The organism is Myxococcus sp. CA033, assembly GCF_013336625.1.
GTDB classification, from domain to species: Bacteria; Myxococcota; Myxococcia; order Myxococcales; family Myxococcaceae; genus Myxococcus; species Myxococcus llanfairpwllgwyngyllgogerychwyrndrobwllllantysiliogogogochensis.
In genome coordinates, this window is the sequence record NZ_JABUMU010000015.1 from 1 (window position 1) to 115,343 (window position 115,343).

62 protein-coding genes, 2 tRNA genes and 1 pseudogene (1 of these 65 running past the window's edge) are annotated in these 115,343 nt (G+C 69.5%); 40 read left to right on the forward strand and 25 right to left on the reverse strand.

The window, feature by feature from the left end:
* On the reverse strand, nt 1–3,116 hold a 3,116-nt coding region (locus HUA78_RS28765), incomplete at its 3' end, for a non-ribosomal peptide synthetase (RefSeq protein ID WP_174477605.1).
* Between the two features lie 231 nt (nt 3,117–3,347).
* Between HUA78_RS28765 and HUA78_RS28770 the strand changes: the two genes are divergently transcribed.
* The gene (locus HUA78_RS28770) at nt 3,348–4,544 is read left to right on the forward strand and encodes an OmpP1/FadL family transporter (RefSeq protein WP_174468374.1); all 1,197 of its coding nucleotides are present in this window, start codon (nt 3,348–3,350) and stop codon (nt 4,542–4,544) included.
* Here HUA78_RS28770 and HUA78_RS28775 read toward each other — a convergent pair whose 3' ends face one another.
* Together HUA78_RS28775 and HUA78_RS28780 are read right to left on the reverse strand one after the other, a co-directional pair.
* Nucleotides 4,545–5,351 carry a cyclic nucleotide-binding domain-containing protein gene (locus HUA78_RS28775; protein ID WP_371745681.1) on the reverse strand — a complete coding sequence of 269 codons (807 nt, stop codon included), beginning with the start codon at nt 5,349–5,351 and terminating at the stop codon, nt 4,545–4,547.
* A gap of 159 nt (nt 5,352–5,510) precedes the next feature.
* Nucleotides 5,511–6,191, reverse strand: coding sequence for a Crp/Fnr family transcriptional regulator (locus HUA78_RS28780; RefSeq protein WP_174477607.1), 681 nt, complete (start codon nt 6,189–6,191; stop codon nt 5,511–5,513).
* A 241-nt stretch (nt 6,192–6,432) separates the two neighbouring features.
* Between HUA78_RS28780 and HUA78_RS28785 the strand changes: the two genes are divergently transcribed.
* The 13 genes from HUA78_RS28785 to mxcL all read left to right on the forward strand — a co-directional run bounded on the left by HUA78_RS28785 (nt 6,433) and on the right by mxcL (nt 25,564).
* Nucleotides 6,433–7,206: a 2,3-dihydro-2,3-dihydroxybenzoate dehydrogenase gene (locus tag HUA78_RS28785; RefSeq protein WP_141646962.1), complete on the forward strand. Its 774-nt coding sequence runs from the start codon at nt 6,433–6,435 to the stop codon at nt 7,204–7,206.
* Nucleotides 7,207–7,341: 135 nt separating this feature from the next.
* Entirely contained in the window at nt 7,342–8,574 is a 1,233-nt protein-coding gene (gene dhbC / locus HUA78_RS28790) for an isochorismate synthase DhbC (RefSeq protein ID WP_141646963.1), read from the forward strand.
* Nucleotides 8,571–10,202, forward strand: coding sequence for a (2,3-dihydroxybenzoyl)adenylate synthase (locus HUA78_RS28795; protein WP_174477608.1), 1,632 nt, complete (start codon nt 8,571–8,573; stop codon nt 10,200–10,202). Before dhbC ends, HUA78_RS28795 begins: the two co-directional genes overlap by 4 nt.
* Before the next feature lie 40 nt (nt 10,203–10,242).
* Nucleotides 10,243–11,169 carry an isochorismatase family protein gene (locus HUA78_RS28800; protein WP_174477609.1) on the forward strand — a complete coding sequence of 309 codons (927 nt, stop codon included), beginning with the start codon at nt 10,243–10,245 and terminating at the stop codon, nt 11,167–11,169.
* A gap of 69 nt (nt 11,170–11,238) precedes the next feature.
* Nucleotides 11,239–15,606 (forward strand): myxochelin non-ribosomal peptide synthetase MxcG, encoded by a 4,368-nt coding sequence (gene mxcG, locus HUA78_RS28805; protein ID WP_174477610.1) that lies wholly within the window; start codon nt 11,239–11,241, stop codon nt 15,604–15,606.
* On the forward strand, nt 15,606–16,985 hold the full coding sequence (locus HUA78_RS28810) for a class II 3-deoxy-7-phosphoheptulonate synthase (protein ID WP_174455420.1): 1,380 nt from the start codon (nt 15,606–15,608) through the stop codon (nt 16,983–16,985). The genes mxcG and HUA78_RS28810 overlap by 1 nt, the downstream gene beginning before the upstream one ends.
* Before the next feature lie 114 nt (nt 16,986–17,099).
* Nucleotides 17,100–19,652, forward strand: coding sequence for a TonB-dependent siderophore myxochelin receptor MxcH (gene mxcH / locus HUA78_RS28815; protein WP_254623948.1), 2,553 nt, complete (start codon nt 17,100–17,102; stop codon nt 19,650–19,652).
* Nucleotides 19,653–19,695: 43 nt separating this feature from the next.
* A complete protein-coding gene (locus HUA78_RS28820; protein ID WP_174455418.1) occupies nt 19,696–20,946 on the forward strand; it encodes a hypothetical protein in 1,251 nt (416 codons plus the stop codon).
* A gap of 131 nt (nt 20,947–21,077) precedes the next feature.
* Entirely contained in the window at nt 21,078–21,767 is a 690-nt protein-coding gene (locus HUA78_RS28825; RefSeq protein WP_141646970.1) for a MotA/TolQ/ExbB proton channel family protein, read from the forward strand.
* A 2-nt stretch (nt 21,768–21,769) separates the two neighbouring features.
* Nucleotides 21,770–22,225 carry a biopolymer transporter ExbD gene (locus tag HUA78_RS28830; protein ID WP_141646971.1) on the forward strand — a complete coding sequence of 152 codons (456 nt, stop codon included), beginning with the start codon at nt 21,770–21,772 and terminating at the stop codon, nt 22,223–22,225.
* Nucleotides 22,212–23,045, forward strand: a complete 834-nt coding sequence (locus tag HUA78_RS28835) for a TonB family protein (RefSeq protein WP_174477612.1) — start codon at nt 22,212–22,214, stop codon at nt 23,043–23,045. The genes HUA78_RS28830 and HUA78_RS28835 overlap by 14 nt, the downstream gene beginning before the upstream one ends.
* Nucleotides 23,046–23,085: 40 nt before the next feature.
* Nucleotides 23,086–24,348 carry a myxochelin export MFS transporter MxcK gene (mxcK, locus tag HUA78_RS28840; RefSeq protein ID WP_174466870.1) on the forward strand — a complete coding sequence of 421 codons (1,263 nt, stop codon included), beginning with the start codon at nt 23,086–23,088 and terminating at the stop codon, nt 24,346–24,348.
* Nucleotides 24,296–25,564 carry a myxochelin B biosynthesis transaminase MxcL gene (gene mxcL / locus HUA78_RS28845; protein ID WP_141640657.1) on the forward strand — a complete coding sequence of 423 codons (1,269 nt, stop codon included), beginning with the start codon at nt 24,296–24,298 and terminating at the stop codon, nt 25,562–25,564. Before mxcK ends, mxcL begins: the two co-directional genes overlap by 53 nt.
* Nucleotides 25,565–25,620: 56 nt before the next feature.
* Here mxcL and HUA78_RS28850 read toward each other — a convergent pair whose 3' ends face one another.
* A complete protein-coding gene (locus tag HUA78_RS28850) occupies nt 25,621–26,442 on the reverse strand; it encodes a siderophore-interacting protein (protein WP_174466869.1) in 822 nt (273 codons plus the stop codon).
* A 340-nt stretch (nt 26,443–26,782) separates the two neighbouring features.
* On the opposite strand from HUA78_RS28850, the gene HUA78_RS28855 reads away from it, so the two are divergent.
* The 4 genes from HUA78_RS28855 to HUA78_RS28870 all read left to right on the forward strand — a co-directional run bounded on the left by HUA78_RS28855 (nt 26,783) and on the right by HUA78_RS28870 (nt 31,775).
* Nucleotides 26,783–28,480, forward strand: a complete 1,698-nt coding sequence (locus tag HUA78_RS28855) for an alpha/beta-hydrolase family protein (RefSeq protein ID WP_174477613.1) — start codon at nt 26,783–26,785, stop codon at nt 28,478–28,480.
* A gap of 228 nt (nt 28,481–28,708) precedes the next feature.
* Nucleotides 28,709–29,524, forward strand: a complete 816-nt coding sequence (locus HUA78_RS28860; protein ID WP_174455414.1) for a YdiY family protein — start codon at nt 28,709–28,711, stop codon at nt 29,522–29,524.
* 72 nt (nt 29,525–29,596) lie between these two features.
* Nucleotides 29,597–31,171, forward strand: a complete 1,575-nt coding sequence (locus tag HUA78_RS28865) for an AbgT family transporter (RefSeq protein ID WP_217442637.1) — start codon at nt 29,597–29,599, stop codon at nt 31,169–31,171.
* 136 nt (nt 31,172–31,307) lie between these two features.
* Nucleotides 31,308–31,775, forward strand: coding sequence for a hypothetical protein (locus HUA78_RS28870; RefSeq protein WP_174462167.1), 468 nt, complete (start codon nt 31,308–31,310; stop codon nt 31,773–31,775).
* Nucleotides 31,776–31,810: 35 nt separating this feature from the next.
* On the opposite strand, the gene HUA78_RS28875 is transcribed toward HUA78_RS28870, so the two are convergent.
* Both HUA78_RS28875 and HUA78_RS28880 read right to left on the reverse strand, forming a co-directional pair.
* Entirely contained in the window at nt 31,811–33,160 is a 1,350-nt protein-coding gene (locus HUA78_RS28875; RefSeq protein WP_174477614.1) for a DUF2254 family protein, read from the reverse strand.
* Nucleotides 33,161–33,264: 104 nt separating this feature from the next.
* Nucleotides 33,265–33,627 carry a hypothetical protein gene (locus tag HUA78_RS28880; RefSeq protein ID WP_141640651.1) on the reverse strand — a complete coding sequence of 121 codons (363 nt, stop codon included), beginning with the start codon at nt 33,625–33,627 and terminating at the stop codon, nt 33,265–33,267.
* A gap of 74 nt (nt 33,628–33,701) precedes the next feature.
* On the opposite strand from HUA78_RS28880, the gene HUA78_RS28885 reads away from it, so the two are divergent.
* A complete protein-coding gene (locus HUA78_RS28885; RefSeq protein WP_254623950.1) occupies nt 33,702–35,147 on the forward strand; it encodes a hypothetical protein in 1,446 nt (481 codons plus the stop codon).
* 21 nt (nt 35,148–35,168) lie between these two features.
* On the opposite strand, the gene HUA78_RS28890 is transcribed toward HUA78_RS28885, so the two are convergent.
* Entirely contained in the window at nt 35,169–36,539 is a 1,371-nt protein-coding gene (locus HUA78_RS28890) for an MFS transporter (protein ID WP_174455411.1), read from the reverse strand.
* A gap of 232 nt (nt 36,540–36,771) precedes the next feature.
* On the opposite strand from HUA78_RS28890, the gene HUA78_RS28895 reads away from it, so the two are divergent.
* From HUA78_RS28895 to HUA78_RS28925, 7 genes are all read left to right on the forward strand, one after another.
* Complete coding sequence (locus HUA78_RS28895; RefSeq protein WP_141640648.1) at nt 36,772–37,815, forward strand: LLM class flavin-dependent oxidoreductase; 1,044 nt, start codon at nt 36,772–36,774, stop codon at nt 37,813–37,815.
* Nucleotides 37,816–37,982: 167 nt separating this feature from the next.
* A complete protein-coding gene (locus HUA78_RS28900) occupies nt 37,983–42,590 on the forward strand; it encodes a type I polyketide synthase (RefSeq protein ID WP_174477615.1) in 4,608 nt (1,535 codons plus the stop codon).
* A gap of 15 nt (nt 42,591–42,605) precedes the next feature.
* Nucleotides 42,606–45,686 carry a type I polyketide synthase gene (locus HUA78_RS28905; RefSeq protein WP_371745682.1) on the forward strand — a complete coding sequence of 1,027 codons (3,081 nt, stop codon included), beginning with the start codon at nt 42,606–42,608 and terminating at the stop codon, nt 45,684–45,686.
* A 31-nt stretch (nt 45,687–45,717) separates the two neighbouring features.
* Entirely contained in the window at nt 45,718–47,022 is a 1,305-nt protein-coding gene (locus HUA78_RS28910) for a glycosyltransferase family 4 protein (RefSeq protein ID WP_174477616.1), read from the forward strand.
* A complete protein-coding gene (locus tag HUA78_RS28915; RefSeq protein WP_141640645.1) occupies nt 47,019–47,807 on the forward strand; it encodes a thioesterase II family protein in 789 nt (262 codons plus the stop codon). The genes HUA78_RS28910 and HUA78_RS28915 overlap by 4 nt, the downstream gene beginning before the upstream one ends.
* Before the next feature lie 23 nt (nt 47,808–47,830).
* Nucleotides 47,831–48,163, forward strand: a complete 333-nt coding sequence (locus HUA78_RS28920; protein WP_141640644.1) for a hypothetical protein — start codon at nt 47,831–47,833, stop codon at nt 48,161–48,163.
* A gap of 22 nt (nt 48,164–48,185) precedes the next feature.
* Entirely contained in the window at nt 48,186–49,055 is an 870-nt protein-coding gene (locus tag HUA78_RS28925) for a cupin-like domain-containing protein (RefSeq protein WP_141640643.1), read from the forward strand.
* Nucleotides 49,056–49,070: 15 nt separating this feature from the next.
* Here HUA78_RS28925 and HUA78_RS28930 read toward each other — a convergent pair whose 3' ends face one another.
* Together HUA78_RS28930 and HUA78_RS28935 are read right to left on the reverse strand one after the other, a co-directional pair.
* Nucleotides 49,071–50,528 (reverse strand): hypothetical protein, encoded by a 1,458-nt coding sequence (locus HUA78_RS28930; protein WP_254623952.1) that lies wholly within the window; start codon nt 50,526–50,528, stop codon nt 49,071–49,073.
* 37 nt (nt 50,529–50,565) lie between these two features.
* Nucleotides 50,566–52,869: a lantibiotic dehydratase gene (locus tag HUA78_RS28935; protein ID WP_254623953.1), complete on the reverse strand. Its 2,304-nt coding sequence runs from the start codon at nt 52,867–52,869 to the stop codon at nt 50,566–50,568.
* A 104-nt stretch (nt 52,870–52,973) separates the two neighbouring features.
* On the opposite strand from HUA78_RS28935, the gene HUA78_RS28940 reads away from it, so the two are divergent.
* Nucleotides 52,974–53,663: a glutathione S-transferase family protein gene (locus HUA78_RS28940; protein WP_174455407.1), complete on the forward strand. Its 690-nt coding sequence runs from the start codon at nt 52,974–52,976 to the stop codon at nt 53,661–53,663.
* 34 nt (nt 53,664–53,697) lie between these two features.
* A complete protein-coding gene (locus HUA78_RS28945) occupies nt 53,698–54,939 on the forward strand; it encodes a GNAT family N-acetyltransferase (protein WP_174477617.1) in 1,242 nt (413 codons plus the stop codon).
* A gap of 60 nt (nt 54,940–54,999) precedes the next feature.
* Here the strand turns inward: HUA78_RS28945 and HUA78_RS28950 are convergent, their stop codons facing one another.
* A complete protein-coding gene (locus HUA78_RS28950; RefSeq protein ID WP_254623954.1) occupies nt 55,000–56,121 on the reverse strand; it encodes a hypothetical protein in 1,122 nt (373 codons plus the stop codon).
* Nucleotides 56,122–56,278: 157 nt separating this feature from the next.
* Here HUA78_RS28950 and HUA78_RS28955 point away from each other — a divergent pair, with 157 nt between their 5' ends.
* Nucleotides 56,279–56,896, forward strand: coding sequence for a hypothetical protein (locus HUA78_RS28955; RefSeq protein WP_141640640.1), 618 nt, complete (start codon nt 56,279–56,281; stop codon nt 56,894–56,896).
* A gap of 41 nt (nt 56,897–56,937) precedes the next feature.
* On the opposite strand, the gene HUA78_RS28960 is transcribed toward HUA78_RS28955, so the two are convergent.
* On the reverse strand, nt 56,938–58,017 hold the full coding sequence (locus HUA78_RS28960) for a hybrid sensor histidine kinase/response regulator (protein ID WP_174477618.1): 1,080 nt from the start codon (nt 58,015–58,017) through the stop codon (nt 56,938–56,940).
* Nucleotides 58,014–59,477: an ATPase domain-containing protein gene (locus tag HUA78_RS28965; RefSeq protein ID WP_174477619.1), complete on the reverse strand. Its 1,464-nt coding sequence runs from the start codon at nt 59,475–59,477 to the stop codon at nt 58,014–58,016. Before HUA78_RS28965 ends, HUA78_RS28960 begins: the two co-directional genes overlap by 4 nt.
* Before the next feature lie 653 nt (nt 59,478–60,130).
* Here HUA78_RS28965 and HUA78_RS28970 point away from each other — a divergent pair.
* From HUA78_RS28970 to HUA78_RS28980, 3 genes are read left to right on the forward strand one after another with little or no spacing between them, the layout of a single operon-like run.
* Nucleotides 60,131–62,170, forward strand: a complete 2,040-nt coding sequence (locus HUA78_RS28970; protein ID WP_174477620.1) for a carbamoyltransferase C-terminal domain-containing protein — start codon at nt 60,131–60,133, stop codon at nt 62,168–62,170.
* A 26-nt stretch (nt 62,171–62,196) separates the two neighbouring features.
* A complete protein-coding gene (locus HUA78_RS28975; protein WP_174477621.1) occupies nt 62,197–63,249 on the forward strand; it encodes a hypothetical protein in 1,053 nt (350 codons plus the stop codon).
* An 8-nt stretch (nt 63,250–63,257) separates the two neighbouring features.
* Nucleotides 63,258–64,580 (forward strand): nucleotide disphospho-sugar-binding domain-containing protein, encoded by a 1,323-nt coding sequence (locus tag HUA78_RS28980; RefSeq protein ID WP_174477622.1) that lies wholly within the window; start codon nt 63,258–63,260, stop codon nt 64,578–64,580.
* Here the strand turns inward: HUA78_RS28980 and HUA78_RS28985 are convergent.
* Nucleotides 64,555–65,430, reverse strand: coding sequence for a class I SAM-dependent methyltransferase (locus HUA78_RS28985; RefSeq protein ID WP_371745683.1), 876 nt, complete (start codon nt 65,428–65,430; stop codon nt 64,555–64,557). The genes HUA78_RS28980 and HUA78_RS28985 overlap by 26 nt on opposite strands.
* Before the next feature lie 168 nt (nt 65,431–65,598).
* On the opposite strand from HUA78_RS28985, the gene HUA78_RS28990 reads away from it, so the two are divergent.
* The 4 genes from HUA78_RS28990 (at nt 65,599) to HUA78_RS29005 (ending at nt 99,875) form a co-directional block, all read left to right on the forward strand.
* Complete coding sequence (locus HUA78_RS28990) at nt 65,599–66,756, forward strand: hypothetical protein (protein WP_174462159.1); 1,158 nt, start codon at nt 65,599–65,601, stop codon at nt 66,754–66,756.
* 212 nt (nt 66,757–66,968) lie between these two features.
* Complete coding sequence (locus HUA78_RS28995; RefSeq protein ID WP_371745684.1) at nt 66,969–69,395, forward strand: acylase; 2,427 nt, start codon at nt 66,969–66,971, stop codon at nt 69,393–69,395.
* 203 nt (nt 69,396–69,598) lie between these two features.
* Nucleotides 69,599–87,604: a non-ribosomal peptide synthase/polyketide synthase gene (locus HUA78_RS29000; protein ID WP_174477624.1), complete on the forward strand. Its 18,006-nt coding sequence runs from the start codon at nt 69,599–69,601 to the stop codon at nt 87,602–87,604.
* Entirely contained in the window at nt 87,597–99,875 is a 12,279-nt protein-coding gene (locus HUA78_RS29005) for a non-ribosomal peptide synthetase/type I polyketide synthase (RefSeq protein ID WP_174477625.1), read from the forward strand. Before HUA78_RS29000 ends, HUA78_RS29005 begins: the two co-directional genes overlap by 8 nt.
* A 56-nt stretch (nt 99,876–99,931) precedes the next feature.
* Here the strand turns inward: HUA78_RS29005 and HUA78_RS29010 are convergent, their stop codons facing one another.
* On the reverse strand, nt 99,932–101,239 hold the full coding sequence (locus HUA78_RS29010; protein ID WP_174477626.1) for a nucleotide disphospho-sugar-binding domain-containing protein: 1,308 nt from the start codon (nt 101,237–101,239) through the stop codon (nt 99,932–99,934).
* Nucleotides 101,240–101,382: 143 nt separating this feature from the next.
* Here HUA78_RS29010 and HUA78_RS29015 point away from each other — a divergent pair, with 143 nt between their 5' ends.
* From HUA78_RS29015 to HUA78_RS29025, 3 genes are all read left to right on the forward strand, one after another.
* Complete coding sequence (locus HUA78_RS29015; RefSeq protein WP_174455397.1) at nt 101,383–102,126, forward strand: aspartate/glutamate racemase family protein; 744 nt, start codon at nt 101,383–101,385, stop codon at nt 102,124–102,126.
* 206 nt (nt 102,127–102,332) lie between these two features.
* A complete protein-coding gene (locus HUA78_RS29020) occupies nt 102,333–103,154 on the forward strand; it encodes a sulfotransferase domain-containing protein (RefSeq protein ID WP_174477627.1) in 822 nt (273 codons plus the stop codon).
* 32 nt (nt 103,155–103,186) lie between these two features.
* Nucleotides 103,187–104,179 (forward strand): biosynthetic peptidoglycan transglycosylase, encoded by a 993-nt coding sequence (locus tag HUA78_RS29025; RefSeq protein WP_217442639.1) that lies wholly within the window; start codon nt 103,187–103,189, stop codon nt 104,177–104,179.
* Between the two features lie 171 nt (nt 104,180–104,350).
* On the opposite strand, the gene HUA78_RS29030 is transcribed toward HUA78_RS29025, so the two are convergent.
* Nucleotides 104,351–105,178, reverse strand: a complete 828-nt coding sequence (locus HUA78_RS29030; RefSeq protein WP_174477629.1) for a glycosyltransferase family 2 protein — start codon at nt 105,176–105,178, stop codon at nt 104,351–104,353.
* 15 nt (nt 105,179–105,193) lie between these two features.
* Entirely contained in the window at nt 105,194–105,940 is a 747-nt protein-coding gene (locus tag HUA78_RS47770) for a galactosyltransferase-related protein (protein WP_174455393.1), read from the reverse strand.
* A gap of 135 nt (nt 105,941–106,075) precedes the next feature.
* Here HUA78_RS47770 and HUA78_RS29040 point away from each other — a divergent pair, with 135 nt between their 5' ends.
* Entirely contained in the window at nt 106,076–107,383 is a 1,308-nt protein-coding gene (locus HUA78_RS29040; RefSeq protein WP_174455392.1) for a polysaccharide deacetylase family protein, read from the forward strand.
* A gap of 57 nt (nt 107,384–107,440) precedes the next feature.
* Here the strand turns inward: HUA78_RS29040 and HUA78_RS29045 are convergent.
* The 9 genes and pseudogenes from HUA78_RS29045 to HUA78_RS29085 form a co-directional block, all read right to left on the reverse strand.
* Nucleotides 107,441–107,517, reverse strand: a tRNA-Pro gene (locus tag HUA78_RS29045).
* A 207-nt stretch (nt 107,518–107,724) separates the two neighbouring features.
* A pseudogene (locus HUA78_RS29050) lies at nt 107,725–108,003 on the reverse strand (integration host factor subunit alpha); the annotation flags it as partial.
* Nucleotides 108,004–108,102: 99 nt separating this feature from the next.
* Nucleotides 108,103–110,517 carry a phenylalanine--tRNA ligase subunit beta gene (gene pheT / locus HUA78_RS29055; protein ID WP_174467949.1) on the reverse strand — a complete coding sequence of 805 codons (2,415 nt, stop codon included), beginning with the start codon at nt 110,515–110,517 and terminating at the stop codon, nt 108,103–108,105.
* A gap of 90 nt (nt 110,518–110,607) precedes the next feature.
* Nucleotides 110,608–111,657 carry a phenylalanine--tRNA ligase subunit alpha gene (pheS, locus tag HUA78_RS29060; RefSeq protein WP_141640621.1) on the reverse strand — a complete coding sequence of 350 codons (1,050 nt, stop codon included), beginning with the start codon at nt 111,655–111,657 and terminating at the stop codon, nt 110,608–110,610.
* 160 nt (nt 111,658–111,817) lie between these two features.
* Entirely contained in the window at nt 111,818–112,165 is a 348-nt protein-coding gene (gene rplT, locus HUA78_RS29065; protein WP_141640620.1) for a 50S ribosomal protein L20, read from the reverse strand.
* 95 nt (nt 112,166–112,260) lie between these two features.
* Nucleotides 112,261–112,467: a 50S ribosomal protein L35 gene (gene rpmI / locus HUA78_RS29070; protein WP_141640619.1), complete on the reverse strand. Its 207-nt coding sequence runs from the start codon at nt 112,465–112,467 to the stop codon at nt 112,261–112,263.
* Nucleotides 112,468–112,739: 272 nt separating this feature from the next.
* On the reverse strand, nt 112,740–114,668 hold the full coding sequence (gene thrS / locus HUA78_RS29075) for a threonine--tRNA ligase (RefSeq protein ID WP_174477630.1): 1,929 nt from the start codon (nt 114,666–114,668) through the stop codon (nt 112,740–112,742).
* Between the two features lie 76 nt (nt 114,669–114,744).
* Nucleotides 114,745–114,816: transfer RNA gene (locus HUA78_RS29080), tRNA-Val, on the reverse strand.
* Between the two features lie 96 nt (nt 114,817–114,912).
* On the reverse strand, nt 114,913–115,343 hold the 3' portion of the coding sequence (locus HUA78_RS29085) for a uracil-DNA glycosylase (RefSeq protein ID WP_174467947.1). Its footprint extends 256 nt past the window's final position; only the last 431 of its 687 coding nucleotides appear in the window; its start codon lies off the right edge, out of view; it ends in the stop codon at nt 114,913–114,915.

Below are 115,343 nucleotides of genomic sequence, written 5' to 3' on the forward strand. Positions count from 1 at the left end.
CCCTCCCCCAGCACCACGTACCCCACCAGCCTCTTGTCCCCCGGCGCGTCCTCGTGCACCCCCGCCGCCGCGTCCCTCACTCCCGCCAATTCCCTCAGCGCCGCCTCCACCTCCCCCAACTCCACCCGGAAGCCCCTCACCTTCACCTGCTCGTCCAACCGGCCCAGGAACTCCACCACCCCATCCCCTCTCCACCTCGCCCTGTCTCCCGTCCGGTACAGCCTCGCCCCCGCCTCCCTCGCGTACCCATCCGGCACGAAGCGCTTCGCCGTCAGCTCCGCCCTCTCGTGGTACCCCTGCGCCAGCTGCGCCCCGCCGATGTACAGCTCTCCGGCCACTCCAATCGGACACAGCCTCCCCTGCCCGTCCAACACCAGCAGCTTCGTGTCCGGCAGCGGCACTCCAATCGGCGGCAGCCTCGGCCAGCTCCCCGGCGGCCCCTTCAACCGGTGCGCACTCACCACGTGCGTCTCCGACGGGCCGTACTGATTCTCCAGCACGCACCCTGGCAACTTCTCGAAGAAGGCCACCACCGCCGGCGTCACCTGCAACTGCTCTCCCGCCGTCACCACTTCCCTCAATGACGTGGGCACACTCGCCCCGTGCGCCACCGCGTCCGCCAGCGCCTGCAGCGCGACGAAGGGCAGAAACAACCGCTCCACCTGGTGACTCACCATGAAGTCCAGCAGCGCCGGCACGTCCTGCCTCAGCGCCGCCGGCGGCACCACCAGCGCTCCTCCCGCGCTCCACGTCGAGAAGATTTCCTGGAAGGACACGTCGAAGCTCAGCGACGCGAACTGCAACGTCGTCGCCTCCGCTTTCACCGATTGCGCTCGCTGCCACAGCAAGAGGTTGCACAGCGCCGCGTGCGACAGCGCCACCCCCTTCGGCTTCCCCGTGCTCCCCGACGTGTACACCACGTAGCAGGTGCCTCCAGGTGGCACCGCCCTCGGGGGCGCCATGTCCGGACGCCTCCCTATCTCCCCCGCCTCCTCGTCCACGCACAGCGCCAACTCTCGCGCCCGCTCCGGCAGCACCGCGCGCTGACTCGCCCGCGTCAGCACCCGCACCACCTTCGCATCCTCCACCATGTACCCCAGCCGCTCCGCCGGGTACTTCGTGTCCAGCGGCACGTACGCCGCCCCCGCCTTCAATATCCCCAGCACCCCCACCAACTGCTCCAGCGAGCGCTCCATGCACAGCCCCACCCTGTCCCCCGCACCCACTCCCGCACCGCCCAGGTGCCACGCCAGCTGATTCGCTCGCTTCTCCAACTGCGCGTACGTCAGCTCCTCCCCTTCGAACACCACCGCCACCGCCTCCGGCGTCCTCCCCGCCTGCGCCTCCACCAACTCGTGCGCGCAGACCTCGATGCGTGATTCGACGGTCGTCGCGTTCCACGTCTCCAGCACGAGGTGTCGGTCCAGCTCCGTCACGAGGGACAGCTCGGACAGGCGCAGGTGAGGCGCCACCACCGCTCGCTCCAGCAAGCGCTCCAGATGCGCCACCAGGCGCTCCGCGGTCGCGGGCTCGTAGAGGTCGGTGCGGTACTCCAGCATCCCCGACAGCCCCGTGGGCGACTCGCTCAGCGTCAGCGTGAAGTCGAACTTCGAGGTGCCGCTGTCCACATCCAGCGGACGAAAGCGCAGCCCCGGACTCTCCAGCGCGGCCATGGGGGTATTGACCAGGACCAGCGCCACCTCGAAGAACGGCGAGCGCTTGGGCTGGCGCTCCGGCTGGAGCGCCTCCACCAGCTTCTCGAAGGGCACGTCCTGGTGCGAGTACGCCCCCAGCGTCGTCTCACGCACGCGAGACATCAGCTCACGGAACGTCGGGTCTCCGTCCAGCTTGGTGCGCAGCACCAGCGTGTTCACGAAGAAGCCGATGAGTCCTTCCGTTTCCGGAGAGGTGCGTCCCGCGACAGGGGCCCCCACGCAGATATCGTCCTGCCCCGAGTACCGCGACAGCAGCGCCTGAAGCCCCGCGAGGAGCCCCATGAACAGCGTGGCGCCCTCCTGACGACAGAAGCCACGCAGCATGCGGACCAGCCCCACCGGCAGCTCCACCTTGAGCACCGCGCCCGGGTTGGAGGCCCCGGCGATGCGAGGGTGGTCCGCCGGAAGCTCCAGCGCGGGCGGGGCGCCCTCCAGGCGCTGCCTCCACCACGAGAGCTGTCGCTCCAGCGCCTCCCCTCGCAGCCGCTCGCGCTGCCGCACCGCATGGTCCGCGTACTGGAGGGGCAGCTCCGGCAGCGGCGAGGGCCGGCCCGCGCTGAAGGCCTCGTAGAGCGCGACCACTTCCCGGATGAGCACGGAGATGGACCACGCATCCGAGATGATGTGGTGCATCGTGACGACGACCACATGCTCGCGCTCCGTCAGTCGCAACACCCGCGCGCGCAAAAGCGGACCCCGGACCAGGTCGAACGGCCGCCGAGCTTCCTCGCGCACGGTGCGCAAGCCGATGGCTTCACGCTCCGACTCCGGCAGGTAGCGCAGGTCCTCCACTTCCAGGGCCATGGGCGCGTTGCCCGCGTGAGCCACCACCTGGAGCGGCCGCCCATCCCTCGCGGGAAACACCGTGCGCAGCGACTGATGTCGACACACCAGCTCCGTGAACGCCCGTTCCAGCGCCGCCACGTCGAGCGTCCCCTCCAGCCGCAACGCCGCTGGCAGGTTGTAGAGCGGGCTGCCCGGTGCGTACTGGTCCAGGAACCACAGCCGCTGCTGCGCGAACGACAACTCCGCCTGACGCTCGCACGGAACCAGCGATGACGGCCGCGCCTCACGCGAGGGATGCAGTGGCTCCAGCACCTCTCCGGGCTGCAACGCCACCAGCGCATCGATACGTCCCGCCAGCGCCGATACAGTCACCAGGTCGAACATCTCCTGAAGCGACAGCTCCACCCGCAACGACGTCCGGATGCGCGAGAGCACCTGTGTCGCAAGCAGGGAGTGGCCACCGAGTTCGAAGAAACTGTCGAGCGCGCCCACCTGCGGGATGTTCAACACCTCACTCCAGATATGCGCGACCGCGCGCTCCGTGTCGGTGCGGGGTTCCACCGCACGGGTGACGCTGCGCTCTACGAGGAGGTCCTGGGAGCGTGGCTGGGTCATGGCGAGGGGCCTGGGAGGGGAGTCCAGGTAAAACAAGTCTTACTGAGAAAACCTGTGCAAATGCACGCAGCCCCCTACCAAGGATGACGGGTTCACACTTGGGCGCGTGGTGTACGACTGACCCGGGGATGCATCGTTCAGGGCAGGGCATCCGTAAAATTGCTTCAAGCCTGGATGACCAGCGCACTGCGCCAAAGCAGACTGTCCTATAGTGCTCGTTTCAAACCGACCATGAAGACAACGCTCTCACTCATGACGCTCCTCGCCGCTGGTGTCAGCCACGCCGCGGGGTTTCAGATCGACACGCAGAGCGCTCGCGCCACGGGCCTGGGCAACGCGGCCACGGCGTGGCTGGAGGACTCGTCCGCGATCTATTCCAACGCGGCCAACATCCTGGGCGTGAAGACGTTGGACATCACCGTGGGCGACACCGGAATCCTCCCGAGCCTGAAGTTCACGCCGACGGGGGGCACCACACAGGGACAGAAGCTGACGCTGTCACCACCGCCGCATGTCTTCGCGGTGTTTCGGCCCTTTGAAAAGCTCGCGTTCGGCGTGGGTGCGTACACGCCCTATGGCGCGCGCAGCCACTGGGAAGAGGACTTCGTGGGGCGCTTCCGCGGGCAGGAGTCGAACCTCGCCGCGTATTACATCAACCCCACCGTCGCGTATCAGCTCCACGAGTCCGTCCGCGTGGGCGCGGGCGTGGACGTCGTGCGCTCCACGGTGGAGATCCGCCGGGCGCTGAACTTCCTGGAGAGCGAGGGCTCCATCCACCTGGGCGGCGGCGCCTGGGGCGTGGGCTTCAACGCGGGGCTCCAGGCGGAGCTGCTCCCCGGGGAGCTGACGCTGGGCGTGCACTACCGCAGCTCGGTCGCCGTCACGTTCGAGGGGAAGGCGGACTTCCAGAACATCCCCGTGGAGTTCCAGCAGCGCATGTCGGACCAGCGCGTGAGCGCGGACGTCACCTTCCCCGCCACGCTCGCCATCGGCCTGGCCTTCTATCCGATGGAGCGGCTGACCATGGCCCTGGACGCCCAGGTCACCTACTGGTCCAGCTTCGAGGAGCTGGCCATCACCTTCCCCGACACGCCGCAGCTCAACAACCCCTTGGCCAAGAGCTGGTCGACGAAAATAAAGTACCACCTGGGCGCCGAGTACGCCGTCACGCCCCAGCTCCAGGCGCGCGCGGGACTGGTCGCCGACCTGTCGCCGAGCCCCTCGGACACGCTGACGCCGGACCTTCCGGACGCGGACCGCTACAAGGTCGCCATCGGCGCGGGCTACACCACCACGGCCGGCCTGCGCGCCGACGTGGGCTACCAGTTCGTCTTCCTCGCGGACACGGAGAGCACCGCGCCGGGCATTGACGGAACCTACTCCGGCTCCGCGCACGTGCTCGGCGTGACGCTCGGCTACGCCCTGTAATCAGCCCCCGGGATTGGCGATGACATCCATCGTCCGGTGCATGCGCGCCAGTCCCAGCCGCACGAGCGCGCGTCGCATCTCCGCCTGCCCCCAGAAGTGCTTGCGGAACACATCCCGGTCCAACCGCAGCAGCGTGCAGGGCGTCAGGGCCTTCACCGTCGCCGTGGCCCGGTGCCCTCGCAGCAGGGAGACCTCGCCGAAGAGGTCTCCCTCCACCATGTCGGGATACGCCGTCGTGTGCCCATCCGCGTGCGTGTGGAAGACGCCGCAGCGGCCGCGCAGCAGGATGTAGAGCGCCTCACCTGGCTGGCCGTAGGTGAGCAGTTGCGCCCCGGCCTCCACCGCGCAGGGGACGAGCGCGCTGCCCAGCTGAGCCCACAGCTCCGGCGACAACTCGCTCAACACGGGACTGCCGCACAAGGCATCCGCGAGCAGCCTCTCGCGACACCGCATGGCGACCACCGGAGCGTCCAGTCCGTAGCGCGAGCCCGTCAGCGACAGGCCCGTGTGAGACAGCTCCCGCAGCACCGTCCGCTCCAGCGTGACGACGCTCGCGGTCCGGGGACACTTCGCCATCATCGCCAGCTCTCCGAAGAAGCCGCCGCCCGAAAGCTGCGTCACCAGGCGGGCCTCGCGCCTCCCGGCCTCCCGGTACACGCCCACCTTGCCTTCCAGGATGACGAACATCGACGAACCCGGGTCTCCCTCGCGAACCACCACGCGGCCCGCGGGGAGGAATCGCGTCCACACCGGGAGTGGAGCGGGCCCCACCGGCGACGCCTCGGGCGCGGGAATCGTGGCGCCCACGCGAGGGGACGATTCCCCAGGCTCGGGAGTCTGAGTCGAACAGGGACCTGGGGAAGCCAGACGCGCCATGCTGCCTCCACGGTGGAGCCGCATGACAAACCTAGACGCCTTTGAAATATGCCGCAGTGAACGGCTTCACATCCCGAATGCCCAGCGGTGCTAAGGGGTTTCCCTGCCCAGGCGCTCGGGATGGACCAGGGTGATGACTCCCCCCTCGTAGGACAGCAATCCCTCGCGCACATAGAAGCGCAGCCACTTGTTGGTGCTCTCCCGGGTCAACCCGCAGAGGTTCGCCAGGTCTGTCTGCGTGAGGTTGCAAGGGATGACCACACCTCCGGGCCCGTGAACACCCTGCTCCCTCCCCAGGTCCAGCAACACCCGAACCAGCCGCTCCCGCGCATCCAGGAAATGGGTGTCATGAACCAGCTGGGTGACATGCCTGACCATCTGGCTCAAGGTCGCCAGCAAGCCCAGCGAGATACCCGGACGGGTCTCCAGGAACCGGCGGAAGTCCTCCCTCTGGAGGGTCAGCAACTCCGACTCCTCGCGCGCGACGGCATCCGTGGACCGGGGCTCTCCATCCAGCAACGCCAGCTCCCCGAAGAAGTCCCCCCGCCCCAGCAACGAGAGAATGACTTCCTTGCCGTCGGGCGAGCTCAGCCGGATGTCAATCTCACCGCGCCGGATGATGAACAGCGACGTCCCCACGTCTCCCTGATGGAAGACAACCTCGCCTCGCGCGAAACGCCGTGGACGCAGCAGCGAGGAAAGACTCTCCAGGGCTTCGTCCTCCAGTCCAGCGAAGAGCGAGACTTCGGACAGCAGCGCAGCGTGTGACATGGCATCCCCCATGGCTCACCCAGACGCTCTCGCGCCCACGCGAATCAGAACCCACTCACACCCCACATTGCATCACCCCCGCCCGGGTGGAAACGCGTCAACGCATTCGCCCCGGAGTCTCAGCACTCTTGACACCGCGCGGCGCACATGGCACTTAGTCGCCCAATAACGATAATGAGAACCATTCTCATTATCCCACTTTTACCTCGGACCCCTCGGGTACCGGCAGGAGAAGGCCCCGATGGGAGACACACCGCGAGTGGCACTGGTGACGGGTGCCGCGCAAGGCATTGGCGCCGAGGTCGCGCGGGTGTTGGCCGGTGAAGCGACCATCGCCGCGCTCGACACGAACGCGGAGGGCCTGCTGTCGCTGGTGGCGGAGCTGCGCGGCAAAGGCCAGCGGGCCACGGCCTGGCCCGTGAGCGTGAGTGACGCCTCCGCGGTGGAGACCGTCGTGGAGCGCATCGAGAAGGAGCTGGGGCCCATCCACACGCTCGTCAACGTCGCGGGGGTGCTGCGGATGAATCCGGTGGTGTCGCTCAGCGACGAGGACTGGGCCACGACGTTCGGGGTGAACACGAACGGGGTGTTCCATGTCTCGCGCGCGGTGGCCCGGCGCATGGTGCCTCGCCGCGCGGGGGTCATCGTCACCGTCGGCTCCAATGCCGCGGGGACACCCCGGATGCAGATGGCCGCGTATGCCGCATCCAAGGCCGCGTCCACCATGTTCACCAAGTGCCTGGGCCTGGAGCTGGCTCAGTACGGCATCCGCTGCAACGTGGTGTCTCCGGGCTCCACCGACACGGCCATGCAGCGGGGCATGTGGAAGGACGAGCACGGCGCCGACGCCGTCATCGCCGGAGCCTCGGAGACGTTCCGCGTGGGCATTCCCCTGCGGCGCATCGCCACGCCCCGGGACATCGCGGAGGCGGTGCAGTTCCTCGCGTCGGACCGCGCGCGACACATCACCATGCACGACCTCTGTGTCGACGGCGGCGCCACGCTGGGCGTCTGATCCCGTGCCCTCCTCCACCCGGCGCCCGGGTGGCTCGAAGTTGAGATGGATTCTTTGTTTCAGGATTGAAACGACAGGTTTGCTCCAGGGCCGCGCCCGCGACGAGGGCGTGGCCTTCGGAACAGGAGGTTGGCTGTGAAGACGACCGAACGCGCAGTGGCAACCCAGAAGCTGGCCGCGCAGTTGCTCGAGAGCTACGAAGCGGGCTCCTCATTCTTCTTCGCCTCACCCCGCCGCACGTTGCTGGCGCAGGGCACCTTCGCCACGGTGCCGCACGTGGGCGGGACGAGCTCGCTCGCGCGGCTGCCCGAGCGCGTGGCGGCGGTGCTCAGCGAGGCGCGGCAGGCGGACCACGACATCCCGGTGGCGGTGGGCGCGGTGCCCTTCGACGGGCGCGTCCCGGCGCAGCTCGTGGTGCCGATGACCATCCAGCGCGCGGGGCCTCTCGTATTCGACGACGTGGCGATGCCGCACCAGGGCGTGCCCACGCGCTACACCGTGCAGCCCGTGCCGGAGCCGGCCGCCTATCTGGACGGCGTGGCGCAGGCGCTGAAGCTGATGGAGAGCGGCCCGTTGCGCAAAGTCGTGCTGTCGCGCTCGCTGCACCTGAGCTCCACGACGCCCATCGACCTGCAGCGGCTCTTGCACAACCTGGCCCGGCGCAACCCGTCCGGTTACACCTTCGCGGCGGACCTGCCCACGCGCCCGGGGCTGATGCCCGGCGAGGGCCGGCGCACGCTGATTGGCGCGAGCCCGGAGCTCTTGGTGTCCCGCTCGGGAATGCAGGTGCTGGCCAACCCGCTGGCGGGCTCGATTCCGCGCAGCCCGGACCCGGTGGAGGACCAGGCTCGCGCGGCGGCCCTGCTCCAGTCCCCCAAGGATTTGCACGAGCACGCGGTGGTCATCGACGCGGTGGCGGAGGCCATGCGGCCGTTCTGCAAGACGCTGGATGTGCCCGCGAAGCCGTCGCTCGTCAGCACCCAGACGATGTGGCACCTGTCCAGCCGCATCGTGGGAGAGCTGGCGGACCCGTCCATTACGTCGCTGACGCTCGCCGTCGCGCTCCACCCCACCCCGGCCGTCTGTGGCTACCCGACGGAGCTGGCGCACGCGACCATCGGCCACATCGAGCCATTTGACCGCGGCTACTACACGGGCACCGTGGGTTGGTGCGACGTGAATGGTGACGGCCAGTGGGCGGTGACCATCCGCTGCGCGGAGGCGGACGAGAACTCGCTGCGGCTGTTCGCGGGCGCGGGCATCGTCGCGGGCTCCAAGCCGGAGTCGGAGCTGGCGGAGACCGAGGCGAAGTTCCGGACGATGCTGGTCGCCATGGGCCTGGGTCAGGGCGTCGAGGTGAAGCCGTGAGCCAGGGCGACTCCCGGCTGCCCGGCTGCCCCACGTGGCCCCAGGATTACGCCGAGCGCTACCGCAGCGCGGGCTACTGGAAGGGTGAGACCTTCGGACGGATGCTGCGCGAGCGCGCCGAGCGTCATGGCGAGCGCACCGCGCTGGTGTCCGGCAAGGAGCGCTGGACGTACCGCGAACTGGACGCGCGCGTGGACCGGCTCGCCGCGGGCCTCAAGGGCCTGGGCATCCAGCCCCAGGACCGCGTGGTGGTGCAGTTGCCCAACATCGGCGCGTTCCACGAGGTGTGCTTCGCCCTCTTCCGACTGGGGGCCCTGCCCGTCTTCGCACTGCCCGCGCACCGCGCTTCGGAGATCGGCTACTTCTGCGAGTTCACCGAGGCGGTCGCCTACGTCATCGCCGACCGGCACGGCGGCTTCGACTACCGCAACCTCGCCACCAGCGTGCAGGCGAAGACGCCGTCGCTCCGGCACGTCATCGTCGTGGGAGACGCGGGGCCCTTCACGTCGTTGGAGAGCCTGTATGCCGACTCGCCCGTGGAGCTGACGGAGCCGCGTCCCGACGACGTCGCCTTCTTCCAGCTCTCCGGCGGCAGCACGGGCGTGCCCAAGCTGATTCCCCGCACGCACGACGACTACCTGTACAGCCTGCGGGCCAGCGCGGAGATCTGCCAGTTGGACGCGTCGAGCGTGTACCTCTGCGCGCTGCCCGCCGCGCACAACTTCCCCATGAGCTCGCCGGGCGTGTTCGGCACGTTCTACGCGGGAGGCACCTCGGTGCTGGCCCTGCACCCGAGCCCCGACGTGGCCTTCCCGCTCATCGAGAAGGAGAAGGTCACCATCACCGCGCTGGTGCCTCCGCTGGCCATGGTGTGGCTGGACGCGGCCAAGGCGCGCAGGCATGACCTGTCCAGCCTGCGCGTGCTCCAGGTAGGCGGCGCGAAGTTCAGCGCCGAGGCCGCCGCGCGCGTGAAGCCCGCGCTGGGCTGCACGGTGCAGCAGGTCTTCGGCATGGCCGAGGGACTGGTCAACTACACGCGCCTGGACGACTCCGAGGAACTCATCGTCAACACGCAGGGCCGCCCCATCAGCGTGGACGACGAGATTCGCATCGTCGACGAGGACGGCCAGGACGTGGCGACGGGTGAGACGGGCCAGTTGCTCACGCGAGGGCCGTACACCATTCGCGGCTACTACAAGGCGGAGGCGCACAACGCTCGCGCCTTCACGTCCGACGGTTTCTACTGCACCGGAGACCTGGTGCGGATGACCGCGGACGGGTACCTCGTGGTGGAGGGCCGCGCGAAGGATCAGATCAACCGGGGCGGCGACAAGGTCGCGGCGGAGGAAGTGGAGAACCACCTCCTGGCCCACCCGGAGGTTCACGACGCGGCCGTCGTCTCCATGCCGGATGCCTTCCTGGGCGAGCGCACCTGCGCGTTCGTCATCCCCCGGGGCACGCCTCCCGCCGCCACGTCGCTGACCGCGTTCCTGCGGGAGCGGGGGCTGGCGGCCTTCAAGATTCCGGACCGGGTCGAGTTCGTCGAGACGTTCCCCAAGACGGGCGTCGGCAAGGTCAGCAAGAAGGCGCTCCGCGAGACGCTGAGCCGCCCCACCGCTCCCCGCTGACACCCCCTCCCTTCTCCTTCCTTCCAGAAAAGGACCCCTCATGGCGCTCCCAGCCATCACCCCCTATCCGATGCCCGGTGCCGCCGACCTGCCGAAGAACAAGGTCGCGTGGACGCCCGACAGCAAGCGGACCGTGATGCTCATCCACGACATGCAGCGCTACTTCGTGGAGGCATTCACCCCCGGCCAGTCCCCCGTGACGGAGCTGGTGCCCAACATCCAGCGGCTTCGCGCGCACTGCCTCTCGCTGGGAATCCCCGTCGTCTACTCCGCGCAGCCGGGCGGCCAGACGCCGGAGCAGCGCGGCCTGCTGCTCGACTTCTGGGGCGGCGGCATCAATGGCGGTCCGCTCCAGAAGCAGATCATCGACGCGCTCACGCCGGGCGAAGGTGACCTCCAGCTCACCAAGTGGACCTACAGCGCGTTTCGTCGCACGGACCTGCTGGAGATGATGCGCGCGCGCGGCAAGGACCAGCTCATCATCTGCGGCATCTACGCGCACATCGGCTGCCTCCAGACGGCCAGCGATGGCTTCATGAGCAACATCCAGCCCTTCCTGGTGGCGGATGCGCTGGGCGACTTCTCCCTGGCGCACCACCAGCTCGCGCTGAGCTACGCGTCGCAGCTCTGCGCCGTCACCACCACCACGCAGCAGGTCATCGACTCGCTGGGCCTGCCCGCCGTCAAGGGCGCTCCCGGACTGAGCCAGCACCAGGTGCGCGCGGATGTCGCGGAGCTGTTGCAGCAGTCGGTGATGGAGGTGAACGAGGATGCGAACCTGCTCGAGCAGGGCCTGGACTCCATCCGGCTGATGAGCCTGGTGGAGCGGTGGCGGAGCGCGGGCGCGGAGGTCACCTTCGTGGAGCTGGCGGAGCAGCCCACGCTCACCGAGTGGTACGTGCTCCTGCGCGCCATGCCCCTTCCGCCTCCTGACGCGAGCAGCGTCCAGGTGGCCCTCCACCGTTAAGCGCCGCCCACGGAAGCGAGGCTCCCCCCACCTCGCTCCATGCCGATGCCCCCTCTCGAAGGACCTGCGATGACCGAATCACACGACGCACGCTGGCCGCTCACCGCGGCCCAGCACGGAATCTGGGTCGGTCAACAGCTCGACCTCGCGAGCCCGATCTACAACGCCGGGGAGTGCATCGAGCTTCGTGGCGCCATCGTCCCCGAGCACTTCGAGGCCGCCGTCCGTCAGACGGTCGACGAGGCGGAGGCCCTCCACGCGCGCTTCGAGTCCACCCAGGAAGGCTCCTCCCAGCTGGTCAGCCCCCGCGTGGAGTGGGCGCTCCAGCACGTGGACGTGTCCACCGAAGTGGACCCGTGGGCCGCCGCCCAGGCGTGGATGAAGGAAGACCTGACGCGCACGGTGGACCTCACCCGAGGGCCGCTCTTCGCCCAGGTGCTCTTCAAGGCGGGGCCGGAGCGGTACTTCTGGTTCCAGCGCGTGCACCACATCGCCATGGATGGGTATGGGTTCTCGCTGCTCACCCGGCGCGTGGCGGACCTCTACACGTCTCGCGTGACGGGCAAGGCCGCGCCCGCGGGCTTCGGTCCCCTGCGCCCCGTGCTGGACGAGGACGCGGCCTATCGCGCCGGTCCCCAGTTCCAGAAGGACCGTGACTTCTGGGTCGGCCGCCTCGCGGACGCTCCGCTGCCGGTGACGCTGGCGCCGCCGGCCCCCATGTCCGCGTCGTTCGTTCGCTCCACCCGGATGCTCGCGGGCACCGATGTGGAGCGGATGCAGGCCGTGGCGAAGCAGCTCGGACTGACGTGGCCGGACCTGGTGCTCGCGGCGACGGCGGCCTGGATTCACCTGCGCACCGACGCACCGGAGGTCGTGCTTGGCCTTCCGGTGATGACGCGGCTGGGCTCGGCGGCGCTGCGCGTGCCGTGCATGGCCATGAACATCGTGCCGCTGCGAGTGCCCGTCTCCCCCGGTGCCACCCTGGCCTCACTGGCCCGGCATGTCGCCGCGGAGATGCGCGCGTCCAGGCCCCATCTGCGCTACCGCTACGAGCAGCTTCGACGCGATCTGCGCCGCGTCGGTGGGCAGCGCAAGCTGTTCGGCCCCGTGGTCAACATCATGCCGTTCGACTACGGCGTGCGCTTCGCGGGCCTGCCCGGCATCGCGCACAACATCTCCGCAGGGCCCGTCGAGGACCTCTCCATCGGGATTTATGCCCGCTCGGACGGCGGTGGCCTGCGCGTCGACTTCGACGCGAACCCGGTCTGCTACGACGCGCGCGCCGTGGACTCCCATCAGCAGGAATTCCTCCGGCACCTGGACACGTGGCTCGGCGCGCCCGAGCAGGCCGTTCGCGAGCAGGTCCTGTCGACCGGTGGCGACGCGTCGGTCCTGGATGGAGGCCCGCTCCCCGCGCCCGCCCACCCGGTGCTGGAGCTCATCGAATGCCAGTCCCGTGAGCAGCCGGACGTCATCGCCGTGGAGCATGGCGAGCACCGCCTGACGTACGGCGAGCTGTGGCGGGTCGCCGGGTCGCTCGCGGAGCGCCTCGTCGCCGAAGGCGTCCAGTCCGACACGCCCGTGGCGGTGAAGGTGCCACGCGGAATCGACGCCATCGTCGCGTCGCTGGGCATCCTGCGCTCCGGCGCGGGCTACCTCCCGCTCGACCCCACCGGCCCCGCCTCCCGCTCGGCCGCCATCCTCGACGACGCCGCGCCCTCGCTGATGGTCCTCCCGTCGGAGACCGTCTCCGCCACGGACGCGAGCCCCCGCGCGGCCGGGCACCTGACCGTCCTGAAGCGCGACGTCGCCGCGCAGACGGTCACCCCTCGCGCCGAGGCTGAGCGGCTCGCGTACGTCATCTACACCTCCGGTTCGACGGGCCAGCCCAACGGCGTGCAGATTCCTCACCAGGCGCTGGCACACTTCGTCGCGGGCGCCACGCACCGCTACGCCGTCACCCGCGAGGACCGCATCCTCCAGTTCGCGCCGCTGCACTTCGACGCGAGCGTGGAGGAGGTCTTCCTGGCGCTGACCTCGGGCGCGCGGCTGGTGCTGCGCACCGACGAGATGCTCCAGTCCGTGCCCCGCCTGCTCGAGTCCTGCGCGGTCCACGGCATCACCATCCTCGACCTGCCCACCGCGTTCTGGCACGAGCTGGCCTACGCGGTGTCCACGGGCGCGGCGCGGCTGCCATCCTCCCTGCGCACCGTCATCATCGGGGGCGAGGCGGCCCTGCCAGAGCGCGTCGCCCGCTGGCGGGCCACCGTCGGTCCGAGCGTACAGCTGCTCAACACCTACGGCCCCACGGAGGCCACGGTGGTGGCGACGGTGGCGTCGCTCGCGGACGCCGGTGGTCCGGAGTCCGAGCGTGACGAGGTCCCCATCGGCCTGCCGCTTCCCGGCGTCCGCGCGGTGCTCGTGGATGCGCAAGGACGACTCGTCGCTCGGGGCTCGGAGGGCGAGCTGTGCCTCATGGGCGGCGCGCTCGCGCGGGGCTATCTCGGCCGGCCGGAGCTGGACAAGGCTCGCTTCATCTCCCTGGCCGCGCTGCCCGGCCAGCCCCGCGCCTACCGCACCGGCGACAAGGCCCGGCTGCGGGAGGACGGACAGCTCGTGTTCGTCGGTCGCGTGGACGACGAGCTGAAGATCAGCGGACACCGAATCGACCCGGCCGAGGTGGAGACGGTGCTCCTGGGCCACCCCGGCGTGCGTGAGGCCGCGGTGGTCGGACAGGTGCTCCCGGGCGGCGCCCGCCGGCTCTGCGCGCACATCGTCGCGGAGGCCCCCGTGCCTTCCGCCGCCGACCTGCGCAAGCACCTGCTCGCGAACCTGCCCGCGCCCATGGTGCCGGGCGCCATCGTGTTCGCCGAGCGCCTGCCTCGCACCAGCACGGGGAAGATCGACCGCGCCGAGCTGCGCAAGGCCACCACCACCGACGCCTCCTCCACCGTGGCGCAGGCCACCACGGAGCTGGAGCGCGTGGTGCTCGGCATCTGGGAGGAGGTCCTCGGCGCCACGGGCCTCACCGCGCAGGACGACTTCTTCGACCGAGGGGGCCAGTCCCTCCAGAGCATCCAGGTGGCCAACCGCCTGGGCATCGCCCTGGGCCGGGAGGTCCCCGTCGCCACGGTATTCCGCTACCCGACGGCCGCCGCGCTGGCCCAGGCGCTGGAGCACGGTGAGGCCACCGGCTCCGAAGCAAGCGGCCCGAGCACCACGATGCTCGCCGACTCGGAGCTGTCCGAGGACATCGTCCCCCGGCCGAACACCACCGCGTCCCAGGGCGTGGGCGGCAGCTTCGAGACGCGCTTCCCGGAACCCCGACAGGTGCTGCTCACGGGCGCCACGGGCTTCGTCGGCGCCCACCTGCTGGACCAGCTCCTGCGCCAGACGCGCGCCCGCGTGGTCTGCCTGGTCCGCGCCAGCGACGAGGCCCAGGCGATGGAGCGCATCCGCGCCGCGCTCACGTCCCAACAGCTTCCGACGTCGGGCCTCGCCGAGCGGGTGCTCGCGCTGCCGTCGGACCTCACCCAGCCGATGCTCGGACTGGACAGCGCGCGCTTCCACGGGCTGGCCGCGGAGTGTGACGTCATCCTGCACAACGCCGCCGTCGTGAGTGTCGTGCGCGAGTACGGCAGCGTCCAGGCCGTCAACGTCAAGGGCACGCGCGAGCTCTTGCGACTGGCCGCCGCCGTGCGCCTCAAGCCCTTCCACTACGTGTCCACGCTGGCCGTGGCGCCCCAGGCGAACGTGAGCCCGGAGGTGCCCGAGGACTTCGTGCAGGCCCACCCCGGACTGCGTGACGGCTATCAGCAGAGCAAGTGGGTCGCGGAGCGGCTGGTGCAGCACGCCTCCGAGCGCGGCCTGCCCGTCGCCGTCTACCGGCTGGGCCGCGTCGTCGGCGCGACGGACACCGCCATCGTCAATCCTCAAGACCTGGTCTGGCGCATCCTGCTCGCGGGCATCCCCTCCGGCTCGCTCCCGCTGCTCGACGTGGGAGAGACCTGGACCCCCGTGGACTACGTGGCGCGCGCCATCGTCAAGCTCTCCCGCGTCGCCACGCCCGGCACGGTGTTCAACGTGACGCCCGTGCCCGACGTGCGACTGCCGGACCTGTTCCGCTGGGTGGGCGAGTACGGCTACCCCGTGGACCTGCTCCCCATCCCCGCCTGGCGCGCCCGCGTCGCCGAGCGCGCCGGCACCGCGGACAACACCACCACCCTGGCCTTCTTCGACCTGCGCTCCGGTGACTCGGCGCCCGCGTTCGGCCTGGGCCCCATCCGCTGTCAGCGGTTGCATGAAGCCCTGGAGGGCACCGGCATCACCTGCCCCCAGGCGGATCGCGACCTCTTCTTCCGATACCTCGCCTGGTGCGTCACGCGCGGCCTGCTGCCCGCGACGCCTGGCTCCCCCAAGGAAACGGCCCCCTCGTGATGAACCGAACCTGGAATCCCCGCACCTGGCGGGAGAAGCCCGTGAAGTACATCCCGGATGACTATCCGGACATGCGCGCCCTCCACCGAGTGGAGGAAGAGCTGTCCCGACTCCCTCCGCTGGTCCACCCCTCGGAGACGCGGCGGCTCACCGCCTCGCTCGCGCAGGTGGCGCAGGGCAAGGCCATCCTGCTGCAAGGCGGAGACTGCGCGGAGAGCTTCAAGGAATTCACCACTGACAACATCCGCGACACCTTCCGGCTCATCCTCCAGATGGCCGTGGTGCTCACCTTCGCGGGCGGACGCCCCGTGGTGAAGGTCGGAAGAATCGCCGGCCAGTTCGCCAAGCCGCGCTCCAGCCCCGTGGAGACGCTCGACGGTGTCACCCTCCCCGCGTACCGGGGCGACATCATCAACGGCATGGACTTCGAGGCCGCCGAGCGAATCCCCGACCCCAAGCGGCTGCTCAAGGCCTACCACCAGTCCTCCGCCACGCTGAACCTGCTGCGCGCCTACTCGCAGAGCGGCTACGCGGACCTGTGCAACCTGCACCGCTGGACGCTCGACGGCGTCTCCGGCTCACCGCAGGGGGACCAGTACCGCAAGCTCGCGGACTCCATCTTCGAGTCCCTCTGCTTCATGAGCGCGCTGGCGCCGTCCCCGGAGTACACGGCCGCGCCCACGCCCACGCCCGTGGACCTCTTCACCAGCCACGAGGCCCTGCTCCTCAACTTCGAGGAGTCGATGACGCGCATGGAGCCCGGCTCCGGCCACTGGTTCGACGCCTCCGCCCACATGCTGTGGATTGGCGAGCGCACCCGCCAGCTCGACGGCGGCCACGTGGAGTTCATGCGCGGCATCCGTAACCCCATCGGCGTCAAGTGCGGGCCCACCATGGACCCCGACGACCTCCTGCGCCTGATGGACGCACTCAACCCGGAGGCCATTCCAGGACGCCTCACGCTCATCGGCCGCTTCGGCTCCGACAAGGTCGCTGACTGCCTCCCGCGCCTGATGGCCGCCACCCGCCGCGACGGCCGCCCCGTCATCTGGTCCATCGACCCGATGCACGGCAACACCCACAAGGCCAGCAACGGCTACAAGACGCGCTCCTTCGACCGCATCCTCTCCGAGGTGAAGTCCTTCCTGGAGGTCGCCTCCTCCGAGGGCGTCCACCCGGGCGGCATCCATCTGGAGATGACCGGGCAGAACGTCACCGAGTGCCTGGGAGGCCCGCTGGCCGTGACGGAGGACGACCTCCACAGCCGCTACCACACGCACTGCGACCCCCGCCTGAACGCGGACCAGGCACTCCAGCTCTCCTTCATGGTCGCGGAAAAGCTTCAGGCCCTGAAGACCCCCCACGCCAGGGCAGCCTAAGTCACCCATCAACCCTTGACAGCACTGGGTCTACAGGAATACACGGCCTTGCAAATGAAAATGAGAACCATTTTCATAATCCCCACTGGGCGCGGACGAGAGGTCGTTGGCCGGATGCGTTGGAGCGTGGCGGTGATGGTGTGGCTCGCGTTCGCCCTTCCGGCGCGAGCCCAGGTGGCCGGTGAGGCCCAGGTGCCGGCGGCGGCGCAAGCCCCGGCGCCGGTGCCGGCCGTGGTGGCGCCGAAGCTGGTGACGTTCGTGGAGGCTGCCTACCCGGCCGAGGCGGAGCAGGCCCGGCTGGAAGCCACGGTGCGGTTGAAGCTGACGCTGGATGACCAGGGCGTCGTCACGGAGGCGGAGGTCCTCGAGCCCCAGGGACACGGGTTCGACGAGGCGGCGCGACAGGCCGCGCTGAGCTTCCGCTTCGAGCCGGCCCGGCGTGAGGGCATCGCCGTCGCCTCGCGCATCGCCTACAGCTACGAGTTCCGCCTCCCCGTGGAGCCCGCCCCCGCTCCCGTGGTCGAGACGCCCGCTCCGGCTCCGACGCCCGCACCGGAGGCCGTGGCCCAGCCGCCCGCTCAGCCCGAAACGCCCGGGGTCACCGCGGCGCCGGTCGACGTGAGCCAGGAGGCCATCGACGTCACCGTCGAGGGTGAGTCCGTGGCCAACCGCCGGCGTCGCTCCGCCGAGGCGGTGAAGGTCATCGAGACGGAGAACCTCCAGCGCGAGGCCGTGGACATGGGCCAGGCGCTGGCGCGCAGCGAAGGGGTCGGCGTGCGCCGCGCGGGAGGCCTGGGCAGCCGGGCCCGCTTCTCCCTGGCGGGGCTCGCGGATGACCAGGTCCGCTTCTTCATCGACGGCGTGCCGCTGGAGCTCGCGGGCTACGGCCCGGACTTCGCGAACGTCCCCGTCAACCTGGTGCAGCGCATGGAGGTGTACCAGGGCGTGGTGCCGGTGCGCTTCGGCGCGGACGCGCTGGGGGGCGCCGTACAGATCGTCACCACCGAGAACCTCCAGGGCAGCGGTGCCTCCGCGTCCTACGAGATTGGCTCGTTCGAGACCCACCGCGTCGCCGCGAGCGCGCAGCACGTGGCCAGCGCTTCCGGCCTGTTCGTCCGAGCCAGCGGCTTCTTCGACTCCAGCCCCAATGACTACCGCGTCGACGTCCGGGTGGAGGACAGCTCGGGGAAGCTCAGCGACGCGCGGCTGCCGCGCTTCAATGATGCCTTCCGCGCGGGAGGCGGCGGCGTCGAGGTCGGCTTCCTGGACAAGCCCTGGGCGCGGCGCCTCATCCTGCGTGGCTTCGCCTCAGCGTCCACCCAGGAGATCCAGCACGACACGACGATGAAGGTGCCCTACGGCGAGGTCGACTCGGGCAACCAGTCCGGCGGCGCCACGCTCCGCTTCGAGCACACCTATGACGGCGGCCTCATCGCCGATGCCGTCGGCGGCTATGTCTTCCGACAGGCGCGGCTGAGCGATCAGGGCCGCTGCGCCTACGACTGGTTCGGCCGGTGCGTCGCCGAGCTCCCGCAGGCCGGCGAGATGGAGAGCCGCGCCGTCGACCGTCATGTGGGGCAGCACACCGGCTTCGCGCGCATCAACCTGGGCTGGAGCTTCACCCCCAACCAGATGCTGCGGCTCGCGGTGTCGCCGACCTGGGTGAAGCGGACCGGTGAGGACCGCGCCCTCCGGAACACCGGACTGGTGGACCCGCTCAGCGCTCGCCGCGGCCTCTACACCCAGGTGACCGGGCTGGAGCACGAACTGGATGCCTTCGACGAGCGGCTGGAGAACATCGCCTTCGTGAAGAGCTACGTGCAGCTGGCCCGCGCGGACCGGCTGAACCCCGACAACAGCTTCATGCCCGTGGACCGGGACACCTTCACCTTCGGCGTCGGTGACTCGCTCCGCTACCGGCTGTCGTCCCTGTTCATCGCCAAGGCTTCCTACGAGTGGGCCACGCGCCTGCCCCGGCCCGACGAGCTGTTCGGCGATGGCATCCTCATCGACGCGAACCTGGAGCTGGATCCGGAGACGAGCCACAACCTCAACCTGGAGCTGGCGCTCGACACGCGCGAGACGCGGCACGGCTCGTTCCGGGGCGGCGTGATGGGCTTCGCGCGACTGGCGGACCAGCTCATCATTCCCCAGGGGCGCGAAGGCTACTTCACGTACCAGAACGTCTTCGCGGCCCGCGCCCTGGGCGGCACCGGCGCGGCCGGGTGGACGTCTCCGGAGCAGTACTTCTCGCTGGACGGCAACGTCACCTGGCAGGACGTCCGCAATGTCTCCAGCGAGGGGGCCTTCGGCATCTTCGAGGGGCAGCGGCTGCCCAACCGTCCGCACCTGCTGGCCAACGGCAGCGCCCGCTTCCAGTTGAGCGGCCTGGCCTCGTCACGCGACGAGCTGTCGCTGACCTGGCACACCCGGTACATCCACTCGTTCTACCGGGGCTGGGAGAAGCTGGGCACCCAGGATTCGAAGCAGGACATCGACGCGCAGCTCCTGCACTCGCTGGCCCTCACCTATGTCACCCGGACCGCGCGCGCGACCTTCAGTTGGACGGTCGACGTGCAGAACCTGACCGACGCCACCGCCATGGACTTCATGGGCGTTCAGCGTCCCGGCCGCAGCGTCTCCGCCAAGGTGGTCGCGGAGCTCTGAGTCACCAACACGCAGTCATCCTCTCCGAAAGGCTTTGCCCCCCATGAAGATTCGCTCGTTCTTCCCCCTGTCACGCATCACCGCCGCGGCGCTCGCGCTGTCGCTGGTCGCGGGCTGCAATGACGACGACAAGGATCCGGAGCCGACCCCCAACACCGGTCCCGTCTATGCCGCCATCACCCAGGTGAGCGTCGACGGTGAGTCGCAGAGCTACATCGTCCTGACCGACAAGGTCGACGTCACCACGCCGCTCGCCCTGGAAAACGCCATCGAGGTTCCGGGCCGCGCCCTGGGCTCTGGCATCGCGAAGAATGGCCTGCTGTACGTGAGCAGCAGCGAGGGCGCCGTCGTCACCCGCTACAAGCTCACCGCGGAAGGCAAGCTGGAGAAGGACAAGGACGCGCAGGGCCGTGACGCGGAGGTCAGCTTCCAGGGAAGCGGCGTCAGCTCCATCGGCGAGTACCAGCACCAGTTCCAGTACGTCTCGGAGACGAAGGCGTATTACATCGACGGTCGCTCGGGGAAGGTCATCGTCTGGAACCCCACCGCGATGACGGTCACCAGCGCCATCACCCTGACCGGGCTGACCATCGAGGGCGCGCTGAGCACCTTCGCGACGATGCCGGTGCGCGTCGGCAACAAGATCATCATCCCCATCGGCTGGCGCCCGAGCGCGGGCATCGGCATCACCAAGCAGGCCGGCGTCGTCGTGGTGGACACGGTGGCCGACACGGCGACCATCGTGACGGATGACCGCTGCGGCTACGTGCGCGACGGCGTCGTCGGTCCAGACGGCCTGGTGTACCTGGCCACCGAGGCGTACGGCGCGGCCGTGTACCGCACGGCGGGCCCGGAGACCACGCCGGTGCCCTGCCTGCTGCGCTTCAACGCGACAACGCAGACCTATGACCGCGCGTTCTTCCGCAACCTGGCCGACCTGACCAACGGCAACGCCACGGGCTCCCTGCTGCGCGGCCCCAACGGCACCGCGTACCTGCGCGTCCTGGACGAGACCACCTACACCGTGGTTCCGGGCGTGCACCCCCGCCCCGTGGCCAGCGCCGTCGCCTGGAAGTTCTGGCAGCTCAACCTCAGCACCTTCACCGCGACGGAGGTCACCACCCTCCCCGTCTCCACGGGCAGCACGTTCCTGTACGACGTGACGGACAGCCGCACGCTCTTCACGGAGTTCACCAGCACCTCCACGACGAACTTCCGCGACCTGACCAGCCAGAACGGCGCGGTCGCCTTCAGCACGCAGGGCCTGGTCTTCTCCTTCCTGCAGCTGCGCTAGTCACTTTTTCATCCCATGGCGCCGGGTGCGGAGGTCGCATCCGGCGCCGTGGAGTCCTGCTTCAAGGCAACCCGTAGACAACGACGCGGCGATGACGAGCGGTCATCACGACGACGCCTGAGAGAGCGACCATGCACATCGTGGAAATCGTCAAGGATGTCTTCGTGCAGTGGGGTGCCAACTGGGTGCTCTGGCTGCTGTTCGCCCTGTCGCTGGTGAGCATTGGCATCATCATCGAGCGGTGGATTGTGTTCCGCACCAAGCAGGACCTGGTGCGCGAGCTGTCCGGCACGCTGGAGGAGACGCTGGCGAGCGGCGACTTCCCCTCGGCCATCTCCAAGCTGGAGAAGCGCACGTCCGTGGGCGCCACGGTGGCCCGCGCCGGGCTCCGGCTGGCGCCGCAGGGCATGACGGCGGCGGAGAAGGGCATGCAGAGCGCGCTCGCGATTGAGCGCTCCACGCTGGAGAACCGGCTGGCCTTCCTGGGCACGCTGGGCAACAACGCGCCCTTCATCGGGCTGTTCGGCACCGTCATCGGCGTGCTGCTCGCCTTCGAGGCGCTGAGCGAGACGACCGCGGGCGCGGTGGTGGGCAAGACGAGCCAGGTCGCCTCCAACGCGGTGATGGGCAGCATCGCCGAGGCGCTGGTCGCCACGGCCGTGGGCATCGGCGTGGCCCTGCCCGCCGTGGCCGCCTACAACTACTTCCAGCGGCGCATCGCGAGCATCCTCTCGGACGCCGAGGCCCTCACCAACCTGGTGCTGGCCTACGTCTCCGCCCGTGAGCGGGCGGCGGCGCGCTCCTCCACCGGAGGCGCCTGACCATGGCGGGCGGAACGCAGCCCCGAGGCGGCCTGATTGAGGGCATCAACGTCACGCCGCTCGTGGACATCATGCTGGTGCTGCTCATCATCTTCATGGTGACCGCCCGGCTGGTGGACAGCCCCGCCGTGCCCCTGGATCTCCCCAAGGCCTCACAGAGCGAGGACGTGCAGACGGTGTTCGCCGTCTCCATCACCGCCACGGGCCAGCTCCTGGTGAACGGCGAGGGAATCACCGAGGCCGCGCTGCGAGACAGCGCGCGGCATGCCCTGGTGAAGGACCCGGAGCTGCGCGCGGTCATCCAGGCGGATGGCGCCGTGCCGCACCGGCAGGTCATCGCGGTGTTGGATCAGCTCAAGGAAGCCGGGCTCACGAAGGTGGCCTTCGGCACCGTGCGCCCCGCCGAGCCGGCGACGCCCGAGACCCCTGCGACGGAGGACGGGCGTGTCATCCCCTGACCCCACCGCGCGCCCCGACGCGAGCATCGCGAGCATCATCCTGGGCCCGCCGCCCGCGCGGCGGCGACACGGGCTCGTCTGGGCCATGGTGGCCACCGCGTCCCTGCACGGCATCGCCGGCGTCGTCGCCTGGCAGGCCTGGCGCAAGGGTGAATCCCTGGCGCCCAGGGTCACCCAGAAGAAGCAGACGCTTCAAATCGACCACGTGGTGGACCTGAAGCCGCCCCCGCTGCCTCCCGAGCCCCCGCCGCCCGCGCCTCAGCGCGTCGCGAGGGCGGACCCGCCACCGCCGCGCGTGAAGACGCCCAGCCCCGCGCCTCGCGAGTCGTCACGTCCCACGCCCGCGGAGCCCGCGCAGGCCGGCGCCGTCATCGCCGCGAAGGAGCCGGCGGCCCCGCTCGACTTCACGGACTTCGAGATGACCAGCGGCAACGCGCCTCGCTACGCGGGAGGCGTGACGGCGTCCACGGGTCGCTCGGCGACGGCGGTCAACACCGTGCCGAGCGGAGAGACGCAGGGCCAGGGCACCGGAGGCAGCCGGGCCCGCTCCATCCAGCTCGCGGCGCGAAGCTGGAGCTGCCCCTGGCCGAAGGAAGCGGATGCGCTGCGCATCGATGACCAGCTCGTCGTGCTGCGCGTCGCCGTGGACGCCGACGGCGAGGTGACGTCGACGGAGCTGCTGTCAGACCCGGGACATGGCTTCGGCCAGGCGGCCCTGGCCTGTGCACGCAAGGCGCGCTTCGACACCGCGCTGGACCGCGAGGGCCAGCCCTACGCGGCGACCTCGCCACCGATTCGGGTGCGATTCGTCCGCCCCTAGCCTCGCGGCCCCCGCCGCGCGTGACACCTGGAGTCCCCTCGTGAACCCCGCATCTCCGCCTCGACAGGAGAGAGTGCTGACCCTGCTGCTCGCCGGGGTCCAGTTCAGCCACCTCCTGGACTTCATGATCATCATGCCGCTGGGGCCGGAGTTCATCCGGCGCTTCGGCATCACGACGGCGCAGTTCGGGGCGATGGTCTCCTCGTACACCCTGGCCTCCGCGGCCATGGGTGTGCTGGGCCTGTTCTGGTTGGATCGGTTCGACCGCAAGCGCACGCTGCTGGCCATCTTCGCGGGCTTCATCCTCTCCACGATGGCCTGCGGCGCGGCCACCGGCTACGTGTCGATGTTGGTCGCACGCTCGCTGGCGGGAGCGTGCGCGGGGCTGATGGGCGCGGTCATCATGGCCATCATCGCGGACGTCGTTCCCCCCGAGCGACGGGGTCGCGCCATCGGCACGGTGATGTCTACCATCGGCCTCTCCGCCGTCGCGGGCGTTCCGCTCGGTCTCGCCCTGGCGAACCTCTTGGGCTGGCGCGCCCCGTTCTGGGCCATCTGCGGGCTGGCGGGCGTGTTGTGGTTGGGGCTCTTGAAGGCCCTGCCCCGCCTGGACCAGCACCTGTCCCGGAGCGCCGAGGAGACCCGCCGCAATCCCCTGTCGACGCTGGCGGCGCCGGGGCTCGCGCTGGGCTGGCTTTTGACCTTCAGCGTGGCGTTCGCCAGCTTCCTGCTCATCCCCTACCTGGGCACGTACATGGTCGGAAACCTCGGCCTGTCGCAGACAGACCTGCCCTGGGTCTACCTGGGCGGCGGCGCGGGAACACTCGTGGCGGCGAAGCTGGTGGGACGCTTCACGGACCGGCTCGGACCAGGCCGCATGCTCGCCTTGCTCCTGGTGGGCACCGTGGGCCCGCACCTGCTGTTCACGCACCTGTCGCCCTCGCCGCTGCCCGTCGTCATGGGGGCCTTCGTGTTGTTCATGGCCCTCACGTCCACGCGAGCCATCCCCACCATCGCGCTGGTGACGGCGCGGGTGCCTCCGTCGCTGCGCGGGCGGTTCCTCGCGGTGAACATGGCCGCGAGCGACGGCGCCTCCGGCCTGTCCGCCTGGGTGAGCGGGATGCTCATCGCGACGTCACCAGAGGGAGCGCTCATCGGCTTCGGCCAGGTGGGGTGGATGGCCGTGGCGGTGACGGCGCTCTCGCTGTGCCTTCTCTGGACGTTACTCGAATCAAGCAAAAGGAAGCCTCATGGACATGCCCGTCAGGAAGCACCCTTCCCTCCCCCGTCCCATCCTGGGTGAGCTGAAGCTGGAGCGCTCGAACCAGCTGCTCGCCGAGGCGCGCAAGACGGTCCCCGGCGTCACCCAGTCGATGATGAAGAAGCCGGAGTTCTTCGCTCCCGGCTCCTTCCCCGTGTTCCTCTCCAAGGGCCAGGGCGCGCTGGTGGAGGACGTGGACGGCCAGGAGTACATCGACTTCATCAGCGGCCTCGGCGCCAACATGCTGGGCCACAACCACCCCGCGGTGGTGGACACCATCCGCAAGCACCTGGAGGAAGGTGTCCTCCACTCCCTGCCCACGCCCGTCGAGGTCACCTCCATCCAGGCGCTGCTGGAGCTGGTCCCCGGAGCGGAGCAGGCGCGGTTCTTCAAGACGGGCGCGGATGCGACGTCCGCGGCGGTGCGCCTGTCTCGCTACGTCACCGGCAAGGAGCGCATCATCACTGTCGGCTACAACGGGTGGCACGACCACTTCATGTTCGACACACCGGGCGTGCCGGCCGCGCACGCGGGCCTGACGACGCGCCTGCCCCTCTTCACGCCTCCGGACGAGGCGGTGCTGCTGTCCACCATCGAGAAGCAGGCCAGCCAGTTGGCGGCGGTGATTCTCTCCATCCCCTACAACCGCGTGCTCACGTCCGCGTTCATGCAGCAGGTGCGCGCGACCTGTACGGCGCACGGCGTGCTGCTGGTGATGGACGAGGTCGTCACCGGCTTCCGTCTGGCGATGGGCGGCGCACAGGAGTTCTTCGGCGTGCAGGCGGACATCGTGTGCATGTCCAAGGGCATCGCCGCGGGCATGCCGCTGTCGGCCATCTCCGGCCCGGCGAAGTACCTGAGCAAGCTGGCCGACCTCCAGGTGTCCACCACCTTCGGCGGTGAGCTGCTGACGCTGGCCGTGACGGAAGCCGTCCTGAAGTTCTACAAGAACGGCAACCACATCCAGCACGTGGCGAAGCTGGGCCGCAAGCTGCGCGAGGGCATCAACGCCCACGCGGAGGCGGTGGGCTCCCCGCTGCGCGTGCTCGGCTACGACGCGATTCCCTTCTTCCGTTACTCCACCGACATGGTCGAGCACGCGAAGTTGATGACGCCCTTCCAGGGCGGCATGGCGCGCCGGGGCATCCTGCTGCGTCGTGACGTGAACTTCCCCGGGGCCGCGCACACCGAGGAGCAGATCGACTACACGGTGGAGATGGCGGGCGAAGTGCTCCGCTCGCTCGCGAAGCCCGCGTAGCCTTCGTCGAAAGTCCCGGGGAGGTCGAGGTGTTTTCGGCCTCCCCGGGCGACGACTCAGTTCTGCGAGTCGTGGTGGTGGTCCGACAGGCCGCGCTTCCAGTAGCCGGTGACGCGCACCCAGCTCTTCTTCGTGCCCCGCTCGTTGAGCAGGTGGTCGCGGATGGGGCGCATGGAGAGCGACTCGCCCGACACCCAGGCGAAGTAGTCGCCGGGCGGGAAGTCGAGCCCGCGAATCGCCTGGTTCAAGAGGTCTGTCGTCCCGGCCTCCGCGCCATTGCGGTGAAGCCACGTCAGCGTCACGTTCGCCTTCGTGTCGAACTTCTGCTCCTCGCTGGCGTCCGACACTTCGATGAAGACGATGGCGCGAGCCCCCGCGGGCAGCTCTTCCAGCCTGCGGCCGATGGCGGGGATGGCCGTCTCGTCGCCCGCGAGCAGGTACCAGTCGAAGTCGTTGGACACGAACAGCGAGCCCTTGGGCCCGCCCACGCCGAGGAAGTCACCCGGCTTCGCCTTCGACGCCCAGGACGACGCGGGACCCGAGCCGTGGAGGACGAAGTCGATGTCCAGCTCGCCCGCCACCGCGTCATGCCGCCGGGGCGTGTAGTCGCGCGAGTCCGGCTTCTTCTCACCCGGCTGCAGCACCGGACCGTTCGGCCCCATGGTGGGGATGACCGGCTTGAGCTTCCCCTCCTCGGGGAACAGCAGCTTCACGTGGTCATCCGCACCCTCGCTGTTGAAGCCCTGGATGTCCTCGCCCCCGAAGGTGATGCGCACCACATGCGGGGTGATGGGAGTCACCCGCAGCACCTCCAGCAGTCGGAACTTCACGGGGAAGGGCCCCCGACGGAACACTTTCTCGCTCACGCTCGTCGTCACGCCGCGCTCCTCTTCTCTTCACGCTGCCTCGAGGCCCGCCCCGAAGGACGGTCCGACAGCCAGGACTACGATATTGACTCGCAATTTCGTTATCACAAGAGGCCGGGTTCGTCTCCAGTCTTGAAGGCCTGACGGGTGGGAAGTCGGAGCCCTGGCCGAGCGCCGCCTGGGCGCACGTCAGGCGAGCAGGCCTGTGCGTCTACCCCAGGACAGCTCCCGGGCCCTTTGTCCCTGGCAGGGATGACGAGCGCCCGCTGTGGGCCGCGTTCGCAGGTCCTACCCTCTGCATGGAACGAGGGATGCGGTGCCGCGCCGCGAGAACGTCTCCCCGGGGGTTCGCATGGAGCGCCTTCTTGATCGCGCCGCGCCGAAGCCACCCGCGCGCGGTGTCTGGCATGGGAGTCGAACTTCCTCCCGGTGGCTCCACTACACGCTCCCCGGCGCGTGGGTCGCGCTCGTGTTCGCGTGTCTGTCCTTCACGCCGTCGTTGCTGCCACGCAGCGGTCCCTTTCAAGGCCTGGTCAGTGGCATGAGCGCGGTCATCGGCTACGGGCTGGGCGTCCTGGGCGCCTGGCTCTGGCGCGAGTTCGCCAACCGACCTCCGAGAGCTCCGAGTCCACGCGCCTGGCTCGGCTTCTTCGTGGTGGGGGGCGTGGCCCTGGTCGCCGCGCTGGCGTTGGGCTGGCATTGGCAGGCAAGCATTCGCGAACGGATGGGCATGCCCCACCCTGGCCGCGCCGGCTACCTGTTCGCGCCCGTGGTCGCGGCGGTCATCTTCGTCCTGCTCGTCGCGGCGGGGCGCGGGCTGCGCGCGGTGTATCGCCGACTGGACTCGCGGCTCGCGCGGCACATCGGCCCGCGTGCGGCCCGGGCGACGAGCGGCGTCGTGGTGGCGGCGCTCACCTTCCTGCTCGCCAGCGGCGTGCTCTGGGACGGGCTCATCTCCCTGGCGGACCGCACCCTCGCGGTGCAGGACACGACGACCGCGGAGGGCGTGTATCCCCCGAGCAGCGCGCTGCGCTCCGGGGGCCCTGGTTCGAGAGTGGGCTGGGAGACGCTGGGCCGCGAGGGACGCAACTTCGTGGGCCGGGGTCCCTCGGTCGAGGAGCTCTCCACGTTCAACGGAGCCGCCGCGAAGGAGCCCATCCGCGTCTATGCCGGTTATGCCTCCGCGCCGGACGCGGAGGGACGCGCGAAGCTGGCCGTCCAGGACCTGGAGCGAGCCGGTGGCTTCGAGCGCGAGTACCTGCTCGTCGTCACCACCACGGGCAGCGGCTGGGTGGTGCCGGAGTCCGTGGACGCCTTCGAGTACGTGACGGGCGGCGACTCCGCGATCATCTCCATGCAGTACTCACATCTGTGGTCCTGGCTCTCCGTCCTGGTGGACCAGCAGCGCGCGCGGGAAGCGGGACGCGCCCTCTTCGATGAGGTCTACGAGCGCTGGTCGCGACTTCCCGAAGGCCGTCGTCCGAAGCTGCTCGTGTTCGGAGAGAGCCTGGGCTCCTACGGCGGAGAGACGGCGTTCAGTGGAGAGCGGGACCTGGCCAACCGCACGAGCGGCGCGCTCTTCGTCGGGCCGCCACACTTCAACACGCTGTATCGCGAGTTCACCGACCAGCGCGATGCTGGCAGCCCCGAGGTGGAGCCCACCTATCGCAATGGCCGCATCGTGCGTTTCAGCAGGCGGCCGGGCGTGGAGATTCCTCCGGCGTCCGCACCCTGGGGGAACTCCCGGGTGCTCTACCTGCTCCACCCGTCGGACCCCATCACCTGGTGGAGTCCGCAGCTGCTCTTGAGCCGTCCCGACTGGCTGAGGGAGCCCCGGGGCGATGACGTCGTGGACGCGATGGTGTGGCTCCCCTTCGTGACGTTCTGGCAGGTGACAGCCGACCTGCCGCTGGGGATGGCGGTCCCTCCCGGCTATGGCCATGTCTACACGGGCGAGCACGTGGACGGCTGGCTCGCGCTGCTGCGGCCGGAAGGCTGGACCCAGGAGAAGACCGCGCGACTGAGGGAGCGCCTGCGGCCCGAGCCGTGACGAGTGTCGCGCGTCGGATGAAGGCAGTGAATCGGAGTCGGGCCCTGACGCGCACGCGAGCGTCCCGCGCTGCCCCCTTGGGCGATTGCGCGCCCTGTCACGCATGACGAGTGTTTGACGGAACCCGAGAGGGCGGCACGCGCCTGCTCGCTGTCCTGGCCGTGAACTCCGCGCCTCCCGTCTCCTGGCATCGCTCCAGGAGCGCCTCACTGCTTCACCCGAGTGTGTATGAGCCCTCTTCTCTTCCTCCTCACGGTCCTTGCCCAGACTCCCACGCCGCCGCCCGACACGGTGTCGGAGGACGGCCCGGTGCGCCCATGCACCGAGGATGAGGAAGAGGACGTCGGGCCCTGGACAGGCTCCTTCGGCGTCGGCTTCTCGTTCTTCACCGGCAACAGTCGCTCGTACACGCTGACGGGCAATTCCCTGGCGGAATACGAGTCACCCAAGTGGGCACTCACCCTGGAGGCGGATGGCGCCTACGGGAGAGCGGCGGCGTCCGAGGACGAAGAGGAGCTCATCGCGGAGGCGCTCGGAGCATGGGTGCGTGGAGAGTACCGGGCCACGCCCCTGCTCAGCGCGTACACGTATCTGGGGGCGGAGACCGATCACCTGTCGAGCCTCGAGCTGCGCGCGGAAGCCGAGCTGGGCGTCGGCTTCACGTTGATTGAGCAGAAGAAGCGCAAGACGGACGAGCTGTTCCTGCGGGCCTACCTGGGTGCTCACTACGCTCATGACCGCAGGTTCCAGTACGTCCCCACGCGGAAGGATCTCCCCAGCGTCGACCTGTGGTCTCCCTCGGTCGCTGTGATGTTCCGCTACGACATCAACGAGCGGGTGGAGTTCCGGGAGTACGCCATGCTGCTTCCGGATGTCTTTGGCGACACGCGCGTGCTGCTGACCTCCACCACGAAGCTCTCCGTGAACCTGACGGGGCGCCTGGCGCTCACCACGTTCTTCGACGTACGGCATGACAGCTCACCGGCCGAGGGAAAGGCCTCCACGGACACCGCGCTCACGGTGGGAGCAGAACTGACGCTCTGAGGCAGGGGGCTCGCGCGTCGTCGCGGGATTGAGCGGCAAGCGTGTCCCCGGATGGAAAGGATCGGGACGACCATGAAGGCAGCTCACTTCAACGATTCGATGCCGGAACGGCAGACCGGGACACCGCCCAAGAAGAAGGGACTGGAGCGGATTCTCGACACCGTCGAGCGGGTGGGAAACAAGGTCCCCCATCCGGCGGTGATCTTCGTCGCGCTGATTGGCATCGTCATCCTGCTCTCCCATGTCTTCTACATGATGGGAGCCAGCGTCACGTACCAGACCATCAATCCGGAGACCCACGTCCCGGAGGAGACGACCGCCGCGGCGAAGAGCCTGCTGACGGGTGAAGGCCTTCGCTTCATGTTCGAAGGCGTCGTCCAGAACTTCATGAACTTCAACGCGGTGGGCGTCATCATCGTCGCGATGTTGGGCGTGGGTGTCGCGGACGCGGCGGGCCTGGTGGGAGCGCTGATTCGCAAGCTGGTGGTGGTCGCTCCCCGCAAGGCGCTGACGTACATCCTCGTGTTCGTCGGCATCCTGTCGAGCATCGCCGCGGATGCCGGGTATCTCGTCTTGATTCCGCTGGCGGCGGCGGCCTTCCTCACCGTGGGGCGGCATCCTTTGGCGGGCCTGGCGGCGTCGTTCGCCGGCGTCGCGGCGGTGTTCACCGTCAACATCCTGATCAAGCCGCTGGACGGCATCCTGACGGAGATCACCAACGACGCCATCCACATCCTGAATCCCGAGCGCTCCATCGACCTGACGGCGAACTTCTGGTTCTCCGTCGCGTCGGTCATCATGCTGACCTTCATCGTCTCGCTCATCACCGACAAGGTCATCTCGCCCCGGCTGGGTGAGTACAAGGGCGAGAAGCCGGACGCGGCGGGTGCGACGATGAGCGCGGACGAGTCGCGTGGACTCAAGTTCGCGGGGTTGGGGGTGCTGGCCGTCCTCGTGTTCTTCGGTTTGCTGACGCTGCCGCCGGGGGCGCCGCTGCGCAATCCGGAGACGGGAGCCATCGTCGGCGACTCGCCGTTCATGAACGGCCTGATTGTCGCAATCACCGTGTTGTTCCTCGTGGCGGGCGCGGCCTACGGCATCGGCGCGAAGACCATCCGGAGCAGCGTCGACGTCATCAAGGCGATGGAGAAGGCGGTGTCGGGGCTGGGCGCGCTGATCTTCCTGCTCTTCATCATCAGCCAGTTCATCGCCCTGTTCACGTACACCAACATGGCGACGCTCGCGGCCGTGAAGATGGGCGACATCCTGGAGGACGCGGGGCTCGGGGCGCTGCCGTTGCTCGTCGGGTTCGTCGGCGTCGTCGCGGTGCTGGACCTCATCATGACGGGCGCCATTCCGAAGTGGGCCATCTTCGCGCCCGTCTTCGTGCCGCTGCTGATGCGGCTGAATGTCGACCCGGAGGCCGTGCTGGCCGCGTACCGCGTGGGTGACGGTCCGTTCAACGCCATCTCGCCGCTGAACGCCTACTTCGCGTTGATCGTCACGTTCGCGCAGAAGTACCAGAAGGAAGCAGGCGTGGGCACCATCGTGGCGCTGATGTTGCCGTACGTCGTGGTCGTCTTTATCGCGTGGATCCTCCTCCTGGTGGCGTGGCAGGTGCTGGGGCTCCCGTGGGGACTCGGGTAGGCCCAAGAGGACACCTGAACCAAGGCCGTGCCGGGGCCGAGCGCCCTGGCACGGCTCGAGGGTGAGCAGGTGGGGCACGGCAAGGAGCCGAAGGACTCGCTCGTCGACCACGAGGTGAAGCTGATACCTTACGTCCATGAATCCGGATGCAGGTGTCGAGCGGACTGGCCTTCACTGGACCCTGCAACCCGCGAAGAGCGCCGCGCTCGCTGTGACCTTCGCGGCGGCGTCAGCGCTACTGGCCCCGTGGGTCACTCCGATGCCGGCCCTCCCGCCCGCCGTGGGCGCCCTTTGCGGCGTCATCGTCGGCACGCTTCAGGCACGCAGCCTGAGGGCGGCTCCCGATGCAATCCGCGCCGCGAAAACCGCGCTTGAGGTTCGTCGCGCGATGGTGGCGACCGTCGCCGGGAAGTGGGCCATCCGAGCGCACTGGGTGACCACCGTCGTGCTCTTGACCCTCGCCATGGTAATGATGGGCATCGGAACGTTCATGGCGTTTGTGGTGGGCAGCCTGGCGTACATGGCTGTCCGCGACCTCACGACCCTGCCCGAGCTCCTTCGTCTGTCCAGTGCCCCCTCCTCTCCCACTGGGGAACCGCGTTAGGACGACAGGTGGCGACCTGCTGAGCCGGGCTCGGCTCAGTGCGGACCCCACTCGCCCGCGTTGGCTCCGGGGTCGCTTGGCGAGCGGTTCTCGAATGCAGCGCGAATGCGCCTGGATTCCGTGAGCCGTCGATGGAGGCGCTCACGCTCGGGGGTCTCCTGTGCGGTGGCCTTCGCGAGCACGCGAGCCACGAGCGCATGCGCCGCTGCCCGGTCTTCCGCATCCCAGGCGGTCAGCCCCACGGCGAGCGCGATCTGGAGCACCTCTTCGAGAACCTCGGGACTGCCCATTCCATGGTGCAGCGGACCATCCACCGCCATGAAGAGATAGTCGCGCAGGCGCATCCCCGCGACGGACGCACGCACCTGCCCATCGGGGTCGACCACGTTCCAGTCCCCCAGCGGCAGATGCCCCAGCCGGCGCATCACCGAGCGGACCTGCTGCAGCGCCTGTCGCGCCGTATAGGCGTCGTTCGCGGAGGTCGAGAGCGCCCGGTTGGCGACGTCGACGAGGATGCGAATCCCGAGCGCGGGGTCGCAATCGGGCTCACGCGCCGCGGTGAGGAGCAGGGCCGAGGCGAGGCCGTGCATCGCGCGCGGGTCCATGGGCCCAGGATCTTCCCCCACCACCCAGCCGACGACTTCCCCCGTGTCGACATAGTCGCCGACGAAAACGTCGATGCGCGCCCGCACGCGCCAATGCCGGGCGAGTCGAGTGAGGCGACGAAGGTCGACCTCGGTGAGGTAGCCAGATGAAGGCGCCGTGAGCGCCGAGGCCTCGGGCGGCAGCAGCAGCGTCGCCGCCGGGTCCAACGGGAGTCGGATCAGTCGAGCCCGGATGCGACGCTCAGCCGCCGAGACGACCAACTCCTGGACGAGTCCGAGCACGCGCTCCACTCGCATGTAACGGAACGTGCGAATCATGCAGATGACCAGGGACACGAGCGCGATGAGGACCAGGATGAAGGCCCCCGAGAGCACGGGACGTGGACGGACTCCCGCGTCCGTGATCAAACCCAGCTCCCGTCCGGCCACGAGGATGTACCCACTGGAGACGCAGAACAGCGGGATGGCGCGGCGCAGCGGCGCGCTCTTCAAGTAGAGCGGGACGAGCCGGGGTGAATATTGATTCGCCGCGGACTGGATGACCGGTGCATTCAGGGACAGGACCACCGTGAGGACGGTGATCTGCAGTCCGAACAGCGCCGTGAGCGCGGAGCGTGTCTCTGAGGGGTCTCCCCGCCAGGCCAGCCCGAAGAAGGCCGACGCGTAGTCCGTCTGAACCCGCGCCAGCTCCAGGCCAAGCAGGCCGCCGATGCCGAGACAGGCGAGCAGCACCAGCCAGTAGGGGTCACGGATGAGCCTGCGGTGACGGCGGGCGACCATGCGAACTCCCTCTCGGCCAGAAGGAAAATGTGGCCCCTGCGGGCATGGCACGCAGCAGACACACGGACAGGCAGCAGCCCGTGGACTCGGTGCACGGTCGCGCCCTACCCGGCGTCGTTCACTTCGACGAGCGCCGCCAGGAACAGCGAATAGGTCAGCTCCGCCACGGGACGCTTCTCGCGGCGCGCCTGCGTGCGCAGCGCCTTGGGCAGCGAGCATGGCTTGCCGCGCTCTCCATCGCGGAGCTGCACATAGCCCCGCTCCGAGTACCCAAGCACCTGCCATCCCCGCTGACAGAGGGCCTGGGCCAGGTCGTCCGTGAGCTGGTGGTGGATGGCCTTCGCCAGCGGATGCTGGCCGAAGATCTCATGCGACCACCGACCCTCGTCTTCACGCCAACCGCGCGCCCGCAGGTAGTTGGCCTTCCGCGCGAGGGAGAGCCCTCCGACATGGCGTTCAAGCTTCATGGTGTCACGAAGGCTTTACATGCACACTGCGACAGAGTGCAATTGCGTGAATTTCTTGGCGTGGAGCCTTCGTGATGTCAGGCGCAGATGGGCGGCAGGGCAAGATGTTCTCCGAGGAAACCCACGTGCTGCACGGCGAGCTGTCCGCCGCGGCGGTGGCCTTCCTGAAGTTCGCGGAGCGGACTCCCGAGGCATTCGCGAAGCACCGCTTCGGCAAGTTCGAGGAGTCGCCGCTCATGTATTACGAGCTGCACCGCTGGCCCATCCTCATCGACGCGCGCCGGAACCAGTTGCTGGAGGACGTCTCGGTGAAGCTCAGCCGGCTCGTCAAGCGCGGGCCCCGGCTGCTGCTCGGCGGTGACCCGGCACGTGTCGCCGAGTACTTCGGTCTCCCGCCCGAGCGCGCACGCGTGGCGGTGGAGGCCCTGGCCCTCACGGACGACGCGCGCGGCGTGCTCAGCCGCGGCGACTTCATCGACTCGGCGGACGGTCTCAAGTGCCTTGAGATCAACATGATGGCGGGCCTGGGTGGCTGGGAGACGGCGCTCAAGGCCCAGGTCGTGATGGACCAGCCCGTGCTCCAGCGCTTCACCCAGGAGCAGGGCCTGCGCGTCCAGCTCCAGGACACCCTCAAGGCCTTCCTCTCCCACGTCATCGACGACGTGCGCCGGACCGTTGCATGGGAGGGCGAATGCAACCTGGCCGTGCTCTTCCCGGACAACGAGCTGCCGGACCCGGTGGGTGTCGAGATGGCGACCCTGCTGCTCAACACCACCTTCACGGAGCTGCTCGAAGCGGAGGGTGCGAAGGGCGAGGTGCTCATCGGCACCTACGGCGAGGTCCACGACGAGGAGGGACACCGCTTCACGATGCGCGGCCGACGCGTGCATGCGGTGCAGGAGCATGACGCGAGGGACAGGCTGGAGGTGGTGGGAGCGGCGTTCGATGCCCGCGTCGGCGCCGCGCTCGCCGCCCGCACCCTCTGCCTCTACAACGGCCCCGCGCAGGAGATCCTCGACGACAAGCTCAACATCTCGCTGCTGTCGGAGAACGAGGACTCCCCTGCCCTCTCCGCCGAGGAGCGCGAGCTCATCCGCCAGCACATCCCCTGGACGCGGCGGCTCCAGCGCACCCACACCTGGCGGGCCGGTGAGCGCGTGTGGTTGCCCGACCAGGTCGTCGCCTCGAAGCGCGATGGGCTGGTGCTGAAGGCGGGCCGCGCCTACGGCGGGAAGTCGGTGCTCATCGGCCGGTCGATGACCGCCGAGGCGTGGGACGCGGCCATCCAGGAGGCGCTGGAGAGCGGCGGGTGGATCATCCAGGAGCGCGTCGAACCCCGCCCCTACCACTTCATGCGGGACGACGGCTCCGTGGGCCCGCACATCCTCATCTGGGGCTCCTTCGTCTTCGGTGAGCGCTACGGCGGGACGATGGTCCGGATGAATCCCATGGGGCGGGGCAAGGACGTGGTCAACGCGACGCAGGGCGCGCTGATGTGCGCGCTCGTCGTCGTCGAGTAGCCCGCCCGTCCGGGGCCTCCGTCACGCCGAGGTTGGCGCAGGCTGGGGCCCCACGCTCGAAGGCGGCTCGCGCAGGACGTCCGGCAGCTCCAGCTCCACGTTCCTCACGCGGGGGGAGAGCCAGGCCACCAGCACGTTCACCGCGCACAACACGCCCAGCACCAGGTAGAGCAGCGCGATGCCTCGGCCCGGGCCCACGCCGAGCATGGGCCCGAAGCGCCCCGCCAGCGCGCCGCCCGGGGCCATCCAGGGCTCGAAGAATCGGTCCGCCAGCGGTCCCGAGAGCAAGGCCGCCACCGGCGGCGTGGACAGGGCGATCATCCGCCTCACGGCGAAGACCCGGCCCTGCAGCTCCGACGGTACCTTGCTCTGCCAGATGGACTGAGAGCACCCCATGACCCCTGGGGTGGTGAACATGAAGACGAAGGCGGCGCCCGCCACCAGTCGCGCATCCGCCGGCAGCGCCGCCGCGAACAGGGCCAGGCCCGCGAGCAGTTCGAAGCCGAGCACGCCGAGGATGCGTCTCCGGGGCCCACCCCACACGCTCATCAACAAGGCCCCCGTGAGCACCCCCATGCCCGAGCAGGAGGCAATCCACCCCAGGGTCGACGCGTCCGCGAAGCTCAGGACCATGGGAGTGATGAGCACCGTCACCAGGCTCACGAACAGGTTGGCCACGGCGATACACGTCAACAGCCCCAGCAGGCCGGGCCGCGCCTGGATGAAACCCCACCCGACCGCCATCTGCTCCAGCAGGGAGCCTCTCGCCGCACGCGCGGTGGCGCTTTGCTCGGGCTGGGGGAACCCCACACACAGCAGCACCAGCGCCGAGAGGAAGAAGGACCCCAGGTTGATGAGCAGCACCCCCTGGAGGCCGATTCGCACCACCAGGAGTCCCGCCAGCGCGGGCCCGCCCAACTGGCCGATTCCCAGCGCCAGCTCAATCAGGCCATTGGCCCGCCCCAGGTGCTGCTTCGGAACCATCAGCGCCGTGGAGGCCGAGTAGGCCAGCGCCCGGAACGTGCCCGCGGCCGCGCACACCGCGATGGGCAGGTACAGGTGCCAGCTGCGCAGGCTCCAGAGCCCTGCCCCGTCCGCCACCAGCAGGAGCCACATCAGCAGCATGGTGAGCCCCGCCCCCACGTCCGCCAGCACCATGATGCGGCGGCGGTCCCACCGGTCCACGAGCGCCCCGGCGACGGGGGCAATCAGCACCATCGGCAGGAACGAGAAGAACGAGGCGAGCGAGTACTCGGTGATGGAGTCACTGCTCCGATACACGTGGACCATCACCGAGAAGCCCGCCAGCGCCGAGCCCAGCGAGGAGACCAGCTGCGCGAACCAGGTGAGCCCGAAGACGGCGGGCGGGTGCGTGATGACGCGTCGGAACATGTGGGAGGTGCTGATAACAGGTCGCGGCCGGGAAGAAGGAGGAGTCCGCGCAACCACAGCACTCCTGCCTGTCACATTTTCTCGGAGTTCAAACAAAATCAGCCAAGCCTCATTTCTCGCGGCTGACGGTGCTATTATAGTAACGACCCCCAACGAAACGCGGTCAACTCGACGCCCCGGCCCGTGTCGTCCACGGCCGAGGGTGTCACTTGCCCCGGGAGAAGCGCTCGCCGTGAAGCTCAGTGTCCTTGACCATTCCATCGTCGCCCGAGGCAGCACGACACGTGAGGCATTCCAGAACACGGTGGAGCTGGCCCGTGCGGCGGAGCAGCTCGGCTATCACCGTTTCTGGGTCGCGGAGCACCACGGCTCCGGACACTTCGCCGGTGTCGCTCCCGAAATCATGGTGGCGCATGTCGCGGCGGCGACGTCGCGCATCCGTGTAGGCACGGGCGGTGTGCTGCTGACGAACTACAGCCCCTTCAAGGTCGCCGAGGTCTTCCGGCTGTTGGAAGCGCTCCACCCGGGTCGCATCGACCTGGGCATCGGGCGGACGTCTGGCAGCGCGGACCTGGTGGCCAAGGCGCTGGCGTACGGCGTCCCCGCGAGCAACGAGAGCTTCCCGACGAAGCTCGAGGACCTCATCGCCTTCATCTCGGGGAGCACGCCCGCGACGGCGGAGTTTCAGGGGCTGGGGTTGCGGACCATGGCGCCGGGGATGCCGCAGCTGTGGGCGCTGGGCTCGGGTGAGCAGAGCTCCGTGCTCGCCGCGCGGCTGGGAATCTCCTTCTGCTTCGCCCACTTCTTCAATCCGATTCACGGCGGTCCGGTGACGCGCGGCTACCGCGCGCGGTTCCAGCCCTCTCACGTGCAATCGGCGCCTCGTTCCTCCGTCAGTGTGTATGTCATCTGTGCACCGACGGAGCAGGAAGCTCGGCGGATAGCCCGCAGTAGCGACCTGCTGACCATCAACACCCGCCGGGGCCGCAACGAAGAGCCCATTCCCTCCATCGAGGAGGCGGAGGCCTACGCCTATACGCCCGAGGACCAGGCCACGCTCGAGTTCGACCGCAAGCGCGTCGTCTGCGGAGCTCCGGCCCAGGTGAAGGAGCAGCTGCTGGGCATGGCCGAGGAGTTCCAGGCGGACGAGCTGCTCATCACGACCATCGTCCACGACCACCGCGCCCGGCTGCGGTCCTACGAATTGCTCGCCGACGCGTTCTCGCTCACGAACACGCGCGACGAAGCCCTACCCACCGCCCGCACCGCGAGCTGATTCGCGGCCTCGGGTGACTCGCGGCGGCCGGGGGACCGCCGCGGGCGACGGCTCCAGCACATTCGTCACGGACGTTCCTCCGCCTTGAAACCGTATGTGCGGACCGTTCGTACGTTCCAGACACGCTCCCCCTGATTCTCCTCCTGCCTGTGAGTGCTTCGACCGCCATGAGCGAAGACAACCTGAATGACGGCGATGCACTGGCCATTGCCATTGTCGGCATGGCCGGCCGCTTCCCGGGCTCTCCGGACGTGGAAGCCTACTGGCGCAACCTCCGCGACGGCGTGGAGGGCATCCGCTTCTTCACGGACGACGAGCTGCGCGCGCGGGGTGTCCCCGAAGAGCGACTGAGGCAGCCGGGCTTCGTGAAGGCCGGGGCAGTGCTGGAGCAGGTGGATGCCTTCGACGCGGGCTTCTTCGGCTACTCGCCGCGTGAGGCGGCGTTGATGGACCCGCAGCACCGCATCTTCCTGGAGTGCGCCTGGGAGGCGATGGAGCACGCGGGCCACGGGCTGGACACGGAGTCGCGCTCGGTGGGCGTCTTCGCCGGAACGAGCCTGAGCACCTACCTGCTCTTCAACCTGCACACGCACCCGGAGCTGCTCGATTCAGGCGACAGCTTCCAGGTGATGATTGGCAACGACAAGGACTTCCTCGCCACGCGGCTCGCGTACCACATGGACCTCAAGGGTCCGAGCCTCGACGTGCAGACGGGATGTTCCACCTCGCTGGTCGCAACCCACCTGGCCTGTCAGGCGCTGCTCGGCTTCCAGTGTGACGTGGCGCTCGCGGGGGGCGTGTCCGTGGACATGCCCCAGCGCACCGGCTACGTGCACCAGCCCGGTGGCATCGCGTCGCCGGACGGGCACTGTCGCCCCTTCGATGCCGAGGCCCAGGGAACGCTCTTCGGCAGTGGCGTGGGCGTGGTGGTGCTCAAGCGGCTGGAGGACGCGCTGGCGGATGGCAGCCACATCCACGCCGTCATCCGCGCCACGGCCGTCAACAACGACGGCGCCTCGAAGCTCGGCTACACCGCCCCCAGTTCCGAGGGGCAGGCGGAGGTCATTGCCCGCACCCATGCGCTGGCGGGCGTGACGCCGGACAAAGTGGGCTTCGTGGAGACGCACGGCACCGGCACGCTGCTGGGAGATCCGGTGGAGGTCTCCGCGCTGACGAGCGCCTTCCGCGCGGGCACCGAGGCCACCAGCTTCTGCGCGCTGGGCTCGGTCAAGTCGAACATCGGCCACCTGGACGCGGCGGCGGGCGTGGCCGGCCTCATCAAGGCGACGCTCGCGGTGGAGCACGGGCAGATCCCTCCCACCCTGCACTGCCGGACGCCCAACCCCAACATCGACTGGGCCCGGAGCCCCTTCTATGTGAACGCCACGCTGAAGGACTGGCAGCCCCATGGCCACCGGCGCCACGCGGGCGTGAGTTCCTTTGGGATTGGCGGCACCAACGCCCACGCGCTGCTGGAAGCGCCTCCTCCTCCCGCGCCTTCCGGCCCCACCCGGCCTTGGAAGCTGGTGGCCCTCTCCGCGAAGAAGCCGGGCGCGCTGGACACGCTCAGCCACAACCTCGGCGCGCACCTGGCGGCGCGTCCGGAGCAGGAACTGGCGGACGTGGCCTACACCCTCCAGATCGGCCGAAAGGCCTTCGCCCATCGGCGCGTGGTGATTTGCGAGGACGGCCAGGACGCGGCCACCGTGCTGACCGATGGGGCACCGGAGCGCGTGTTCACCGGCATGGCGAAGGACGGTGGACGTCCCGTCGTGTTCCTCTTCCCCGGTGGCGGGGCCCAGCACGTGCGCATGGGGCAGGAGCTGTACGAGACGGAGCCCGCCTTTCGCGAGGCCTTCGATGCGTGCGCCGCCCTGCTGTCGCGCCGGGGAGGCCCGTCGCTGCGCGCGGTGCTCTACCCGCCTGGAGACGCGGACGCCTCGGCGCCCCTGCCTCGCCCGTCCGTGGGCCTGCCCGCGCTCTTCACCGTGGAGTACGCGCTCGCGAAGCTGTGGGAGTCCTGGGGCATCCAGCCCGAGGCGATGATTGGCCACAGCATGGGCGAGTACGTCGCCGCCTGCCTCGCGGGTGTCTTCTCCCTGGAGGATGCGCTCGCCCTGGTGACCGAGCGAGGCCGCCTCTTCGAGCAGCTCCCCTCGGGCGCCATGGTGAGCGTGGCCCTGTCCGAGGAGGAACTGCTGCCGCTGCTGAGCGAGCGGCTGTCGCTGGCCGCCGTCAATGGACCCACTCAGTGCGTGGTGGCCGGAGACACCGCCGCCGTGGACGCGCTTTCGACGGAGCTGGCGGCGCGTGGCATCGAGCACCGTCGGGTCCACATCGACGTGGCCGCGCACTCGCACATCATCGACTCCATCCTGCCGGCGTTCTCCGCCTTCGTGAGTCGACTGAAGCTGCAGACGCCCAAGCTGCCCTTCGTGTCCGGTGTAACGGGGACGTGGGTGACCGAGGAGGAGGCCACGGACCCGCGCTACTGGGTGCGGCACCTCCGGCAGACGGTGCGCTTTGGCCCCGGCCTGCGCTGCCTGATGGAGGACACCTCGCGCGTGCTGTTGGAGGTGGGCCCCGGCCGGACGCTGGGCTCGCTCGCGCGGCTCCAGGTGGCTCGCGACCAGTCCACCGTCGTGCTCACGTCGATGCGTGCTCCTCGCGAGCCGGGCTCCGACGTGCGTTTCGTGCTCACCACGCTGGGGCGGCTCTGGATGGCCGGCGTGCCGGTGGACTGGAAGCGCCTGTACGCCGGAGAGAAGCGGCGGCGCGTGGTGCTCCCCACCTACCCCTTCGAGCGCAAGCGGCACTGGTTGGACCCGAAGCTGGTGGGCGCCATCGTGGGCGGAGAGGCCTCGCTCGCCCGGCGCAAGGACGCCTCTGACTGGTACTACCTGCCCTCGTGGAAGCGGACGCTCGCCCCGCGCGTGCCCGCGGCCACCCTGGGTCACTGGCTCGTCTTCGTCGACGAGCGGGGGCTGGGTGACGCGCTGGCGGCGCGGCTCATGGAGACCGGCGGCCGGGTCACCCGCGTGAAGTCCGGGCCTGACTTCCGCCGGCTGGAGGACGGAGACTTCGAGGTGAACCCGGGCCGCGCGGAGAATTACGCGACGCTGCTGGCCGCGCTCACCGAGGACGGGCCGCGACCCGACCGCATCGTCCACCTGTGGAGCGTGGATGCGACGGGCGCGGGCCTGGAAGGCGTGGAGCGCGCCCAGGACACGGGCTTCTTCAGCCTGCTCTTCCTGGCGCAGGCGCTGGGAGGCCAGGGTTCGTCCGGGTCGGTACACCTCACGGTGGTCTCCACCGGAGTGCAGTCCGTCACCGGCCACGAGTCACTCGCCTCGGAGAAGGCCACGCTGCTCGGCGCATGTCGCGTGCTGCCCCATGAGGTGCCGGGCCTCACGTGTCGGACGCTCGATGTGGAGCTGCCCGAAAGTCCGACGGAGCTGCCGACGTTGGCGGCACGGCTGGCGGGTGAGGTCACCGCGACGTCCTCCAACGGCGCGGTCGCGCTGCGAGGCGCCCACCGCTGGGAGCAGTCGCTGGAGCCCGCGCACCTGACGCCTCCGGAGACGGGCGCGCCGACGCGGCTGCGGCCTCGGGGCACGTACCTCATCACCGGCGGCCTGGGCGGAATCGGCCTGGTACTGGCGGAGTCTCTCGCGCGCAAGGTGCAGGCCCGGCTGGTGCTGGTGGGTCACCGCGCGATGCCGGAACGAAGCCACTGGGATGCGTGGCTGGGCGCACACGATGAGCAGGACGTGGTGAGCCAGCGGATTCGCCGGGTCCTCGTGTTGGAGTCACTCGGGTCCGAGGTCCTGGTACTCCAGGCGGACGTGGGCGACGCGGGGCAGATGGCGGAGGTGATGCGCCGCACGCGTGAGACTTTTGGCGATCCGCATGGCGTCATCCATGCCGCGGGTGTGCCCGCGGGTGGGCTCGCCCAGCTTCGCACCCGGAAGGCGGTGGAAAATGTCCTCCGTCCGAAGGTGCGAGGCACGTGGGTCCTGCACGAGCTGTTGAAGGGCATGCCCCTCGACTTCCTCCTGCTCTGCTCGTCCCGCACGGCCTTCACCGCCGAGCCCGGGCAGATCGACCACTGCGCGGCGTGCGCCTTCCAGGATGCCTTCGCCTATCAGGCCTCGGCGACGGGGGGCCTGCCGGTCATCTCCCTGGGCTGGGACACGTGGCGCGAGGTGGGCCAGGCCGTCACCACCCAGATTCCCGGCGGGGCAGACGCGCTGCGCGAGGCGATGCTCACCCACGCCCTGTCCCCCACCGAGGGCGTGGACGTGTTCGAGCGCGTGCTCGCGCAGATGCCCACGCACGTCGTGGTGTCCACGCAGGACCTGCGCGCGGCCATGGCCCGCAGCGCCAGCTTCCTCCAGGACCTGATGGGCCCGGTGGAGACGGACGACGCGCCCAAGGGAGAGCGCGCTGCGCCCACCAACATGGACGACGCGGAGCGCGAGCTGGCGGACATCTGGCGGCGCTTCCTGGGTGTGGAGAGCGTGTCGCTGCACGAGAACTTCTTCGAGCTGGGTGGCAACTCGCTGATTGGCCTGAAGGTCATCAACGAGGTGAAGCGCCGCTTCGGCACGGACGTGCCCGTGGTGGCGCTCTTCGAGAACCCCACCCTGAGCGCCATGGCGCGGCTCCTGACGCGCGGACAGGACCCGGCGCCGACGACGACCACCAGCGACCGGAGGAGCCGAGGAGCGCGGCGCCGGGAGCAAATCCAGCAGCGCCGCCAGTCCGGCAATTGAGGGGGAGGAACCAGCGTGTCGGAAGGCAACACGGGCATGGAGATCGCAATCACCGGGATGGCCGGGCGCTTCCCGGGCGCACGCGGCCTGGATGAGCTGTGGCGCAACCTGTGCGACGGCGTGGAGGCCATCGAGCCTCTGTCGGACGACGCGGTGCTGAAGGCCGGCCTGCCCCCGGAGGTGCTCGCGGATCCCCACTTCATCAAGGTGGCCTCGCGACTGGAGGACGTGGCGGGCTTCGACGCGGCCTTCTTCGGCTACACGCCGCGCGAGGCGGAGGTGATGGACCCGCAGCAGCGCCTCTTCCTGGAGTGCGCGCTGGAGGCACTGGAGGACGCGGGCCAGGGAGCGCCGCCCCAGGACGTGCTGGTGGGCGTCTTCGGTGGCCAGGCCCTGAGCACGTATCTGTTGCTCAACCTGATGGGGAACGCGGAGCTCCTTCGCACCGCGGACCCGCTCCAGCTCAACCTGGGCAACGCGGGCAGCTTTCTCACCACGCGCGTCTCCTACAAGCTGGACCTTCGCGGCCCCAGCTTCAACGTGGAGAGCGCATGCTCCACGTCGCTCGTCGCGGTCCACGTCGCCTGCCAGAGCCTGCTCAACCAGGAGTGTGACGTCGCGCTCGCGGGAGGCGTGTCCATCAACCTCCAGCTCCAGGGCGGCTATCGCTACGTGGAAGGTGGCATCCTCTCGCCGGATGGGCGCTGTCGCTCGTTCGACGCGCAGGCGAAGGGCATCGTCTTCGGCAGCGGCGCGGGAGTGGTGGCGCTCAAGCGGCTGGAGGACGCGCTCGCGGATGGCAGTCACATCTACGCCGTCATCAAGGGCTCCGCGGTGAACAACGACGGCGCCGCGCGCGTGGGCTACACCGCGCCGGGCGTCGAGGGACAGGCCGCCGTCATCTCCGAGGCCCTGGGCAGCGCGGGCGTGTCCGCCGCGAGCATCGGCTACGTGGAGGCGCACGGCACCGGCACGGCGTTGGGAGACCCCATCGAGGTGCAGGCGTTGACGCGGGCCTTCGGTGACGAGGCGGCGGGGCCGCGCACGTGCGCCCTCGGCTCGCTCAAGCCCAACCTGGGCCACCTGGACGCGGCGGCGGGCGTGGCGGGCCTCATCAAGACGGCGCTGGCGCTCAAGCACCGCAAGCTGCCGCCCAGCCTCAACTTCGAGACGCCCAACCCCAACATCCCCTGGGACGAGAGCCCCTTCTACGTCAACACCACGCTGCGCGAGTGGAAGGCCTCCGCCCACGGGCCCCGGCGCGCTGGCGTGAGCAGCTTCGGCATGGGTGGCACCAACGCCCACGTCATCCTCGAGGAGCCGCCGACGCGAGCCCCTGTCCGGGCCGCCCGCGCGCAGCAGCTCCTGCTCCTGTCGGCTCGCACGCCCGCCGCGCTCGCCGCGCAGACCCAGCGACTGGCGGAGCACCTTCGCGCGAACCCGGGCCTGGAGCCCGCGGACGCGGCGTACAGCCTCCAGGTCGGCAGGCGTCGCCACGCGCATCGCCGCGCCATCGTGTGTCAGGGGCGCGAGGACGCGCTCACGGCGCTGGGCGACACCGCGCGGCAGTTGTCCGCCGCCGAGGAGCGCACGGGCCGCTCCACGGTCTTCATGTTCCCCGGCCAGGGCGCGCAGTACGCGGGAATGGCCCAGGGCCTCTACGAGAGCGAGCGCGCCTTCCGCGCGGTGGTGGACGACTGCGCCACCCGGCTCACGCCGCACCTGGGCCAGGACCTGCGCGAGGTCCTCTTCCCCGCCGCGAACCGCGCGGAGGAGGCCCAGCGCCAGTTGCAGCAGACGCGACTGGCACAGCCCGCCCTCTTCACCATCGAGTATGCGCTCGCCCGGCTATGGATGAGCTGGGGCGTTCAGCCCGAGGCGATGATTGGCCACAGCATCGGTGAGTACGTGGCCGCGTGCCTCGCGGGCGTCTTCAGCCTGCCGGATGCGCTGGCCCTGGTGGCCGCGCGCGGCAAGCTCATGCAGGAGCTGCCGTCGGGGGCCATGCTCTCCGTCGCGCTGCCGCATGCGGAGCTGACGCCGCTGCTGGACGCGCGCGTGTCCGTGGCCGCGGTGAACGCGCCTTCGCTGACGGTGGTCGCCGGACCCGACGACGCGGTGGAAGCACTGCGGGCCCGGCTCGAGGAGCGCGGCGTGCAGGCTCGCAAGCTGCACACCTCGCACGCGTTCCACTCCGCGATGATGGACCCCATCCTCGCGCCGTTCACCGAGCGCGTGCGGCGGGTCAAGCTGTCCGCGCCCCAACTGCCCTACCTCTCCAACGTCACGGGCACCTGGGTGACGGCCGCCGAGGCGACGGACCCGGCGTACTGGGCCCGCCATCTGCGCCAGCCGGTGCGCTTCGCGGCGGGGCTCTCGCTGCTGCGGCCCGCGCAGGTGCTGCTGGAGGTCGGTCCCGGACGCACGCTGTCCACCTTCGCCGCCCAGCCCGGCGCGCTCCCGCAGGCGCCCACCACGATGACCTCACTGCGCCACCCGGACACGCGGCAGCCGGATACGGCCGTGCTGCTCGGCGCGCTGGGGCAGCTGTGGCTTTCGGGCGTGGACGTGGACTGGGAAGCCTTCCACGGAGGGGAGCGACGACTGCGCGTCCCGCTGCCCACGTATCCCTTCGAGCGCAAGCGCTACTGGGTCTCCCCGGATGGACACCGCGCGCTGGCGTCCGCTCCAGCACCGGAGCGCACGCTCGAGGCCCGGGAGCATGAAGAGGCGGCGTCCGCGGGTTACTCGCGCCCCGCGCTGTCCACGGAGTACGTGTCACCCGACACGGAGGACGCGCGGACGGTGGCGCGCATCTGGGAGGACGTGCTGGGCGTGCGGCCGGTGGGGCTCAACGACGACTTCTTCGCGCTCGGGGGGCACTCGCTGCTGGCCACCACGGTGGTGGGTCGCCTGCGGGACACCTTCGGATTCACGGTGCCACTGCAGTCCCTGTTCGAGGCACCGACGGTCGCCCGCCTCGCGGCGTTGGTGGCCGAGCAGCGCAAGAGCCCCGGCCATGATGATCCGGAAGTCGAGGCCCTGCTGAAGATGCTGGCGGAGCTCACCCCCGAAGAGGTCGCGGCCAGTCGCTAGCCGCGCTCCCACCCCTTTCGAGAAACAGCCGATGGCATCTCCCAACTCCGCACCCCTGAAGGCCCTCATCCTGGCCATGGAGTACACCCCGAACGTGGCCGGAGGCGTGGGCACCTACGTCTACGAACTGGCCCGCGGGCTGGCCCGTGGCGGGTGCAAGGTCACCGTCGTGGCGTACACCCCGGGCGAGCCGGCCGTGCTTCGGGAGCCCAACCTCACCGTGCACCTGGTCCCGCCAAGCCGAGGCAGCCTCTCGCAAGCGGCGCAGCTCTCGCTGGTGCGTGGCATCCGCCTCTTCAACGAGGACCTGGTCCACCACGGCCGCGAGCGCATCCGCGAGGAGCAGCCGGACCTCATCCACTTCCACCAGTGGCACACGCACCGCGCCGCGCGGGTGCTCGGCCGCGAGGCCGGCGTGCCCGTGCTGGGCACCAGCCACTACATCTCCGAGCCCGCCGAGCGCTGGTGGGGCCAGACGCCCGACCCGGAGATCCTCGAGGAGGAGCGCAGCTTCTACGACGGCACGACACCGGTCATCTCGGTGAGTGAGTCCATGAGCGAGCTCATCCGGGAGACCTACGGGCTGTCGGCGTCGCTGCTGCACACCATCCACTGCGGCATGGAGGCGGGGCCCTTCCTGGAGCCTTCGCACACGCCCGAGCAGTACGCCCGGCTGCGCGCCACGGTGGCCACGCCCGATGACCCGGTCGTCCTCTACACGGGCCGGCTCCATCCGCAGAAGGGCATCACCGCCATCTTCGCCGCCGCCGAGCGCGTGCTCGCCAAACGTCCAGAGGTGCGCTTCCTCCTGGCGGGCGGCACCGACTCGCGCGAGTCCACGCAGATGGTGCAAGGGCTGACCCAGCGCTACGCGCACCTGCGCCACCGCATCAAGCTGCTGGGCAAGTTGCCGCGTCGCCAGCTCGGACTGCTGCACCGAATCTCGGACCTGGCGCTGGTGCCCTCGCTGTACGAACCCTTCGGCTACACGGCCATCGAGGCCATGGCCTCCGGGCTCCCGCTCGTGGCGACGAGGTCTGGAGGCCCGGCGGAGATCGTCGAGCACGAGAAGACGGGCATGCTCGTCCCGGTGCTGCCCGGCGCGCCAGGAGGCCCGCGCGAGGTGGATATCGAGGCACTCGCCAACGCGCAGCTCCACTTGCTGGAGGACCGCCAGCGCGCTCGGAGCATGGGCCTCGCCGGACAGCAGCGCGTGGTGGAGCTCTTCGGCCTGCCGCGCATGGTGGCCGCCAACCGCGTCGTGTACCAGAAGCTGATCGACATGCCCGCCTCGCAGGCCGAGGCCCCTGTCGCTCGCCGCGAGGTGCTCTCATGACATCCCCGGTGTCGCCCTCCCCCGCCCTGGCCGCGGCGGAGTGGCTGGCCTTCCACGTCCCGCAGCCGAGCGCCTGGGTGAGGGTGTTCTGCCTGCCCCACGCGGGCGGCAGCGCGTCGCTGTTCCGCACCTGGCAGGCGGAGCTGGGACAGGACATCGAGGTGTGCCCGGTGCAGCTCCCCGGCCGGGAGAACCGGCTGCGTGAGCCGCCCCTGCGTGAGCTGCCGCGGGTCGTCGACTTCCTGGTGGACGTGGTGGCGCGCCACGGGGACAAGCCCTTCGCCCTGTTCGGTCACAGCATGGGCGCGCTGCTCGCGTACGAGCTGACGCGGGCGCTGCGCGAGCGGGGGCTCCCCACGCCGTTGCACCTCTTCGTCGCCAGCTACCGCGCGCCCCAGACGCTGAAGGCCCACCCGCCCACGGCAATCACCCACGACATCGACGCGGCCGAGGCCCGGCGCATGGGCGAGGCCATCTCCGTCTCGGGCGACATGGCGGAAGAGCTGCTGAAGCTGATTCGCACCACCCTGCTGGCGGACACCGCCGTGTGCGAGGGCTACACATGGAAGCCGGGCCCCGCCCTGGCCTGTCCGCTGTCCGCCTTCCGAGGCTTCGACGACTACGTCCCCGAGGACGCGACGGAGGCCTGGCGCCAGCTCACCTCCGGGACGTTCTTCACCCAGACGTTCCTGGGCGACCACTTCTTCCTGCGGCAGACGCCTCGCGGCCTGCTGCAGAACATGCGCCGGAGCCTCGCGAAGTCGCGGCCCGCGCCTTCCCGCTGACCCTCCCCAAAGGAGCTGCCCCGATGAAGTACCTCATCTACGTCAAGGACCGCACCTCGGGCCCCGTGCCCCCGGACCCCATCGCCCTCAACCGCTCCGTCCGCGAGTGGGTGGGCGCCCGCCTCCAGGACGGCACCATGGACTGTGCCTACTACGTCCTCCCGAAGATGGGCCTCTGTATCATCAACGCCGACTCGCACGAGACGCTGCTGACGCTGCTGCGCGCGTGGCCGTCGTTCGCGTTCCAGGAGTTCGAGATCCACATGCTGGCGGACGTGCGCCACGGCATCGACAACAACTTCGAGCGACTGACGCGCGAGGGCCCCAAGGCCCAGGCCGAAGAAAACGCGGCGTGACGCGCCACCCAGGAGAGCTGTCATGAGCACCGCCACCGTGCAGAAGGATGTCGGGCCCCAGGTCCCCGAGCGCATGCCGCTCGACAACCGTCGGGCTTTCTACGAAGGCCTCGAAGCCAACAACAAGCCCATCATCTTCACGGATGCCATGAAGGGCTGGCCCGCCGCCGAGCGGTGGACCTTCGACTGGTTCATCCAGCAGTACGGCGACGTGAGCGTCCCGGTGGAGTGGCTGCGCTACAACGCACGCCCCGCTGGCGACGTGGAGCGCGTGGGCCGCGTGCGGAAGATGACCATGCGCGACTACGTCGCCTCGCTGAAGGTGAAGGACGGCGAGGAGACGCCGGGCTACCTCATCGGCAACGACTTGTTCCGCACCCTCCCCGCCCTGCACCGCGACGTGCGCTTCGACGAGTACGCCGTGCAGCGGCGCCTCACCGAGCAGCTCTTCTTCATGGGGCCGAAGGGCACCTTCACCCAGCTCCACTTCGACCGCGCGCACAACCTGCACGCCGTCATGGTGGGCCGCAAGCAGTGGCAGCTGTACGCGCCGTCACGGGACGCGGAGCTGCGGCCGGCGAAGCTCAGCCACCCCTGGTCGGTGATGAGCGCGCATGACCTGACGCCGCACGGGGGCAAGCCGGATGAGCTGCCCGCGGGCAAGGTCCCGGACTATGACTTCGTCCTGGAGGCCGGGGAGATCCTCTACCTGCCCTATGGCTGGTGGCACCGCGTGTACACGGTGGAGGACGCCATCGCCACCAACTACTGGTGGTGGACCTGGTCCATGCTGGCGCGCATCGGCCCCAAGCTCATCCCCTCCATCGCGGTGAGCGCGATGAAGAAGATGCGCAAGCAGCAGACGCTCGGTCGCGAGTACCGCGAGCAGTGACGCGGAGCCGGCGACTCACTCCAAGTCGATGAGGGCGGCGAACATTGCACCCTGCGAGACATTGACGACGCCTGTGCCCTTTCCCATGGGGCACAGGCGCAGCGAGTGGCCGCCGTAGGTTTCACCGAGGACGAAGAGTCCCCAGATGACGCTGTGAGGCAGCACCCCACCGTCTGGTCCCAAGTAGTGGAAGGGCGCGGACCGCACCCGCTCCTGCACCACCCAGCCGCCCTCATCGAGCGCCTTGCGCGCGGCTTCGTCCCACGCGGGCGCGGGCGTCGACTCCCCGAGCAACACCGAGGCGCCGCCAAAGTCCCGCCCCGCCTTGAGCACCAGCTCCTCGCGCCGGGTGGACAGCAGCTCCGGAAGGAAGACGCGCTCGCCCCCGCGCTCGACGTGGGCCCGCTCGACACGGCGAGACCAGGGCACGTGGGTGCGCACCAGCGCCTGCTCCTCGGCGGACAGCGCGGAGGACGTCACACGCTCCGACAGGAGCGCGAGGTTGCGCTTGTCGTCGAGCACGTCCTGAGCGGGACCGTTGAAGAGGCTGATTGAGCGAGCGGAGGTGGCGGCCCGCGCGTTTTCGATGAACTCCGGGCCCGCCATCAGGAGACGATCCCGGGCCTCGTACTCGACCACCGCGTGCAGCCGCTTGCCCTGGGTGGTGAGGCGGTGTCCCTCGGCGCTCTTCACCGCGCCGTAGGTGGTCATGAAGACCTCGCCCCGCGCGCCCTCCGGACGGAGGATCTCCATGAGCTGGCTGGTGAAGAGTCGGCACGCCTGCTCCGCGAGCGCCGGCCCCGGAAGTCCGCTCGGGGGGAAGAGGATGGCGATGTTGCACTCGCCCTCCCACTCGGTGTCGCGGCGCACGCAGTCCACGATGTTGGCGAAGAAGACGCGCAGGGTATGGGGCTGACGGACGCGCAGCCCCTGCTCGGTGGCGAAGCGGTGCATCGCGGGCTGCGACATGACCTGTTGGACGAGGAAGGCCGTCTCCCAGCCGCCGACCCCCGCCGTCAGGTTGAACTCCAGGCACTTCAGGGCCGTGCCATCGTGGATGAAGTCACCCCGGCTGATGGCGCCGCGCGCGTCGTCCGTGCGTGCGAGGCAGTCCAGCGCCTCGCTGGCGCGCTCCTGGGAGAGCCCGTACCAGGCCGCGGCGCTGCCAGCGTCCCCGAGCAGTCGCCGTGGCGCGCATTTGATGAGTCGGCACAGCTTCGTGGCCATCTCCCGCATCGCCACCACCGCCGTGGCGTCGATGAACAGGGGCCAGGCGTGCAGTTGGTAGGGAAAGAGCGGTGACGCCTCGCTCGGCGCGAAACTGTGCCGCGCGAAGGCCTCCGGGACGCGCTCGGCGAAGTCGAGGAACTCCGCGGCCGCGGAGGACAGCCCCCCGTGCAACGCCTTGATGTCGGGAGGCAACTTTCCGCCGGGAATCGGCTCGGGCGCGCGCATGCCGTACTGCTCCTTCATGAGTAGAGGTGAACCACGTCGACTGCGTGGGAGTCGCTCAAGACAGCTCGCAGACCACGCGAAGCTCGCTCGTATATCGGTGCTGGGCCGCATCCGTGAGCCAGAGGTGGTCCGGGTCCGGCACCATCTCCGAGAAGCTGACCCGCGAGGACGGAGCTTCCTCCAGCGCGCGTCGCACCAGCTTGGCCATCATCTCCACCAGGAGCGGGCTGTCGAAGTCCACGAAGCAGGGCTTGCGCTCCGTCTCCACCTTGAAGAACGCGAAGCGAGGGATGCCGAGTCCGCGCTGCCAGCGCCGGGCCTCGAGCCACTGCTCCAGCGCCTCCGTGACACTGGCGAAGCCCAGGCTCGCCGCCGGCACGCTCCATCGCTCGCGGGCGACGATGACACCATCCACCGTCAGTCGCGGCGAGTAGTCCTCGCCCAGCGCCAGGTCGAAGGCGCTCGCGCAGCGGTGCTCCAGATAGACGGCCAGGAAGTCCATCAACCCGAAGCGGCGCCCGCTCACGCGGTCCACGACTTCCAGTGCGCCGTCGCGCCGCTCCACCACCAGGTCCCCCACGCGCAGGGCGCGAGCACCCGGATTCGGCGACGGCTCCTGCCCGGAGAGGTAGTGGAGGCTGCCCCTGGGGAACAGGCACGGCAGCGTCCGCTGGCTCCACTCGGACTTGGGAAACACCGGGATGATATCCGCCTCGGTGGCACACCGCTCCGCGAGCGCGAAGAGCTCCGTGGGCTCGGGGTGCTGCTCCACGAAGAGCGAGGAGATGCTGTTGCACAGGTGCAGCTCACCCAGGACCAGTTGGTAGTCCCCGGCGCGGACCGCCTCGTCGCTCGCCGCGTCGATCATCACGTCCGGCGACGCATGCCAGCGGCGCTTCCACCCCGCTCCGCTCGTGATGAACGTCTCGCGCACCAGGGGACGCAGTGCCTCGACGGTGCGCGTCTGACGACGGACACCCGGTTCGAGGGCGAAGAGCTCACGCCAGCGACGACGGTGCTCGGTGACAATCTCGTGGATGGGCATCAGCTCCGTCGCGGACGCCGGGTCTTGAATGCCCTCGACGAAGGCGAGCTGGAGCGTGGTGAGCTCCACCGTCGCTCCTCCCTGGGACAGCTTGTCGAACAGCGCCTCCAGGCCCACGCCCGTGCGACGGGTCACCTCGCCCACCAGCCAGCGAGCCCCCGTCAGCAGCAGCTCCAACACGGGTCCGAGTCGCGCGAGCAGCGGAGTCCCCAGCTCCAGCGAGCCGTCCCTCACGCAGTCCTCGTAGATGAGCGTGCGCGAGGCGTACGTCTTGCCCGCCGCGCGCGTCGGAAGCGCGCCCGTCACTTCCTTGAACACGCCCTCCAGCTCCGCGAGCGCTCCGTCCAGCGACTCGGGTGAGCCAGCCGCGGCCTCGACGGCGGCACGCGCGTGCTCCAGTCGGTCCAGCGGGGCCAGCGCGCGCGCCCGAGCATCCGCATCGGGAATCGCCATCAGGGCACCGCGCAGCACCACCTCCGGGCGCACCAGCAGCGGCACGTCCCAACCCCAGGCCAGCACTCCCATCCCGCTCGCCTGGTCCAGTGCGTCGTAGACCTCGTCCACGTTCGCGAAGGCGGGCTCGGCGCCGCGCGTGAGCGCCTCCGCGATGGCCTCGGCGCTGACCGTGCCATCACACCGCGCGAGCAACAGCGCCTGCGACGGCAACAGCTCCACGGGCGTGGGCATGGGGCCATGCAGCACCTGGCCCTCCAGGCGGAAATACGGCAACAGCCGAGGCGGCGCCCAACGTCGCAGGGTCGCGTCCTGGACCAGCGCGGCGCCGAGCGTGTCCATGCACCACGCCTCGAAGTAGACGGCGCGCCGGGAGACGAGTTGCTGCCCCGGCGACAAACGCAAGGCGTCACTCGACTGCGTCAGCCGCGCCCAACCCACCGGACCGAAGAACCCGATGGTGTCATTCTTGGTGCTGTAACGCTGAACGTAGGAAGCGACCAGCCGCTCGCGTTGCCGGGCCTTGCTGTTGCGCGCGGTGGCGGGCAGCGCCGCGAGTGGCTCGACGCCCGTCTTGTACGCGTGACGGTTCTGCCAGAGCAGGGCCTCGCGCAGTCGCGTCTCACCCGCCAGGGAGCGCAGCGCGGCGCTGATATTCAGCAAATCCGCGTCGAACGTGGCACGCAGTGCGTCCCCGGGTGTTTCAGCCCCCGTCGCGAGCCAGGCCTCCGCGGCGGCGGCGGCACTCGGTGCCGCGAGCCGGAGCACATCCTCGGCGGGAAAACCGGCGCCGCGCAGCGCGGCCCAGGGCCACAGCGCCATTCCAGGAGCAAGCGGGACAAGCAAGGGTGAAGCGGACATCGAGGATTCCAGAGGCTCGGGTACAGCGGTCAAGGAAGTCTGCCCCTTCCGGATTGTCCGCCTACTCTAGTATACAGCCCGTCCCTCTCAACGGCGTTCCCTGTATGAGCGATCAATCATCATCATTGCCGCGTCTTTCGTATTTCACGGGTCGAGGTGTCGCGGAGAAGATCCGCCTGGTGCTCGCCGAGTCCGGCACGGAGTACGAGGACATCGACCTGGGCAAGTTCGACGTGAAGGCGAAGGAGAAGACGCCTCCCTTCGAGGAGCTGAAGCGCGCCGGAAAGCTGGCCTTCGACAAGGTGCCCTTGTGGGAGGAGCCGGACGGCTTCCGCGTCGTGCAGAGCCTGGCCATCCTGCGTCACGTCGCGCGCACCCGGGGCCTCTATGGCGCGAACCCGCGTGAGAGCGCCGCCTGCGACATGATCATCGAAGGCGTCGAGGAAGTGACCGCACGCGCGCGCAGCCTGACGTCGCTCAGCCCGGACGAGTTGTCCGAGCAGCTCCCCATCATCCTGGGCGAGGAGCTGCCCCAGTGGCTCGGCCACTTCGAGCGGGTGATTGGGAACAACGGCAGCGGCGAGGGCTTCTTCGTCGGCACCGCGGTGAGCGTGGCGGACACCAGCGTCTTCGGCTTCCTGGAGCTGCTCGTCGACAACGGGCTCATGGAGGTGCTGGAGAACAGCTACCCGCGCCTGCGCTCGTTTTTCGAGCGGATGAGACAGCGCCCCAACCTCGCGCGCTACATCGCTTCTCCCAAGCGAAACCCGCCCGTCCAGCTCCTCAACGGCTGAGCGGAATCATCCTGGCACCCGAAGCCCTCCGGCCATGACGCTGACCCTGAAGTTTCATGACTCCGTCCGCCACCTGAGTGATGAGGCGCTGGACGTCCTCACGTCCGAGTCGAGTGTGTTCTTCGGCCGGCGCTGGCTCAGGATGCTGGACGCGGTCGACCTCCCCTTCATGGTCCGGGGCGAGCTGTCGCTTCGCTATGCCATTGTCAGCCAGGGCGAGGTCCCCGTCGCGCTGGCGCCGTGTTTCATCACCCGCAGCCAGAACATCTACACCCCCTACGCGCTGGAGAAGTTCTTCTTCAGCAGTTGGAAGAAAGGCTTCGCCAACGCGGGGGGGCTGAGCCGGGTGGCCGTCACGGTGGCGGACCTCTACCACTCGCTGGCGCGGCTCACGGGGGCTGGCATCGACGGAGGCGTTTTCGTCACCAGCCCCCTCAGCATGCGCAGCGGCATCATCTGCTCGCCCCAGTCGCCTGAACTCGCGCGCCAGGCTCGCGAGCTCATCCTCCAGGGGCTGCGGGAGTTGGCGACGAGTGAGCGACTCCCCCTCTACTTCTACGGAGTGGATGGAGACGATGCGGCGCTGCGAGAGGCGCTCAACTCAGCGTCCTTCCAGGAGGTCTTCATCTACGACGACAACGTCATCGACGTGCCGCCGGGTGAGAGCCTCGACGCCTATCTGGGCCAGTTCAAGAGCGACGCGCGGAGGTTCCTCAAGAAGGAGATGGCGCACGTTCGAGACGCGGGCGTGAGCTTCGAGCGTGTCTCGCGCATGGGTGAGATGGGCGAGTTGCTCGAGCGGTTCTACGAGGTGACGTATTCGAAGTACGGCAGCGAGCACATCCGCCACCCGCCCGCGTTCTGGTCCGCCATCGAGCAGCACGTCTCACCCGAGGCCGAGGCCCTGGTGGGATACCAGGGCGGAGAGCCCATCGGGTTCTCCCTGCTGCTGCAAAAGCACGACGAGGTGTGGTTCTACCGCGTCGGTCGCGCCGAGGCGGGTGCATCGGAGACACCGCTGTACTTCAACCTTGGCTTCTATGAGCCGCTGCGCCGGGCCTACGAGTTGGGCGCCCGGAAGCTCTGGCTCGGGCCCAGCGCCTACGAGACGAAGCGGCGGAGAGGCGCGCGAAGACATCCGCTCTTCAGCTACCTGTGGATTCCAGGGCGCTGGCCGCGCACCGTCCTTCAGCCCTACGTGTCTGCCTATTCCCGCGTGACGAAGGCCATGGCGGCGGGCAGCCCTCAAAAGAACCGGATGCGAAAGACACCCTGACCTGGAGGGTGCGCCGACTCCCGTGGCGCGTCGCACCCCGCCACGGGAGCCTGAGCAGGCTCAGCCTTCGAGCTGCTCCGGAGTGACGCAGGCCGCGGCGAGGTCCAGGTCCTCCAGCGGGATTCGCTGGATGTGTTCGCGGGGCTCGTACTTGGGGTTGAGCTTGTCGCGATACTTCTCGGAGCCGCTCTCGTACGTCACCCACAGCTCGCCATCGATGATGTTCACGCCCTGGGCGTAGGGGTCGATGAGCCCATTGCTGATATCCACCCGGTTATCGATGTTCGCCGTGAAGGAGTCCGCGCTGGCCTCGAACGGCTGGTAGATGAGCTTCTGGTCGCCCGTGGTGAACAGCAGGGCGCCGTCGACCACCGTCATGCCCTGGGCGCGGTCCGGCGCGCGGATGGGTCCCTGGCGTGAGTCCTCGATGAGGGAGCCGGTCTCCTCGTCGAGCTTGTAACGCCAGACAGCGCCCGCCTTGCCATCGCCGTCCTTGCTGTAGCTGCCGATGTACGCGTAGCCGTCCTTCACCGTCATGTAGCTGCCAGCGGAGACCAGGTCCATGCCAGTGGCCGGGTCCTTCACTCCCTCGGGGAATGGGACCTCCATCACCTGGGAGGCCTGGGCCACGGTCCCCGTCTTCGCCGCGCGCTCGAGCTCCTCGCGCGTGTAGACGTAGATGCCCCGGGTGTCGGAGACGTAGACGAACTCGCCGTCGGTCGAGACACCACCGCCATGCGTGGGCTTTCCCTCTTCGGGGTGCTTGGGGTCGAGCCCACCGAGCTGCACCTGGAGCGACTCGCTGCCCGAGCCCTTGTCCTGCACGGACAGCAGCACGTCGTGCTCGTCGGAGTAGTACGTCGTGAGCACTTCATCGCGTTTGGCGTCGTAGCCCTGGCCCTGGGGCGTCCAGCCCGCATCGAGGTGCAGCAGCTCCGGACCGACGGGCGCCGAGCCGCTCGAGGAAGGCGGAGCGGCCACCACGCTCGCGGGCTCCGCGACCGCCGACTTCGTCCCCAGGCCGGTGAGATTCACGGGGCTGGGCCGGGCAGCCTCCAGGCCGTCCTGGAAATAGGGCGCGGGGGCCGGGGGCGTCACCGGTGCTTCAGGCGCCAGAGGCTTCGTGGCATCCGTCTGGGTCGTGGTGACGACCCGGCGAGGAATCGAGGTGATCAAGAGCATGCCTCCGTCTGAACGGGCGAGTATCCAAGCCCCGCTGTATCACGGGCTGGTAACAACCCGAGCATATCCGAGTCTGGCAGGGAGAGCGCGACCCGGCCCACGGAACCGGCGGTCCCTTGGGGCGGCTGCGGGACGCGGATTTTGCTATGGGGGGGCCATGTCATCCGCACTCCAGACCCGTTCCCCCAGCTCCCTGGCCGCTGGCCGCTTTGGTCAGACGCGCTACATGATTCGCCGGAAGTTCTTCAAGCTGTTCGGCGGCGCCTTCCACATCTACGACGAGGTGGGCAACCTCGCGTTCTACTCGAAGATGAAGGCCTTCAAGCTGAAGGAGGACCTGCGCATCTACGGAGATGAGGAGATGCGTGAGGAGCTGCTCACCATCAAGGCGCGCGGCATCCTCGACTTCGGCATGACGTACGACGTGACGGACGCCGCCACGGGAGAGCGCGTGGGCGCGCTGCGCCGCAAGGGCCTGCGCTCCATCCTCCGAGACCAGTGGCTGGTGCTGGACGCGAACGACCAGGAGACGGGGAAGATTGAAGAGGACAGCATGATGCTGGCACTCGTGCGTCGCTTCCTCACCAACCTGGTGCCGCAATCCTTCTCCGGGAAGCTGGGCGAGACGAAGGTCCTCGCCTTCCACCAGCGCTTCAACCCGTTCATCCAGAAGATCGACCTGGACTTCTCGATGGACGACCGGAACCTGCTCGACCGGCGGCTCGGCATCGCCGCGGCGGTCCTGATGTGCGCCATCGAAGGCCGTCAGCAGTAGCCTTCGAGAGAGGGGCCGGGAGCGCGTCCCGGCCCCCTTCTTCAGGAGCGGAGGGGCAGTCGGAGGGTGAAGGTGGAGCCTTCGCCCATCTGAGAGCGGGCGGCCAGCGAGCCACCGTGAAGCCGGGCGAGCGACGAGGCGATGAACAAGCCCAGTCCATGGCCCCTCCCCTGTTGGCTGTCCGCTCTCCGGAAGCGGTCGAAGACGTGGGGCAGCGAGGCGGCCGGGATTCCCACGCCCTTGTCTCGCACATGGATGAGGACCGCGCCCGGATCCAACGCCGTCCGGATGTCCACCTCGCGAGAGGCGCCGCGATACTTCACCGCATTGGACAGCAGGTTGTTGAGGATCTGCCGCGTCCGTTCCGCGTCGAAGAACACCTGCTCCGGAGGCTCCTGCGCCTCCAGCCGGAAGGTCACCTCCGGCTGGGCCTCGGCCCAGTCCTGGATGACTTCCTGGAGGAAGGGAACCAGGGGCGCGGGCACGCGCTGGAGCTCCAGCTTCCCATCCACCAGTCGCGAGGCGTCCAGGATGGAGGTCACCAACCCGTTCATCTGGTCGAGCTGGCGCATCACCGACTCCGCGGAGCGTTGCTCGTCTTCGGGGGCGCCACGCTTGAGCAGCTTGCGAAGCAGGAGCTGGACGTTGAGGCGCGCGGAGCTCAGCGGCGTCTTCAGCTCATGTGCGACCCAGTTGAGCATCTCCTCGCGCGCCGCTCCCAAGGAGGTGGCGGAATCGCGCGAAGGCGGAGGTGTGTCCGGAATGGTCCGGTCGTGACGGGCCAGCGCGGCGCTGACGGTCTTCTCGAAGGTGGCCAGGTCCACCGGCTTGGCCAGGAACGTCTCCGCCTCTTCGCGACCGGTTGGGCGCGCCGCGCTGAGCAGCACGAAAGGCACGTGCGCCAGGGCGGGCTCCGAGCGCATCGCATAGAACAACTGCATCCCCGTGCGCCGGGGCATCATGTGGTCGCTGATGACCAGATCCGGAGGCTCCGTGCGCGCGAGCATCAGGGCCTCCTCGCCATTGCTTGCTCGCACGACGCGGTGGCCCAGGTCCTCGAGCACCTCGGAGAACACTTCCAGGAGCGCCTCTTCGTCCTCGGCGATGAGGATCAGGCTCATGTCGTGCTCCCACCGATGGTGGTTCCCACCGGACGGGCCTGGCCCGTGAGCAATCCCTGAGAGGAACGCATGGGGGCGAGCACCCGCAGGCCCGTATCGGCCACCTCGAACTCGCGCACGGTGCTGTCGTACTTGCTGTCGCGCATCTTCAGGATGGAGAGGATCCGGTGCAGGCGGCCGTGCAGCTCCACGAAGCGCAGGAGCAGCACGTTCTCCGCCAGCATGGCCACGGGCGAATCGCTGAAATCCAGCTCGGTGCCCACGACCTTGGAGACCTCGCGGGTGAACAACGACGTCACCCCCAGTTGCCGCAGGCGCAACGACAGGGATGCCAGGAAGGCGCGGCGTCGCTCGCCCTCCATGATGGACTGCTCCAGCTCCGCCAGCCCATCCAGGACGACGCGCTTCACGCCCCGCTCCTCGATGCGCTGGAGGATGCGGCGGACAAGGACGTCTGCCTCGGCTTCCGCGGGCAGCTCGTTGATGATCTCCAGCATCCCGGACTCGTACGCGGGCCGCATGTCCAGCCCCACCCGCAGCGCGCGGGCGAGCACGCGCTCGGGTGAGTCGAAGAACGAGACGAAGAGCGACTTCTCCCCACGGCGAGCGCCGTCCAGCGCGAAGTACGACGCCATCAGCGTCTTGCCGATGCCCATGCTCCCGGCGATCAACGTGGCGCTGTTGGACGGAAAGCCGCCGTACATCAAGGTGTCCAGCTCCGGAAGCCCGAAGCCCCTGCGTTCGAGGTCCAGAGGAGCCTCCGGCACGGCAGGCAGCGTCGCCTCCAGGCGAGGCAGGAAGTCCACGCCCTGCATGGTGATGCGCATGACGTGCTCACCCATCAGGTGTGGACGACCGCGCAGCTTCACCACCTCCACCCGGCGCATGCGGAGCGCGCCCTGGCTCCGGACGGACACCGCCACGATGCCATCCATGGTGGTGGCCTCCGGCAGTTCCATCAGTCGCTGGAGCGGATACTCCGTGGTGAAGATGCCAATGCAGTTGAGCGCCGCCAGGCCGAGGCCCAGCTCGTAGAGGAACTCGCGCAACCGCGCCTCGTCCTGCCACAGGTCGCGGATGGAGCGCAGGCCGTCGATGAAGAGCAGGCGGGCGCCGCGCTCTCGCACCGTCTGGAGGAGCAGGTCCCTGGCTTCCTTGGCGCCCCGCTTCAGCGCCGAGTAGGCGCTGATGAGGAACAGCATGTCGCCCAGCACCTCGGGCTTGTGGAAGGCGAAGCCGGACAGCGCATCCACCAGCTTGTCATGAGGCTCGGAAGTGACGGTGACCACCACGACGGGGATGCCCCGCGACGCGGCCGCGAAGGCCACCTGGCTGCACAGCACCGTCTTGCCGCTGCCGGGCGTCCCGGTGACGATGATGGACTGGCGAGGAGGCAACCCACCCGCCAGGAGCACGTTGAGGCTGGGGATGCCGGTGTCGAAGTTCTGCGGCGGACTCATTCGGGGATTCCGGGGAACGTGAAGACCCAGGCGAGGGAGGCCTGAGCCAGGAGGTGTGCACGCGACGGCACAGCGCGCAACCTGCGGTTGGCTCGGGCAACCTGCCACCCCGAAACGCCGTTCGACGACCCCGGACTGTTCAGCAGTCAGCATCCTCCAGCCCTGAAGGGCTGGGTGCTGAACCAGCGAAGGGCTGGACGCCTGCTGTATGCCGTCCAGCCCCCGTGCGCTGGACCTGGCGCGCGTTCCCCTGGCACCAGCCAGAGGAACCGCACGTGCGGCGACCATCTCACTGGCAGGCGTTGGAGCAGTGGTTCGAGCCCCCCGAGTCAACCTCCAGTAAAACCAGCTTATCTCAACGGACCAGTAAAACGGGCCGCACATGAACCCATCGAGAAAGCCAGACGCAACCCACCCTCCACGCGCGACGGATTGTGGATGTTATTGGCGTTGACCGGAGCGCCTCAAGGTGCCCGAGCTCGCGATTCTCCAGGGACGTCAATCGGGCGGCGCGGAGCCACCACCGAAGACGAGGGGGTCGTCGAGGTTCCTGAGGTCATCGCCAACCTGAACGCGGGACTCTTTCCTCTTAGGCGGGTTTTTCAATACAGTGCGACTGAGTCGTCAGCGCGCATTAAACGGAGAATCCAGGAATGGCTCGAAACGTCAAGTCCACCTACGTCCTTGGTACGGGTCTCTCTCACGACGGCTCGGCGTGCCTCATCAAGGATGGGCGCATCTGTGTGGCCATCGAGAAGGAGCGCATCACCCGGCGCAAGCACGACGGTGGCAACGACTCGGACGCGGTGAGCTACTGCCTGCAGGCCGAGGGCATCACCATCGACGACGTGGCCGTGGTCGTGCAGAACGACAACTTCGGAATGCTGGTGGGGGCGGACGACTGGTTCCAGGGGCCTCGGGTGGTGAAGGGAACCAACGTCCCCCTCGTCACCATCTCCCACCACCTGGCGCACGCCTTCAGCGCCATCTGCGCGTCGCCGTTCGACGAGGCCTCGGTGCTCATCATCGATGGCAGTGGCAATTCCTTCGATGACTGCCTGGACCGTGAAGGGTGCACCCTGGGCGTGACGCCCGCCAAGGAGCTGGAGCACCTCTACTTCGAGAAGGACAGCTATTACCACTACGAGCAGGGCCGGATGCGCCCGGTCTACAAGGACTTCTCCGAGGCCGGCATGGGCATCAAGCAGTACCCCATGCGCCCCAACTTCACGATGCACTCCATTGGAGGCATGTACCTGGCGGCGAGCGTGTACGTGTTCGCGGGCTTCGAGGACCCGGGGAAGCTGATGGGGCTGGCGCCGTTTGGCCGCCCGAACCAGCACGACTTCCCCATCTTCGACCTGAAGGACGGTCGCGTCTTCGTGCGCTACGACTGGATGGAGCGCTTCACGCGGCCGGCGCGCAACAAGACGGACTTCAAGGAGGGCTTCCAGGCACACGCGGACTTCGCGTGGTGGCTGCAGCGTGAGGTGGAGCGGGCCCTGCTCTACGTCGTGAACCACCGCTACGAGCAGGCGCCGTCGGACAACCTCGTGTACGCGGGAGGCGTGGCACTCAACGCGGTGGCCAACCGCGTCATCCGCACGCAGTCGCGCTTCAAGAACATGTTCATCCAGCCGGCGGCGGGTGACAACGGGCTGGCGGTGGGCTGCGCGTATTACGGCTGGCAGGAGGTGCTCAAGCGCGAGCGGGTGAAGGCCACGGGCTCCTCGGCGTTCGGCCGGCACTACCGCCGCGACGAGGTGGACGCGGCCCTCAAGAACCACGATGACCTGCTGAAGGAGGAGCCGGCGCAGGACGTGTACCGGCGAACCGCGGAGCTGCTCGCGGACGGCAAGGTGGTGGGTTGGTTCCAGGGGGGCTCGGAGCTCGGTCCGCGCGCGCTCGGCCACCGCAGCATCCTGGCGGACCCGCGCCTGCCGGAGATGCGCGACTTCATCAACAGCAAGGTGAAGTTCCGTGAGGACTTCCGTCCCTTCGCGCCGTCGGTGCTGCGCGAGGACTGCTCCACCTACTTCGACTGCGACTACGAGAGCCCGTACATGGTCATGGTGGCGCCGGTGCGTCCGGAGTGGCGCTCGCGCATCCCCAGCGTGGTGCATCAGGACTCCTCGGCGCGCATCCAGACGGTGACCGAGGACGTGTCCCCCGCGTACTACCGGCTGCTGAAGCAGTTCAAGGAGGTCACCGGCATCTCCGTGCTGCTCAATACCTCCTTCAACCGCAAGGGCATGCCCATCGTGGAGACGCCCGAGGAGGCCATCCGGTTCTTCCTTAGCTGCGCGCTGGACGCGCTGGTGCTGGAGGACCGCATCTTCTTCAAGGTGGCGACGCGGACGTCCGTGGACCTGCCCCTGGACAAGCTGTTGCTGGAGCGCATCAAGCCCGCGCTGGAGCGCAACGTCGAGGAGGCGAAGCGGATCGGCGGGGTGTTCGAGCTGCGCCTGAGCGGCGTGCGGACCTTCACCATGGACCTGTCGCGCCAGCAGCCGACCCTCTTCGAGGGCCGTCAGAAGACCCCGGACGTGGTGCTCGAGCTCTCGGAGAGCGACTTCCAGCGGCTCTACAACGACCCCAACGAGGCCCAGTCGCTGTTCGGCCAGGGAAAGATCTCCGTCAACGGAGATCCCGCGCGCGCGCTGCAGGTGGCGCGCATCCTGCGGATGTCGTGAGCCGCCAGCCCGCACTCGAGAACGCCATGAACGTACGGGAAGCCCTCCAGCGGACGAAGCACTGGGTCGATACGGAAGGCAGCCGGATCCCAGGCTTCCTGGGCGCCTATGTCGCGGGGAGTTCGACGCGCATGCCGCTGGACGCGCCCTTCGCGCCGTGGCGTGACGTCGATATCGTCATCGCCACGACGGACGCGAACGAGGTCCGGATGCCGCCCCTGGAGTTCGTGCACCAGGAGGTCATCGTGGAGTGCGGCTGCCTGGACGCGAAGCTCTTCCAGCGCGCCGAGGATATCGTCGCGACCCCGGAGCACGCGGACAACCTCGCGGCGGGGGTCATCCTGTCCGACCCGACCGGCGCCTTCCAGAAGCTGCACGAGCGCGTCGCCGTGGAGTTCCCCCGGCGCCCCTGGGTGCGTGCCCGGTGCGAGGCACACAAGCGCACCTTCCTGACGCACCTGGAGCAGGCCACCCAGGCCCGCGCGGCGGGGATGTATCCGCTGATGCTCATGCACTACCACGCCGCCCTGGTCTACCTGTCGGGGCTCGTGGCGCTGTCACACCTGCGCCCCATCACGGTGCGCCAATGCTTCGTCCTCTCGGGGGAGTTGCTGGAGCGGCAGGGGCTCGGGGCCCTGCACGAGGAATCGCTGGAGCTGCTGGGCAGCGCGAGCCTGTCGAAAGTGGAGGTGGAGCACTTCCACGCGGACTTCATGAAGGCCTTTGACCGCGCGATTGAAGTGAAGCGGGGCGACATCCCGTACGGCTTCAAGCTTCGCGCGCACCTGAGGCGCGCCTACCTGGAGGGAACCCAGGAGATGATCGATGCCGGGCGGCACCGGGAGGCCGCGTTCTGGTTCTTCGGCCTCTATTTCCTCGCGCTGATGGTGCTCCAGAAAGACGCCCCGGGCGACGAGAGGCCGGCGTTCCAGGCGCGCTTCGATGCGTTCTTCACCCGGCTCGACTTGCACCCCACGGCCGACTGGATGGGCAGGCTGCGGCGCGCGAAGGCCGTCTTCGAACGGTTCCGCGAGGCCTCGGAAACGGCCCTCGCGAGCACCCCCGCCATCAAGGACTGACTCCCCTCATGGCGACCATCCTCCTCGCGCCCTTCGCGGGCCATGGCCATATCAATCCCACCCTGAAGCTCGCCCGGGCACTGGGCCAGCGAGGCCACCGCGTGGTCTACGCGGGCCCCCTGGACTGCCAGGAGCTGGTGACCCGCCGCGGGGGCGAGTTCATCCCCGTGCTCGAGGAGCAACTGCCCAAGGGCAGCTTCGACCCCTTCCAGGCCTCCGGGTTCCTGGGGCACGTGCGCCAGCTCCGCGCGCTCACCCGCCGGGTCGACGCCGCGCTGCTGGCCATCGCGGAGGGCGCGCTCGACGGAGTCTTCGAGCGCGTGCGACCGGACCTGGTGGTCTGCGACACCCTCCTCCCGTACACGGCGCTGGTGGCCCATGGCCATGGAGTCCCAGCGGTCTTCTTCAACACCTCCGTGCCCCGCGAGTTCATCCACCCCTTCCTGTCCCGCCCACCCACGGAGCCCTCCCGCAGGCTGCGCGCCCACGCCGTCCGGGCGTTGCTCGGGGTGATGGGGGCGCTGGGCATCGCGCCCCGGATGAACGAGCGCAGCGCACGCATCGCACGCCGCTACGGCTATCCGGTGGAGGCGCTCGCGACGGAGCCCGAGCGCCTGCTCGCGCCCCGGCTGCCAGAGCTGGTCCTCGCCCCGCGTGAGTTCGCCGAGCCCGATGGCTACGTGGAGTCCCACTACATCTACGCGGGGCCGAGCATCGACCTGGACCGGGCCCCCATGGACTTCCCCTGGGAGCGGCTCGACGCCGACAAGCCCCTCATCCTCTTCTCACTGGGCAGCCAGGGCGCCTTCCGCCGAGCGCTGGAGCAGCAGGTGCTCGACACCGTGTTCGCGGCGGCGCGGGCGAGGCCCCAGTGGCAGTTCGTCTTCGCGGTGACGCCCGCCCACGACCCGAAGCCCTACGACGCGGAGCCCAACGTGGTGGCCGTCCACTCCGCGCCCCTGCTCCAGTTGCTGGAGCGCGCCACCGCGGTCGTCACGCACGGCGGCTTCAACACGGTGAAGGAGTGCATCTACTTCGGCGTGCCCATGGTCGTGGTGCCGTTCGTGTTCGACATGCCCGGCGTGGGGCGCGCGGTGGAGCACCGGGGGCTGGGCTTCTCCTGCCCCGCGAAGACACTGAAGCTCGAACACCTGCTCGCATCGCTGGACTCGCTGGTGAACGAGCCGCGGTGGCGCACGGCCCTGGCCGCCATGCGCGCGTGCTTCCATGAGAACGAGCGGAACAACTCGGCCGCGGACGCGCTCGAGCGCCTCCTCCAGGCGCCCGAGGCCCAGGGCGCGCGGCTCAGGCCGGGTTCTTCCGCACGGTGACCTGGAAGGCCTTGCGCACCACCTGGAGGTGCCTGGCCGCGGCGGAGAGGAACGCGTCGATGCCGAGGTCCGGGCGCGAGATGTCCTGGAAGTCCGCGAGCTGCGCGGCGGCCATGCCGTAGTCGTCGAAGGTCATCACCCCACCCGGCTTCAGCAGCCGCCAGCACAGCACGGCGTCCTCCAGGACGTCGTACGTCTCGTGCGAGCCGTCCACGTAGATGAAGTCATACACGGGCTCGGGAGGAAGCCGGCGCAGGGCGACATGGGACAGGCCCACCCGCTTCTCCACGCGCTCGCCCGCGCCGCTCGTGGCGATGTTCTCGTCGAACAAGCGCGCGGCATTCCCCTCGAACAGGTCCACGCAGGTGATGCGCGATGTCGGGTGCGTGAGCACGTTCTCCAGGAGCCAGATGGCGGAGCGTCCCTCGAAGCTGCCAATCTCCAGCACCCTCGCGCCAGGCTGCCCCATCAACGGCGAGAGCACCTCGCGCCACTCGGCTTCGCACTTGGACATCCAGTCCGTGGAGAAGCGGTAGCGGCCCACCTGCCGCAGCGCCGGGTTGCGCTCCATGTACCCGCGCGCCGCCGCCTTGACCTCCGGGGAGGCCCACTTGAAGTCCAGCAGCCGCCCGAGCGCGGCGTGCACGGAGCTCCGCAGGTTGTCCACCGACGCGGCATGAGGCCCCAGCCGCGCCGCCGCCCCGTTCGTCAGCATCGCGCCCAGGCTCTCCACCTCCCGGAGCCACGCGAGGATGCCCTCGTTCGCGGCCGCGGGCTCCATCCGCAGGAAGCCCTGGAAGCGCATGGCCAGCGACGACACCTGTTGGGACAGCTCAACCCCGGGGTTCACGCGGGCCTGCCTTTCTTCAGAGGGAGGGGCACTCACGACACCCTGCCGGCGTCCGCGAGTGTCTTGGATGGTTCCATGCGGTATACCGCGAGGTCAAGGAATCACGATTAATCTCGAATGTAAACATTTCCTGATTATGTATAAACAGGCCTCGATGAAGCTCCTTCCATGAATGACACCCGCCTCCTGGTCAGCAGCATCATCCGAATCACCGAGCCCGGTGAGCGCAGCGGCTCCGTGCGACTGGTCAGCCTGAAGGAGCGGCGCGTCCTGGCGGACTGGCCCATTCCGGAGAGTCCCTTTCGTGCGTACGACCCGAACCCGCGCGGAGGGCTCAGGGGCGGTCGCGGCATCAGCGGCGACGGGGAGCGGCTCGTGGTGGCGGTGACGGATCGCCTCTTCGTCTTCAATCGCGAGTGGAGACAGGTGGGAGAGCTGAGCCATCCCCTCCTCGGCCAGGTGCATGACCTCCTGGTCGAACCGGATGGCGTCTGGGTGACGGCCAGCGCATCGGACATGGTGATGAAGCTGGGCTGGGACGGCGCAGTGCTGCGCGCGTGGAGCTGGCGGGAGGACCCCGCGCTGGCCCGGGAGCTGAAGCTGGCGGACGCGCTCGGCGGAGCGCTGAGCGACGATTACCGGGACCCGCGCCGGCTCCCCGCCTTCTTCGACTTCGTCCATGTGAATGGCGTGGCACGCTGCCCCGAGGGGCTGCTCGTGTCCTTCGGCTTCGTCCCGTCCCGGCTCTCACGACGCATCCAGGCGCTGACGGACCTTCCCGACGCGCTCCTGCGGCGGCTGGGGCGCGGGACGCGAAAGACGAAGGCCTCGAGCGCGTTCGACCTGCGCTTCCTGGCCTCGAGCTTCACGGCCTCCTCCTGGGTCGGCGTGCTGTTGCCGGACCAGGGGCCCGCGCGCGTCGTCGCCCGCCAGGACGGCATCCTGCGGCCCAACCACAACCTGCTGCGGCACCGGGACACGCTCGTCTACAACGACACCCACAACAACCAGGTCGTGCAGCAGGCGGTGGATGGGAGCTGGAAGCGGCAGGTGGCCATCCCCGGAGATCCACCCTTCGTCCGCGGTCTCGCGCCCCTGGGGGGAAACCGCTTCCTCGTGGGCAGCCAGCGGCCGGCCGCCTTGTATGACGTGGACTTCGATTCACCGCGCTGCGAGCGGCTGCTCGAGCTGGGCACCCACCGCCACGAGTGCGTCTACGGCATCCACGTCGTGCCGGACTGTTTCGGCGAGCCCCCGGAGGAGCTCTGGGCGCCCGCGTCCCCGGCCAACAACGCGCGGCCCCGGAACGAAGCGCGGGTGGCCTAGCACACCGCCGCGCGACGTGCTGTCCGGACACCTGCTTTTGACATGAGCGCGTGTTTCAGGTCCGGACGGACTCGTGGTCGAAGGAAGCATATTGCCGGTTTGACCAGTTGAGCCATGTTTCCATAGTCTGCATGGCTGACTTCAACCACAGGTCTTCCAGGTATCCCTTGTCATTCATGAACTACTCGTTTCGCGGCCCATTCTTGCGCTGCGTGCTCGCGACCCTCGCGATCTTCACCCTGGCCGCCTGTGGTGAAGACACGGTCCCGGAGCCGCCTCCCATCGCCGCGCCGGGCTACGAGGCCACGATCCGGCTCACCCGCCACGGGATTCCCCACATCACCGCCAGGGACCTGGGCAGCGCGGCCTTCGGCCAGGGCTATGCCTTTGCCCAGGAGCACGTCTGCGCCCTGGCGGATCAAGTCCTCAAGGTCCGCAGCGAGCGGGCCCGGTTCCTGGGCGCGGGCGCTGGCAATGCCAACGTGGCCAGTGACTTCGGCTACCTCGCGCTGGACGTCTACGGCCGCGCGCGGGAGGCGCTCCCCAGGTTGCCGGTGGACGTGAAGTCGATGATCGAGGGTTACGTCGCGGGCTACAACCGCTACCTCGAGGAGGTGGGCCCCGCCGGACTGCCCCCTGGCTGCGTCAACGCCGCGTGGGTGAGGCCCATCAGCGACGTGGACCTGATGGCCTACCACGTCAGCCTGGCGCTGCTCATGAGCAGCTACCAGTTCGTCGCCGCGGTCACCAATGCCCAGCCGCCCACGACCACGGGCGGCATGCGCATCACCGTGCCGTCACCGGAGGCCTTCAAGGAGCTGCGCGATCACGACACGGGGAGCAACGGCTGGGCCATTGGCGCCGATCGCTCACAACGGGGCCGCGGCATGCTCGTGGCCAACCCCCACTTTCCCTGGCAGGGCGAGCTGCGGCTCTGGGAGAGCCACCTCACCGTGCCGGGCGTGATGAACGTCTACGGCGCGAGCCTGCTGGGCGTGCCGGGGGTGCTCATCGGCTTCAACGATAACGTCGCCTGGACGCACACGGTGTCCGCCGGCCAGCGGATGACGCTGTACCGGCTGAAGCTCGTGCCCGGCAAGCCGACCCACTACCTGTATGACGGGCAGGAGCGGCAGATGACGGCGCGGGAACACACCATCCTCGTGCGCCTGCCGGAGGGCTCGCTCACCAACGTGAAGCGCACGCTCTACAGCAGCCACGTCGGCCCCATGCTCGCCATCCCCGGCGCCACGGACTGGACCTCCACGGTCGCCTTCACGTACCGCGACGCCAACCTGGAGAACTCCACCCTGCTGGCCCAGTTCCACGCGATGAACCGGGCGCGCAACCTCCAGGAGTTCAAGGAGGCCTTCGCCACCATCCAGGGCATCCCCTGGGTCAACACCCTGGCGGCGGACCGTGACGGCAACACCTGGTACGCGGACGCCGCGGCCACGCCCGACCTGAGCAGCGCGGCGATCGACGCCTGGCGCACGGCCAGCTCGGGCGTGGACCCGCAGGTGACCTTGTTCCTGCGCAACCTCAACCTCGTGCTGCTCGACGGCAGCACCTCCGTCAACGAGTGGGTGGCCACTCCCGGCGGACGCAGCCCGGGACTCATCCCTTTCGCCCGCGTGCCCCAGCTCGCGCGGCGTGACTTCGTCTTCAACGCCAACGACAGCTACTGGCTCACCAATCCGGCGGAGCCCCTGCCAGACCTGTCCCCCCTGCACGGTCCCACGCGCCGCAGCCAGCAGCCGCGCTCGCGCATGAACCTGGTGATGTTGACCGAGCAGACGGCGGAAGGGGCCTCCGGCGCGGATGGGAAGTTCACGCTCGACGAGCTCCAGGCCGCCATCCTCAGCAACCGCGGCCTCGTGGCGGAGATGCTGCGCCCCGGAGTCGTGGAGCGCTGCCAGGCCACGCCCACAGCGACCTACCAGGGCAGGAGCGTGGACCTCACCCGGGCCTGCGCCATCCTCGCCGCCTGGAACGGTCGCTTCGACGTGGACAGCGTGGGCGCGGTGCTCTGGCGCGAGTTCATCGGGACCTATCTGGTGAACCAGTTGCTGAACAAGGGCACGCTCTTCGACACGGCCTTCGACGTCAACGCGCCCTTCACCACGCCTGGCACCCTCACGCCCGCCCCCGCGCAGGGTGAGGACCCGATGCTCGTCAAGCTCGCGCAGGCGGTGACGCTGCTGACGTCCTCGAACATCTCCCTGGACGCGCCCCTGGGCAGCGTGCAGTTCACCCCGCGCCGCGGCCTGCGCATCCCCATCCACGGTGGCCACAACCGCGACGGCGTGGCGAACGTCGTCAACTACGGCACCATCCAGTCCACGCTCATCGACGTGCCGCCCGCGCGGGCCAGGCTGCTCAATGGCGAGACGGGCCTGACGTCGGACGGCTACGTCATCACCTCCGGGTCCAGCTTCCTCATGGCCCTGGAGTTCACCGACACCGGCGTGCAGGCGCGAGCCTTGATGACCTACGGCCAGTCGTCCAATCCCGCCTCGCCCTACTACTCGGACCAGACGGAGCTCTTCTCCGGGAAGCAGTGGCGCGACATCCGCTTCACCGAGGAGCAGATCCTCGCGGACCCGGCCCTGGTGGTGCAGTCCGTGTCGGCTCCGTAACCCCTCTGTATCTCCACGGGCGGGGCGTCCCGCCCGGGAGCCTCGACAGGGCCTCCGGCTGCCCCCGGGGGCCCGTTCCTCACTTGCATGTCCTCCCGAGTGAAACCCGTCCTCCGATCTCGGAGGACGAGCCTTCACCCGTCGTGCTCGGCACCGCCCGCCCAGGCCCGCCAGGTGCCCGAGACACTGGAAACGTGAACTTCATGTCCGCCCACTCCACCTCGTCTCCTGGCTCCTCCACGTCTCTCGTCGGCCTTCTGCGTCAGCGGGCGCAGGGCCGGGCAGAGGACCCGCTCTACACGTTCCTGGAAGAGGACGGGGCCGCCAGCGGGATGACGGGCGGGGAGCTGGACCGCTGGGCCCGGCGCATTGGCGCGGCGCTGGAGGCGGTGGCTCCCGCCGGGGCGCGCGTCGTGCTGCTGTACCCGCCCGGCCTGCAGTACATCGCGGGCTTCTTCGGGTGCCTGTACTCACAGCGGGTCGCGGTGCCGGCCTACCCTCCGGATCCGCTCCGGCTCGGGCGGACGCTGCCCCGGTTGCGGGCCATCATCGAGGATGCACGGGCCACGGTGGTGCTCACCACCTCGTTCATCGCGTCCTTCGCGGAGATGCTGTTCGAGCAGGCCCCGGAGCTCCGGTCGCTCCAGTGGGTGGCCACCGACACGCTCCCCGAGGACACGGGGCACGACTGGACGCCGGCGGACGTCGGCCCGGACGCGCTGGCCTTCCTCCAGTACACCTCCGGCTCCACGGGCACGCCCAAGGGGGTGATGCTCAGCCACGGCAACCTGCTGCACAACCTGGGGCTCATCGCGCACGCGTTCGAGAGCCGCCAGGACTCCGTGGGCGTCATCTGGCTGCCGCCCTACCACGACATGGGGCTCATCGGCGGAATCCTGCAGCCGCTCTACATGGGGTTCCCCGTGGCGCTGATGTCGCCGCTGGACTTCCTCAAGCGCCCGCTCCGGTGGCTGGAGGCCGTGTCGCGATTCAAGGGCACCATCAGCGGCGGTCCGAACTTCGCGTTCGACCTGTGCGTGCGCAAGAGCACGCCCGAGGAGCGCGCGGCGCTCGACCTCAGCGCCTGGGAGGTCGCGTTCTGCGGCGCCGAGCCCATCCGCCCGGAGGTGCTCGCGCGCTTCACGGAGGCGTTCGCGCCGAGCGGGTTTCGCCCCGAGGCGCTCTACGCCTGCTACGGCCTCGCCGAGGCCACGCTGATCGTCTCGGGCGGCAATAAGGGCGTGTTCCCCGTCCATCGTTCGTTCTCGCCCGGAGCGCTGGCGCGCAATGAGGCCCGAGTCGACACGACGGCCGAGGGCCAGGTGCTCGTCGGCTGCGGCGGGAACCTGCCGGACCAGGAGCTGCGCGTCGTGGACCCCGCGACGTGCGCGCCGTGCCCGCCGGGCACCGTGGGAGAGATCTGGGTCTCCGGCCCGAGCGTGGCGCGGGGCTACTGGCAACGTCCCGAGGAGACAGCCCGCGCGTTCGAGGCCCAGGTGCCCGGAAGTGACAGGCGATTCCTGCGCACGGGCGACCTTGGATTCCTGCACGAAGGCGAGCTGTTCGTCTCCGGGAGGCTCAAGGACCTCATCATCCTTCGCGGCCGCAACATCCATCCCCAGGATCTCGAACTGACCGTCGAGCAGAGCCACCCCGCGCTCCGCCCCGGTTGCACCGCCGCCTTCGCCTTGGACGTCGACGGTGAAGAGCGGCTCGTCGTCGTCCAGGAGGTGGATGTCCGCAAGCTGGTGGATCCCGCCGAGGTGACGGCCCTGGTGCGCCGCCGGCTCGCGGAGCAGCACGACGTCCAGCTCCACGCGCTCGCGTTGATTGAACCCGGCAGTATTCCCAAGACGTCCAGCGGGAAGATCCAGCGCAACGGCACCCGCGCGGCGTTCGTCGCCAGCGAGCTGGCCCTCGTGTCGACCTGGCGCGAGGAGGCCGCGGCCGGCGCGACAGCTCCGGAGGCAGTGGCGCTGTCCTCGAACGCGACCCTGGAGGAGACCGCCACCTGGCTGCGGGCCACCCTGGGCCGGCGGTTGCGTGTCCGGGCGGAGGAGCTGGATCCCGCCGTGCCCATCACCCGCTTCGGCTTCGACTCGCTCGTCGCGATCGAGCTGGGACACGCGCTGGAGATCGCCACGGGCGTCTCCTTGCGCATGGAGGAGCTGCTGCGAGGACCCAGCGTCACGGAGCTGGCGGCACTGCTGCACGGACGGCGCTCGGCCGCTAAGGCGGCGCTCCCGGCCATCACTCGCCGCGCGGACGACACGCCACCCCTGCTCTCCCCCGGCCAGGAGCGGCTATGGCTCCTGGAGCAGCTCCAGCCGGGCGGTGCCCTGTACAACCTCGCCGTGGCCGTCCGGTTCAAGGGCGCCCTGGACACCGTGGCCTTGGAGCGCGCGTTCCAGGACATCGTGCGCCGCCACGAAGCGCTGAGGACCACCTTCCGCGCCGTGGAGACGGAAGGTCCGGCCGTGCTGATCGTCTCGCCGGACGCGGACTTCACGCTCACCACCGACGACCTGCGCGCGCGGCCGGCCACCGAGCGGGAGCGCGAGGTCCAGCGACGCGCGGACGCCGAGGCGCTCCGGCCCTTCCTGCTGACGCAAGGGCCGCTCCTGCGCGGTCTCCTGCTGCGGACCGGCGAGAAGGAGCACGTGCTCGTGCTCACGATGCACCACATCGTCTCGGACGGCGCGTCCATGGAGGTGCTCGTCCGCGAACTCGCGGCGCTCTACGCGGCGCACACCTCCGGTCAGCCGGCGGCGCTGCCCGAGCTGTCGCTGCGGTACTCCGATTACGGCGCGTGGCTGCGCGAGCACCTGCGGGGTGAGACGCTGGAGCGATTGCTCGGCTACTGGCGGCGGCAGCTCGAAGGTGTGCCCGAGGTGCTGGAGTTGGGCGTTGCGCGGCCCCGGCCGGCGGTGTCCACGCACCAGGGTGACAGCGTGGAGGTGAAGCTGTCGGCCCCGCTGATGGAGCAGGTGAAGTCCCTCGCGCGCGAGCAGGGCGTGTCACCCTTCGTCGTGTTGCTGGCGGCGTTCCAACTCCTGCTGGCCCGTTACTCGGGGCAGGACGACATCTGCGTGGGCACGCCCATCAACGGTCGTGACCGCCCGGAGACGCAGGGACTCATCGGCTTCTTCGTCAACACCCTGGTCATGCGCACGCGGCTGGCGGGAGCCGCCACCTTCCACGAGCTGCTCGCGCGCGTGCGCGACGTCACCCTGGAGGCCTATGCCCACCAGGAACTGCCGTTCGAGAAGCTGGTGGAGGCGCTGCGGCCGACGCGCCACCTCGGGGCCTCGCCGCTGTTCCAGGTGGTGCTGGCCATCCTGCCGGACCCGCTCTCCGCGCAGCCGTTGCCAGGGCTGGAGCTTCAGCAACTGGAGCTGCCAAGCCGCCTGGTCCAGAGCGACCTGCGCCTCGCGCTCGCGGAGAGCGTCCAGGGCCTCCACGGCCGGCTGGAGTACAGCACGGACCTGTTCGACGCAGCGACGGCGCGCCAGCTCGTCAAGCACCTCGGCGCCCTGCTGGAGGCCGCGGTCTCCCAGCCCTCGGCGCCACTGGCGTCCCTGTCCCCGCTGGATGAAGCGGAGCGCCGCCAGTTGCTCGTCGAGTGGAGCGGCGCCGTCCCCGGTGAGCCGGAGGATGTCTGCGCTCACCGGCTCTTCGAGGCGCAGGTCGCGCGGACTCCCGACGACGCCGCGCTCAGCTTCGATGGTGAAGAGCTGAGCTACCGCGAACTCAACGCGCGGGCCAACCGGCTGGCGCGGGTGCTTCGGCGCCGGGGCGTGGGGCCGGAGGTCCTCGTCGGCCTGTGCGTCGAGCGCTCGTTCGAGATGGTCGTGGGGCTGCTCGCCATCCTCAAGGCGGGCGGCGCTTACGTGCCGATCGACCCGAGCCAGCCCATGGAGCGGCTCGCCCTCATCCTCGACGATACGCGCGCGCCACTCGTCCTCACGCGCCGCGCGCTGGTCGACCGGCTGGGCGGGCAGCAGGCCCGGGCGCTGTGCCTGGAGGACGTGGAGGCCGAGGTCCGCCTCGAGTCCACGGAGGACCTCGACGCTGGCGCCACTGGCGGCAACCTCGCGTACGTCATCTACACTTCGGGCTCGACGGGCCGCCCCAAGGGGACGCTCCTCCAGCATCGGGGCCTGTGCAACACCGCGCGGCAGACGCTCGCGGTGATGAAGCTGGAGGTGGGCAGCCGCCTCCTGCAGTTCTTCGCGCTGAGCTTCGACGCGGCGGTCTCCGACATCTTCCCGCCGCTGCTGTCGGGGGCCACGCTGGTCCTGGTGCCCAGGGACCGGCTGATGCCGGGGGCTCCGCTCGAGCAGACCCTGAACGAGCAGGCCATCACCGTCGTCACGCTGACGCCATCCGTCCTCGCGCAGCTCTTCCCTGCCGGAGTGACAAGCCTGCGGACCGTGCTCACGGCGGGCGAGGCATGCACGCCGGAGATCGCCTTGCGCTGGGCGGACCGGCTGCGCTTCGTCAACGCCTATGGCCCCACCGAGGTCACCGTCTGCGCGACCTTCAATACGGCGATGGACCCCGAGCGCCCCACGCTGGGCAGGCCGCTGGCCAACGTCCAGGTGTACGTGCTGGATGACGCGCTCCAGCCCGTGCCGGCCGGTGTTCCAGGCGAGCTGTACGTCGCGGGCGTGGGCCTGGCGCGGGGCTACCTGGGCCGCCCGGACCTCACCGCCGAGCGGTTCGTCCCCCACCCCTACTCCTCGGTGCCCGGTGCCCGGCTGTACCGCACGGGCGACCGGGTCCGACACCTCGCCGACGGCGACCTGGAGTACGTGGGACGTGTCGACGACCAGGTGAAGCTGCGCGGCTACCGCATCGAGCCGGGTGAGATCGAGGCTGCGCTGCGCGCGCAACCGGGTGTGCGCGACGCGGCGGTCATCGTCCGAGAGGACGTCGCGGGCGATCCGCGACTGGTGGCCTACGTGGTGGCCTCGCTCGAGGTGGCGCGCGGGCTGCGCGGCGCCATCGAGCCGCGACTGCCGGAGTACATGGTTCCCTCGGCCTTCATCCCGCTCGAGGCGCTCCCGCTGACCCACCACGGGAAGCTGAATCGCAAGGCCCTGCCTCCGCCGGAGGACCCGCGCCTCACGCTGGGCGAGGAGTACGCCGCGCCCACGACGGACACGGAACACAAGCTGGTGGCCATCTGGGCGGAGGTGCTGCGGACCGACCGCATTGGCATCCACGACGACTTCTTCGACCTGGGCGGTCACTCGCTCATGGCCACCCAGGTCATCTCCCGCATCCGCACCGCCTTCGGCGTGGACCTGCCCCTGACCGCGTTGATGACCGATGCGACCACCGTGGCCGTGATGGCCCGCCGCATCGACGCGAGCGCGCAGCAGCCCCGCAGGGCCCCGCCGCCGCTCGACAGGGTGCCTCGTACCGGGCCCCTTCCGCTGTCGTTGGCGCAGGAGCGCCTGTGGCTGGCCGACCAGCTCTCCCCGGGCTCACCTCTCTACAACGTGCCCGCCGCGGTGAGGATGCGCGGCATGCTCCACGTGCCCGCCCTGGAGCGAGGTCTCGCCGAGCTCATCCGCCGGCATGAGGCGCTGCGCACCGTCTTCCGCGAGGTGGACGGGCGCCCGGTGCAGGTCATCCTGCCTCCGGGGGAACTGGCGCTGCCGGTGGAGGATTTGGGTGGCCGCTCGCGCGAGGAGGCGGAGACGGAGGCTCGGCGCCTGGCGCGCGAAGAGGCCGTGCGCCCATTCAACCTGGCGCACGGGCCGCTCGTGCGCACGGTGCTCGTCCGCCTGGGTGAGGACGAGCACATCCTCTGCCTGACGCTGCACCACATTGTCTCCGACGGTTGGTCGGGCGGCGTGTTCCTGCGCGAGCTCGCGGCGCTCTACGGCGCCTTCAGCCAGGGCGGGCCCTCGCCGCTGGCGGAGCTGCCCATCCAATACGCCGACTACGCGGCGTGGCACCGCGGCTGGCTCGAGTCCGGTGTGCTGGCGGAGAACCTGGCCTGGTGGCGGGGCCAGTTGACGGAGCTGCCCACGCTCCAGTTGCGCACCGATACGCCTCGCCCTCCGGGTGAGCGCTTCCGCGGTGACAGTCGGCGCTTCACCTTCCCCGCGGAGCTGACCGCGCGGCTGGAGTCGCTCGCTCGCGGTGAGGGCGCCACGCTCTTCATGGCGCTGCTCGCGGTCTTCGACGTCCTCCTCCATCACCACACGGGGCAGGACGACATCGTCGTGGGCACCGACATCGCCAGCCGCGAGCACGACGCGCTCGAGGGCATCATCGGCTTCTTCACCAACCAGCTCGTCCTGCGCACGCCACTGTCGGGCCAGCCCACCTTCCAGGAGCTCCTCTCGCGCGTACGGCGGGTCGCCCTGGAGGCCTACGAGCACCAGGACACGCCCTTCGGCCGGCTCGTCCAGGAGCTGCGCGACCAGCGCGCCGCCACGGGACAGCCGCTCTTCCAGGCCAAGCTCGTCCTCGAGAACGCCCCCATGCCCGCGATGCGGTTGCCGGGCCTCGCCCTGGAGCTCATGGAAGGCGCGAGCAACGGGTTGGCGCGCTGGGACCTGCTGCTCATCCTCACACCCGACCGTGAGGGGCTGAGCGTCGTCGCCGAGTACAACACCGACGTCCTCGACGGCGAGGGGATGGCGCGCCTGTGGGAGCACTTCCTCCTGCTGGCCCACGCCGCCGTCGAAGCCCCCGGACAGCGCATCTCCACCCTGCCCATGCTCACCCGCGAGGAGCACCAGCGGCTGGCGGCATGGAATGGCCCCTCGCGGCACATCGCTCCGGACGCGTGCATCCCCGCCTGCTTCGAGCAGCGCGTGTCGGCGGCGCCGGACGCGGTGGCCCTCGTCTTCCAGGAGCAGACGCTCACCTACGGCGAACTCAACCGCCGCGCCAACCAGCTCGCCCACCACCTGCGCGGGCTCGGCGTGGGCCCTGGCAGCCGCGTGGCCCTGGCGCTGGAGCGCTCGCTGGAGCTGGTGATCGGCATGGTGGCGATCCTCAAGGCCGGCGGCGCCTATGTCCCGCTCGACGCGAGCTACCCGGCGGAGCGCCTGTCCTTCCTGCTGGAGGAAGCAAGGCCGGCGGCCATCGTGACGCGCTCGGAGGTCGCCGACGAGCTGCCCGCGCACTGGGCCCAGCTCGTGTGCATGGACCGCGATGAGGCCACGATTGGACAGAGGCCGGAGCACGACCTGGCGCACGCGGTGGGCCCGGAGTCCGAGGCCTACGTCCTGTTCACCTCCGGTTCGACCGGAACGCCCAAGGGCGTCGCGGTGCCCCATCGCGGAGTGCTCCGGCTGGTCCAGGAGCCGGGCTACGTGCGCCTGTCGTCGGAGGAGACCCTCCTGCAGTTGGCGCCGCTCGCCTTCGACGCGTCCACCTTCGAGGTCTGGGGCGCGCTGCTGAACGGCGCCCGGCTGGTCATCGCGCCGCCGCACGCGCCGTCACTCGACGAGCTGGGCGGGCTCATCTCCCGTGAGCGCATCACCACGGTGTGGCTGACGGCGGGCCTGTTCCACCAGGTCGTCGACACGCACCTCGGAGCCTTGGCGCCAGTGCGACAGCTGCTTGCCGGCGGTGACGTGCTGTCGGCTCCGCACGTGGCGCGCGTGCTCGAGACCTACCCCACCTGCCGGGTCATCAACGGCTACGGTCCCACGGAGAACACGACGTTCACCTGCTGCTTCCCGGTGACGGACCGTGAGGACCTCCGCGCGGGCGTGCCCCTGGGCCGGCCCGTCCCGGGCACGCGCGTGTACGTGCTCAACCCGGCGTTGGCGCAGGTCCCCATCGGCGCGCCCGGAGAGCTGTACGCCGCGGGAGATGGGCTCGCGCACGGCTACCTCCACCAGCCCGCGCTGACCGCGGAGCGCTTCATCCCCGACCCCTTCGGCACCACGCCCGGGGCCCGGCTGTACCGCACCGGCGACCTGTGCCGCGTGCGCCGTGACGGCACGCTCGAGTTCCTTGGCCGCGTCGACAACCAGGTGAAGGTCCGTGGCTTTCGAATCGAGCCAGGGGAAGTCGAGACCGCCGTGCGACGCCACCCGGCGGTGCGGGACACCGTGGTCGTGGCGCGCGAGTTCGCCGGAGAGAAGTCCCTGGTGGCCTATGTCGTTCCCGTCGAGGGCCAGACGGTGACCGTCGACGGGATGCGGTCCTTCCTGTCGGACAAGCTGCCCGCGCACATGGTGCCAGCCGCCGTCGTAACACTCGCGGAGCTGCCGCTCACGGCCAACGGCAAGGTCGACCGTCGCGCGTTGCCGGCGCCGGATGGGGCGCGCCCCGAGCTCGGCACGACCTACGTGGCCCCTCGCACTCCTGCCGAGGAGATCCTCGCCGTAGTGGGCGCGGAGACGCTGGGCGTGAAGACCGTGGGTATCGACGACAGCTTCTTCGACCTGGGCGGCGATTCGATCCGCGCCATCCAGTACGTGGCGCGTTGCCGCGAGCGGGGCGTCGAGCTGTCGGTGGCGACGCTCCTGGAGAAGCAGACCGTCCGCGCCATGGCCGAGACGCTCCTGCACCAGGAGCCACCCCGGACGGCGGCGGCGGCGAGCCAGCTCTTCTCCTTGGTGTCCTCCGAGGACCGGGCGCGGCTGCCCGCGGACGTCATGGACGCCTACCCTCTGGCCGCGCTCCAGGTGGGCATGCTCTTCCAGAGCGAGTACAGCCAGCAGTCGGCGCTCTATCATGACGCCTTCAGCTTCCACTTGGAGCTGGAGGACGCCAGCGCCGAGCCGCTGCGGCACGTCCTCCAGGAGCTGGCCGCGCGCCACCCCGTGCTCCGGACCTCGTTCGATCTGGTCCGCTACAGCGTCCCGCTACAGCTCGTCCACCGCGAGGCGGAGGTGCCGCTGCACGTGGAGGACCTCGGTCACCTGTCCCGCGCCGAGCAGGACACCGTGCTGCGGGAGTGGCTCGGCCGTGAGCGCAGCCGTCCCTTCGCCTGGGACCGGGCGCCCCTGCTCCGCTTCGGCTTCCACCGGCGCGGTGAGCACACGGTGCAGCTGTCCGTCATCTTCCACCACGCGATTCTCGACGGCTGGAGCTTCGCGTCACTGCTGACCGAACTCGTCCCCCGCTACCTGGCCGTGCGGCGGGGCGCGGCGGCGCCCGTCCCTCCGCTGGAGGCGGTGTACCGCGAGTTCGTGGCGCTGGAGCGTCAGGCGCTCGATTCCGAGGAGACGCAGCGTTACTGGCAGGAGCGGCTGGCCGAGGTGTCACGCGTGCGCGTGGACGCCGCCCGCCGGACGGGAGCCCAGGCGCCGGGCCCGCTCCTGTTTCGCGAGTTCCCGCTGACGGAGCCGTTGGCCAGGGGACTCCGGGCTCTGGCCCACCAGGCAGTGGTGCCCATCAAGAGCGTCCTGCTCGCGGCGCACCTGCGGGTCCGAGGGGTGCTCGAGGGGGCCTCCGAAGTGGTGACGGGCTTCGTGGTGAACGGCCGCCCGGAGGTGAGCGACGGCGAGCGGGTGCTGGGCTTGTTCCTCAACAGCGTCCCCTTCCCGGTGCGGCTCGGCGGAGGTACCTGGGTGGAGCTGGTCCGCGAGGTGTTCGCCCGCGAGCAGGCACTCTCCCCGCATCGGCGCTACCCGATGGCGCGGATGCAGCAACAGTTGAGGGGACGCCCGCTGTTCGACGCCCTCTTCAACTTCGTCCACTTCCACGTCTCCGAGGGGCTGACACGCATCCCGGGAATGAGGCTGGTGGAGCCGTACTGGGAGACGTCGTGGCTGGACATGCCGCTCGACACGACGTTCAGCGTGGACCCGGAGACCCAGGACGTGAAGCTCACGCTGCGCAGCCACGGGCGCGAGTGGGACCTGGACAGGCTGGAATACATCGCCGGCATCTACCTGCGCGCGCTGGAAGACATGGCGCTGCGCCCGCTGGGCCGCTACGAGTCCTGCCAGCTCCTCGACGCACAGGAGCGTCACCGCCTGCTCGTCTCCTGGAATGCCACGGCCACGCAGGCGCCACCCGCGAAGCACGTCGGCGCGTTGTTCGAGGCCCAGGTACAGCGGACGCCCGACGCGGTGGCGATCCAGGCCGACGCCCTCTCGTTGAGCTACCGCGAGCTGAACGCACGGGCGAACCAGCTCGCGCGCGTCCTGCGGCGCAACGGGGTGAAGCAGGAGGTGCGGGTCGCGCTCGCGCTTCAACGCGGCCTCGACATGGTGGTGGGCGTGCTGGGCGTCCTCAAGGCCGGCGGTACCTACGTACCGCTCGACCCGAGCTACCCGTATGAGCGGCTCGCCTACGTGCTCAAGGACAGCGCGGCCCAGGTGCTGGTCGCCCATTCCATTCTCCGCGACGAGCTCCCCGACACCGGGGGGCCGCAGGTGTGCCTCGACGAGATCGACCTGTCCCCCGAGGAGGACACGGACCTCGGTGTGACGGTGGACGCGGACCAACTGGCCTACGTCCTCTACACGTCGGGCAGCACCGGCCGGCCCAAGGGCGTCATGGTGACGCACAGGGGCGCCGTCAACTACCTCGTGTGGAGCCGCGAGGCCTATGACGCGGCGTCGGGTGCGGGCGCTCCCGTTCACTCGCCGCTGGGCTTCGACCTGACCATCACCAGCCTGCTGACGCCTCTCATGGCGGGAGGACGAGTCGTCCTGGTGCCCGACACGAAGGCGGGCGAAGGGCTGGCCCAGGTCCTGCGCTCGGGCACGGACCTCTCCCTCGTCAAGCTGACGCCAACCCAGCTGTCGCTCCTGGAGACGCAGCTTGGCGACGTGGCCGTGGCTGGCCGCGTGCGCTGCTTCGTCGTGGGTGGCGAGGCGCTGACCTCCGCCGCGCTCGCATTCTGGCGTGAGCGGGCGCCGGCCACGCGCATCATCAACGAGTACGGCCCCACGGAGACGGTGGTGGGCTGCTGCACCTTCGAGGTGGGTCCCCAGACCGCCCTCGGGAGCACGGTGCCCATTGGCCGCCCCATCGCCAACACGCGGCTGTACGTGCTGGACGCGCACCTCATGCCGGTGGCGGTCGGCGTGGCGGGTGAGCTGTACATCGGCGGAGCGGGCGTCGCGCGTGGCTACAGCCAGCAGCCCGCGCTGACGGCCGAGCGGTTCGTGCCGGATTCGTTCTCCTCCACGCCGGGGCAGCGCCTCTACCGCACGGGAGACCTCGTGCGCTGGCGCGCCGACGGGGAGCTCGACTTCCTGGGACGCATCGACGACCAGGTGAAGGTGCGCGGCTTCCGCATCGAGCTGGGCGAGATTGAAGCGGTGCTCGCCGAGCACTCGGCCGTGAAGGAAGTGGCCGTGGCGGTGCGGGACGACGGCGGTGACCGCAAGCTGATCGCCTACGTCGTCGCTCACGACGCGCCGCCGAACTCCCTGGAGCTGAGAGGCTGGCTGCTGACACGGCTGCCGGAGCCCATGGTGCCCTCGGAGTTCCTCACCCTGGACGCGCTGCCACTCACCCCCAACGGCAAGGTGGACCGCAAGGCCCTGCCCGACATGGACGTGAAGGCGGTGACGGACGGCATGGCGTATGCCGCGCCGAGGACCCCGGTCGAGGAGCGGATCGCGGAGATCCTCGCCATGGTGCTCGGACGACCACGGGTGGGACGGGACGACGACTTCTTCGCGCTCGGTGGGCACTCGCTGACGGCGACGCAGGCCATCGTCCGCGTCCGAGATGCCTTCCGCATCGATCTGCCGGTGGGTGCGCTCTTCGATGCGCCCACCGTGGGCGCGCTCGCCGAGCACGTCGAGCGAGCGTTCGACGCCGGGGTGGGCGTGCGGTGGACGCCCCTGGTGCGCGTGCCGCGCGACGGGGCGCTGCCGCTGTCCTTCGCACAGCAGCGCCTGTGGTTCATGGACCAGTTGGAGCCGGGGAGCGCCGCGTACAACATCCCCGCCTCGCTGAGCATCGAAGGTGACCTGAACGCAGCCGCGCTGGAGCGTGCGTTCGCCGCGCTGGTGGCGCGTCATGAGCCCCTGCGGACGGCGTTCCGCGCCGAGAACGGGCAACCGATCCAGGTCATCTCCCCGGCGGGCGAGCTGCCGCTGCGGCGGGTGGACCTGCGCGGGCTGCCCCTGGCGGAGCGCGACGCCGAGGAGCGGCGCCTGAAGGCCGAGGAGGCGCAGACCCCGTTCGACCTCCAGCGGGGACCGCTGCTGCGCACCGTGCTCATCCAGCAGGACGAGCGCGCATACACGCTGCTCGTGACGCTGCACCACATCATCTCGGACGGTTGGTCCACCGGCGTGATCATCCGCGAGGTGGCCGCGCTCTATGAGGCCTTCTCCGGTGGAAAACCTTCGCCCCTCAAGGAGCTCGACTATCAATACGCCGACTTCGCGGCGTGGCAGCGACGGTGGATGGATGGACCGGAGCTCGAAGCAGAGATCGACTTCTGGCGGATGACGCTCGCCGGCGCCCCCCCGCTGCTGGAGCTCCCCACCGATCGCCCCCGTCCCCCCGTCCGTGCCTACCGGGGAGCGACACACCCGGTAACCCTGCCCAGGGAGCTGTCCGAGGCCATCAAGGCGCTCGGCCAGAAGGAGGGGGCCACGCCCTTCATGGTCCTGCTGGCGGCGTTCCAGACGCTGCTGGCGCGCACCTCCGGCCAGGACGACCTCTGCGTGGGAACGCCCGTCGCGGGCCGGACGCGCACGGAGGTCGAGGGCCTCATCGGCTTCTTCGTGAACACGCTCGTCCTGCGCACGAGTGTGGCGGGAGACCCGTCGTTCCTGGAGCTGCTCGGTCGGGTCCGCGAGGTGACGCTGGCGGCCTACACGCACCAGGACGTCCCCCTGGACAAGCTCGTGGAGCAACTGCACCCCGAGCGCAGCCTGAGCCACCCGCCCCTCTTCCAGGTGGTGTTCGCCCTCCAGAACGCGCCGACGGCCGAGCTGACGCTCCCGGGGCTCGTCCTCAGGGCGCTGCCCACCGAGAGCCAGGCGGCCAAGTTCGACCTGGCCCTGTCGCTCCGCGAGGGGCCTGACGGCTTCGACGGCTTCATCGAGTACGACACGGACCTGTTCGACGCGGAGACGATTTCCCGGATGGAGGACCAGCTGCGCGTCCTGCTCCAGGGTGTCGTGTCCGAGCCGCGGGCGCGTCTGTCGCGGCTGGCGCTCACGCACACGAGCGGGCTCCCGTCCCTCGAGCCACAGCCAGCTCCGGTGCACCCGAGCGTGCTCTCCCTCATCGCCGGACAGGCCTCACGCGCACCCGAGGCGCCAGCGGTCATCGACGGGGAGCGCGTCTTCACCTACGGCGAGCTCGTCCGCGAGGCCTCGCGTCTGGCACACAGGCTCGCGCGCATGGACTCCCATGGGACGCATCCCATCGCGGTGTTGCTGGAGCGCTCGGCCGAGATGGTGATGGCCCAGCTGGCGATCCTCAGGGCGGGCAGCGCGTTCATGCCGCTCGACCCGACCATGCCGGACGCGCGCCTGCGCGTCATCCTCGCCGAGGCTCACGCGGCGGTCGTCGTGACCTCGCCCGCGCTGGCGGCGCGTCTGCCCCCGGGTCTCCAAGTGGTGTTCGCCAACGTCCGTCCGTCCGACGCGGACAGGGGCGCGGACGAAGGCACCACCGAACCGCCGGAGCCACTTCCGTCCCAGTCCGCCTACGTCATCTTCACGTCGGGCACGACGGGCGTCCCCAAGGGAATCACCACCGACCACGCCGCGCTGGCCCACCTGACAGCGTGGCATCAGCGCGACCTCCCCACGGGCCCGGGTGACCGCGGGGCCGTGATGGCCTCCCCCGCGTTCGATGCATCGATGCTGGAGCTCTGGCCCAAGCTCGCGGCCGGAGCGACGCTGGTCATCGTCCCGGACGAGGTGCGCGCCGCGCCCGCCGCACTCGCGCGCTGGATGGCGGACACGGCCATCACCACGGCCTTCTTCACCACGGCGCTCGGGGAGCTGGTCCTGGCCGAGCCGCTCCCGGCGCACCACCGAGTGCGCGTTATCATCGTCGGTGGCGAACAGCTCCGGCGGCGGCCCACCGCCGAGACGCCGTACCAACTCCTGAACGTGTACGGCCCCACCGAAGTGACCGTGCTCGCGACCTGCGATTTCGTGGCGCCGGCCAGTGTCGAGCAGGGGCTCCCCACGATTGGCCGCGCCATCTCGGGGGCCCGAGTTTACGTCCTCGACGCGCACCTGCGGCCGGTACCAGTCGGCACACCCGGCGAGCTGTTCATCGCGGGCGGTGGCCTCGCGCGGGGATACCTGGGCCGGCCGGACCTGACAGCCGAACGGTTCCTCCCCGATCCACACGGCCCTCCGGGCGCGCGCATGTACCGCTCGGGCGACCGGACGCGCATGCGCGCCGATGGGCGGCTGGAGTTCCTGGGCCGGCTGGACAGCCAGGTGAAGCTCCGTGGGTTCCGCATCGAGCTGGGCGAAATCGAAGCAGCGCTCGGAGCGCACCCGGCCATCAAGGAGGCCGTGGTCACCGTGCACGAGGTGGCGGAGGACCGCCGGCTGGTGGGCTACGTCGTGGGCCGCCAGGAGCTGCCGGAGGCCGCGGAGCTGCGCCGCTGGCTCCTCGAACGGCTGCCGGAATACATGGTGCCCGCGGCGTTCATCCGACTGGAGGCGATGCCGCTCGATTCCAACGGCAAGGTCGTGCGCAAGGCCCTGCCCGCTCCCGACGCGCTGTTCGCCGGGAGCACGGAGGGCTACGTGCCCCCGCGGACTCCCACCGAGGAGATCCTCACCGGCCTCTTCTCGCGGGTGCTTGGCGTGGAGCGGGTCGGCATCAAGGACGGCTTCTTCGACCTGGGTGGACACTCCCTGCTGGCCACGCAGCTCGTGTCGCGGCTGCGGGCGGCCTTAGGTGTCGAGCTGCCGCTCCGGGTGCTCTTCGAGTCGGCGACTCCCGAGCACCTGGCCGAGCGCGTGGAAGCCCTGGCGCGCAAGGAAGGCGGGCCACCGGTACCTCCGCTCACGCGAATGCCGCGGGGGGAGCGGCCGCCCCTGTCCTTCGCGCAGCAGCGCCTGTGGTTCCTCGACCGGCTGGAGCCCGGAAGCGCGCTCTACAACCTCTCCCATGCCATGCGGCTGAGCGGGCACCTCGACGTGGAGGCCCTGGAGCACGGCCTCGCGGAAGTGGTGCGCCGCCACGACAGCCTGCGCACGACGTTCGGCATGAATGAGGGGCTGCCCTACCAGGTCGTAGCCTCGGAGTTCCCGTCGGTCCTCGAGCGGGTGCGGATGGAAGGCACGCCCGAGGAGCGCGAGGAGGCCGCCCTGCGCAGGTGCGCGGCGGAGGTGCGCCGGCCGTTCGACCTGGCGCGCGGGCCGCTCATCCGAGCCGTGCTGCTCGAACTCTCCGAGGACACACACGTTCTGATGATGACGATGCACCACATCATCTCGGACGGCTGGTCGGTTGGCGTCTTCGTGCGGGAGATGGCCGCCCTCTACGAGTCCTTCCGGCAGGAGCGCCCATCGCCCCTGGCACCGCTGCCAATCCAGTACGTGGACTACGCGCTCTGGCAGCGCCAGTGGCTGGAAGGCGAAGTGCTGACGGCGCAGCTCGGCTACTGGAAGGACCAGCTCGGCGGGGCGCCCCGTGCGCTGGACCTGCCCACGGACCGCGCGCGGCCCCCGGTTCAGACCTACAGCGGCGCGAGCCACCGCGTCCGCTGGTCGCCCGAGCTGTCCGCACGCGTGAAGGCGGTGAGCCGCCAGGAGGGTGTCACGCCCTTCATGACGCTCCTCGCGGCATTCCAGTCACTGCTGAGCCGCTACTCCGGGCAGGACGACATCTGCGTGGGCTCACCCATCGCGGGACGTACCCGCGAGGAGACCGAGCAGCTCGTCGGCTTCTTCGTCAACACGCTGGTGCTGCGCACCAGCCTCGCGGGCGACCCGAGCTTCCGCGAGCTGCTCGGCCGCGTGCGGAACGGAACGCTGGGGGCGTATGCCCACCAGGACGTGCCCTTCGAGAAGGTCGTCGAGGCGCTCCAGCCCGAGCGCGACCTCAGCCGCTCGCCCCTGTTCCAGGTCATGTTCGCGCTGCAGAACACGGCGGTGCCGGCGCTGGCATTGCCGGAGCTGAAGGTGACGCCGCTCGAGCCGGACCTGCCCACCGCGCGCTTCGAGCTCATCCTGACGCTCATGGAGGAGGACGGCGCGCTGACCGGGGCCATCGAGTACAACACGCGGCTGTTCGACGGGGCGACCATCCGCCGGATGGAGGTACACCTCGTCGGCCTGCTCCAGGCGGTGCTGGAGGACGTCGACCGCCAGCCCTCCCGAGTGCCCCTGCTGTCCGACGTGGAGCGCCGCCAGGTGCTGGTGGACTGGAACGCCACGGAGGCGGTGCTTCCGTCGGGGTGCGCGCACGAACTGGTCGCGGCCCAGGCGGCACGAACGCCGGATGCGCTCGCGGTGACGTTCCAGGACCAACGGGTGACCTATCGCGAGCTGGAGCGGAGGGCCAACCAGTTGGCGCACCGGCTGAGGGCGCTGGGCGTGGGTCCCGAGGTGCAGGTGGGCCTGTGCGTGGATCGCTCGGTGGAGCTGGTGGTGGGCATCCTCGCGGTGCTCAAGGCGGGTGGCGCGTACGTGCCGCTCGACCCGGGATACCCGCGTGAGCGTCTGGCGTTCATGCTCGCCGACAGCGGCGTCCGGGTGCTGCTGGTGCAACGGCATCTGGCGGACGGCGTGGCCGCGCCGGGCGTGACGGTGCACGTGCTCGAGCCGGGTGTGGGCGAAGGCGCACCGGAGACGCCACCGGACGTCGCCGTCGACGCCGACAACCTGGCGTACGTCATCTACACGTCGGGCTCGACGGGGCGGCCCAAGGGGACGCTGCTCACGCACCGCGGCCTGAGCAACACGGCGCTCGCGGCGGTGAAGGAGCATGGCTTCCATCCGGGCAGTCGCGTCCTCCAGTTCGCGGCGACGAGCTTCGATGCGTCGGTGTGCGAGATCTTCGCCACGCTGCTGGCGGGAGCCACGCTGTGCCTGGCGCCGCGCGAGGCGCTGCTGCCGGGGCCCCCGCTGCGGGCCGTGCTGACGGACAACGCCATCACCGCGGTCACCCTGACGCCGTCGGTGCTGGCGCAACTCGAGCCTGAGGGGTTACCCGCCTTGGAGACGGTGATCTCCGCGGGTGAGGCCTGCACGCCGGACGTGGCCCGCCGGTGGAGCCGTGGCAGGCGGCTGCTCAACGCCTACGGTCCCACCGAGGTGACCATCTGCGCGTCCATCAACGGCGCGGTGGACCCCGAGCGTCCCACCCTCGGCCGGCCCTTCCCCAACGTGCGGGTGTACGTGCTGGATGCGCGCCTCGTCCCCGCCCCGGTCGGCGTGGCCGGCGAGCTGTACGTCGGCGGACCGGGCGTGGCGCGCGGCTACACGGGCCGGCCGGACCTGACGGCGGAGCGCTTCGTGCCGGATCCCTTCGGCACGATTCCTGGCGCGCGCCTGTACCGCACGGGCGACATCGTCCGATGGTGCGCGGACGGCGAGCTCGAATACGTCGGGCGCGCCGACGGACAGGTGAAGCTGCGCGGCTTCCGCATCGAACTCGGAGAGCTGGAGGCTGTCCTGCGCGAGCACCCGGCGGTGAGGGATGCCGCTGTCGTGGCGCGGGATGAAGGCGGCACCCGCCGACTGGTTGCGTACGTCACCGGCGACGGGCCGGGCCTCGAGGTGCCGGGGCTGCGCGGCTATCTCACCGAGCGGCTGCCGCAATACATGGTCCCCGCCACGTTCGTGGTGCTGGACGCCCTGCCCCTGTCATCGAGCGGCAAGCTCGACCGCAAGGCGCTGCCGCCGCCCGACGCTCGGCACCTGGGCTCGGCGGCCACATACGAAGCGCCGCGGAGCGACGTCGAGCGCACCGTGGCGGGAATCTGGCAGGAGGTCCTCAACGTGCCTCGGGTGGGCCTGCACGACGGGTTCTTCGAGCTGGGCGGCAACTCGCTCTCGCTCGTGCAGATCCACGGCAAGCTCCAGAGCGCGCTGGGCGTGGAGTTCCCGCTCGTCGAACTCTTCCAGCACCAGAGCGTGAGCGCGCTCGCCGCGCACCTGCGCCGTGTCGCCGACGCCGCGGCCACGCCCGTGGACACCGCCGCCGAGGAGGAGCGCTTCGATTCCCGAAGGGCCCTGCTCGAGCGGCAGCAAGCCCGGAGGCGAGGACGCGCCGGCCCCACCCCGGCCGACTCGGACGGCAATCCGGAGGATTCCCATGAGTGACGACATGGAGCGGTCCGAGCCGTCTCCGGAGGGCGTGGCGATCATCGCCATGTCCGGCCGCTTCCCCCAGGCCGCGACGCTCGAGCAGTTCTGGGACAACCTTCGCTGCGGCGTCGAGGCGCGCACCGTCTTCACCGACGAGGAGCTGCTGGCCGACGGCGCCGACCCGGCCCGCATCCACCAGCCCGGTTACGTCCGCGCGGGCTTCGTGCTCGAAGACGTGGACCGCTTCGACGCGGGGTTCTTCGACTTCAGCCCGCGCGACGCGGAGGTGCTCGATCCGCAGCACCGCGTCTTCCTGGAGTGCTGCTGGGAGGCGCTCGAGCGCGCCGGGTACGCGAGCCGGGCATACCGAGGGCAGATCTCCGTCTTCGGCGGCGCGGGCGCGTCTTCGTACCTCTACAGCAACCTGCTCTCCCGCCCGGACGTCCTCCAGGGAATGGGGACCTTCCAGGTCACCATCAGCAACGACAAGGACTTCCTCCCGCCACGCATCTCCCACAAGCTGGGGCTGCGCGGCGCGAGCGTCGCGGTGCAGACGGCCTGCTCGTCCTCGCTCGTGGCGATCCACCTCGCGTGTCAGAGCCTGCTGACGGGCGAGTCGGACCTCGCGCTGGCCGGTGGCGTGTCCATCGCCCTGCCCCAGCGGACCGGTTACGCCTACCAGGAAGGCGGCGTCGTCTCACCGGACGCGCACTGCAAGACCTTCGACGCGAAGGCCGCCGGCACGGTGCGCGGCTCGGGGGCGGGAGTCGTGGTCCTCAAACGCCTCGCGGACGCTCTCGCGGACGGTAACCCCATCCTCGCGGTCATTCGTGGTTCGGCGGTCAACAACGACGGCGAGGCACGGCTGGGCTACACCGCCCCGAGCATCGAGGGGCAGACCGCGGTCGTCTCCGAGGCCCTGGGCATCGCGGGCGTCCCCTCGGAGAGCGTGACGTACGTGGAGGCCCACGGGACGGCCACGCCCCTGGGTGACCCCATCGAGGTCACCGCGCTCACCAAGGCGTTCCGCGCCCGGCTCTCGCAAGGTGCGCGGGCGCGCTGTGCGCTCGGCTCGGTCAAGACCAACATCGGGCACCTCGATGCCGCTGCTGGCGTCGCGGGGCTCATCAAGACGGTCCTCGCCCTTCAGCACCGGGAGATCCCGCCCTGCCTCCACTTCGAGCAGCCCAACCCGAAGCTCGACCTGGCGAGCAGCCCGTTCTTCGTCAACGACACGCTGCGACCGTGGGAGAGCGACGGCACGCCGCGCCGGGCCGGCGTGAGTTCGTTCGGCATTGGCGGGACGAACGCGCACGTCATCCTGGAGGAGGCACCCGCGAGGCCTTCCTCGACGTCCTCCAGCCGCCCGTGGCAGTTGCTCACGCTGTCGGCGCGCACCGCGCCCGCGCTGGAGGCCGCCACCTCGAACCTCCAGACCTGGCTGTCGCAGCACCCGGAGGCCGAGTTCGCCCAGGTGGCGCACACACTGCAGGTGGGGCGCCAGCGGTTCTCGCACCGCCGTGTCCTGGTCTGCCGTGACGCGGAGGATGCTCGCGCCGCGCTGGAGGCGAGAGACCCCCAGCGCCTGCGGACCACCCTCCAGGAGGACTCCACGAGCCCTATCGTCTTCCTGTTCCCCGGCCAGGGTGCGCAGTACGTGGGCATGGGGCAGGAGTTACACGCGTCGGAGCCCGTCTTTCGCAAGCATGTGGATGACTGCTGCACCCGCCTGAAGTCCCTGCTCGGCTTCGACCTGCGCGAGGTGCTGTTCCCACCGTCCGACGTGGACCCCTCGGCCGCGGAGGCGCGGCTCACCCAGACGGCGGTGACCCAGCCCGCGCTCTTCGTCATCGAGTACGCCCTGGCGAAGCTGTGGATGTCGCTGGGCGTGACGCCGCAGGCGATGCTCGGTCACAGCATTGGCGAGTACGTCGCCGCGTGCATCGCGGGAGTGCTGACGCTCGACGACGCGCTCGCGTTGGTGACGGCGCGCGGCCAGCTCATGCAGTCGCTCCCCTCGGGCGCGATGCTCTCGGTCGCGCTCCCCGAGGCCGAGCTGCGGCCCCTGCTCGGCCCCGCGCTGTCGCTCGCCGCGGTCAACGGGCCCGCGCTCTGCGTGGCCTCGGGCCCCACGGAGATGGTGCAGGCGCTGGAGGCGGTGCTCACCCGGCGGAAGGTCGAGTTCCGCCGGCTGCACACGTCGCACGCCTTCCACTCGGCGATGATGGACCCCATCCTGGAGGCCTTCGCCGCGAAGGTCCGGGGTGTGCGGCTGTCGCGGCCTCGCCGTCCCTACGTCTCCAACCTGACCGGCGCCTGGATCACCGAGAAGGAGGCCACGGACCCGGGCTACTGGGTGGAGCACCTGCGCCAGGCCGTGCGCTTCGCCGACGGAGCGAAGCTGCTGCTCGAGGACACGGCGAACGTGTTCCTGGAGGTCGGTCCTGGCACGACGCTCGGCGCGCTGGTGCGGCAGGCGGGACGGTCGCCAGGGCCGAGCACCATCCTGTCCTCTCTGCGGCACCCGCGTGAGTCTGTCTCCGACCGGACGCGACTGTTGGAGACGGTGGGCCAGCTGTGGCTCGCCGGCGCCGCGCTCGACTTGAACGGGCTCCAGCCCGTGGAGCACCGTCGCCGGCTGCCCCTGCCCACCTACCCGTTCCAGCGCGAGCGCTACTGGATTGAACCGCGCGCGGGTGCCGGGCTCACCCAGGCGCGGGCGGTGGCAGGACCGGGGTTCGTGCGCAAGCAGGGCTCGCTGGCCGACTGGTTCTACGTCCCGGGCTGGAAGCACGCGGTGTGGCCCGGCTTGAGCATGGCGGCGACACGCTGGCTGGTGATGCTCGATGAGCGTCTCGGTCCCGCGCTGGCCGACCGCCTGGAGGCCACGGGCGGGGACGTCGTGAGGGTGGCCACGACGGACGCCTACGGCCGCCAGGGACCTCGCCGCTTCACGGTGGCCGAGGGGCAGCCGGAGGGCTACACGCGCCTGCTCGCGGAGCTCGACGCGGATGGATGGAAGCCCGAGCGGGTCGTCCACCTGGGGAGCGTCGCCGGGGCCTCGCTGGACGAGGCGTCCGCGGTGGACCGGGCGGTGAACGGGTTCCATGATCTGCTGCATCTGGCGAGCGCACTGCACACACGGAAGGCAGCGCCGGCTGTCGAACTCATCGTGGTCACCGCCGGTGCCCAGGACGTCACGGGAGAGGAGTCCCTGTGTCCGGCGAGCGCGCTCCTCGTGGGGGCATGCAAGGTCCTGCCGCAGGAGCTGTCCCCCGCCCTGCACGTGCGCACAATCGACGTCGCCCCGACGGAGGTGGGTGGAGCGCGGCTCACGCGCCTGCTGGTGGACGAGCTCCGCGTGGAAACGGCCGAGCCGGTCATCGCGTACCGGGGTGGACGCCGCTGGGCGGAGACCTACGAGCGCGCGCGCCCGCCAGAGGGGGGACAGGGCCGGCTGCGTGAGCGCGGTGTCTACCTCATCACGGGTGGGCTCGGGCGCATCGGACTGACGCTGGCCGAGGAACTCGCGACGTCGTTCCAGGCGCGGTTGGTGTTCGTGGGCAGGTCAGCGTTTCCCGCGCGCGAAGCGTGGGAGGCGTGGCTGGCTTCCCATGGCTCGAACGACGAAACATCGCGGCGCATCCGCCAACTGCTCGTCATCGAGCAGCGCGGTGGCGAAGTCCTTGTGCTCCGCGCGGACATCTCCCGCCCGGAGGAAGTCGCGGAGGTCCTCGCGCGAACCGAGGCGCGCTTCGGAGCCCTCCACGGGGTGATCCACTCGGCGGGAAGCCTGGGTGAGCGGGCCCACGTCCCGGTCCTGGACCCTGGTGACGCGCGGCATGCGGAGCAATTCGACGCGAAGGTGCGCGGAGTCCTGGCGCTCGAACGCGCACTGCGGGGCCGCGCGCTGGACTTCGTGCTGCTGCAATCCTCCCTGGCGGCGGTGCTGGGGGGAATCGGGTTCTCGGCCTATGCGGCGGCAAACCTGTTCATGGACGCCTTCGCTGCCCGCCAGAACCGGAGCGAGTCCACGCCCTGGCTCAGCGTGGACTGGGATGGCTGGGGCGACGAGGAGACGCTCGACGAGGGGATGCTGGCGCTCACGATGGCCGAGGGCGTCGCCGCGTTCCGGAGCGTGCTCCGCGGCGACGTTCCGCGCTGGGTCGTATCGACCGGAGACCTCTCCACGCGGTTGGCCACCTGGGTCCAGCCGGTGGCGGCGCGTGGGGACGCGGCGAGCGCGGTGTCGTCGCATGCGCGCCCCCAGCTCGCGACCGGCTACGTGGCCCCTCGCGACGCATTGGAACAGGAGCTGGCGGCGATGTGGCAGGAGCTCCTCGGCGTGACCCCGGTGGGCCGCCACGACAGCTTCTTCGATCTCGGTGGGCACTCGCTGCTCGGGACGCAGTTGCTGTCGCGCCTGCGAGAGACCTACCGGGTCGAGCTGCCGATCCGGACGTTGTTCGAGACCCCGACGGTCGCCGGCCTCGCGGAGGCGATCACCCAAAGCCGGAGCGGGCCCGAGACGCGCCCAGATCCCGCGCCCACGACAGCGGGCGCCACACCGTCCCGCGCCCCACTGTCCTTCGCCCAGCAGCGCCTCTGGTTCTGGGAGCGCCTGGAGCCGGGCACGTCCGTCTACAACATCCACACGGCGCTCCAATGTGACGGTGACCTCGACGTGGGCGCCCTGGGGCGGAGCCTCGATGCACTGGCGGCTCGCCACGAGGCGCTCAGGACCACCTTCGTCGAGGAGGGGGACCAGGTCGTCCAGGTGATCGCCCGCCGGCTCGACCTGGAGGTACCCGTCACCGACCTGCGCGATCGCTCCGACGACACGCGCGCGGACGAGGCACGCCGCGTCGCGGAGGAAGAGGGACGCCGGCCCTTCGACCTGGAGAAGGGACCGCTCCTGCGCGCCCGACTCATCAAGCTGGCCGCGCGCGAGCACGTCGTCACCCTCACGGTGCACCACAGCATCTTCGACGCGTGGTCACTCGGCCTGCTCATCCGTGAGCTGGCGGAGCTCTACGCGGCCTTCGCGGCCGGGCGGCGGCCCCGCCTGCCCGAGCTCACCATGCAGTACGCGGACTTCGCCCGCTGGCAGCGGGAGCGGCTCCAGGGCGACGTGCTCGAAGCGGAGCTCGCGCACTGGCGCACGCGGCTCGCGGGAGCCCCGCCGGCGCTGGAGCTGCCGACGGATCGCCCCCGGCCAGCGACGCCGTCATACGACGGGGCGAGTCATCCGCTGGACCTCCCTCGTGAGCTCACCGACGGGCTGAAGGAGCTGGGCCGGCGCGAGGGCGCCACACTCTTCATGGTCCTGCTCGCGGGCTTCCAAGCGGTCCTGGCCCGTCACTCGGGGCAGGACGACATCGTCGTGGGCACCCCCATCGCCGGGCGCAACCGCGTCGAGCTCGAGAGCATCGTCGGCTTCTTCATCAACACGCTCGCCCTACGTACGCGCCTGTCGGGCAACCCCACGTTCCGCGAGCTCGTGGGTCGGGTGCGCGAGGTGACGCTGGCGGCCTACGCCCACCAGGACATCCCCTTCGACAAGTTGGTGGAAGCCCTGGCGCCGCCGCGCGACCGCAGCCGCTCGCCGCTGTTCCAGGTCCTGCTCATCCTGCAGAACGCGCCGGTTCCAGAGCTGGCCCTGCCCGGGGGTCTCAAGCTGCGCCCTGTCGGCGCGCCGGAAGAGCCGGCCAGGTTCGACCTCAGCCTGTCCTTCACGGAGACCGCCAGCGGGTTGCAGGGGACACTGCGGTACGCCACGGCACTGTTCGACGCGAACACCGCGCGGCGCCTGCTCGGCCACCTGCGCATGTTCCTCGAGGCCGTGGCAGCCAACCCCGACCAGCGGCTGGACACCGTATCGCTCCTGTCCGCGGACGAGCAGCGTGAACTCGCGCACCTGGAGTCAGGACGGCGTGAGCGACCTTCGCCCCGGTCCATCCTCGAGCGCTTCCGAGCGTGGGTGGACCACACGCCGGCGGCGCCCGCCGCGCTCATGGGCGAGCGCACCGTGCGCTATGACGCCCTCGCCCTCCGCGCCCATGTCGTGGCCCGCGAGCTGGCACGGCACGGGGTCCGACGAGGGACGCCGGTCGCCGTCTTCCTCCCCCGCTCCCCCGAGCTGCTCGCCACGTTGCTCGGCGTCCTCGAAGCGGGCGGCGCGTATGTGCCGCTCGATCCGGGCTACCCGGCGGAGCGCGTGGCCTACATGCTGGGCGACGCGCGCCCCCGAGTCGTCGTCACGGATGGGCCTCGGCGTGAGCAACTCCCGGAAGCGTGGCGGGAAGGCGCGGTCCTCGTCGAGTCGCTCACCGATTCACCGGGAGCGTCGCCGCGTCCGGCCGACCTCCAGAGCGATGACGTGTCGCACCTGGTCTACACTTCCGGCTCCACCGGCATGCCCAAGGGCATCATCGGCCACCACGCCGGCATCCTGAACTACGTCGACTACCTGGAGCGCACCTATCAGCCCGGTCCGGGTGACGTCGCGCTGCAGCTCGCCTCGGCTTCCTTCGACGCCTCGCTGCGCGACATGCTGGCGCCGGTGTTGATGGGCACACCCGTCGTCTTCGCCGACGGCGATCGCGGGAGAGATCCCGAGGAACTGCTCGCGGCCATCGAGCGCTACGGCGTCACGCTGCTGCCGAGCGTGGTGCCCAGCCTGCTCCGGCTGCTCCTGGCGGCGGCGGGGACCCGGCCGCGCGAGCTGGGGACGGTCCGGCTGATCCTCTGCAGTGGCGAGCGGCTCCTCGCGACGGACGTGGAGCGGGCGCGCGCGGTGTTCGGTGCGCACGTGCGAATCGTCAACCAGTACGGCCCCACCGAGTGCACGCTGACGAGCACGTTCCACATCGCCACGCCGCAGGACCTCGTCGGCGTGGTGCCCGCGGGGCGGCCCATCGACAACGCCGAGGTGGTCCTGCTCGATGCCCGCGGCGAGCGTGTGCCCGCTGGAGTCGTCGGCCACATCCACATCGGCGGCAACGGCGTGACGCACGGCTTCCTCGGGCGGCCCGACCTCACCGCCGAGCGCTTCGTGCCGCACCCAGATGGGGACCGGCCCGGGGCCCGCCTCTACGCGACGGGCGACTACGGGCGCTGGCGCGCTGACGGTGCGCTCGAGTTCGTCGGCAGGCGCGACGACCAGGTGAAGGTGCGTGGAAACCGGGTGGAGCTGGGCGAGATTGAATCCAACCTGACGCGCTGCCCGGGAGTGGGCGCGGCCGTGGTCCTCGCTGTTCCCGAGCAGGACGGTGACACGAGGCTGGTCGCCTGCATCGTCGCCAGCGACGCCGGGGCTCCGAGCGATACCGAACTCACCACGTTCCTCGCGGCCCGCCTGCCCGAGCCGATGCTCCCCTCTGCGTACGTGCTCCTCGATGTGCTGCCACGCACGCCGAACGGCAAGGCGGACCGGGCGGCGCTCATGCCCGCGGCGACGGCTGCCCGGCGGCGCGGTGGGGCCGACAGCGGGGCTCCTTCCGTGACGCCGCGGACACCGACCCAGGAGATTGTCGCCGGACTCTGGGCCCAGCTCCTGTCGGTGGAGCGCGTGGGGATTCACGACAGCTTCTTCGACCTGGGCGGGCACTCGCTGCTGGCCACCCAGGCCGTGTCGCGCGTGCGTGTGGCCCTGGGAGTCGAGGTCCCACTGCGGGAGCTGTTCACACACCCCACCGTGGAGGCGCTGTCCGCGCGCATCGACGAACTCGCGATGAGCAGGCAGTCGGCCAGGGGCAGGCCGCCGCTCGTGCCCGCACCGCGCACGCAAGGGCTGCCGTTGTCCTTCGCGCAGAAGCGCCTCTGGGTGGTGGATCGACTGCGGCCCGGCGACCCGGCCTACAACATCTCGGGGGCCATCCGGGTTCGTGGGGCGCTCGACGCCGACGTGCTCGAGCGCTGCGTCGCGGAGATCGTGCGACGCCACGAGAGCCTGCGCACGACCTTCGAGTTCGTGGGAGAGGAGCCGGTGCAGCGCATCGCCGCCGAGCTCGAGGTGCCGCTGGGGCGCGTGGACCTGTCGGACTTCCCCGAGCCCGAGCGCGAAGACCTGGTCGCCCGGCTCGTCGCCAAGGAGACGGGGTGGTCTTTCGCCCTGGCCCAAGGCCCGCTGCTGCGCCTCTCGCTGCTGCGACTGTCCGAGGCGGAGCACGTGCTGGTGTTCGCGATGCACCACATCATCTCGGACGGCTGGTCGCGCGGAATCCTCGTCCGGGACCTCATGGCGCTCTATGTCGCCTTCGTCGCGGGTCAGCCTTCGCCCCTGCCGAAGCCGGTGCTGCAGTACGCCGACTTCGCGCACTGGCAGCGGAGCTGGCTGCGAGACGAGGTGCTGGAGGCCCAGCTCGCGTACTGGCGGCGTCGGCTCGCGGGCGTGCCGCCGGTGCTGGCCCTGCCCACGGACCGTCCTCGTCCGGTGGCGCAGAGCCTGCGGGGCGCCCACTACCGGGCCACGCTACCGCCGCCTCTCGTGGAGGCGTTGAAGCGGCTTGGCCGGACGGAGGGGGTCACGCTGTTCATGACCCTCATGGCCGGTTTCCAGGCGTTGCTCTCGCGCTACACGGGGCAGGAAGACCTCACCGTGGGGACCGACGTCGCCGGCCGCAACAACGCCGACCTGGAGGGGCTCATCGGGTTCTTCGTGAACCAGCTCGTCATCCGCGGGCAGCTCGACGGAAACCCCCCGTTCCGCGCGCTCCTGACGCGCGTGCGTGACACGGCGCTGGAGGCGTACGCGAACCAGGACCTGCCCTTCGAGGAGCTCGTCCGAGCGGTCAACCCCGAGCGGAGCCTGGGCCATACGCCGCTGTTCCAGGTCAAGCTGGCGCTGCAGAACCAGCCGTTCACGGAGCTCCAGCTCCCGGGCCTGAGTCTGAGCGGCGTGGCGTTCGAGAACGCGTCGTCCAAGTTCGACCTCACGCTCGTCCTGGAGGAGTTCGAGGGCAGCCTCGTCGGGCTGTGGGAGTTCAGCACCGACCTCTTCGACGAGGCGACGATCGCGCGCATGGCCGCGGCCTACCAGCGGGTGCTGGAGGCGGTGGTCACCGCGCCGGACCTGCGGCTGTCCGCCCTGCCCGTCCTCGCCGACCAGGAGCGCCACCGGCTGCTCGTCGAGTGGAACGCGACGGACGCCGAACTCCCGGAGGACCGCTGCGCGCACCACCTCTTCGAGGAGCAGGCGCGCCGCACACCGGAAGCGCCGGCCGTGTCCTTCCAGGGGCGCGCGCTGAGCTACGCGGAGCTGGACCAGCGGGCCAACCAGCTCGCGCACCACCTGCGTGGGCTCGGCGTCGGGCCCGAGCTGCGCGTCGGCGTTTGCCTGGAACGTTCGCTGGAGCTGGTGGTGGCCCTCCTGGGAGTGCTGAAGGCGGGAGGCAGCTTCGTCCCATTGGATCCTGGCTACCCCACGGAGCGGCTCTCCCTGCTGCTGCGGGAGTCCGCCGTGTCGGTGCTGCTCACGCAGGACGCAGTCCTCGACGAGCTGCCCCTCCGCTCGGAGCTTCCGGTCTGCCTGGACTCGGACTGGACGGACATCGCCCGCCACCCCACGAGCGCGCCGTCGGTCGACGTGGCGCCGGAGAACCTGGCCTACGTCATCTTCACCTCGGGCTCCACGGGCCAGCCCAAGGGCGTCCTGCTCGCCCACCGGGGCCTGTGCAACACCGCCCTGGCCCTGGCGGCGGCCTTCGACATCTCGCCCGGGAGTCGGGTGCTCCAGGCCTCCGCGCTTGGCTTCGACGCCTCTGTCTCCGAGGTCTTCTCCACCCTGCTGAGCGGCGGCTGCCTCCATCTGGCCCTCCGTGACGAGCTGATGCCCGGTGCGCCCCTGCGAGATCTGATTCAACGGGAGGCCATCACCACCGTGACGCTCACGCCGCCGGTGCTCGCGCAGTTGGAGCCGCGAGCGTTGGACACGCTGCGGGTGGTGATCTCCGCGGGCGATGCGTGCACGCCGGAGCTCGCCGCGAGGTGGAAGCCGGGCCGGCGCTTCCTCAACGCCTACGGCCCGACCGAAGTGACGGTGTGCGCGAGCATCAGCCCTGACGTGAAGGTCGAGCGGCCGAGCATCGGCCGTCCGCTCCCGAACGTGCGGCTCTACGTCCTCGACTCCCACCTCCAACCGGTTCCCCAGGGGAGCACCGGCGAGCTGTACGTGGGTGGCGTGGGACTGGCGCGTGGGTATCTGGAGCGCCCGGACCTCACCGCCGAACGGTTCATCCCGTCCCCCTTCGCGCTCACCCCCGGTGAGCGGCTGTACCGGACGGGAGATCTCGTGCGCGCCCTGCCGTCGGGCGAGTTCGAGTTCTCGGGCCGCGTCGACAACCAGGTGAAGGTCCGCGGCTTCCGCGTCGAGCTGGGGGAGGTCGAGGCGGTGCTCGGGCAGGCCCCCGGGGTGCATGAGGCCGTCGTCGTGGCCCGTGCCGACGCTGCGGGAGGCAAGCGGCTCGTGGCCTACTTCGTCGCCCGGGAGGACACGCGGCTCGCCGTCGAGGACCTCCGTGCGTTCCTGCGCGACAGGCTCCCCGACTACATGGTGCCGTCCGCGTGGGTGCTCCTCATGGCCCTGCCGCTGACACCCCACGGAAAGGTCGACGCCAAGGCGCTCCCCGCTCCCGAGGCGGCGCCCGGCACTGATGATACCCGCCAGCGCACCCCGCCCCGCACGCCCACCGAGGAGCTCATCGCCGAGGTGTGGGCCGACGTCCTCCAGTGCGGGTCCGTGGGCGTCGACGATGACTTCTTCGAGCTGGGCGGACACTCGCTCATGGCCACCCAGGTGACCACGCGCGTGGGCGGAGTCTTCGGCCTGGAGCTGTCGCTGACCGACTTCTTCTCGAAGCCCACCGTGGCGGCGCTCGCCACGCATATCGACTCACTCGGAGGCACGTCCGGGCCGCGCGTCCCGCCAGTCGTTGCCACGCCACCGTGCGAGGTGCTGCCCCTCTCGCCGCGCCAGCAGGTCTACTGGTCGGACGAGGAGAAGGGGCCCGAGGACCTCGCGAACTCCTCCCCGGCGGCGTTCCGCCTGGACGGCCCGCTCGACACGGAAGCACTGCGGGAAGGCTTCGACCTGCTCGTCCGGCGCCACGAGATCCTCCGCACGAGCTTCCCCTTCATCGACGGCACTCCGATGCAGCGGATTGCCTCGCAGGGGGAAGCACGGCTCCAGGTGGTCGAGCTCGGCGACCTGCCGGAGCAACAGCGCCAGGCGGAGCTCATGCGGCGTATCGACGAGGAGCAGCACCGCCCGTTCACCGTCGCCCAGGGACCGCTGCTCCGCGCCTGGGTGTTCCGCCTCACCGCAGACACGCACGTCCTGCTCCTCAACCAGCACCACGCGATCACCGACTACGTCTCCACGTCCCTCTTCATGGGCGAGCTGGCGGAGGCCTACGCCGCGCTCCGTGAAGGGCTGCCGCCGCGGCTCCCCGAGCCCGCGCTGCAGTACCGCGACGTCACCCGATGGGAACACGACTGGCTGCGCGGGGGAGCGCTGGAACAGCTGCGCGCCTACTGGTCCCTGAAGCTCGCCAGTCCAGTCCTGGAGGTGGCGCTTCCCTACCGGCGCCCGCGCCAGCGGCACGAGGGCATCGTGAGCAGCCTCCAGCCGTTCCACCTCTCGCCCGAGCTCTCCAGGGCAACCCGGGCGCTCTGCCGCAAGGAGGGCGTGACGCCGTTCGTGCTGATGCTCGCGGCATTCCAGGTGGTCCTGTCGCGCTGCGCCAGGCAGGAGGACATCGCGGTCGGCTTCTCGCACGCCAACCGCCAGCGCATGGAACTGGAGAAGGTCCTGGGGATGTTCGCCGGTTACATGGTGTTGCGGACGGACCTGTCGGGTGACCCGAGCTTCCTCGAGGTCCTCCGGCGGGCTCGCTCGACGTACCTGGAGGCGTTCCAGCACCAGGGGCTTCCGCACACCGAACTGGTCAAGCTGATGCCGCCCCCGTGGCAGGTCGGCTTCTCGTTCACGCGCGTGGATCGCGCACAAGCCACCTCCGTGGCCGGGCTGTCGGTGTCCCCTCTCCCCCTCCATCGCACCCGGTCCCTGACGGACCTCAAGCTGAACGTCGTGGAGGCACCGGAAGGATTGGGCGGTACCTTCGAGTACAAGGCCGACCTGTTCGAGCACGAGAGCATCCAGGCGATGCAGGACGACTTCCAGGCCCTGCTCGAGTTCATCGTCGCGGCCCCCGACCAGCGCCTGTCCGAGCTTCCGCGACGCACGCACGCCCTGGGCCTCGCCCATGGAAGGCACGAGACGGCGTGAGGATGCAAATGAGCCCGACCGGGTCCGCGCGCGGACGCAGTGAGCGCGCGAAAGGCCTACGCCAGGCGGCGGCGCTCACCCACCGAGGCAGAGCGGCGCGCGAGGAACTCCTCGATGGGGCCCGCGGCCCCCCGTGCGCTCTCGGCCTGGACGAAGTGGACCCGCAACTGCTCGCAGGCCTTCTTGTACGCGGGATTCTGGAGGACGTCGTCGAGGGCCTCGAGCAGCCGGTCGGCGGTGACCTCTGGAGGTGGGATGGTGCGCCCCACCCCATGAAGTTCAATCAACCGGCCGATGTCGGGCTGATCGAACTGGAGTGGAATGGAGACCATGGGCACGCCGAAGGCGATGCACTCCTTCACGCTGTTCGTCCCGGCATGGTTGACCATCACCGCCGCCTTCCGAAGCAGGCCGAGCTGCGGCGCCACCTTCACGGCGATCACGCCGGGCGGCACGTCGAACATCGCGGGCTCCATCGTGGAGCCCACCACCATGACGAACTGAAGCTCCGGGCGGCGAGCGGCCGCGAGGAAGGCCTCCTGGAGGATGCGCAGGTTGTGCTTCGAGGTCGCGGCGAGCGTCCCGAGCGCGAAGAGGACCAGCGGTCGGTCCTCGCGCAGGCGCTCCCAGGGAAACTCGGGCTCGCGGCGTTCATGGTCGATGCACGGCTCGATGTAGCAATACTCCCCAGGGGTGCTGCGCACCCGCACCTCGGCGAACTCCCTGGGACAGAGGAGCAGCTCGGGCGAGAGGCTCCGGTCGAGCATCGGAACGGTCTTGATGTTCTTCAGCGGGTAGCGGTGCTTGCGCGCCAGCGCCAGCAGGGCCGGACGAAGGCGGGGAAAGAGCCCCAGCGCCATGAGGAGTCGCTCACCCGGCATCGCGGCGCCACGCCCCGGTCCCCGCGAGGCCCCCTCGGGGCGTGGAATGAACTCCGGGGGAATCGTCACGTTCATCTGCAGGACGGGGACGTCGAGCCCGTGCCCGATGATGGCGAGGTGCCGGAGCTTCTCGTCGCAGATGAGGAGGTCTGGTCGAAGCGGGGCCAGGAGGGCATCGACCTCCCCCTCGACCATCCGACGCAGCGCTTCGTTGAAGCAACGCGCCTGGGTGCGCAGGAACCACAGCAGGCGCAGGCCCTTCAGCCGCGCCGCGGTCGCTCGCAGCTCGGTGAGCTTCCCCTTGGGGAAGATGTCCCCGAACAGGGGCGTGAACTCGAAGCCCTCGGCACGCACCTCGTCCTCTATCTCCAGGATGCCCAGGTAGATGACCCGGTGACCGCCGCGCTGGAGCGACCGCGCGATCCGCAAGCTGGGATTGACGTGGCCTGGAACAGGCAGCGGCGCGAGGAGGATGGTGGCCATCTGAATCCTTCGAGGAGGTCGATCTGGATCGAACGGATTGTAGAATGGTTTTTCGTGGATTATTGTTCAAACCTGCAAGATTAGACATCCAGTGAGACGAGACCTTGGATAGCCTTGGGCTGCCGCCTGCCGCGCGGACGAACATGTGGGACGCGGTCCCGGCGCCGAGCGAGCTCCTGGGCATCGTGGGGGGCCTCGGGCCCCTGGCGTCGGCCGAGTTCCTGAAGACCATCTACGAGGAGAATCCGTTCGAGGTGGAGCAGTCGGGGCCGGCCTGTGTCCTGCTGTCGGACCCGAACGTGCCGGATCGCACCCAGGCGATCATCCAGGGCCAGGAGGCGTTGGTGGCGCGATGGCTCGAGGGCGCGTTGATGCGCCTGCGGGACATGGGTGCGCGGCGCATGGTGATCGCCTGCATCACGATGCACCACTTCCTCGAACACATCCCCGCGCCGCTGCGCGACCTCACCGTGTCGCTCGTGGACCTCACCCTCGACGAGGTGAGCGCGGAGGGGAAGCGCTGGCTGATTCTCTCCAGCCAGGGGACCCGCGCGGCGCGCGTCTTCGAGCGCAGCGAGCGCTGGCGCGCAGCGGAGCCCCACCTGACCTGGACGAGCGCCGCGGAGCAGGTCGAACTCCACGACGCCATCTACCGGCTCAAGCGACACGGCGACGTCACGGAGGCGGCGGTCCTGTGCGAGCGACTGGTCCGGGCCCATGGCGTGGACGGCTTCATCGCGGGCTGCACCGAGCTTCACCTCGTCACCCGGTACATGCGCACCCGCCCCCCACAGGAGCGCCTGCGGAACATCGACCCGCTCTACCTGGTGGCGAACCGCATGCCCGCGCTCGTCACGCACCGGTACGCCCTCAAGCGCAGCGCGTAGAGGCTTGGGCGCGAGTGCCTGGAGACTCCCTCCCGCACCTCCGCGTCGCGGCCCACTGCGTCGCGAATAACGGACAGAAAAGTAAATTCAGAAATAGCCTGAATATTGCGATGTCCTGAATATACAGCTCTGGCAAGCTTGGCCGGGTGAGCATGAGTGAGCGGCACGGCGTCACGAATCGTCCGACCCGGCCAGCACCGGACCCGATGAGGGGTCTGGTTGGCGGGTTGATGCGCGCACGGTGGGCGCTTCGGTCGGCGCGCTCGTGGCTGCGCGTGCGTTACGTCTGGCTCAAGCCCCGCCCTGGGGACATCTACATCGCCACCGCGGCCAAGGCCGGGACGACGTGGATGCAGCAAATCGTCTTCCAGTTGATCCACGAGGGACGTGGCGAGTTCGAGCACATCCTCCAGGTGTCCCCATTCCTGGAGCAGTTCGGGACGAAGCCCCAGGCGGAGCAGGTGCTGGCCAGACTGCCCTCGCCCCGCATCTTCAAGACGCACCTGAGCCATGGCTTGCTGAGGCCTCCCGCCAACAGCCGAGTCATCTACGTCACGCGTGCGGCGTCCGACACCCTGGTGTCCTACTACCACCACGTGTGCAGAGCCCACGGCGCGCATCTGGACTTCGATCAGTTCTTCCAGCGGGAGATGAAGAACCGCGGGTGGTCGTCCCACCTCAGGTCCTGGTGGCCGAACCGCCGGGCGCCCAACGTCCTGCACGTGCGCTACGAGGATCTCGTGACGGACCGCGAGCGGGAGCTGCGGCGCGTCGCGACGTTCCTCGCGCTTCCACTTCCTCCAGAGCGACTGCCGGACATCCTGGAGAAGACGAGCTTCGAGTACATGAAGCGGCACAACGCCCGCTTCGCGCCGCCCATGCCAGGAGGCTTGAGCGCGGAGGGATTCATCCGCGAGGGCAAGGTGGGGAGCGGCCGCGACGCGCTCGATGCCGGGCAGCAGGTCCTGCTCGAGAGGACGCTGGCCCCGCTGTTCCGCGAGCTTGGCATCACCGGCAACGAAGTCTGACAGCTGACCACGAGAATAGGGTTGCCAGCATCATGTCTCAGAGCCCCCGTAGCGCCCCTGACCGGTCCGTTTCCCCCAAGCCCAAGCGGCGCGGCGTGTTCCGGCGCCTCGCGCGCGGGACGCTGGTGCTGCTCGCCATCGTGGGCATCCCCTTCGGGCTGTACGTCACCTGGGTGTCGCATCAGCTGCCCTCCGTGAGCCGGCTGGGCGAGGAGAACCCGGAGCGCACCAACTACATGCGGCTGGCCATCTCCGAGGGACAGCTCCCCGAGAACTTCGCGGTGACCTGGCTTCCCCTCTCCTCGATGTCCAACGCGCTGGTGTGCGGAGTGGTGAAAGCGGAGGACACCATCTTCTTCCAGCATCGGGGCTTCAACTACCGGCAGACGTTGCTGGCCATACACGGCCGCTTGAACGGCCGGGTCGTCGGGCACAGCACCATCACCATGCAGCTCGCGCGCAACCTCTTCCTCGGACCCGAGCAGACCTTCGAGCGGAAGCTGCGGGAGATCCTCCTCACCCGCGACCTGGAGCGTGAGGTGCCCAAGCAGCGCATCCTGCAGCTCTACCTGAACATCATGGAGCTGGGCCCCGGAGTCTGGGGCGTGGGACAGGCCAGCCAGTACTACTTCCAGAAGCAGCCCGCGCAGCTCGATGCCTTCGAGGGCACGCTCCTGGCGGCCATCGCGCCCGCGCCGCGGCAGCCCCTGGAGGGACCGAATCGCGAGCGAGCACGAAAGAAGCAGGCCTCCGTCCTGTGGCGCATGTTCATCTCCGGCCTGCTCGGCCCGGAGCAGTACCAGTCGCTGGTCCTCCGCCATCAGGTCCTGTTCCAGGCCCTCGAGAAGGGAGTCCCGCTGCAGGAAGCGCTGCGGCTCCCCACTCCCGCCGACGTGCAGCCGCCCCCCGTGCCATTCCGTGTCGTCACCGAGGAGATTCCCGAAGAGCGGATGCTGGAGGAGTCCTGCGGCTATCGCAGCGAGCTCGGCTACTACACGGGCCCCAACCCCGTCCCGAAGTTCTGAGAGGCAACGGGCTCCCGCGCAGGGCACGCCCTCATCCGCGAGACCGGGCCTTCACCGACAGGGGCTGGGGCTGGCCTGCCCTGACGGAGGAGTTACGAGGAGAACAGCCGGCGCAACCAACCGGTGAGCCCGCTGGCGGATGGGGCCGGCCTTCCGTCCAGGTACGAGGAGTTACGAGGAAAAGAGCCGGCGCAGCCAACCGGTGAGCCCGCTGGCGGATGGGGCCGGCCTTCCGTCCAGGTACGCGGCGGGCACCTGTTGCCGGAGATCCTCGGGGAGCGTGTGGAACGCATACTCCCGGCCCGGAGGGATGGGCTTGAGCTTCACGCCCCGCGTCTCGGTGAGGTAGTCGTACCCGACGCGCTGGAAGCGCGATTCCGGATCCAACCGGACATAGCGGTCTCTCCGCGCGATGCGGTCCGCCGGCTTCACCATGCGCAGGTGATACAGGCCGTGGTCCAGCATCAGGTGCCGGGCCCCCACGAGCTGCTCGGGGTACCACACGCCATGAAACTTCGTATGGCGCCGGCCTCCGAAGGTCATCGCATCAGGAAGGGGAAAGGCGCAGCAGCGGGTCTTCCGGCCCCAGAGGCCATCGGCGCGGTACTGCGCGACGCCGTCCCACAGCTCCCGGTAGCGCATCGCCACCAGGGGCCGGTTCTGCTTCTCCGCCTTGAGGAGGTACTCCGGCAGCCGCGCGAGAAAGCCCTGCTCGAAGCGCTCGTCGGCGTCACCGCAGAGCACCCACCGGGCGCCCAGCTCCTTCGCCCGCCGCAGCAGTCGGGAGCGGTTGCCGGGCTCATCCCAGCCCACCTCGTCGGGACGCGGCGGATTGGTGAGCACGTCGGCCATCTTGGGCTCGGCGGCGAGGATGGCGCGCGTTTCATCCGTCGACCCGTCGTCCAGCGCGACAAAGGCATCCACATGGTCGCGCAGGTGGTCCAGGCACCCGCGCAGGTAGTACGCCTCGTTCCGAAGCTGCAGGACCGCCACGAGCATGGGGTGTCCCATCTCCTATCGCCGCCAGTCGAAGGCGATGCGCTTGAAGCTCTCACCCCAGCCCTCGGGGTTCGCCTGCGCCGACGAGGGGCTGAAGATGCGCTGCGTGTACTCGGGTGAAGGCATCGCGCTGGCCTGCCGCACCTGCCGGGGCTCGAGGGACAGGTGGAGGATGCGCATGTCCTCGAGCGGAAAGAGGTACGTGTCCGTCATCATGAGGCGCACGCGCAGGTTGTCGTCATCACCGCCCCACTGGTCGAAGCTCTCGTCGTAGCCATGGATGGCATTCAGGCGCTCGCGGGCCACGCAGATGGAGCCGTAGATCGTCACGGGTTCCGTGAACGCCGTCGCGAGAGAACCTCCGGCGGACTCCACCTGGTCGAACGTCGCGAAGGCGACGTGGCCGAGCGCCGCCGTACCGGGGTTGGCCGCGATATGCGCGAGCGCGATGGCGGGCACGTCGGTGACGAAGGCGGACTCGGGCGACATGACGAGCACGTGCTCGCCGATGGCATTGCGCACCCCCACGTTGATGGCGCGACACGGCGGCCGCCAGGGGTGGTCGAAGTCGTTGACGATGATGCGCCACCGGATGGAGGGGAAGTCGCGGACGAGGCGCATCACCTCCCCTTCTTCGCTCGGCTCGTCGAGGACGATGACCACCTCGGTGCCTGGCCGGGCGAAGTACGGCGCGTTCAGCAGCAGCACCCTCTGAAACTCCCGGATGCGCTTGAAGTACGGCATGACGACACTGAGATTCACCCGTTCCCTCCACTTCGTGCCCGGAAGCCCCGGACCGCCTGGCGAGGACCGAATGATACATTTTCCTGAATAGCCGTGTTCACGGCTTTGACTTATTCTACGCGCTTCACGGCTTCTGCCCTGGAGCACGCCCCCATGCTTGTCGCCCCTGTCCGCTCGCGCCTCACGCGGATGTCACTCCTCGCCGTCCTCGTCTGCGTGGCGGCATCCTGCAAGAAGCGCGATGCCCCCTTCGGCGAGCCGATGGAGACGGACTTCGGCGCGCACCCGCTGCAAGTCACCGCCTCATTCGACGGGAGCAAGCGCTTCGCGATGTGGCTCGACACGTTGGGGTTCGCCCGGAAGCTGGAGCGGGAGACAGGCAAGCCGCTCCACTACACCTACTTCATCAACACCGCGTACTACGACCCCACGGTGCAGGGTGTGGCGATTGATCCGCTCGACGTGCCGACGACGGCTGAAGAGGCCCGCGTGCGGTGGGCCCTCACCCAGCAGGCCCTGAACGAGGGGCACGAGGTCGCGAACCACACGGTCCGCCACGCGTCCGGGCAGACATGGACTGATGACGCCTGGCGCAAGGAGATCGACGAGTTCCACGCGCTGGTGGAGGCGAACCTCTTCGAGCCCGTCGTCGATGCGAAGGGCAAGGCGGTGTTCCCGAAGTGGGAGCCCTTGAAGACGGCGGCTGCGGGACAGCCGGGTGCGCGGTGCGGCGCCGACGCGGACTGCCAGGGCGGTACGTGCCTGCACCTGACCGAGGACGTGGGCGTGTGCAGCACGACCTGCAATGCCAATACACCCTGCGTGGCGGGATTGGTTTGCGGAAGCCCGACGTGGACGACCGCGACGGACGTTTGCATTCCCCCTCCGGCCTTCCCCATCGAACATGAAGGCAAGGTGTTGTTCGACGCGGAGGGGAAGCCCCAGCGAGAGAACCTCAAGCCGTACCGGGTGGTGGGGTTCCGCGCGCCCTTCCTGCACTTCAACTCAGCCCTCTACCGGGTGCTGTCCGCGCGCGGCTACGCGTACGACAGCAGCCCGAGCTGGAAGCTGGGCCCGCCCCGGCGCATGACGAAGGAGCCCGGACTGGGAATGGCCCAGTTCCCGCTGATGTGGATGAAGGGTGCGCTCACGTACTCGATGGACGACGCATACAACTCGAAGGGGGGCACGGGAGCACAGATGGAGGAGGACTACCAGAAGGCTCTCCACGCGGCCTACGAGGACTTCGGGCGGGTGCCGTGGAACATGGGCCACCACTTCGCGCTGTTCCGGGGCGGCGACTACTGGCGCGCCATGCAGAAGACGCTCACCTACGCCGCCGCGGGCTGTCCGGATGAGAAGGGGGCCCGCCACTGTCAGGAAGTGGAGTTCCCCTCCTTCCGCGAGCTCGCCGAGAAGAAGATTCCGAGCTGGGACGCCACCGCCGCGTCGAAGCCGTGACAAAAAGGTGAAGGCCCTGGACTTCTCGGCTTTCGCCTAGGAGTCCAGGGCCTTCGATGGTCGGGGCGACAGGATTTGAACCTGCGACCACTTGCACCCCAAGCAAGTGCGCTACCAGGCTGCGCTACGCCCCGAAACCGCTTGTGCTGCCGCCGTCGTGAAACGGTGCGCCCTTATGCCCCTACACAACGCTCAGGTCAAGCAGGAGCAGCAGGTCGCGGTGGGAAAACTCACCCTTCTGAATCTTCCATTCCCTCTTCGTCGAAGTCCTCGCCCCGGGCCTCGGCCGCGTCCGCCGCCGCTTCCTCGCGCGCGTCGATCTCCGCGTGATCTTCCGGCGGGGCCTCCCCGTTGAGGGCGCTCTTCAACACCTGACTCGGCCGGAAGGTCAGCACCCGACGGGCCGAGATTTCAATCTCCTTGCCCGTCTGCGGGTTGCGACCCACGCGCGCCTTCTTCTGGCGCACCTGGAAGTTGCCGAACCCGGAGACCTTGATCTTGTCGCCGCGCTCCAGCGTTTCCTTGAGCGTGTCGAACACGAGCTCCACGATTTCGGCCGACTCCTTCTTCGAGAAGCCGACCTTCTCGTAGACGCCCTCGATGATGTCCGCCTTCGTCATGCGAATCCTCGGGATGCCCCCACCCTCAGCACGGTGAACGCCCAAATACTGTGGCAGCCTTCCCGAAGGCAAGTCAACCCTCTGACTTCATTCAGGAATTCAGGCACGCAGCGAGGCACCCAGGCGCTGGTTCACCTCGCTGATGATGCGCTGGTGCGCCTCCGTGACTTCCACGTCGGTCAACGTCCGCTCCGCCGAGCGGTAGCGCAGCGCGTACGCCAGGTTCTTCTTCCCCTCGGGAATCGGCTTGCCCGTGTACACGTCGAACACCAGCGCGTCCTCCACCAGCGGACGGCCCACTTCCAGGATCACCTTCCGCACCGAGTCGTTCGCCAGCTCCACCGGCACCACCACCGCCAGGTCGCGGAGCACCGCGGGGAACCTGGGCAGCGAGTGGTACTCGGGCACCAGCCGAGCCGCCGAGTACAGCGGCTCCGTGTCCAGTTCGAACACGAACACTCCCTCGGGCAGGCCCAGCGATTTCACCACGCGAGGGTGCAGCTCCCCTACATGGCCCAGCACCGTGCCGTCCGCCAACTTCACCTCCGCGCTGGCACGCGGGTGGTACGCCGCAGGCCCGCCAAGCGACCAGGTGACGCCGTCCACACGCAGCGCCCCGAGCACCGCCTCCACCGCGCCCTTGGCATCGTAGAAGTCCGCCCGGGCATCCTTCTGCGTCCAGCTCCGGCCGCCACCTCGCAGGCCCCACACCAGGCCCGCCACGCGGTTCACTTCGCGCGCCGCCGGCCGGGTCCCCTGCCCGCCCTCCGAGTCCCGGAAGTAGGCGCGGCCCGTCTCGTAGAGGCACACCGACTCCACCTGGTGCCGGACACTGCGCGACAGGTTCTCCAGCAGCCCGGGGAGCAGGCTGGTGCGCATCACCGACTGCTCGACACTCAGCGGGTTGAGCAGCGCCACCGGCTGCTCCTTCAGGCCCAGGACCTCCAGGCTCTTGGGCGCGACGAACGAGTAGTTCACCACCTCGTCCAACCCCGCACCCGACATCGCCTGCCGCAGGCGACGCTCCGCCTCGGAGTGCGCCGGCTCGGGCGCCAGCGAGGCCAGCCCGCGCGGCAGCTTCGCCGGGATGTTGTCGTAGCCGAAGACGCGAGCGACCTCCTCCAGCAGATCCTCCTCGCGCTCCACGTCCACGCGCGCCCGAGGCACCGAGTACGTCGCCTGCCCCGCGCTCTCCGCCAGCTTCTGGAAGCCGAGCGCCTCCAGGATGCGCCGCACCTCCGCCTCGGGCACCGCCACGCCCAGCACCTTCTCCACCCGGGCGAAGCGCAGCGTCACCTGACGCGGCGGCTTCTCGGCCGGATAGATGTCGATCAACCCCGGCGCCACCGTGCCGCCCGCGAGTTCGACGAGCAGCTGCGCCGCCCGCTCGATGGCGGGAACCACCGCGTCCAGGTCCGCCCCACGCTCGAAGCGATGGGACGCCTCGGTGTGCAGCGCATGACGCTTCGCCGCCCGGCGCACGCCCGAGCCCAGGAAGTTCGCAGCCTCCAGCAACAGGCGCGTCGTCTTCTCCGTCACCTCGCTGTCCCCGCCACCCATGACGCCCGCGAGCGCCTGCGGCCGGTCCCGGTCACAGATGACCAGCTCTTCCTGGTCCAGCGTCCGCTCCTTGCCGTCCAGGGTCGTGAGCTTCTCGCCCTTCTTCGCCCCGCGGACGACAATCTCCTGCCCCGCGAGCTTGTCCAGGTCGAACGCGTGCAGCGGCTGCCCGAACTCGAGATTGACGTAGTTGGTGATGTCCACCACGTTGTTGATGGCCCGCACGCCACACGCCTTCAGCCGGTCCTGCATCCACTGCGGCGACGGCTTGATGGTGACGTTCTCCACCACTCGCGCCCCGTAGCGCGGGCAGCGCACCGAGTCCTCCACGCGGACCTTCGCGCTCTGGGACGCGGGCGTCCCAGACTCCGTCAGCTTCGGCTGGGGCACCTTCAATGCCGCCCCCGTCACCACGCTCACCTCGCGCGCCACGCCCAGGTGGCTCAGCGCGTCCGGCCGGTTCGGCGTGACGTTGACCTCCAGGACCACGTCATCCAGCCCCAGCGCCTCCGCGATGGGCGTGCCCGGCTTCAAGTCGGGCGACAGGATGAGCAGGCCATTGGACTCCTCGCTCAGCCCCAGCTCCTTCGAGGAGCAGAGCATGCCGGAGCTGTCCACGCCTCGCAGCGCGGCCTGCTTGATCTCCATCCCGTTGGGCAGCTTCGTGCCCACCGTGGCCAGCGGAACCTTGTCGCCGACCTTGTAGTTCTTCGCGCCGCACACCACCTGCACCAGCGCGCCGCCCCCGGCGTCAATCTGAGTGACGGAGAGCTTGTCCGCGTTGGGGTGCTGCACGGACTCCTTGATCTGCGCCACCACCACGCCTCGGAGCCCATCCCCCGGACGCTCCAGGCCTTCGATCTCCAGGCCCGCGGCGGTCAACTTGCGCGCCAGCTCGTCCACCGACGGCGGCAGCGCCACGTAGTCGCCAAGCCACTTCACCGAAATCTTCACAGGTCCACCCTCTTGCTCTCGGGACGAAGACAGGAGCGCGACCACGCCACCCCGCCAGGCGGGAGGCTCGGGCGGCCGCGCCCGAAGGACTCAGAACTGCTCGAGAAACCGAGCGTCGTTCTCGAACATCATCCGCAGGTCGTCGATGCGGTAGCGCAGCATGGCGATGCGCTCCACGCCCATGCCGAACGCGTAGCCCGTCACCTCGCCCGGGTCATACCCCGCGGAGGTGAACACGTTGGGGTGCACCATCCCGCTGCCCAGCACCTCCAGCCAGCCCGTCTGCTTGCACACGCGGCAGCCCTTGCCGCCACACGAGGTGCAGGAGATGTCCACCTCCGCCGACGGCTCGGTGAAGGGGAAGAACGACGGGCGGAAACGCGTGCGCGTGTCCGAGCCGAAGAACGCCTTCACGAACGCGTCCAGCGAGCCCTTCAGCTCGGCGAACGTCACGTCCTTGTCCACCAGCAGGCCTTCCACCTGGTGGAACATCGGCGTGTGGGTGATGTCCGAGTCGCGGCGGTACACCCGCCCCGGCATCACCGCTCGGATGGGTGGCTTGCGCTGCAGCATGTACCGCACCTGCACCGGCGACGTGTGCGTGCGCAGCAACACGGAGCTGTCCGCCTTCTTCGCGTGCCCCAGTGACGGCTCGTCCACGTAGAACGTGTCCTGCATGTCCCGCGCGGGGTGGTCCTTCGGGAGGTTCAGCGCCTCGAAGTTGAAGTAGTCCAGCTCGATTTCGGGGCCCGCGGCCACGTCGAAGCCAAGCCGGGAGAACGTCCGGACGATGTCCTCCATCGTCCTCGACACCGGGTGCCGGCTCCCCGGCGCCACCGCGCGACCGGGCAACGTCACGTCCAGCCCGGGCCCCTGGAGCTGGGCCTCCAGCGCGGCGTCTTCCGCGCGCTGCGTGGCCTCGGCGAGCAGCTTCTCCAGCTCCGCCTTGACGATGTTGGCCACCTCACCCAGCGCCCGTCGCTCCTCGGGGGGCAGCTTGCCCATGCCGCCAAGGACTCCGGACAGCTCGCCCTTCTTGCCCAGGTAACGGACCCGAAGCGCTTCCACCGCGGGCAACTCGGACGCCCCCGCGATCTCCCGCCGAGCGGCCTCCGCCAACGCCTGCAACCTGTCCCGCATGGCCTTGTCGCCTCCGTTGCACGGCCCCTGGACGCATGGCCCATCGGGGCAAAAAAAAGGGCCGCCCTGGAGAGGCAGCCCGTTTACTCACGCAGGCGGGCGGCCCGTGAAGGCCACCTCACCCGCTCTGTCGCTGGCCCTCAGGGAGGACCGGCGTGAATCAGGCCGCCTTCGCGATGTTGGCGATGGCCGCGAAGCCCGAGGGGTCCGCGATGGCCATGTCCGACAGCACCTTGCGGTCCAGGCTGATCTTCGCCTTCGCCAGGCCGGCGATCAGCTTCGAGTAGGACAGGCCGACCGTGCGGGCCGCCGCATTGATGCGGACGATCCACAGGCGACGGAAGTCCCGCTTGCGCTGCATGCGGTCGCGGCTGGCGTAGTCCAGGGCGCGCTCAACCGCCTGGTTCGCCCGGCGGAAGCAGTTCTTCCGGCGGCCGCGGAAACCCTTGGCCAGCTTCAAAATCTTATTGCGACGGCGACGAGCCTTTACACCCTTCTTGACGCGCATGTTTCACTCACTCCGGACTGCGTAGGTTGTCAGCCCCCGCGCGGTGCCGGCTTCACGCCGCTCCGCCAAGGGCCACGAGGTTGCCGAGCCGTGGCTCAGGCCCCGTAGGGGAACATTTCCTTGATGACCTTCTTCGCATCCATGTCGCGAAGATGGCTGGTGCCGCGGTTGCCGCGCTTCTGCTTCGGCGTCTTGGCGTGAGTGAAGAGGTGCTTGCCGTAGGCCTTGCCGTGCTTGACCTTGCCGCTCTTCTTCACCTGGAAGCGCTTCTTCGCGCCACTGCGGGTCTTCAACTTCGGCATCGTCCTGATTCCTTCCTTACAGCGTGCCGTCAGCGTCACGGCCTCTGGCGTTTTCACCCAAGGCCACGGCGGGAGCCGGCAGCCTCTACCACTATTTCTTTTCAACTGGAATGGCTACCGCCGACCGCACGCCAAGCCGTCGACCTACCGTCCCCGCGCCCCCTGCCCTTTCGGGCTGGGTGCGACGATTCCTACAAAAGTGCCCCAAGATACTTGGGCATGACGGGGAGTCAAGACCTGTCCGCAATGCACGGACCACCCCGTCCAACGGCCTACGGCAGGGCGGTCTCCTTGGCCAACAGGGCCTCGAAGTCCGTGAGCTTCATGCTCTTGAGGTCCTCGCCCCCGTACCGGCGGGGCGCCACGCCCTCCGCGGCGACCTCGTTGTCGCCCACCACGAGGGTGAACGGAATCTTCTGGAGCTGCGCCTCGCGGATCTTCGCGTTGAGGGACATGCCGCGGTCGTCGAAGTCCACCCGGAAGCCCTTGGCCCGCAGCGTGTCGCGCACCTTGCGCGCGTAGTCCGCCTGCCGGTCCGCCACGACGACGATGACCGCCTGGATGGGCGACAGCCACGCCGGGAAGGCCCCCGCGAAGTGCTCGATGAGGATGGCGGTGAAGCGCTCGAAGGAGCCGAAGATGGCGCGGTGGAGCACGACGGGCCGGTGGAGCGCGTTGTCCTCGCCCACGTAGGACAGGTCGAAGCGCTCCGGGGCCAGGTAGTCCAGCTGCATGGTGCCCAGCTGCCAGCGGCGCCCGATACTGTCGGACACCGTGAAGTCGATCTTCGGGCCGTAGAAGGCACCGTCGCCCGGGGCCAGCTCGTACTCCAGGCCCAGCGACTCGAGCGCCGTCTTCAGGCCCGCCTCGGCGCGATCCCACAGGGAGTCATCTCCCAGCCGCTGTTCCGGACGCGTGGACAGCTTCACCGCGTACGTCAGGCCCACCGCCTTGTAGACGTGGTCCAGCAGCTTCACGAAGCGCTTCACCTCGTCGGTGATCTGCGCCTCCGTGCAGTAGATGTGCGCGTCGTCCTGCGCGAACTGGCGCACCCGGGTGAGGCCGCCGAGCGAGCCCGCCGCCTCGTTGCGGTGCAGCACGTCCTGGGTGTGCAGGCGCAGCGGCAGGTCGCGGTAGCTGTGCTTCTTGAAGCCGTAGAACAGGTGGTGCGACGGGCAGTTCATCGGCTTGAGCGAGAAGTCATGCTCACCCGACTCACTGTCGAGCACGAGGAACATGTTCTCCTTGTACTTGCCCCAGTGGCCGCTCGTCTCCCAGAGGCCCTTGTTGAACATCAGGGGCGTCTTGATCTCCACGTAGCCGTCATTCGCCGTGAGCCGGCGCATCCAGTCGGAGAGCGTCTGGTAGAACGTCGTGCCCTTCGGGGTCCAGAAGGCGGCGCCGGGCGCGTACGGGTGGAAGTGGAAGAGGTCCAGCTCCTTGCCCAGCTTGCGGTGGTCGCGCTTCTTCGACTCCTCGATGCGCGTCAGGTACTCCTGCATCGCCTTCTTGTCGAAGAAGGCCGTGCCGTAGACGCGCTGGAGCATCGGGTTGCGGTGGTCACCGCGCCAGTACGCTCCGCTGGACGAGAGGATCTTGATGACGCCGATCTTCCCGGTGCTCGGGGCGTGGGGCCCCAGGCAGAAGTCCACCCAGTCGCCATGGGTGTAGAGGGTGAGCGTCTTGGCGCCGCGCGCGGCGATGTCCTTGACGATCTCCACCTTGAACTTCTCGCCCTTCTCCTCGAAGAGGCGAATGGCGTCGTCCATGGAGATTTCGGTCCGGACGAACGTGAGGTCCCGCTTCAGCTCGGCGTTCGCCTCGGCCTCGATCTTCTCCAGGTCGTCGGGCGTGAACGGCTTCTCGCGGAAGAAGTCGTAGTAGAAGCCCTCCTCCGTCGCGGGACCGATGGTCACCTGCGTGCCGGGGAAGAGCTTCTGGACGGCGCTGGCCACCACGTGGGCCGCGTCGTGCCGGATGAGTTCCAGGGACTCCGGGCTCTTGGGCGTGAAGATCTGCAGCTTCGCGTCCTCGTCGAGCCTCCGGGCCAGGTCCATGTCCTGACCGTTCACCCGAGCGAACAGCGCGGCCTTCGCCAGGCCGGCACCGATGCTCTCCCGAACGAAGTCCGCGATGGTGGTCCCCCGGGCGGCCTGCTTCTGACTGCCGTCGGGGAGGGTGACCGTGATCATGTCGGACATGCGATACCTCGGAAAAACCGCGGGCGGCAGGGCTCTTGAAAGCCGTGCCGCCCGCTGGAGATCACATCAACTGTGTTGGGTCGTAGTGGGATCGAACCACTGACCCCTACCGTGTCAAGGTAGTGCTCTACCGCTGAGCTAACGACCCGGTGCTGAGGTGGCGCGGGGAATAACAGCGGGCTCCCGTAGCTGTCAAGCAAACACGCGACTGCGCATCCGATCTTCCCAATTTCCCGGCGCGTCCCTACGCCTTCGCTGCGATCAGCGCTCGGACCCTCGCCATCACCACATCGAACATGGCCGGCGTCAGCCGCCCCGTCTGCGTGTTCTGCTGACTGACGTGGTAGCAGCCCAGGAGGATCCGCCCATTTGGGAGCTCCAGCTCCGCTCCGTGTCCGAACGCGGGGCGCGGCGATCCGAACTTCATTCCGGTCCGCTCCAGCGAGGCGAGCGCCGCGTTCCAGCCGATGGCCCCCAGGGCGAGCAGCACCCGGGCGGGCAACAGGGCCATCTCCCGATCCAGGAACGGCGCACAGCGAGCCAGCTCCTCGGGAAGCGGCTTGTTGTCCGGCGGAGCGCAGCGGGCGGCCGCCACGATGAAGGCATCCTTCAGCGCAAGCCCGTCCTCCCGGTGCTCACTCGTCCCCTGGTTCGCGAACCCCGCCCGGTGCAGTC

Coding starts and splice junctions, on each gene's coding strand:
- HUA78_RS28770 (WP_174468374.1), top strand. CDS start 3,348: ATGAAGACAACGCTCTCACTCATGACGCTCCTCGCCGCTGGTGTCAGC.
- HUA78_RS28780 (WP_174477607.1), bottom strand. CDS start 6,191: ATGTCACACGCTGCGCTGCTGTCCGAAGTCTCGCTCTTCGCTGGACTG.
- HUA78_RS28785 (WP_141646962.1), top strand. CDS start 6,433: ATGGGAGACACACCGCGAGTGGCACTGGTGACGGGTGCCGCGCAAGGC.
- HUA78_RS28800 (WP_174477609.1), top strand. CDS start 10,243: ATGGCGCTCCCAGCCATCACCCCCTATCCGATGCCCGGTGCCGCCGAC.
- mxcG (WP_174477610.1), top strand. CDS start 11,239: ATGACCGAATCACACGACGCACGCTGGCCGCTCACCGCGGCCCAGCAC.
- HUA78_RS28810 (WP_174455420.1), top strand. CDS start 15,606: ATGAACCGAACCTGGAATCCCCGCACCTGGCGGGAGAAGCCCGTGAAG.
- mxcH (WP_254623948.1), top strand. CDS start 17,100: ATGCGTTGGAGCGTGGCGGTGATGGTGTGGCTCGCGTTCGCCCTTCCG.
- HUA78_RS28820 (WP_174455418.1), top strand. CDS start 19,696: ATGAAGATTCGCTCGTTCTTCCCCCTGTCACGCATCACCGCCGCGGCG.
- HUA78_RS28825 (WP_141646970.1), top strand. CDS start 21,078: ATGCACATCGTGGAAATCGTCAAGGATGTCTTCGTGCAGTGGGGTGCC.
- HUA78_RS28830 (WP_141646971.1), top strand. CDS start 21,770: ATGGCGGGCGGAACGCAGCCCCGAGGCGGCCTGATTGAGGGCATCAAC.
- mxcL (WP_141640657.1), top strand. CDS start 24,296: ATGGACATGCCCGTCAGGAAGCACCCTTCCCTCCCCCGTCCCATCCTG.
- HUA78_RS28855 (WP_174477613.1), top strand. CDS start 26,783: ATGGAGCGCCTTCTTGATCGCGCCGCGCCGAAGCCACCCGCGCGCGGT.
- HUA78_RS28860 (WP_174455414.1), top strand. CDS start 28,709: ATGAGCCCTCTTCTCTTCCTCCTCACGGTCCTTGCCCAGACTCCCACG.
- HUA78_RS28865 (WP_217442637.1), top strand. CDS start 29,597: ATGAAGGCAGCTCACTTCAACGATTCGATGCCGGAACGGCAGACCGGG.
- HUA78_RS28870 (WP_174462167.1), top strand. CDS start 31,308: ATGAATCCGGATGCAGGTGTCGAGCGGACTGGCCTTCACTGGACCCTG.
- HUA78_RS28875 (WP_174477614.1), bottom strand. CDS start 33,160: ATGGTCGCCCGCCGTCACCGCAGGCTCATCCGTGACCCCTACTGGCTG.
- HUA78_RS28880 (WP_141640651.1), bottom strand. CDS start 33,627: ATGAAGCTTGAACGCCATGTCGGAGGGCTCTCCCTCGCGCGGAAGGCC.
- HUA78_RS28885 (WP_254623950.1), top strand. CDS start 33,702: ATGTCAGGCGCAGATGGGCGGCAGGGCAAGATGTTCTCCGAGGAAACC.
- HUA78_RS28890 (WP_174455411.1), bottom strand. CDS start 36,539: ATGTTCCGACGCGTCATCACGCACCCGCCCGCCGTCTTCGGGCTCACC.
- HUA78_RS28900 (WP_174477615.1), top strand. CDS start 37,983: ATGAGCGAAGACAACCTGAATGACGGCGATGCACTGGCCATTGCCATT.
- HUA78_RS28910 (WP_174477616.1), top strand. CDS start 45,718: ATGGCATCTCCCAACTCCGCACCCCTGAAGGCCCTCATCCTGGCCATG.
- HUA78_RS28915 (WP_141640645.1), top strand. CDS start 47,019: ATGACATCCCCGGTGTCGCCCTCCCCCGCCCTGGCCGCGGCGGAGTGG.
- HUA78_RS28920 (WP_141640644.1), top strand. CDS start 47,831: ATGAAGTACCTCATCTACGTCAAGGACCGCACCTCGGGCCCCGTGCCC.
- HUA78_RS28925 (WP_141640643.1), top strand. CDS start 48,186: ATGAGCACCGCCACCGTGCAGAAGGATGTCGGGCCCCAGGTCCCCGAG.
- HUA78_RS28930 (WP_254623952.1), bottom strand. CDS start 50,528: ATGAAGGAGCAGTACGGCATGCGCGCGCCCGAGCCGATTCCCGGCGGA.
- HUA78_RS28935 (WP_254623953.1), bottom strand. CDS start 52,869: ATGTCCGCTTCACCCTTGCTTGTCCCGCTTGCTCCTGGAATGGCGCTG.
- HUA78_RS28940 (WP_174455407.1), top strand. CDS start 52,974: ATGAGCGATCAATCATCATCATTGCCGCGTCTTTCGTATTTCACGGGT.
- HUA78_RS28945 (WP_174477617.1), top strand. CDS start 53,698: ATGACGCTGACCCTGAAGTTTCATGACTCCGTCCGCCACCTGAGTGAT.
- HUA78_RS28950 (WP_254623954.1), bottom strand. CDS start 56,121: ATGCTCTTGATCACCTCGATTCCTCGCCGGGTCGTCACCACGACCCAG.
- HUA78_RS28955 (WP_141640640.1), top strand. CDS start 56,279: ATGTCATCCGCACTCCAGACCCGTTCCCCCAGCTCCCTGGCCGCTGGC.
- HUA78_RS28960 (WP_174477618.1), bottom strand. CDS start 58,017: ATGAGCCTGATCCTCATCGCCGAGGACGAAGAGGCGCTCCTGGAAGTG.
- HUA78_RS28965 (WP_174477619.1), bottom strand. CDS start 59,477: ATGAGTCCGCCGCAGAACTTCGACACCGGCATCCCCAGCCTCAACGTG.
- HUA78_RS28970 (WP_174477620.1), top strand. CDS start 60,131: ATGGCTCGAAACGTCAAGTCCACCTACGTCCTTGGTACGGGTCTCTCT.
- HUA78_RS28975 (WP_174477621.1), top strand. CDS start 62,197: ATGAACGTACGGGAAGCCCTCCAGCGGACGAAGCACTGGGTCGATACG.
- HUA78_RS28980 (WP_174477622.1), top strand. CDS start 63,258: ATGGCGACCATCCTCCTCGCGCCCTTCGCGGGCCATGGCCATATCAAT.
- HUA78_RS28990 (WP_174462159.1), top strand. CDS start 65,599: ATGAATGACACCCGCCTCCTGGTCAGCAGCATCATCCGAATCACCGAG.
- HUA78_RS29000 (WP_174477624.1), top strand. CDS start 69,599: ATGTCCGCCCACTCCACCTCGTCTCCTGGCTCCTCCACGTCTCTCGTC.
- HUA78_RS29005 (WP_174477625.1), top strand. CDS start 87,597: ATGAGTGACGACATGGAGCGGTCCGAGCCGTCTCCGGAGGGCGTGGCG.
- HUA78_RS29010 (WP_174477626.1), bottom strand. CDS start 101,239: ATGGCCACCATCCTCCTCGCGCCGCTGCCTGTTCCAGGCCACGTCAAT.
- HUA78_RS29015 (WP_174455397.1), top strand. CDS start 101,383: ATGTGGGACGCGGTCCCGGCGCCGAGCGAGCTCCTGGGCATCGTGGGG.
- HUA78_RS29020 (WP_174477627.1), top strand. CDS start 102,333: ATGAGGGGTCTGGTTGGCGGGTTGATGCGCGCACGGTGGGCGCTTCGG.
- HUA78_RS29025 (WP_217442639.1), top strand. CDS start 103,187: ATGTCTCAGAGCCCCCGTAGCGCCCCTGACCGGTCCGTTTCCCCCAAG.
- HUA78_RS29030 (WP_174477629.1), bottom strand. CDS start 105,178: ATGCTCGTGGCGGTCCTGCAGCTTCGGAACGAGGCGTACTACCTGCGC.
- HUA78_RS29040 (WP_174455392.1), top strand. CDS start 106,076: ATGCTTGTCGCCCCTGTCCGCTCGCGCCTCACGCGGATGTCACTCCTC.
- pheS (WP_141640621.1), bottom strand. CDS start 111,657: ATGCGGGACAGGTTGCAGGCGTTGGCGGAGGCCGCTCGGCGGGAGATC.
- rplT (WP_141640620.1), bottom strand. CDS start 112,165: ATGCGCGTCAAGAAGGGTGTAAAGGCTCGTCGCCGTCGCAATAAGATT.
- rpmI (WP_141640619.1), bottom strand. CDS start 112,467: ATGCCGAAGTTGAAGACCCGCAGTGGCGCGAAGAAGCGCTTCCAGGTG.
- thrS (WP_174477630.1), bottom strand. CDS start 114,668: ATGTCCGACATGATCACGGTCACCCTCCCCGACGGCAGTCAGAAGCAG.